The organism is Botrimarina sp., from assembly GCF_040219535.1.
GTDB lineage: Bacteria > Planctomycetota > Planctomycetia > Pirellulales > Lacipirellulaceae > Botrimarina.
The window spans coordinates 1-113,117 of sequence record NZ_JAVJSH010000012.1 but is presented as its reverse complement, the minus strand read 5'-3'; the positions used below and the strand labels follow the sequence as shown (position 1 = coordinate 113,117).

104 protein-coding genes and 1 riboswitch (1 of these 105 running past the window's edge) are annotated in these 113,117 nt (G+C 69.9%); of the genes, 71 read left to right on the top strand and 33 right to left on the bottom strand.

The genetic code is table 11. The features are described 5' to 3' along the window. From RIC11_RS04585 to RIC11_RS04570, 4 genes are all read left to right on the top strand, one after another. Positions 1 to 1,477: the 3' portion of a sigma-70 family RNA polymerase sigma factor gene (locus RIC11_RS04585; RefSeq protein ID WP_350208809.1), read on the top strand. The gene continues 89 nt to the left of window position 1, outside the view; the window shows 1,477 of its 1,566 coding nt (coding positions 90-1,566); the start codon falls outside the window, past its left edge; its stop codon occupies positions 1,475 to 1,477. Between the two features lie 225 nt (positions 1,478 to 1,702). After that, positions 1,703 to 2,002 (top strand): hypothetical protein, encoded by a 300-nt coding sequence (locus tag RIC11_RS04580; protein WP_350208807.1) that lies wholly within the window; start codon positions 1,703 to 1,705, stop codon positions 2,000 to 2,002. Between the two features lie 212 nt (positions 2,003 to 2,214). Then, positions 2,215 to 3,957, top strand: a complete 1,743-nt coding sequence (locus tag RIC11_RS04575; protein ID WP_350208805.1) for a DUF3592 domain-containing protein — start codon at positions 2,215 to 2,217, stop codon at positions 3,955 to 3,957. Positions 3,958 to 3,978: 21 nt separating this feature from the next. Next, on the top strand, positions 3,979 to 4,869 hold the full coding sequence (locus RIC11_RS04570) for an endonuclease/exonuclease/phosphatase family protein (RefSeq protein WP_350208803.1): 891 nt from the start codon (positions 3,979 to 3,981) through the stop codon (positions 4,867 to 4,869). Between the two features lie 115 nt (positions 4,870 to 4,984). Here the strand turns inward: RIC11_RS04570 and RIC11_RS04565 are convergent, their stop codons facing one another. The 3 genes from RIC11_RS04565 to RIC11_RS04555 all read right to left on the bottom strand — a co-directional run bounded on the left by RIC11_RS04565 (position 4,985) and on the right by RIC11_RS04555 (position 9,633). After that, entirely contained in the window at positions 4,985 to 6,385 is a 1,401-nt protein-coding gene (locus RIC11_RS04565; protein ID WP_350208801.1) for an OprO/OprP family phosphate-selective porin, read from the bottom strand. A gap of 250 nt (positions 6,386 to 6,635) precedes the next feature. Continuing rightward, a complete protein-coding gene (locus RIC11_RS04560; protein ID WP_350208800.1) occupies positions 6,636 to 7,982 on the bottom strand; it encodes a DUF697 domain-containing protein in 1,347 nt (448 codons plus the stop codon). A 61-nt stretch (positions 7,983 to 8,043) separates the two neighbouring features. Further along, positions 8,044 to 9,633 carry a YcjF family protein gene (locus RIC11_RS04555; protein WP_350208798.1) on the bottom strand — a complete coding sequence of 530 codons (1,590 nt, stop codon included), beginning with the start codon at positions 9,631 to 9,633 and terminating at the stop codon, positions 8,044 to 8,046. A gap of 120 nt (positions 9,634 to 9,753) precedes the next feature. Here RIC11_RS04555 and RIC11_RS04550 point away from each other — a divergent pair, with 120 nt between their 5' ends. Continuing rightward, the gene (locus tag RIC11_RS04550; RefSeq protein ID WP_350208796.1) at positions 9,754 to 10,752 is read left to right on the top strand and encodes an NADPH:quinone reductase; all 999 of its coding nucleotides are present in this window, start codon (positions 9,754 to 9,756) and stop codon (positions 10,750 to 10,752) included. 89 nt (positions 10,753 to 10,841) lie between these two features. On the opposite strand, the gene RIC11_RS04545 is transcribed toward RIC11_RS04550, so the two are convergent. From RIC11_RS04545 to RIC11_RS04525, 5 genes are all read right to left on the bottom strand, one after another. Next, a complete protein-coding gene (locus RIC11_RS04545; RefSeq protein ID WP_350208794.1) occupies positions 10,842 to 13,124 on the bottom strand; it encodes a glutamine amidotransferase in 2,283 nt (760 codons plus the stop codon). A 65-nt stretch (positions 13,125 to 13,189) separates the two neighbouring features. After that, the gene (locus RIC11_RS04540; protein ID WP_350208793.1) at positions 13,190 to 15,343 is read right to left on the bottom strand and encodes a BatA domain-containing protein; all 2,154 of its coding nucleotides are present in this window, start codon (positions 15,341 to 15,343) and stop codon (positions 13,190 to 13,192) included. Positions 15,344 to 15,513: 170 nt separating this feature from the next. After that, positions 15,514 to 16,425, bottom strand: coding sequence for a DUF58 domain-containing protein (locus RIC11_RS04535; RefSeq protein ID WP_350208791.1), 912 nt, complete (start codon positions 16,423 to 16,425; stop codon positions 15,514 to 15,516). A 35-nt stretch (positions 16,426 to 16,460) separates the two neighbouring features. After that, a complete protein-coding gene (locus tag RIC11_RS04530; RefSeq protein WP_350208789.1) occupies positions 16,461 to 16,826 on the bottom strand; it encodes a four helix bundle protein in 366 nt (121 codons plus the stop codon). A gap of 47 nt (positions 16,827 to 16,873) precedes the next feature. After that, positions 16,874 to 17,860 (bottom strand): AAA family ATPase, encoded by a 987-nt coding sequence (locus RIC11_RS04525; protein ID WP_350209714.1) that lies wholly within the window; start codon positions 17,858 to 17,860, stop codon positions 16,874 to 16,876. Between the two features lie 291 nt (positions 17,861 to 18,151). Here RIC11_RS04525 and RIC11_RS04520 point away from each other — a divergent pair, with 291 nt between their 5' ends. From RIC11_RS04520 to carA, 4 genes are all read left to right on the top strand, one after another. Next, positions 18,152 to 20,497 (top strand): DUF4159 domain-containing protein, encoded by a 2,346-nt coding sequence (locus RIC11_RS04520; RefSeq protein WP_350208787.1) that lies wholly within the window; start codon positions 18,152 to 18,154, stop codon positions 20,495 to 20,497. A gap of 75 nt (positions 20,498 to 20,572) precedes the next feature. Then, positions 20,573 to 21,352 carry a class I SAM-dependent methyltransferase gene (locus tag RIC11_RS04515; protein WP_350208785.1) on the top strand — a complete coding sequence of 260 codons (780 nt, stop codon included), beginning with the start codon at positions 20,573 to 20,575 and terminating at the stop codon, positions 21,350 to 21,352. Between the two features lie 198 nt (positions 21,353 to 21,550). Further along, a complete protein-coding gene (locus tag RIC11_RS04510) occupies positions 21,551 to 22,042 on the top strand; it encodes a hypothetical protein (protein WP_350208784.1) in 492 nt (163 codons plus the stop codon). 96 nt (positions 22,043 to 22,138) lie between these two features. Next, positions 22,139 to 23,278, top strand: a complete 1,140-nt coding sequence (gene carA, locus RIC11_RS04505; RefSeq protein WP_350208782.1) for a glutamine-hydrolyzing carbamoyl-phosphate synthase small subunit — start codon at positions 22,139 to 22,141, stop codon at positions 23,276 to 23,278. A 296-nt stretch (positions 23,279 to 23,574) separates the two neighbouring features. On the opposite strand, the gene RIC11_RS04500 is transcribed toward carA, so the two are convergent. The 3 genes from RIC11_RS04500 to RIC11_RS04490 all read right to left on the bottom strand — a co-directional run bounded on the left by RIC11_RS04500 (position 23,575) and on the right by RIC11_RS04490 (position 26,987). Next, complete coding sequence (locus RIC11_RS04500) at positions 23,575 to 24,540, bottom strand: acyl-CoA desaturase (protein ID WP_350208780.1); 966 nt, start codon at positions 24,538 to 24,540, stop codon at positions 23,575 to 23,577. A 791-nt stretch (positions 24,541 to 25,331) separates the two neighbouring features. Beyond that, positions 25,332 to 26,549, bottom strand: coding sequence for a hypothetical protein (locus RIC11_RS04495; protein WP_350208778.1), 1,218 nt, complete (start codon positions 26,547 to 26,549; stop codon positions 25,332 to 25,334). A 63-nt stretch (positions 26,550 to 26,612) separates the two neighbouring features. Then, positions 26,613 to 26,987: a hypothetical protein gene (locus RIC11_RS04490; protein WP_350208776.1), complete on the bottom strand. Its 375-nt coding sequence runs from the start codon at positions 26,985 to 26,987 to the stop codon at positions 26,613 to 26,615. A gap of 419 nt (positions 26,988 to 27,406) precedes the next feature. Between RIC11_RS04490 and RIC11_RS04485 the strand changes: the two genes are divergently transcribed. Continuing rightward, positions 27,407 to 27,946 carry a hypothetical protein gene (locus RIC11_RS04485; protein WP_350208775.1) on the top strand — a complete coding sequence of 180 codons (540 nt, stop codon included), beginning with the start codon at positions 27,407 to 27,409 and terminating at the stop codon, positions 27,944 to 27,946. A 97-nt stretch (positions 27,947 to 28,043) separates the two neighbouring features. Here the strand turns inward: RIC11_RS04485 and RIC11_RS04480 are convergent, their stop codons facing one another. Beyond that, positions 28,044 to 28,943, bottom strand: a complete 900-nt coding sequence (locus RIC11_RS04480; protein WP_350208773.1) for a hypothetical protein — start codon at positions 28,941 to 28,943, stop codon at positions 28,044 to 28,046. Positions 28,944 to 29,243: 300 nt separating this feature from the next. Between RIC11_RS04480 and RIC11_RS04475 the strand changes: the two genes are divergently transcribed. After that, positions 29,244 to 31,691, top strand: coding sequence for a helicase HerA domain-containing protein (locus RIC11_RS04475; RefSeq protein ID WP_350208771.1), 2,448 nt, complete (start codon positions 29,244 to 29,246; stop codon positions 31,689 to 31,691). Positions 31,692 to 31,925: 234 nt separating this feature from the next. Here RIC11_RS04475 and RIC11_RS04470 read toward each other — a convergent pair whose 3' ends face one another. Beyond that, positions 31,926 to 33,209: an Ig-like domain-containing domain gene (locus RIC11_RS04470; RefSeq protein WP_350208769.1), complete on the bottom strand. Its 1,284-nt coding sequence runs from the start codon at positions 33,207 to 33,209 to the stop codon at positions 31,926 to 31,928. A 181-nt stretch (positions 33,210 to 33,390) separates the two neighbouring features. Then, complete coding sequence (locus tag RIC11_RS04465; protein WP_350208768.1) at positions 33,391 to 34,422, bottom strand: hypothetical protein; 1,032 nt, start codon at positions 34,420 to 34,422, stop codon at positions 33,391 to 33,393. A gap of 171 nt (positions 34,423 to 34,593) precedes the next feature. On the opposite strand from RIC11_RS04465, the gene RIC11_RS04460 reads away from it, so the two are divergent. The 40 genes from RIC11_RS04460 to RIC11_RS04265 all read left to right on the top strand — a co-directional run bounded on the left by RIC11_RS04460 (position 34,594) and on the right by RIC11_RS04265 (position 63,518). Then, complete coding sequence (locus tag RIC11_RS04460) at positions 34,594 to 35,694, top strand: permease (RefSeq protein ID WP_350208766.1); 1,101 nt, start codon at positions 34,594 to 34,596, stop codon at positions 35,692 to 35,694. Between the two features lie 84 nt (positions 35,695 to 35,778). Next, positions 35,779 to 36,022: riboswitch (cobalamin riboswitch) on the top strand. A gap of 144 nt (positions 36,023 to 36,166) precedes the next feature. After that, positions 36,167 to 37,009 (top strand): DUF1559 family PulG-like putative transporter, encoded by an 843-nt coding sequence (locus RIC11_RS04455; RefSeq protein WP_350208765.1) that lies wholly within the window; start codon positions 36,167 to 36,169, stop codon positions 37,007 to 37,009. Next, positions 37,006 to 37,935 (top strand): hypothetical protein, encoded by a 930-nt coding sequence (locus RIC11_RS04450; RefSeq protein WP_350208763.1) that lies wholly within the window; start codon positions 37,006 to 37,008, stop codon positions 37,933 to 37,935. Before RIC11_RS04455 ends, RIC11_RS04450 begins: the two co-directional genes overlap by 4 nt. Then, a complete protein-coding gene (locus RIC11_RS04445; RefSeq protein WP_350208761.1) occupies positions 37,932 to 38,777 on the top strand; it encodes a hypothetical protein in 846 nt (281 codons plus the stop codon). Before RIC11_RS04450 ends, RIC11_RS04445 begins: the two co-directional genes overlap by 4 nt. Then, positions 38,767 to 38,985, top strand: coding sequence for a DUF5522 domain-containing protein (locus tag RIC11_RS04440; RefSeq protein WP_350208759.1), 219 nt, complete (start codon positions 38,767 to 38,769; stop codon positions 38,983 to 38,985). The genes RIC11_RS04445 and RIC11_RS04440 overlap by 11 nt, the downstream gene beginning before the upstream one ends. 182 nt (positions 38,986 to 39,167) lie before the next feature. After that, positions 39,168 to 39,485: a 30S ribosomal protein S10 gene (gene rpsJ / locus RIC11_RS04435; RefSeq protein ID WP_350208758.1), complete on the top strand. Its 318-nt coding sequence runs from the start codon at positions 39,168 to 39,170 to the stop codon at positions 39,483 to 39,485. A gap of 323 nt (positions 39,486 to 39,808) precedes the next feature. Continuing rightward, complete coding sequence (gene rplC / locus RIC11_RS04430) at positions 39,809 to 40,477, top strand: 50S ribosomal protein L3 (protein WP_350209712.1); 669 nt, start codon at positions 39,809 to 39,811, stop codon at positions 40,475 to 40,477. Positions 40,478 to 40,562: 85 nt separating this feature from the next. After that, positions 40,563 to 41,228: a 50S ribosomal protein L4 gene (gene rplD, locus RIC11_RS04425; RefSeq protein ID WP_350208757.1), complete on the top strand. Its 666-nt coding sequence runs from the start codon at positions 40,563 to 40,565 to the stop codon at positions 41,226 to 41,228. A gap of 66 nt (positions 41,229 to 41,294) precedes the next feature. Continuing rightward, positions 41,295 to 41,609, top strand: coding sequence for a 50S ribosomal protein L23 (gene rplW / locus RIC11_RS04420; protein WP_350208755.1), 315 nt, complete (start codon positions 41,295 to 41,297; stop codon positions 41,607 to 41,609). A gap of 114 nt (positions 41,610 to 41,723) precedes the next feature. Continuing rightward, positions 41,724 to 42,587, top strand: coding sequence for a 50S ribosomal protein L2 (gene rplB / locus RIC11_RS04415; protein ID WP_350208754.1), 864 nt, complete (start codon positions 41,724 to 41,726; stop codon positions 42,585 to 42,587). 144 nt (positions 42,588 to 42,731) lie between these two features. Further along, positions 42,732 to 43,001, top strand: coding sequence for a 30S ribosomal protein S19 (rpsS, locus tag RIC11_RS04410; RefSeq protein ID WP_350208753.1), 270 nt, complete (start codon positions 42,732 to 42,734; stop codon positions 42,999 to 43,001). Positions 43,002 to 43,155: 154 nt separating this feature from the next. Continuing rightward, positions 43,156 to 43,482, top strand: coding sequence for a 50S ribosomal protein L22 (gene rplV, locus RIC11_RS04405; protein WP_350208752.1), 327 nt, complete (start codon positions 43,156 to 43,158; stop codon positions 43,480 to 43,482). A gap of 131 nt (positions 43,483 to 43,613) precedes the next feature. Continuing rightward, the gene (rpsC, locus tag RIC11_RS04400; RefSeq protein ID WP_350208751.1) at positions 43,614 to 44,309 is read left to right on the top strand and encodes a 30S ribosomal protein S3; all 696 of its coding nucleotides are present in this window, start codon (positions 43,614 to 43,616) and stop codon (positions 44,307 to 44,309) included. Then, positions 44,248 to 44,664 carry a 50S ribosomal protein L16 gene (rplP, locus tag RIC11_RS04395; RefSeq protein WP_350208750.1) on the top strand — a complete coding sequence of 139 codons (417 nt, stop codon included), beginning with the start codon at positions 44,248 to 44,250 and terminating at the stop codon, positions 44,662 to 44,664. Before rpsC ends, rplP begins: the two co-directional genes overlap by 62 nt. 95 nt (positions 44,665 to 44,759) lie before the next feature. Next, positions 44,760 to 45,002 carry a 50S ribosomal protein L29 gene (gene rpmC, locus RIC11_RS04390; protein WP_350208748.1) on the top strand — a complete coding sequence of 81 codons (243 nt, stop codon included), beginning with the start codon at positions 44,760 to 44,762 and terminating at the stop codon, positions 45,000 to 45,002. Between the two features lie 82 nt (positions 45,003 to 45,084). Further along, positions 45,085 to 45,474, top strand: a complete 390-nt coding sequence (gene rpsQ, locus RIC11_RS20695; RefSeq protein ID WP_502879371.1) for a 30S ribosomal protein S17 — start codon at positions 45,085 to 45,087, stop codon at positions 45,472 to 45,474. A gap of 64 nt (positions 45,475 to 45,538) precedes the next feature. After that, positions 45,539 to 45,907 carry a 50S ribosomal protein L14 gene (rplN, locus tag RIC11_RS04380; RefSeq protein WP_350208747.1) on the top strand — a complete coding sequence of 123 codons (369 nt, stop codon included), beginning with the start codon at positions 45,539 to 45,541 and terminating at the stop codon, positions 45,905 to 45,907. A gap of 118 nt (positions 45,908 to 46,025) precedes the next feature. Then, positions 46,026 to 46,373 (top strand): 50S ribosomal protein L24, encoded by a 348-nt coding sequence (gene rplX / locus RIC11_RS04375; RefSeq protein ID WP_350208745.1) that lies wholly within the window; start codon positions 46,026 to 46,028, stop codon positions 46,371 to 46,373. A gap of 139 nt (positions 46,374 to 46,512) precedes the next feature. Beyond that, positions 46,513 to 47,082 (top strand): 50S ribosomal protein L5, encoded by a 570-nt coding sequence (gene rplE / locus RIC11_RS04370; RefSeq protein ID WP_350208743.1) that lies wholly within the window; start codon positions 46,513 to 46,515, stop codon positions 47,080 to 47,082. Between the two features lie 74 nt (positions 47,083 to 47,156). Continuing rightward, complete coding sequence (locus RIC11_RS04365; RefSeq protein WP_350208741.1) at positions 47,157 to 47,342, top strand: type Z 30S ribosomal protein S14; 186 nt, start codon at positions 47,157 to 47,159, stop codon at positions 47,340 to 47,342. 172 nt (positions 47,343 to 47,514) lie between these two features. Further along, positions 47,515 to 47,916, top strand: a complete 402-nt coding sequence (gene rpsH / locus RIC11_RS04360) for a 30S ribosomal protein S8 (RefSeq protein ID WP_350208740.1) — start codon at positions 47,515 to 47,517, stop codon at positions 47,914 to 47,916. Between the two features lie 106 nt (positions 47,917 to 48,022). Beyond that, complete coding sequence (rplF, locus tag RIC11_RS04355; protein WP_350208739.1) at positions 48,023 to 48,565, top strand: 50S ribosomal protein L6; 543 nt, start codon at positions 48,023 to 48,025, stop codon at positions 48,563 to 48,565. A 161-nt stretch (positions 48,566 to 48,726) separates the two neighbouring features. Then, positions 48,727 to 49,095 (top strand): 50S ribosomal protein L18, encoded by a 369-nt coding sequence (rplR, locus tag RIC11_RS04350; protein ID WP_350208738.1) that lies wholly within the window; start codon positions 48,727 to 48,729, stop codon positions 49,093 to 49,095. 74 nt (positions 49,096 to 49,169) lie between these two features. Further along, complete coding sequence (rpsE, locus tag RIC11_RS04345) at positions 49,170 to 49,673, top strand: 30S ribosomal protein S5 (protein ID WP_350208736.1); 504 nt, start codon at positions 49,170 to 49,172, stop codon at positions 49,671 to 49,673. Further along, a complete protein-coding gene (gene rplO, locus RIC11_RS04340) occupies positions 49,670 to 50,182 on the top strand; it encodes a 50S ribosomal protein L15 (protein ID WP_350208735.1) in 513 nt (170 codons plus the stop codon). Before rpsE ends, rplO begins: the two co-directional genes overlap by 4 nt. 206 nt (positions 50,183 to 50,388) lie before the next feature. Beyond that, positions 50,389 to 51,756, top strand: coding sequence for a preprotein translocase subunit SecY (gene secY / locus RIC11_RS04335; RefSeq protein ID WP_502879376.1), 1,368 nt, complete (start codon positions 50,389 to 50,391; stop codon positions 51,754 to 51,756). Between the two features lie 149 nt (positions 51,757 to 51,905). After that, positions 51,906 to 52,469 (top strand): adenylate kinase, encoded by a 564-nt coding sequence (locus RIC11_RS04330; protein WP_350208731.1) that lies wholly within the window; start codon positions 51,906 to 51,908, stop codon positions 52,467 to 52,469. A gap of 233 nt (positions 52,470 to 52,702) precedes the next feature. Further along, positions 52,703 to 53,515: a type I methionyl aminopeptidase gene (map, locus tag RIC11_RS04325; RefSeq protein WP_350208729.1), complete on the top strand. Its 813-nt coding sequence runs from the start codon at positions 52,703 to 52,705 to the stop codon at positions 53,513 to 53,515. Between the two features lie 485 nt (positions 53,516 to 54,000). Further along, positions 54,001 to 54,114: a 50S ribosomal protein L36 gene (gene rpmJ, locus RIC11_RS04320; protein WP_350208727.1), complete on the top strand. Its 114-nt coding sequence runs from the start codon at positions 54,001 to 54,003 to the stop codon at positions 54,112 to 54,114. 231 nt (positions 54,115 to 54,345) lie between these two features. Beyond that, positions 54,346 to 54,729, top strand: a complete 384-nt coding sequence (rpsM, locus tag RIC11_RS04315) for a 30S ribosomal protein S13 (RefSeq protein ID WP_350208725.1) — start codon at positions 54,346 to 54,348, stop codon at positions 54,727 to 54,729. A gap of 180 nt (positions 54,730 to 54,909) precedes the next feature. Beyond that, complete coding sequence (gene rpsK / locus RIC11_RS04310; protein ID WP_350208723.1) at positions 54,910 to 55,302, top strand: 30S ribosomal protein S11; 393 nt, start codon at positions 54,910 to 54,912, stop codon at positions 55,300 to 55,302. Between the two features lie 121 nt (positions 55,303 to 55,423). Further along, on the top strand, positions 55,424 to 56,050 hold the full coding sequence (rpsD, locus tag RIC11_RS04305; RefSeq protein WP_350208721.1) for a 30S ribosomal protein S4: 627 nt from the start codon (positions 55,424 to 55,426) through the stop codon (positions 56,048 to 56,050). 133 nt (positions 56,051 to 56,183) lie between these two features. Further along, positions 56,184 to 57,176 (top strand): DNA-directed RNA polymerase subunit alpha, encoded by a 993-nt coding sequence (locus RIC11_RS04300; RefSeq protein WP_350208720.1) that lies wholly within the window; start codon positions 56,184 to 56,186, stop codon positions 57,174 to 57,176. 115 nt (positions 57,177 to 57,291) lie between these two features. Beyond that, on the top strand, positions 57,292 to 58,008 hold the full coding sequence (locus RIC11_RS04295) for a bL17 family ribosomal protein (protein WP_502879370.1): 717 nt from the start codon (positions 57,292 to 57,294) through the stop codon (positions 58,006 to 58,008). Between the two features lie 178 nt (positions 58,009 to 58,186). Further along, positions 58,187 to 58,774 carry a hypothetical protein gene (locus RIC11_RS04290; RefSeq protein ID WP_350208718.1) on the top strand — a complete coding sequence of 196 codons (588 nt, stop codon included), beginning with the start codon at positions 58,187 to 58,189 and terminating at the stop codon, positions 58,772 to 58,774. Positions 58,775 to 58,971: 197 nt separating this feature from the next. Beyond that, on the top strand, positions 58,972 to 59,904 hold the full coding sequence (locus tag RIC11_RS04285) for a hypothetical protein (RefSeq protein ID WP_350208716.1): 933 nt from the start codon (positions 58,972 to 58,974) through the stop codon (positions 59,902 to 59,904). 205 nt (positions 59,905 to 60,109) lie between these two features. Beyond that, positions 60,110 to 61,147: a class II fructose-bisphosphate aldolase gene (gene fba / locus RIC11_RS04280; RefSeq protein WP_350208714.1), complete on the top strand. Its 1,038-nt coding sequence runs from the start codon at positions 60,110 to 60,112 to the stop codon at positions 61,145 to 61,147. Between the two features lie 102 nt (positions 61,148 to 61,249). Continuing rightward, on the top strand, positions 61,250 to 61,828 hold the full coding sequence (locus RIC11_RS04275) for a Uma2 family endonuclease (RefSeq protein ID WP_350208712.1): 579 nt from the start codon (positions 61,250 to 61,252) through the stop codon (positions 61,826 to 61,828). Beyond that, positions 61,825 to 62,709: a sulfurtransferase gene (locus tag RIC11_RS04270; RefSeq protein ID WP_350208710.1), complete on the top strand. Its 885-nt coding sequence runs from the start codon at positions 61,825 to 61,827 to the stop codon at positions 62,707 to 62,709. The genes RIC11_RS04275 and RIC11_RS04270 overlap by 4 nt, the downstream gene beginning before the upstream one ends. Beyond that, positions 62,706 to 63,518: a DUF3891 family protein gene (locus tag RIC11_RS04265; protein ID WP_350208708.1), complete on the top strand. Its 813-nt coding sequence runs from the start codon at positions 62,706 to 62,708 to the stop codon at positions 63,516 to 63,518. Before RIC11_RS04270 ends, RIC11_RS04265 begins: the two co-directional genes overlap by 4 nt. Positions 63,519 to 63,530: 12 nt before the next feature. Here the strand turns inward: RIC11_RS04265 and RIC11_RS04260 are convergent, their stop codons facing one another. After that, positions 63,531 to 65,381, bottom strand: a complete 1,851-nt coding sequence (locus RIC11_RS04260; RefSeq protein ID WP_350208707.1) for a cation:proton antiporter — start codon at positions 65,379 to 65,381, stop codon at positions 63,531 to 63,533. Positions 65,382 to 65,649: 268 nt separating this feature from the next. On the opposite strand from RIC11_RS04260, the gene RIC11_RS04255 reads away from it, so the two are divergent. From RIC11_RS04255 to obgE, 4 genes are all read left to right on the top strand, one after another. Next, complete coding sequence (locus RIC11_RS04255; RefSeq protein ID WP_350208705.1) at positions 65,650 to 66,675, top strand: hypothetical protein; 1,026 nt, start codon at positions 65,650 to 65,652, stop codon at positions 66,673 to 66,675. A gap of 94 nt (positions 66,676 to 66,769) precedes the next feature. Next, positions 66,770 to 67,066 (top strand): 50S ribosomal protein L27, encoded by a 297-nt coding sequence (rpmA, locus tag RIC11_RS04250; protein ID WP_350208703.1) that lies wholly within the window; start codon positions 66,770 to 66,772, stop codon positions 67,064 to 67,066. Positions 67,067 to 67,184: 118 nt separating this feature from the next. Continuing rightward, complete coding sequence (locus RIC11_RS04245; RefSeq protein WP_350208701.1) at positions 67,185 to 67,541, top strand: four helix bundle protein; 357 nt, start codon at positions 67,185 to 67,187, stop codon at positions 67,539 to 67,541. Positions 67,542 to 67,604: 63 nt separating this feature from the next. Then, positions 67,605 to 68,603: a GTPase ObgE gene (obgE, locus tag RIC11_RS04240; protein WP_350208700.1), complete on the top strand. Its 999-nt coding sequence runs from the start codon at positions 67,605 to 67,607 to the stop codon at positions 68,601 to 68,603. A gap of 16 nt (positions 68,604 to 68,619) precedes the next feature. Here obgE and RIC11_RS04235 read toward each other — a convergent pair whose 3' ends face one another. Continuing rightward, positions 68,620 to 69,933 (bottom strand): GAF domain-containing protein, encoded by a 1,314-nt coding sequence (locus RIC11_RS04235; protein ID WP_350208698.1) that lies wholly within the window; start codon positions 69,931 to 69,933, stop codon positions 68,620 to 68,622. 232 nt (positions 69,934 to 70,165) lie between these two features. Here RIC11_RS04235 and RIC11_RS04230 point away from each other — a divergent pair, with 232 nt between their 5' ends. Beyond that, on the top strand, positions 70,166 to 71,536 hold the full coding sequence (locus tag RIC11_RS04230) for a dicarboxylate/amino acid:cation symporter (protein WP_350208696.1): 1,371 nt from the start codon (positions 70,166 to 70,168) through the stop codon (positions 71,534 to 71,536). Between the two features lie 424 nt (positions 71,537 to 71,960). Here RIC11_RS04230 and RIC11_RS04225 read toward each other — a convergent pair whose 3' ends face one another. From RIC11_RS04225 to folK, 6 genes are all read right to left on the bottom strand, one after another. Next, positions 71,961 to 74,417 carry a heavy metal translocating P-type ATPase gene (locus RIC11_RS04225; protein ID WP_350208694.1) on the bottom strand — a complete coding sequence of 819 codons (2,457 nt, stop codon included), beginning with the start codon at positions 74,415 to 74,417 and terminating at the stop codon, positions 71,961 to 71,963. A gap of 591 nt (positions 74,418 to 75,008) precedes the next feature. Then, entirely contained in the window at positions 75,009 to 76,175 is a 1,167-nt protein-coding gene (locus RIC11_RS04220; protein ID WP_350208692.1) for a PEP-CTERM sorting domain-containing protein, read from the bottom strand. A gap of 651 nt (positions 76,176 to 76,826) precedes the next feature. Further along, complete coding sequence (locus tag RIC11_RS04215) at positions 76,827 to 78,071, bottom strand: S1C family serine protease (protein WP_350208690.1); 1,245 nt, start codon at positions 78,069 to 78,071, stop codon at positions 76,827 to 76,829. 60 nt (positions 78,072 to 78,131) lie between these two features. After that, positions 78,132 to 79,394 carry a prolipoprotein diacylglyceryl transferase gene (locus tag RIC11_RS04210; protein WP_350208689.1) on the bottom strand — a complete coding sequence of 421 codons (1,263 nt, stop codon included), beginning with the start codon at positions 79,392 to 79,394 and terminating at the stop codon, positions 78,132 to 78,134. A gap of 36 nt (positions 79,395 to 79,430) precedes the next feature. Then, positions 79,431 to 80,297: a pantoate--beta-alanine ligase gene (gene panC / locus RIC11_RS04205; protein WP_350208687.1), complete on the bottom strand. Its 867-nt coding sequence runs from the start codon at positions 80,295 to 80,297 to the stop codon at positions 79,431 to 79,433. 25 nt (positions 80,298 to 80,322) lie between these two features. After that, the gene (gene folK / locus RIC11_RS04200) at positions 80,323 to 81,039 is read right to left on the bottom strand and encodes a 2-amino-4-hydroxy-6-hydroxymethyldihydropteridine diphosphokinase (RefSeq protein ID WP_350208685.1); all 717 of its coding nucleotides are present in this window, start codon (positions 81,037 to 81,039) and stop codon (positions 80,323 to 80,325) included. A 616-nt stretch (positions 81,040 to 81,655) separates the two neighbouring features. Here folK and hemE point away from each other — a divergent pair. Beyond that, entirely contained in the window at positions 81,656 to 83,725 is a 2,070-nt protein-coding gene (gene hemE / locus RIC11_RS04195; RefSeq protein WP_350208683.1) for a uroporphyrinogen decarboxylase, read from the top strand. Between the two features lie 67 nt (positions 83,726 to 83,792). Here hemE and RIC11_RS04190 read toward each other — a convergent pair whose 3' ends face one another. Beyond that, complete coding sequence (locus RIC11_RS04190; protein WP_350208681.1) at positions 83,793 to 84,050, bottom strand: hypothetical protein; 258 nt, start codon at positions 84,048 to 84,050, stop codon at positions 83,793 to 83,795. A gap of 294 nt (positions 84,051 to 84,344) precedes the next feature. Between RIC11_RS04190 and RIC11_RS04185 the strand changes: the two genes are divergently transcribed. The 4 genes from RIC11_RS04185 (at position 84,345) to RIC11_RS04170 (ending at position 87,420) form a co-directional block, all read left to right on the top strand. After that, a complete protein-coding gene (locus RIC11_RS04185) occupies positions 84,345 to 84,569 on the top strand; it encodes a hypothetical protein (protein ID WP_350208680.1) in 225 nt (74 codons plus the stop codon). Between the two features lie 280 nt (positions 84,570 to 84,849). After that, entirely contained in the window at positions 84,850 to 86,628 is a 1,779-nt protein-coding gene (gene ilvB / locus RIC11_RS04180) for a biosynthetic-type acetolactate synthase large subunit (protein WP_350208678.1), read from the top strand. Positions 86,629 to 86,692: 64 nt separating this feature from the next. Then, the gene (locus RIC11_RS04175) at positions 86,693 to 87,109 is read left to right on the top strand and encodes a hypothetical protein (RefSeq protein WP_350208676.1); all 417 of its coding nucleotides are present in this window, start codon (positions 86,693 to 86,695) and stop codon (positions 87,107 to 87,109) included. A gap of 41 nt (positions 87,110 to 87,150) precedes the next feature. After that, a complete protein-coding gene (locus RIC11_RS04170; protein ID WP_350208674.1) occupies positions 87,151 to 87,420 on the top strand; it encodes a hypothetical protein in 270 nt (89 codons plus the stop codon). A gap of 96 nt (positions 87,421 to 87,516) precedes the next feature. On the opposite strand, the gene rlmN is transcribed toward RIC11_RS04170, so the two are convergent. Next, entirely contained in the window at positions 87,517 to 88,611 is a 1,095-nt protein-coding gene (rlmN, locus tag RIC11_RS04165; protein WP_502879369.1) for a dual-specificity RNA methyltransferase RlmN, read from the bottom strand. A gap of 189 nt (positions 88,612 to 88,800) precedes the next feature. Next, positions 88,801 to 89,865 carry a signal peptide peptidase SppA gene (gene sppA / locus RIC11_RS04160; RefSeq protein WP_350208672.1) on the bottom strand — a complete coding sequence of 355 codons (1,065 nt, stop codon included), beginning with the start codon at positions 89,863 to 89,865 and terminating at the stop codon, positions 88,801 to 88,803. A 217-nt stretch (positions 89,866 to 90,082) separates the two neighbouring features. On the opposite strand from sppA, the gene RIC11_RS04155 reads away from it, so the two are divergent. The 3 genes from RIC11_RS04155 (at position 90,083) to RIC11_RS04145 (ending at position 93,142) form a co-directional block, all read left to right on the top strand. Further along, positions 90,083 to 90,838 (top strand): sugar phosphate isomerase/epimerase family protein, encoded by a 756-nt coding sequence (locus RIC11_RS04155; protein ID WP_350208670.1) that lies wholly within the window; start codon positions 90,083 to 90,085, stop codon positions 90,836 to 90,838. Positions 90,839 to 91,007: 169 nt separating this feature from the next. Next, positions 91,008 to 91,679 carry an RNA polymerase sigma factor gene (locus RIC11_RS04150; RefSeq protein ID WP_350208668.1) on the top strand — a complete coding sequence of 224 codons (672 nt, stop codon included), beginning with the start codon at positions 91,008 to 91,010 and terminating at the stop codon, positions 91,677 to 91,679. Then, positions 91,676 to 93,142 carry an anti-sigma factor family protein gene (locus tag RIC11_RS04145; RefSeq protein ID WP_350208666.1) on the top strand — a complete coding sequence of 489 codons (1,467 nt, stop codon included), beginning with the start codon at positions 91,676 to 91,678 and terminating at the stop codon, positions 93,140 to 93,142. The genes RIC11_RS04150 and RIC11_RS04145 overlap by 4 nt, the downstream gene beginning before the upstream one ends. A gap of 38 nt (positions 93,143 to 93,180) precedes the next feature. Here the strand turns inward: RIC11_RS04145 and RIC11_RS04140 are convergent, their stop codons facing one another. Continuing rightward, entirely contained in the window at positions 93,181 to 93,624 is a 444-nt protein-coding gene (locus RIC11_RS04140; RefSeq protein ID WP_350208664.1) for a flagellar basal body-associated FliL family protein, read from the bottom strand. A gap of 147 nt (positions 93,625 to 93,771) precedes the next feature. Between RIC11_RS04140 and RIC11_RS04135 the strand changes: the two genes are divergently transcribed. The 5 genes from RIC11_RS04135 to RIC11_RS04115 all read left to right on the top strand — a co-directional run bounded on the left by RIC11_RS04135 (position 93,772) and on the right by RIC11_RS04115 (position 99,287). Continuing rightward, positions 93,772 to 94,254, top strand: coding sequence for a hypothetical protein (locus RIC11_RS04135; RefSeq protein WP_350208663.1), 483 nt, complete (start codon positions 93,772 to 93,774; stop codon positions 94,252 to 94,254). Continuing rightward, on the top strand, positions 94,251 to 94,709 hold the full coding sequence (locus RIC11_RS04130; RefSeq protein WP_350208661.1) for a hypothetical protein: 459 nt from the start codon (positions 94,251 to 94,253) through the stop codon (positions 94,707 to 94,709). Before RIC11_RS04135 ends, RIC11_RS04130 begins: the two co-directional genes overlap by 4 nt. Positions 94,710 to 94,978: 269 nt before the next feature. Continuing rightward, the gene (locus tag RIC11_RS04125) at positions 94,979 to 96,898 is read left to right on the top strand and encodes an ABC transporter substrate-binding protein (RefSeq protein WP_350208659.1); all 1,920 of its coding nucleotides are present in this window, start codon (positions 94,979 to 94,981) and stop codon (positions 96,896 to 96,898) included. Between the two features lie 127 nt (positions 96,899 to 97,025). Continuing rightward, entirely contained in the window at positions 97,026 to 98,018 is a 993-nt protein-coding gene (locus RIC11_RS04120) for an ABC transporter permease (RefSeq protein ID WP_350208657.1), read from the top strand. 174 nt (positions 98,019 to 98,192) lie between these two features. Continuing rightward, the gene (locus RIC11_RS04115; protein WP_350208655.1) at positions 98,193 to 99,287 is read left to right on the top strand and encodes an ABC transporter permease; all 1,095 of its coding nucleotides are present in this window, start codon (positions 98,193 to 98,195) and stop codon (positions 99,285 to 99,287) included. 207 nt (positions 99,288 to 99,494) lie between these two features. Here RIC11_RS04115 and RIC11_RS04110 read toward each other — a convergent pair whose 3' ends face one another. From RIC11_RS04110 to RIC11_RS04090, 5 genes are all read right to left on the bottom strand, one after another. Then, complete coding sequence (locus RIC11_RS04110) at positions 99,495 to 100,670, bottom strand: peptidylprolyl isomerase (protein WP_350208653.1); 1,176 nt, start codon at positions 100,668 to 100,670, stop codon at positions 99,495 to 99,497. A 53-nt stretch (positions 100,671 to 100,723) separates the two neighbouring features. Further along, positions 100,724 to 104,017: a transcription-repair coupling factor gene (mfd, locus tag RIC11_RS04105; protein ID WP_350208651.1), complete on the bottom strand. Its 3,294-nt coding sequence runs from the start codon at positions 104,015 to 104,017 to the stop codon at positions 100,724 to 100,726. Between the two features lie 190 nt (positions 104,018 to 104,207). Further along, positions 104,208 to 105,224: a flotillin-like protein FloA gene (floA, locus tag RIC11_RS04100; protein ID WP_350208649.1), complete on the bottom strand. Its 1,017-nt coding sequence runs from the start codon at positions 105,222 to 105,224 to the stop codon at positions 104,208 to 104,210. A gap of 231 nt (positions 105,225 to 105,455) precedes the next feature. Continuing rightward, on the bottom strand, positions 105,456 to 107,258 hold the full coding sequence (locus RIC11_RS04095) for a matrixin family metalloprotease (protein WP_350208647.1): 1,803 nt from the start codon (positions 107,256 to 107,258) through the stop codon (positions 105,456 to 105,458). Positions 107,259 to 107,439: 181 nt separating this feature from the next. After that, complete coding sequence (locus RIC11_RS04090; RefSeq protein WP_350208645.1) at positions 107,440 to 108,717, bottom strand: MFS transporter; 1,278 nt, start codon at positions 108,715 to 108,717, stop codon at positions 107,440 to 107,442. A gap of 724 nt (positions 108,718 to 109,441) precedes the next feature. Here RIC11_RS04090 and RIC11_RS04085 point away from each other — a divergent pair. Further along, on the top strand, positions 109,442 to 109,990 hold the full coding sequence (locus RIC11_RS04085) for an HYExAFE family protein (protein WP_350208643.1): 549 nt from the start codon (positions 109,442 to 109,444) through the stop codon (positions 109,988 to 109,990). Positions 109,991 to 110,126: 136 nt separating this feature from the next. Here the strand turns inward: RIC11_RS04085 and RIC11_RS04080 are convergent, their stop codons facing one another. Continuing rightward, entirely contained in the window at positions 110,127 to 111,164 is a 1,038-nt protein-coding gene (locus RIC11_RS04080) for a hypothetical protein (RefSeq protein WP_350208641.1), read from the bottom strand. Between the two features lie 128 nt (positions 111,165 to 111,292). Then, positions 111,293 to 111,661, bottom strand: a complete 369-nt coding sequence (locus tag RIC11_RS04075; protein ID WP_350208639.1) for a hypothetical protein — start codon at positions 111,659 to 111,661, stop codon at positions 111,293 to 111,295. An 861-nt stretch (positions 111,662 to 112,522) separates the two neighbouring features. Here RIC11_RS04075 and RIC11_RS04070 point away from each other — a divergent pair. Further along, positions 112,523 to 112,699 (top strand): hypothetical protein, encoded by a 177-nt coding sequence (locus RIC11_RS04070; RefSeq protein WP_350208637.1) that lies wholly within the window; start codon positions 112,523 to 112,525, stop codon positions 112,697 to 112,699. The last annotated feature ends 418 nt before the right edge of the window (positions 112,700 to 113,117 follow it).

Genomic DNA, 113,117 nt, shown 5'->3' with positions numbered 1-113,117 from the left:
CGACGACGACGCCATCGTGCGATCGGCGGTGACCGCCGGCGCCGGCCGCGAATCGGACGAAGACGACGACGAGGGCGCAACGCTCTTCGACGCCGACGCCAGCGACTCTTGGTCCGACGACCCGGTCCGCATGTACCTGACGCAGATGGGCGAGATCCCGCTGCTCACGCGCAAGGAGGAGATTTGCCTCGCGCGGCGGATCGAGGTCACCCGCACCGCGTTCCGCCGCAAGCTGCTCGCGTGCGACTACGTGATGCGCGCCGCGTTCAAGACACTCGACCGCGTGCACAAGGGCGAGCTGCCGTTCGACCGCACGGTGCAGGTCAGCGTGACCGACCGCCTGGAGAAGGAGCAGATCCTCGGCCGCCTGCCGCACAACCTGCGGACCCTGGCCGTGCTGCTGGACCAGAACGCGGACGACTACCGCCTGGCGACCAGCAAGTCGGCCCCGGCCAAGGCGCGGCAGGACGCGTGGCGCCGGCTCGGGCGGCGGCGTTGCCGCGCGGTGAAGCTGATCGAGGAGCTCGGCCTCCGCACGCAGCGGATCGAGCCGATGATCACCGAGCTGCGCAAGCTGCAGCGGCGCGTCGATCAGCTGCAGGCCGAGATGGCCCAGATGAAGAAGAACCGCCGCCCGATGTCCGAGCGGAAGCCGGTCATCCAAGAGTACCGCAGCATCCTGCGGAGCCTGCAAGAGACCCCGACCAGCCTGCGGAACCGCGTGCGGCAGCTGCGCCGCGTTCACGCGGAGTACCAGCGGGCGAAGCGGGGCCTGTCCGAGGGCAACCTGCGGCTGGTCGTGTCGATCGCCAAGAAGTACCGCAACCGCGGCCTGTCGTTCCTGGACCTGATCCAAGAGGGCAACGCGGGCCTGATGCGGGCGGTCGACAAGTTCGAGTACCGCCGCGGCTTCAAGTTCTGCACGTACGCCACGTGGTGGATCCGCCAGGCGATCACCCGCGCGGTGGCCGACCAGAGCCGCACGATCCGCATCCCGGTCCACATGGTCGAGACCATGAGCCGCGTGCGCAACGTCAGCCGCATGCTGCTGCAGCGCCTGGGCCGCGAGCCGACGCTCGAAGAGACCGCCAAGGCGGCCGACTGCACGATCGACGAGGCCCGCCGCGTTCTTGCGATGAGCCGCTACCCGATCAGCCTCGACCGCCCGGTGGGCAACAGCGAGGACAGCCAGTTCGGCGACCTGCTGCCGGACAACGGCGCGGAGAGCCCCTCGGTCGGCGCCGCTCAAGAGATGCTCCGCGGCCGCATCCACGACGTGCTGAAGACCCTCTCCTACCGCGAGCGCGAGATCATCAAACTCCGCTACGGCCTGGGCGACGGCTACAGCTACACGCTGGAGGAGGTCGGCCACATCTTCAAGGTGACCCGCGAGCGGATCCGCCAGATCGAAGCCAAGGCCGTCCGCAAGCTCCAGCAACCGAGCCGCTCCGCCGAGCTGGTTGGGTTCCTCGACTGAAACACGACGTGCCGAAGCACCCGAACAAGCATATCCGCGCCGCGATTGAGCACGCGGAACAGTCGGGATGGCGATTCGAAAAAGCAGGGCCCCGGGCGCATAGCTTCGGGGCCCTTTTTTGCGCTTATACTGGCAGAGGGGGCTGCGTGATTCAGGTCTACAGCACGCCCCGCAGCCCAGAGAACCACGCCCGCTGGGTCCGTCGTCAAGTCGATCGCTGCCCCCATGCCGCCAGCTAAAACGCCCGACATGCCCACCTACGAGTTCGAGGTTATCCTTGCCCACGCCGGCGAAGTCGACACGGCGATGGCCGACCGGCTCTACGAGTCGGGTTGCGACGACGGCACGCTCTCTTCGAGCGATGGGATCGTGTCTGTCGGCTTCGCGCGCGAGGCGGACAGCCTGGAGGAGGCGGTCCGGTCGGCGATCGGCGACCTTTCCAGCGCCGGCGTTGTGGTGGTCCGCGTTGAGCCGACCGACCGGTCGGTCTACTCGCAGATCAACCGTGAGCTAACGCAACGCTGAGCCGACCGTGGGGGCGCCGGCCAACCTCTTCTCGATCCGCGGCTGTCCGCGCTCTATTCTTTTCCGGAGCGGTGACCCGGCGGCGCCCGGCGCCTGCCAATATTTCCTGCGCGGCCCCAAGAATCGCCGCGTCGCAGCGAACGGCACCTAGTCCCCCGCTCTAGTCGCCCCAGGACCGCCCGATCGCCCGCCCGAAGCCCAACCAGATCGGCGTGGTCGGCTACGGCTGCGCCGCGCTGTTCGCGCTCCCGTTCGCGGCGGTCGCCGCGTGGATGGCGTGGTCGCTGGCGGCGACCGTTTGGACTTACTACGACTCCCAGTCGTGGCGCCGGGCGGACGCCGAGGTGGTTTCGACCGAGCTGCTGCGGACCTCGACCGACGGCGGCGTCAGCTACCGGGTCGAGGCCGAGTATCGCTACGAGGTCGACGGCCAGACGTACACCGGCGACCGGGTGTCGCTCGCTTCGGCTTTCGAGTCGGATTCGTTCGCACGGCGGCTGCACGAACGGCTCGAGTCGGCCAAGGCGGCGGGCAAAACGGTCACCGTGTGGGTCGACCCGGAGTCGCCTGAGCGGGCGCTCATCGATCGCGATCTGCGGTGGCGCGTCGTGGTGTTTCACTTGCCATTCGTGATCTGCTTTGGGCTTTTCGGCTTTGGTCTCCTTGGTGGGCTCGTGTACGTGCGTCGCAAGGAGCGGCGCGACGCGCGGCGGCTTGCGCGCCAGCCGGGCGAGCCGTGGCGCATGCGTGCCGATTGGGAAACCGGCGTGATCCGCTCGTCCGACGCGTCGGCGATCGCCGCGCCGGCGATCTTCGCGACCTTCTGGAACGGCCTCACCGTCCCGATGGCGGTCGTCGCTTCGCAGGACGACACGCTCGAGTGGTGGGCCAAGGCCTTCCTCGGCTTGTTCGTGCTCATCGGCGCCGTGATGGCCGGCTTTGCGCTTTACCGGGTCGCGCGGTACCTGCGGCACGGCGCGTCGGTGCTGCGCTTGGCCAACACGCCCGGCGTGGTCGGCGGCGAGCTCGCCGGCGTGGTGCTCGCGCCGGCCGGGCTGCGGCAAGGGGCCGAGTTCCGGGTGAAGCTCGCTTGCCTGCAAACCCGCCGCGAGCGCGACAGCGACGGCGAGACCCGCGTGCTCGTTCCGGTCTGGGAAGACGAGCGCCTCGTCGAGCGTACGCTGCACGACCCCAGCGGGAAGGCCGGCGTGCCGCTGCGGTTCACGATCCCCTCCGACGCACTGCCCAGCGCGCCCGACGCCGACCTGCCGGTCGTGTGGCGGCTGAGCGTGGCCGCCCAGGCGGACGGCCCGGATTACCTGGCGGAGTTCGACGTGCCGGTCTACCGCACGCCCGACTCGCGCGAGGGGGTGGTCGCCGACGGCGCGCCGCTGACCGAGTACGAGACCCGCGAGACGCTGGCCGCGCGCCTGGCGCGCGAGGGGATCCGGTGCGACGAGGGCGCCGGCGCCCACTCGCTGAGGCTCGTGTGCCCGCCGGGGCGGAGCTGGAAGTCGGCCCTCGCGGTGTTCGCGGTCGGGGTGGTGTTCCTCGGCGTCGGGGTCGGCGTGGGGCTGATGGTCGACGAGTGGGTCAGGTGGGTCATCGCGCCGACGTTCGGCCTGTTGGGCGCGGCGGTCGCGTTCTGCGGGATCGGCCTGGGCCTCGGCTGCAGCGAGGTCCGCATCGACGGCGACGACTGGCTGGTCCGCTCCGGCTGGTACGGGCTGCGGGGCGCCGGCGTGGCGCTGCGCGGCGAGGACATCCGCCGCATCGGTGTCGAGCAAGCGATGAGCGAGTCGGGCGGATCCAGCGCGGCCAAAAAATGGAATCACGTGGTCGCCACCTTGAAAGACGGCCGCAAGCTGACGCTCGTGCGTTATCTTCTAAGCCGCTCGACCGAGCGTGAGCTGCTGGAAGAACTCCGCCGCCGCGCCGGCGGCCGCGCCGAATAGAGACCCCACCGAGGACCCGCCATGCGCCTGCTCGCCTGCCTGCTTCTCTTGAACCTCGTCGCGAGCGCCATGGGCGCCGACACGATCAGCGTGATGTGCTTCAACCTCCGCGGCGACTTCGACGGCGGCGTGGCCACCGACAAGCCGGACGGGTGGCTGCAGAAGTCCGGCGCGCACCGCCGCGACCTAGCGCTGAACGTGGTGCGCGACGCGGACCCCGACCTGCTCGGCGTGCAAGAGGCCTACCGCAACCAGATCGAGGAACTCGACGCCGCGCTGCCCGGCCACGCCTTCTACGGCGTGGGACGCGAGGACGGCGCCGAGGAGGGCGAGCACTCGGCGATCTACTACCGCCGCGAGCGCTTCGAGCCGCTCGACAGCGGCACGCTCTGGCTCAGCAACACGCCCGACAAGCCGAGCCTGTACCCCGGCGCGGCGTGCCGGCGGATCGCCTCCTGGGTCGTGCTGCGCGACAAAGCCCAGGCCGCGTCGCGCGACGGGGGCTCGCCCCTCGGCGAGTTGCTGGTCTTGAACACCCACTGGGACCACGTGAGCGACGAGGCCCGGCGGCACTCGGGCGCAATGATCGCCGAGCGCCTGCCGGAACTGGCCGAGGGCCGCGCGGCGATCGTGATGGGCGACCTCAACGCGACGGAGGAGACCCCCGCGCTGGCCGCGCTACGCGACGGCCCCGTGCCGCTGGTTGACAGCTACCGCGCGGCCCACCCCCAGCGAAACGACGACGAGCGGACCTTCCACGGGTTCCGCGGCGGCGACCAGGGCTCGCGGATCGACTTCATCCTGCACAGCGACCGGCTGAAGACCACCGGCGCCGAGATCCTCCGCACCGACGACGACGGCGTCTACCCGTCGGACCACTACCCGGTCACCGCCGAGCTGGCGCCGCGGTGAGGCGATCAGCCGATCGACGGCGTGCCGATTGCAGAGCCGCGACCGTCAGGGAGCGACCGAACCGCTTTAGCGCCCCGTCGGTCGAAGGACTCGCCCCGTTCTCGATTCGCTGCGCTCAGAAATCGACCGCGAAGCGCATGCCGAGGATCTCGTAATCGCCAAAGGCCGGCGCGCCGGGCGGCGCGTTGGCCCCGTTGTCGTTGATCTGGCCGTTGATGTAGTTGAACTGGAGCTTCGCGTAGGGGGTCCAGTGCCAGTTGAGGGCGGCCGTGAGGGCTTGGCCGTCGCCGCCGCGGATGTCGCCGTCGGCCAAGTCGAGGTACGACCACCGCAACGCGACCTGCCACGCGCCGAGGCCCTTCTTCACGCCGCAGCGGGTGTCGACCAGGTAGAAGTTCTCGTTGGGCACAACCCGCTCGATGAGGCCCAGCTCGCGGTCCCACGGGATGTGCTCGCCGGTGAGGAAGTAAGACACGTAGCCGTACGCGCCGTGGAAGTGGACGGTGTCGCCGCCTAAGCGGCGGACCTCGACCGACTGCTGCTCGGAAACGAGCTGCAGCGGCCCCACGTTGAGCACCTGCTCGAGGCCCACGAGGGTGTAGTCGGTCGCGTCGGCGATCACGCCGGTGTCTAGCCAGCGGAGGGTGGTGCGGGCCTCGGGTCGGGTGCGGAAATTGGCTTCGTTGATGCCCGAGCCGGCGTAGTTGTTGGTGGCGGCGCCCTGGTCGGTGTCGGCCCAAGTGCCGGAGACCGCCGCGTGGCAGAAGTCGCGCCCGTCGCGCGCCCACCACACGACGCTGGCGAGCCGGCCGGCGATCTGGCCCTGCCAGTGGTCGCTGATGTAGGCCCCCTCGTCTTGGACCAGGCGCTGGTTGAACACGCCGTAGCGCCAGTTGAAGACCTCGTCGTCCGACACGCCGTACGACTGGACTCCGAGGCGCCGCGCGTCTTGGTTGAAGGCCTCGATCACGAAAGGCCGCTCGATGAACACGTTGTAGCGGCTGCTGTTGAGGTGGTCCAAGCCGTAGGGGCGTTTCTGGTTGCCGATGAGCAGTGTCTGCAGAACGGGCAGGTCGACCCAGCCGAGGTAGGCGTCGCGGAACTCGACGTCGCTGCCGCCGGCGAACTCGATCTCGAGCTTGTAGAGCATGTCCTGCGCAAGGTCGCCGGACGCTTGCAGCCGCATGCGGCGGAACCCAATCCGGTCCTGCGGCGTGGTGTCCTCGTCGCCGGTGGCGAAGCCGTTCACGCCGGGGCTCGAGCTGGGATAGCCCCACACGTCGAGGTGGATCCGGCCGCTGAGCTCCGACTGCACGCCGGTGTGGCCGTTGAGCACGCGGAGGTTCAGGGCGTCGTCGAGTTCGTCGCTGAGTTCGTCGCCGGGGCCTTCGTCGAATTCCTCTTGCAGCTGCAGCTGCGAGTCGGCCAGCCGCCTTTGTTCGACTTCTAGTGCCGCCAAACGTTCGACGATCGACGGCTCGCCCGCCACGTCGGACGACCCTTGGGCGTAAGCCATCGGCGCCACGAGGGCGAGCGCGACGGCGGCTAGCAAGCTTCGTATCAAAGTCGACCCACCACCCGCGCCAGCAGTGCACGCGCCGACTGCTTCGGCGCGGCGGACCCCCCCCCTGTCAAACCCTGCGGCTTGTAACGGTCGGATCGACCCGAGGGGGCGGCGGGCTTTCGCCGTTCGCGCCATTCGGCTCAAGAAGAGGCCGTTTGCCGCAGCCGAGTGCGTGGGGCGATTGGTAGCGGCGCCGTCGGCTCTACTCGGCGCGGCTGGCTTTGCTGCCGTGGCGGTTGCGGGCGAGCTTCTGGCGGATCTCGCCTTTGAGCCGCGCGACGACCGACGCCTTGTCGGTGTTTTCGAGGATCCGGGCGACGATTCGCTTGGGGCCCCCTTCGCCCCAGCTGGCGCCCTGCTCGAAGTACGCACGGGCCGCTTGGCCGACGAGGTAGCTGCCGTAGCCGGCCGCGGCGCCTTGGGGGAGTGCGGTGAAGAGCGTGCTGCCGCTGAAGGTGACCCCCTTGAGCAGCGAGGAGCCGAGGCTGACGGCCGCCTCGCCGAGCATCAGCCAGCCGGCCGCCTTGAGGATAGCGGCGACCAGCTCGCGCGCGTTGTCGGTCGACACGCCGAAGCCGTACACCGCGCCGAGGCTGGCGACCATGCCGACGTCGACGGCGACGCCGCCGGCCACGTCGGCCACGGCCCACGGGTTGAGCGCGACGGCCAGCGCTTTCGCGCTGGCGAAGCTCCACACGACCTGGTCGGCCCGCGCGGAGCGCATGCGGACGCGCAGCGCGGCCACGCGGTCGCTGCGGTCGGCGGTGTACATCGCCGCGTTGAGCGCGACGAGGGCCTTGCCCTCGTCGACCAGCAGCTCGAGCACGCGCACGCGGACCGCCTCGACGTCGGCGGGCGGTTTGCGCCACTCGCTGCGGGTCGAGCCGTCGGCCGACTCGATCAGGTACTCGACCTCGCGCGGGTCGGCCGACGCGAACACGATGTTCTCCGGCCCGCCGACCAGCTTGGTCACGCGGGGCTGGTGGAGCGACTCGCGGAGCTCCTCTAGCTGGGCGGGCGTGTAGAGGTCTTTCTTGTTGACGACCACCAGCACCGGCTTGTGCAGCGCCGCGACCAGCCGCAGCGCGGAGAACTCGGTCTCGTTGAGGTCGCCGTCGGTGACCAGCAGCACGAGGTCGGCGCGCTCGGCCGCGTCGCGCGCCATGTCGGCCCGGGCCGCGCCCTCGACCTCGTTGAGGCCGGGCGTGTCGACGAGCACCAGCTCCGACTCGCCCAGGCCCGGCGCCTTGGTGGCGGGCGCCGACCAGCCGACGCGCCAGACCTCCTTGGTCCAGCCGCCGCGCACGCTCACGCCGGCCGACTCGCCGCCGGCCAGCGCGTTGATCAGCGCGCTCTTGCCGGTGCTGATCTCGCCGAACACGGCGATCTCGACCCGCTCGTGCCGCAGCTTCTCCGCCAGGTCGCGCAGCTCGCGCAGCTCGGCCACCAACGCGGCGCGTTCCGCGGGGTCGCAGCCCTCGATCTGCGCAATCGAGCGCTCGACGCCGGCCAGCGCTTCTTCGAGGTCGGAGTCGGGCGAGTCGGTCATCGTGGTTAGCAAGTCGAGCGGTCGTCGCCGCTTCGTTCTATCGGTCGGGGGGCGAAGGCTGTCACCGCTTGGGGTTGTACGCGTCGGCGCCCTGCGTCGGCTCCAGCTTTTCGCGGCCGCGGGTCACCAGCTTCCGCAATTCTTCGGCGCGGGTCACGGCCGCCCACTCGGTGCGGGCCAGCTCCGCGAGGCCCCCCGGCGGGGGCTTCATGCCCGCGCGGAAGTAGGCCTTGAACACGCGGCCGATCCACCGCGCGACCAGCGCCTGAACCGCCCCCTGCAGCAGCCCCCCCGCGATCCAGCCCACGCCGGGCACGGTCTTCAGCAGCGAGGCGATCGCCGTGCCGAGGGCCGGCGCGGCGGCCGACGCGCCGAGCATCGCGACGAGGTTCTTGCCGAGCTGGGCGAGCATCTCGACGACGGTGTCGGCGTCGACGGGCTGTTTGTACACGGCGGCCAGGTCGAGCGTCATCTTGACGAGCACGCCGCTGCCGATCGCCAGGTCCAACAGCGGCACCGGGTTGGCCGCCGCCGCGCCGCCCGCGGCCCACATGTACCGGTCGATGACGCGGTCGGCCTCCGCGTCGAGGGCGGCCAGCACGCGGTCCTTGGCGTCGTCGACCAGGCCGCGCGACTGCAGCAGCAGGTTGGCCAGCAGCAGGTCGCCCCCCTCGCGGCGCACGATCGCCGTCAGGCGGTCGGCCAGCGGCGAGATGTCCGGCGGCACGGTCGCCGTGCCGTGGGTCTCCACCCCGTCCGGCGCGACCCGCACCACGGGGCGCTCGGTCGGCCGCGACCGCACGGCGACCACGTCGTCGCCGCGCACGAACGCCGCGGTTTGCTCCCGGAGCTGGTCGAGCAGGTCGTCGCGCGACCGCGGGTCGTACCAGTCTTCCTTGTTCAAGCAAACCAGGACCCGCTTCTCCATCCCGGCCAGGCGCTCGAGCAGGTCGTGCTCGTACTCCTTCAGCGGACCGTCGACGACGAAGAGCACGAGGTCGGCGTCGCGCGCGGCCTCGGCGGCGATCGCCCCGCGCCCCTGCCCCTGGACCTCGGCCAGGCCGGGCGTGTCGATCAGCGACACGCTGTCCGAGTCGGGCCACGGGACGCTTTGCTCGGCCTTGGTCGTGCCCCCCACCACGTTCGACTGGAACGCCTCGCGGCCGGCCAGCGCGTTGAGCAGCGAGCTCTTTCCGCTGGAGATCGTGCCGAACGCGACGATCTCTAATCGCTTCGTTTTGTGCTTCGATTCCAGTTCGGCGATCGCCCGCTCGACCTCTTCGCGCAGCGCGGAGGTCGGCTCGAGGCCGCTGGCGTAGTCGCGGCTGCTCTGGATGTTCTCGCCGAGCTCGGTCGACAGGTCCCGCTTCGAGAGCTGGCTCGGGTTCTTCACGCGCCGGGCGTCGCGGCGGGCGCGGCCGGCCGTGTTCCGCCACAGCCGCCAGGCGCCCCACGCGGCCAACCCCACGAGCACCACGCCGCCGAGCGAGACGATCCCCAAGTACACGGCCGCCCACGTCTCGCCGGCTTCTTTCGCGGAGCGGTAGCCGTCGGCCACCTTCGGGGGCACGGTCACCAGCACGTAGCCGAGCGCCGCTAGTGCGACGACCGCCAGCAACCCACGGCTAGGCTTGGTTCGGAACAAACGCAATGCGGCGGCGGGCGAAGGGGGGCGGGCAGCGGGCGGGGCGCCCGCAGTAAGATCGCTTGCGGGGCGGTATTCTTGCCAGGGTATCCCGCCGAGCTCACCAGGTCTCCCGAGGGTCTCCCCATGCGAGCCGCGTACGTCGAACACCCGGGCCCCCCCGAGAGCCTACAAATCGGTGACCTCCCCCGCCCCGAGCCCGGGCCGGGGCAGTGCCTCGTGCGGGTGACAGTGTCGGCGGTCAATCCGATCGACACCTACGTCCGCAGCGGCGCGGTCGCGATGGACCTCCCTTCGCCCTACGTGCCGGGCTGCGACCTGGCCGGCGTGGTCGAGGCCGTCGGCAGCGGCGTGTCGCGCCTGCGGCCGGGGGACCGGGTTTGGGGTTCGAACCAGGGGCTGCTTGGGCGGCAGGGCACGCTCTGCGAATACGCAGCGGTCGACGCCGACTGGCTCTACCCGACCCCCGACGCGATCGCCGACCAAACCGCTGCGGCCGGCGCGCTGGTGGGCATTACGGCCCACCTGGGCTTGGTCCGGGAGGCGCGGCTCCAGCCGGGCGAGACGATCCTCGTGGTGGGCGGCTCGGGGGGCGTCGGCTCGGCGGTGGTGCAGCTCGCCAAGGCGCTCGGCGCGCGGGTGATCGCTACGGCCGGCGGGCCGGACAAGGCGGCTGCCGCCCGCGACGCGGGCGCCGATGTGGTCGTTGATTACGAAGCGACAGACATGAGCCACGCGATCTCCGAGGCCGCGCCGCACGGGGTCGACGTGTGGTGGGACACCCGCCGCGCGCCGGACCTGGACCAAGCGATCGGCCTCTGTGCGCCGCGCGGCCGCGTGATCCTGATGGCCGGCCGCGACGCCCGCCCCGCGCTGCCGGTCGGCGCTTTCTACACCAAGGAGTGCCGGTTGCTGGGCTTCGTGATGTTCAAGGCGAGCCCCGAGGAGCAACGCGCGGCGGCCGACGACCTGTGCCGGTGGCTCGCGTCGGGCGAGTACCGGCCGCGGGTCGCCGAGAGCTTCACCCTCGAAGAAGCCGCCGAAGCCCACGCGCTGCAAGAATCGGCGACCGTCCACCGCACGGCGGACCTGGCCGGGAAGATCGTGGTGCGGGTGGGGGAGTGAGTTAGGGGTGAGGGATGAGGGATGAGGGGTGAGGGACGGGGGACGGGGGATGGGGGATGGGGGATGGGGCTGGCCGCTAGCCACCGCCATCACGGCATGCCTGCGCGGCGGCGGACCACCCACTCGACGGACATCAACGCCGCGAACACCAGCAGCAGCGGCCACTTGTCGTAGAGCGTGGTGCGCGACACGACCTCGCGGCGTTGCTCGGGCGCCTTCGACGCGAGCTCGGCGAGGAGGGTCGGCAGCTCCTCTAGCGCGAGCGTGCGGCCGCCGTGCCGCTGGGTCGCTTGCGCGAGCCGCTCGAGCGTGTCCGGCTCGGCGGCGGGTCGCTCGAGCTCGAGGTCGCGCTTCGGCACGTTGAACCGGGCCTCGGCCTCGCCGAAGGGCTCTTCGCCGCGGCGGGCGGCGACCTTCACGCGGTAGTCGCCCGCGGCGGCCGTGTCGACAAACACGCCGGTCGTACGCACGCCGGCGCCGGGCAGCGGCAGCTCGGTCGACGAGCCATCGGGCAGCGTGACGCTCCCCTCGTAGCGGATCGCGCCGGAGTCGGCCTCGGCCGCGTCGAGCCGCACGCCGGCCGCCAGGTCGAGCCGCGCCCCGGCCGGCACGCGGCGGCTCGCCAGGTCGACATAGACCGGGTTGGTGGGGTCGTCGTCCTTCTTGGCGAGCCACAACACGGCCTGGCGCCACAAGCGGAGGTGCAACTCCTTGTAGCCGGAGAGCGGCCACTGCCAAGTCGAGTCGCCCGCGAACGCGAGCGCGCGGCCGAGCCCGGCTTGCCCGAGCACCATCAGAGGGGCGGCGGACCCATCGGCGATGGCGATCACCTGCGCGCCGGGCTTGAGGTCGTCGCCGAGGCGGTTCGCACCGAGCAGCGGCGGCAGCTCGGCCCACGGGTCGCCCGCTTCGGAGGGCACGCGGACGATCGGGTGGCGGCCGCCGAGACCCGGCGCGGGGACCATCCGGAGCGGGCCGGCCAGGTGCACGTCGTCGCGGACCGGCGCGTCGAGCGGCTGGCGCTCGGCCCTGCCGGGCGTGACGGGGAGCACGTCGCCGAGCGTGGCGCGGTGGCCGCCGGGGCCGAAGCTCTGGCGGCCACCGATCATGGCCAGCCCGGCGCCCTGCTCCACCATTTGCTCGATCGCACGCCACGTGCCGCGGCTGAGCCCGGCGGCGTCGACGTTGTCGACGAACACCACGTCGACCGCGCCGGGCCGGAAGCGGGTCTCCAGGTCGCGACCGAGCGGCCGGTAATTGATGAGGACCCGCTCGACGACGATGTCGGGCGACTCGGCGAGCGACTCGCGCAGGAAGCGCTGCTCTCGCCCCGCGGCGGCCCCACCGGGGCGGTTCGTGCCGGCCAGGTAAAGCACGCGGACGCCCCCCTCGCGCACGGTGACGAAGGTGCTGGCGTCGTTGTTGTCGGCGATGGTCTCGCCGTCGAGCGTGTCGGCGACCACCGAGACCTTCCACTCGCCCGCGGCCGGCGGCGCGTGGCGCAGGGCGATCGGGTACTGGTCGACGCCTTGGCGGACGGTGACCTGCTCGGCGTCGACCGCTTGGAGCTCGCCGCGGTCGTCCTCCCACAGCAGCCGCACCCGAACGGTGCGGTTCGGGAAGCCGGCCACGCGCAGCGTCGCCCCCACGCCGAGCGGCGCGCCGGCGAACGCGGCGTCGCTCACCACGAGGTCGTCGATCGCCACGTCGGCCCGGTCGCCAGCGGCGCGCTCGCCGACCGGCGCCGCGTACAGCGGCGCCCCCTCGGCCGCCAGGCGTGGCGCCAGGGTGAGCGGCGCCTGGTCGCGCGGCGGGCGGGCCCGTTGCGCGCCGTCGCTGATGAGGATCACCCCGGCCAGCGCGTCGGCCCCGCCGCCGCGGGACGAGTCGAGAGCCGCGGCGAGCGAGTCGGTCAGGGCGGTCTCGTCGCCCGTGGGCTCGCCGGGCAACGCGAGCCGCCCGCCGTCGAGCCGCAGCGGCGTGAGCCCCCGGTCGAACAGGTAGGCGCGCACGTCTTGCTGGTCGGCGAGCTTCGCCAGGGCCGGCTCGCTAGCCGCGAGCAGGCGCCGCGTGGCCTCCCAGCGGGACACGCCGTCGAGCGCGTCTTCGACGGTCATGCTCCGCGACGCGTCGAGCAGCATCAGGGTCGTGGGGCGGAGCGTCTGGACCTCGACCCGCACGAGCGTCGGCCTCAGCCACGCGACGAGAAACGCCAGCGTGGCCGCGGTGCGCAGCGCCTGAATCGCCCGCCGCCGCTGCGGCGAGAGCCCCGCGGCGCGCGGCGGGAACACCCACGGCGCAGCCAGCAGCAGGGCCGCGGCGATCGCCGCGAGCCAGCGCCCGCCGACGGGGTCCGTGGTCAGCTCGAGCAAGAGAACTCCGTGGTGCGGGCAGTACGGATCGCGTCCGAACGGGGCTCCGGCGTGGGTCGCGCCGGTCACGCGTCGCCGCCAGCCGCCCGGCGGTAGAAGCGGCTGCTGACGAGCTGCTCGGCGACGATCGCCAGGGCCGCTAGCGGCAACACCCAACCGTACAACTCGCGGCCCACGCGGCCCAGGTCGATCGTTTCGACGATCTCCTCCGGCCCGCGGACCAGCTCGACGCGCTCCCCGCCGAGCCGCTCGCGCAAGTCGGCGAACTCGGCGCGCTCGAGCCGCGCCGCCGCGGGATCGATGTTCACCGCGAACCGCCGATCGAGCTCGCTCCCGGCCTGCACCCGGTAAGCGCCGGGCGCCGTGGCCGAGGGGATCGACAGCTCGCCGCGGCCGGGCGGGAGGGACTGGCGGATCGCCTCGCCCGACGGGGGGCGCAGCACGTAGCCGCTCGTTTCCAGCGCGGGCGGCAGCGGCAGCACGACCGGTTCGCCCGCGGTGTAGTTGAGCCGCGTCTGCGCGGCGCCGGTGAGGTAGTCGGTCAGGCCGTTGGCGAGCAGGTAGAACGGCCAGGGGTCGTCGCCGGTGGGGAGCAGGTTCCAGGGCTCGTCGCGGTTGAGGGAGTCGCTGATCGGCGTGGTCGCCAGCACGACGCGCCCCCGGCCGACCGACTGCTCGATGAGGGCCGGCGCGCCGTCCGCGTAGGGGGCGACCACGGTCGCCGTGTCGCGTACCCCGGAGGTCTCCCACCGCCGCAGCACCGGGAAGGCCCGCCAAGCGATCGCTTCGGAGTACGGCGCCAGCGGCCGCAGGATCGGGTGGCTGTAGCGGGTGGGCCGCAGGTAGGTGTCGTCGCGCGAGATGTACTGCACCTCCGCGGGCAGCAGCGCTTGGGCCTCGGGCGAGTTGATCGCGCCGAGCGTGGCCGCGCGGCCGAGGAACACGCCGACCCCGCCGCCGCCGACCGCCAAGTCGTACAGCCGGCGCCAGCCGCGGCCCCGGTCGACCTCCGGCGGCGGGTCGAGCAGCACGGCCGCGTCGAAGCCGGCGAGCGACTGCCGGGCCCAGGCGTCGTAGGTGACGAGCTTGGTCTCGTACCGCGGCGCCACGCCCGGCTCGACCTGCCGCGGGTCGATCGCCGAGCGGTAGAACACGGCGTCCTCCTTGCTGCTGGCCGCCACCAGGACGGTCCGGGGCCGGCGGACCTCCACGGCGAAGTGGCGGGTGTCGTCGACGGGCGCCGCGTCGCCCGCGACCACACGCACAAAGCCCGAGGCGTGTCCCTCGTCGAGGCCGGCCACCGAGAAATCAACCGACGCGGCGCCGCCCGTCGCTTCGACGAGCCGCTCGTCGCGCTTGACGGGCGCGGCGTCGCCGTCGAGCCAGAGCTGCACCGCCAGCGGCTCGGTCCAAGCGCCGAGCGTTTCGACCGTGGCGGTCAGCCGGAGCGGCTCGCCCAGCGCGACCGACTCGCTCGCCAGACGCACGCCGGTCACCGCCGCGTTGCGCGGCGCGACGACCCCCACGTCGACCAGCCGCAAGAGCACGCCCGGGTGGTTCTCTACCGCGGCGGCCGCCGCTTCGCTCGACGCGTCGTCCCAGGCGCCACGGCTGAGGTCGGTGAACACGTAGGCCTCGCGGCGCCCGGCGGGCGTGTCGGCGAGCAGCTCGAGCGCGCCGGCCAGCACCTCGCCGAGCGGCGCGGCCGCGTCGGTCGGCGCCAGCCGCTCGACCCGGGCCGCCGCGGCCGCCGCTTCGACCAGCGCCGCACGCCCTGTGGGCGAGCGATCGGCGAGCACGACGGGCGCCTCGTCCGGCAGGGCCGCGAGCAGCCTGCCGGCCAGTTCCTGAGCGACCTCGAGCCGCGTCTGGTTGCGCCGCTGGTACTGCGAGTTGGGGCCGTTGTCGACGACCAGCGCGACGGCCGTGCCCTCGCCGGCCGGGCCTTCCGCGGCGGCCGCTTGGCCCCCTTCCGGCCGTGGCTTGAGCAACGGCCGAGCCAGCGCCATCGCGAGCGCGGCGAGCAACAAGCAACGCAGCGCGAGCAGCACCCAGCGCCGCACGCGGAGCTGGGTCTCGGTCCGGTGGCGGTTGCGGCGCAGCAGGCGCATCGCGGGGAAGACCACGCGCTGCGGGTCACGCCGCCGCCGCAAGTGCAGCGCGATCGGGATCGCGACGAGCGCGAGGCCGGCGAGCAGCAGTGGGGACAAGAACGCCATGAGTATTGATTTGAACCACAAAGGGCACGAAGGACACGACGGCCTTCTTGGCAGGCCATAGCGAAACGGCTATTTCGAAGGTCGCAAGGCCTTGCCGTGTTGTCAGGCGCCTCGTTTGATCCGTCGTGCTCTTCGTGTCCTTTGTGGTTCAATATGTAGCGCGAAAACCGTCACCCCCTCCTCCGCCGCTGGATCAAGTACTCTGTCAGCGCGCGGTCGAACGGCATGCCCGTGTCGAGCGGCACGTAGTCGACGCCCGACTCCAAGCATTCGCGGCGGTAGGTCTCGCGGAACTCGCCGACCGCTTCGCGGTAGTCGGCGCGGAACCCGTCGGCGTCGAGCTCCAGGCGCTCGCCGGTCTCGGGCTCTTCGAACTCGGTGAGTCCGCGGAAGGGGAACGTGACCTCGGCCTCGTCCAGCACGTGGAAGAGGATCACGTCGTGCCCGCCGTGCCGCAGGCGGCGGAGCGATCGCAGCACGGGCTCCTCGTCGGTGAGCAGGTCGCTGAAGACCATCACGAGGCTCGCGTGGCGGAGCATCGCGGCGAGCTGCGTGAGCGACGCGCCGATGTCGGTCTCGCCGGTCGGCTCGAGGCCGGCCAGCAGCGTCAGCAGCGTGGCGAGCTGCGTGCGCTTGCTCTTGGGGGGCAGCGACCGGCGGATCTTCGTGTCGAAAGCGGCCAAGCCGACCGGGTCTTGCTGCCCGATCATCAGGTACGCCAGCGCGGCGGCGAGGCAGATCGAGTAGTCGAACTTGGTGAGCCCGCCCGACCGCTTCGACGCGTCGCTCGCGTAGCCCATCGACTTGCTGAGGTCCATCGCCAGCCAGCCGGTTATGTTGGTCTCGGCCTCGAACTTCTTGACGTAGTACCGGTCGCTCTTAGCGTACGCGAGCCAGTCGATGTCCTTCGGGTCGTCGCCCGGCGTGTAGCGGCGGTGCTCGGAGAACTCGACCGAGTACCCATGGAACGGGCTCGCGTGCAGCCCCTGCAGGAAGCCCTTCACGATGAACTGCGCGCGCAGGTCGAGCCGCTTGATCTGGCGGATGACGTCGGGCTTGAGGTAGCTCTCGGCTGCGGGCATTTTGAGTAGGCAGTAGGCAGAGGGCAGACGGCAGTTCAAGCCTTCGGCTTGAGGGAGCGCGCTAGGCCGGCGATCAAACGGCCAACTTCTGCTGAGAGCTCGATTGCGGAGTCGATCTCCTCGTGAGAGAGCAAGCCTAAACGCGCAGCGAGTAGCAGTTGTGTCTCGACCTCTCGCACCGAGCCGTGTGCAATCGACAGGAAACGATGGAAATCCGCGTCGGTAAAACGTCCCTGTCCCTCCGCTATGTTTGAAGCAACCGAAACCGAAGCGCGTCGAAGCTGCGAGGTCAATCCATACCGCTCCTCGTCTGGTAGCCGGCCGGTCACCTTGTAGACCAACTCAGCCAGGTCCATGGCCTTCTGCCAAGCGATCAGGTCGCGGTAGTTCTTCGCCGCCATTCAAGGTCTCCGGCGCTACTGCCGTCTGCCCTCTGCCTACTGCCTACTCAACCGAACTTCGCAATCTCCGGCTGCGGCACGTGCTCCAGCAGGCGGGCGAGGATCGTCTCGGTCGTCTGGCCCTCGGCCTGCGCCTGGAAATTGGCGGCGACACGGTGGCGGAGCACCGGCAGGGCGACTTTCTGAACGTCCTCGATCGCGACGCTGAAGCGGCCGTCCATAGCGGCGATCGCTTTGCCGCCTTGGATGAGGAACTGGCCCGCGCGGGGGCCGGCGCCCCAGTCGACGAGTTCTTTGACGAAGTCGGGCGCCGACTCGTCCTTCGGGCGGGTCGCGCGCACGAGCGCGGCCACGTACTTGATCACGTACTCGCTCACCGCGACCGAGCCGACCAGCTTCTGCACGTTCTGGATCGCCTTGGCGCTAAGCACCTTGCTCACCTCGGGCCGCTCGCCGCGGGTGGTGCTGGCGAGGATCCGCTCTTCCTCGTCGAGCTTCGGGTAGTCGAGCACGATCTTGAACATGAAGCGGTCGAGCTGCGCCTCGGGGAGCGGGTAGGTCCCCTCTTGCTCGATCGGGTTCTGCGTGGCGATCGTGAAGAACGGCTGGGGCAGGTCGTAGGTCGTTTGGCCGACGGTGACCTCGCGTTCCTGCATCGCTTGCAGCAGCGCGGCCTGGGTCTTGGGCGGGGTGCGGTTGATCTCGTCGGCCAGCAGCACGTTGGCGAAGATCGGCCCCTCGACGAAGCGGAAGCTCCGCCGGCCGTGCTCGTCCTCTTCCAGCACGTTGGTGCCCGTGATGTCCGAGGGCATCAGGTCGGGCGTGAACTGGATGCGGTGGAACTTGAGGTCGAGGATCTGCGCAAGGGTGCTCACGAGGAGCGTCTTCGCGAGGCCCGGCACGCCCTCCAGCAAGCAGTGGCCGCGGGTGAAGATCGCCGCGAAGACCTGCTCGATCACCTCGTCTTGGCCGACGATGACCTTCTGCAGCTCTTGCTGCATGACCCAGCGGTGCTGGGCGAACTCTTGCAGCACCTCGCCCAGGTTGCGCGACTTGCCTGCCTGCCCAACGCCGGCCGGCGCCGCGGCCGGTTGCGTGGCGGGCTGAGCGGCCTTCTCGGTTGCGGCTTGCCCCTGGTTGCTCACGGTCGAATGCTTCCTACGCGGGGGGTGGGTCGGTTTGCGTCCGCGAGATTCTACCGTTTGCCACGCTCCGCGTTGGAGATTGGTCCCGCCCGGCGGGTTCCCCGCGGTAAGCTAAGCCGGCTCCAGCCCCCTCGCTTGCGCACGGGTAAATGTATGCGACAGGTCGCAAGAAGCACGGTCGTGGCGGTTTTGACGGCCGCGCTCGTCGCGCCGCCGAGCGCGGCGCAGCGGGTCGACGAGGCCGACGCGCCGCTCGACCCGGCGCGGGTGCTCGCGTCGATCGACCGCGCGATCGGCTACCTGAAGCGTCGGCAGAACGGCCGCGGGGGGTGGCCCGAGTCGGCCGGCAACCCGGGCGGCGTGTCGGCCCTGGTCACGCTGGCGCTGCTCAACGCGGGGCTCGAGCCGGGCGACCCGACGATCGACCGCGCGCTGGAGTACCTGCGGCAGTTCCCAGCGGAGCGCGTGTACGTCGTGTCGCTGCAGACGATGGTCTTCGCCGAGGCGACGCCGCGCCGCGACCGCGTGCTCATCCAGCGCAACGCGCGGTGGCTCGAGAAGAGCCAGCACGCCGAAGGGGAGTACGCCGGCGGGTGGGGCTACCGCGACGACAAGGGCCGCGCCGACCCGAGCAACTCGCAGTTCGCGCTGCTCGGGCTGTTCGAGGCCCAGCAGTCGGGCGTGAAGGTCGACCCAGAGGTCTGGCGCCGCGCGGCCGCGTACTGGCGGAAGCGGCAGAACGAGAACGGGTCGTGGCACTACGAGGGGCCCGAGCTGGCCAGCGGCAGCATGACCTGCGCGGGCATCGGCGCGATGGTGATCACCGGCCTGGCGACCCAGTCCGGCGACGCCCGCGTCGGCCCCGACGGGCGGGTCGTTTGCTGCGGGCAGCAAGACGACGACCAGGCGATCGCCAGAGCGCTGGAGTGGCTGGGCCGCAACTTCTCGGTCCGCGGCAACCCCATGGGCCGCCAGGTCCGCGACATCTGGCACTTCTACTACCTGTACGCGCTCGAACGCGCCGGCCGCCTGACCGCGCGCCGGTTCATCGACCAGCACGACTGGTACCGCGAAGGGACCGAGTACCTGGTGCAGACACAGGACCCGCTCACCGACACCTGGCGCGGCGGGGGGCACATCGAGGACAACGCGGACATCGCGACCGCGTTCGGCTTGCTCTTCTTGTCCAAGGGCCGACGACCGGTCGTGATCAGCAAGCTGCAACCGCCCGACGCGGCCGACGCGCCGGCCTGGGCGCCCCACCGGCAGGACGCCGCGCACCTGGTCCACGCGGCCGAGCAGGCGTGGGACCTGCCGATGACCTGGCAATCGCTCGACCCGACCGCGGCCAGCGTCGAGGACCTGGCCCTGTCGCCGGTGCTCTACGCGTCGGGCGCCGAGGCGATCGTCGGCGCGACCGGCCAAGCAGAGAAGCTCCGCGCGTTCATCGACCAGGGGGGCTTCTTCTTCGCCGAGAGCCCGTGCGACGGCGGCCAGCCCGCCAGCCGCGACGAGATCCAGACGCTCGTCGCCGCGATGTTCCCCGAGCCGGAGTACACCCTCCGCCAGATCGAACCGAGCCACCCGCTGTGGCGGATGGAGCGCCTGGTGCGGCCCGACTCGCCCTACGTGGGCAGCCTGTGGGGGGTCGAATACGGCTGCCGGACCTGCTTGGTCTTCTGCGACCGCGACCTGTCGTGCTACTGGGAGCTCGACGCGCCGCCGCTGTCGGACGACTACCCACAAGAGGTCCGCGACCGGATCGACGACGCACGGGCCGTGGGCCTCAACGCGCTGGCTTACGCGACCAACCGCGAGCCGCGCGGCAAGGAGCAGCAATTCGTCGAGCCGGCCACACGGCTGGACGTCGACGCGCTGGGCCGCCGCGGCGTGATCGAGGTCGCCAAGCTCCGCCACGCGGGCGGCTGCAACGACGCGCCCGGCGCGCTGGCGAACCTGCTCCGCGCGGCGGCCGAGGGGGAAGCGAAGCTGACCGTGGCGCCGACGCCGGTCGAGGTCTCGCCGGACGACCCGGCGCTGCCGCTGCGGCACTTCGCGTTCACGCACGGCCGCCGCGACTTCCGGCTGAGCGCCGAGGAACGCCGCAAGCTGGGCGAGTACCTGCGCAACGGCGGCACGCTGCTCGCCGACGCGATCTGCGCGAGCCCCGACTTCACGACCGCGTTCCGCCGCGAGGTGGGCGCCGCCCTGCCCGAGGCGCGATTCGAACGCGTCGCGCAGGACGACCCGATCTTGACCGACGCGTTCGGCGGCTTCGACGTGCGGACCGTCGAGGTCCGCGACCCGCAGCCGGTCGGCGAGGACCAGCCCCTCGCCGCGCGCACGCGCCGGCGGGCGCCGCTGCTGGAGGGCATCCAGCTCGACGGCCGTTGGGCGGTGGTCTTCTCGCCGTACGACATGAGCTGCGCGCTCGAGCAACACGAGGCGATCCAGTGCCGCGGCTACTCCAAAGAGGACGCCGCGCGGATCGGGCTGAACGTGCTGCTCTACTCGCTGAATCAGTGAGGGAAGGCTGTAGGCTGGAGGCCGCAGGCTGGAGGGCTTGTTGGCGAACCACTAGCGTCGGACCCAAGCAAACCGATGTCGCTCGATCCGGATCGCCTTGCTGTTGAGCGGAACCGGCAGGCGTGGAACGACTTGGCCGCGACGGTCGCGCCGCTCACCCGGCCCGCGAGCGATGAGGACTTCGTGCGGCCGCTCGACGCGGTCGACCCCGACGGCTGGTTACGCGCCCGACTCGGCGCGTCGTTGCACGGGCGCAGCGTGCTGTGCCTGGCCGGCGGGGGTGGTCGGCAGGGGCCGTTGTGCGCGGCGGCCGGGGCCGAGGTGACGGTCGTCGACCTGAGCGACGCGATGCTCGCGCGCGACCGCCGAGTGGCCGACGCACGCGGCCAGAAGCTCCGCCTGATTCAAGCGCCGATGCACGATCTGTCGGCGCTCGCCGACGCGTCGTTCGACGCGGTCTTGCAGCCGGTCAGCACCTGCTACACGCCCGACGTCGGCGCGGTGTACCGCGAGGTCGCCCGCGTGCTCCGCCCCGGCGGCGTGTACGTGAGCCAGCACAAGAGCCCCACGAGCCTCCAGGCCTTGCCGCGCGCGGGCGCGGAGGGTCTCACGCTCGCCACGCCGTACTACCACGAGGGCCCGCTCCCCGCCGCGCCGCGTTGCCGCACGCGCGAGCCGGGCACGGTCGAGTTCCTCCACCGCTGGGAAGACCTGCTCGGCGGCATGGCCCGGGCGGGGCTCGCGATCGAAGACCTACGCGAACCACGCCACGACGCCGAGCCGGGCGAGCACGGCCGCCGCAGCCGCTACGCCGCGCCGTACGTGAGGGTGCTCGCCGTTCGTCGCGATCGATGATGACGTAACGGCGCTTGTTGACAGGGAAGCCTGAGGACACCGTTTCGCACGCCGTGCGCAAATCGGATCGCTTAAATTCGCAATCCATCGCCCGCCGATCGCGTAAGGAAGGGGATGAGCGACACCCGTCGCGCCGGCCGCCTAGCGGGAAGCCGAAGCGGCGCGCGAATCGAGATGACACTTAGCAGGGATATTCCGATGCGACTGGCCGCGCTCTCCTTCGGCTCACTTGTTTGGGCGCTGGCCATCTACGGGACGACCCAGTTCCACACGCTCGACCTGCCGATCGGCCACACGATCTGCGGGCCCTGGGGCTGCGCCGCCGCTCCCGAATCGCTGCTCGGCTACCACCTGTTCTGGCTGGTGGTCCTGGCGCCGCTCGCCGCGTTGACCTGCCGCGCGGCCTCCCGCGGCGCGGGGCTGGCCTTGTCTCGGGCCCTCGCCGGCCTGGGGCTGACGGCCGCTCTGGCGATCGTGGCCGGCTCGGCGGCCGCTTGGCTGCTAGACGGCGGCGCGGCTCAGCACGCCGTGCAACGCGGCTTGTTCGTGCTGGCCGCCACGCCCGACGCGCCGATGCTGCAGCTGCTGGTCGCCGGCGGCGTCGGCCGCTTGGCCGTGCCGGGCCGCACGACGGCCGCGCGGAGGGCCGTTGAAGCGAGCGGGCTGTCGCGTGAGAATCAGACCGCCTGAGCGACCGCGTCGGTCGGCTCTCGGCCCGCCCTGCGGCGCCGCCCGCCCGCTCTCTCCCCGCCCCCGCTGACCGACCATTCCCCCCTTTCTGCGCCCATGCCCAGCAACGCACCCACCGCGGCGAAGCTCGCCCTCGAAGACGGCACGGTCTACGCCGGCCAGGCGATCGGCGCCGCGGGCGAGGTCGACGGCGAGGTCTGCTTCAACACGTCGATGACCGGCTACCAAGAGGTGCTCACCGACCCGAGCTACCGCGGCCAGATCGTCACGATGACCTACCCCCAAATCGGCAACTACGGCGCCTGCGACGCCGACGCCGAGAGCGCCCGCCCGCAGGTCGCCGGCTTCGTGGTGCGTGAAGAGAGCCGCACGGCGAGCAACTTCCGCAGCGAGCTTACCCTCGGCGAGTATCTCAAGAAGCACAACGTGGTCGCCATCGAAGGGATCGACACCCGAGCGCTGGTGCGGCGGCTGCGCACCGCGGGCGCGATGCGGGGCGTGCTGTCGACCGTCGACCTGGACGACGCCAGCCTCGTAGCCAAAGCCAAGGCGAGCCCCGGCCTGGTCGGCCGCGACCTGGTCCGCGAGGTCACGCCCGGGGAGGCCACGTCCTGGAGCCAGCCGCTGAGCAACTGGACCCAGCTCGACGGCGGCGGCGCCCAAGCGTCCGGCGACGGGCCGCACGTGGTCGCGCTCGACTTCGGCATGAAGTGGAACATCCCGCGGCACTTCGCCGGGCGCGGCTGCCGGGTGACCGTCGTGCCGGGCGACACGTCGGCCGCCGACATCCTCGCGCGCGAGCCGGACGGCGTTTTCCTCTCCAACGGGCCTGGCGACCCGGAGCCGGTCGGCTACGCGGTCGAAACCATCCGCGGCGTGATCGGCGACACGCCGGTCTTCGGCATCTGCCTCGGCCACCAACTCCTGTCGCTCGCGTGCGGCGCGAAGACGTTCAAGATGAAGTTCGGCCACCGCGGCGCGAACCACCCGGTGCAGGACCTCACGACCGGCAAGGTCGAGATCACTTGCCAGAACCACGGCTTCGCCGTCGACCCGGAGTCGATGCCCTCGGACCTCGAGGTCACGCACCGCAGCCTCAACGACGGCTCGATCGAAGGGGTCGCGCACCGCTCGGCGCCCGCGTTCAGCGTGCAGTACCACCCCGAAGCCTCCGCCGGTCCGCACGACAGCCATTACCTGTTCGAGCGGTTCCTGTCGGCGATGCGCGGCTCCTAAGGGCTGCCGCCCAACGCGACTCGGCCGTGGGAGGCATCGCCAGACGCCGATCACGCATCGGATGTCGGTCTCCAGACGCCGATCACGCATCGGATGTGGGAGGGGTCTCCAGACGCCGATCACGGTGCGTCAGCCCCACCGCTTCGGCAGCGCGTATTCGGGGTCTGGAGACCCCTCCCACAGGCTCCCAAGCCGGCGCCCTGCCAAGCCGGACCCGTCCCACAGCCGACTCCTCCCACAGCCGGCTTCTGCCCCGCAGTTGGCTTCCGCCGCAGCCAGGCCGCGCGCTGAGTCGGCTACGAAGCGGTCAACTGCTGCGCCCCGGCGGGGCTCGGCCGGCGCAGGTCCCGCGGCCGCACCACGCCCCACGCCAGGCCGACACGCTCCATAGCGAGGATCACCAGCCACATCAGGTCGACCTCCCACCAGCGGCGCCAGTTCGAAGCGCTCGCCGGGTCGGCGTGGTGGTTGTTGTGCCACCCCTCGCCGCTGGTGAGCGCCGCGACCAGCCAGTTGTTCTGGCTGTTCTCGCCGGTCTCGTACGAGCGGTAACCGAACAGGTGGCTGAGCGAGTTGACCGACCACGTGATGTGCCACACCACGACCGTCCGGAGGATCACGCCCCACACCAGCACGCTCAGCCCCATCCGCAACGCTTCGGACCACGACCCCGAGGCCACCGCGCCGCCCGCCGCGCCGAGCAAGAAGTACGCCGCCGCGTGCAGGCCGTACACGACGAGCGTGTTCTCGCCGCGCTGCAGCCACAGGCAGTAGCGGTCCTTGAGCACGTCGCGCGCGTACCGCTCGTACGCCGACAGGCTGTGCACCTGCGGGTTCTTCACCAGCAGCCAACCCACGTGGCTCCAGAAGAAACTCACCAGCGGGCTGTGCGGGTCGGGCGTGTCGTCGGCGTCGCGGTGGTGCAGGCGGTGGGCGGCGACCCAGCCGGCCGGCGCGTCTTGCAGGCAGCAGACCGCCACCGTGACGAACACCCGCTCCAGCCAAACCGGGCACTTGAAGCTGCGGTGCGTGAGCAGCCGGTGGTAGCAGAGGTTGATCCCCACCCCGCCGTAGAAGTACACGCCCGCCACCAGCAGCACCACGCCCGTCCAACTGAACAGCCACGGCCACAGAGCCAACAGCGCCAGCAGGTGCAGCACAACGATCGGCGTCGCGTAGCGCCACTCGACCTGCCGCAACGCGCCGGCGGGGCGGGAGAGCCTCGCGAGCCGCTCGCCCCGCGGTCGGAGCGGGGCAGTCACTGCAGAATCCATTCGGCTTTTCAGCGGGCGGGGGGAGAGAGGCGGCGAATCGCGGAGAGAGAGGCCCCGGTCGTCGCCCCCGGCGGCGTGGCGCTCCGGACCGACCGGCCGGCGGGCGCAACAAAAGTTACGCGAGTCGCGCGCCGGCGGCTACGGCGGCTCTTCGCGAATTCGCGGGAAAAGGAGCCGCCGGCTGATGGCGATCGGGCGCCCACCGAGCCGCGCGCGTCGGGAAGCGACCGGAGCGGCCCGGCCAGCCGCCGCCACTCCGCGCGCCGCGGCGCCGGTTGGTAAACCCGCGATGAGGGAGCACAGCCGACTGAAGACGGCCCCTCCCTCAATCGAATAGCGCGCGTTCGCGCGGCTTTGGCGCTTCTCGCATCGCGGCGGGATCGGAGGGAGCGCGTAGGGCGGGCGCCAGCGCCTGCTCACCAGCGATTGGCCGAAAGAACGCGGCCGAGCCCTCGGCCGGCGATAATGGGTCGCTCCCGCTCACCGTAGCGGGGCGCGGGGCACGCGGGGTTTCGTTACAGCGCGGCCCTCGATGAGCGGCGTGTAACGCTTGGCTAAGCCGTTGCCCGGCAAGCGGTTAGGCGCCGTTTCGTTACCGTTTAGCGTGACAGCCCGTTTTTCGGCGCGCCGCGTAACGTAACGCTACGGCGGGGACGAGGGACGGGGGACGAGGGACGGGGGACGAGGGACGAGGGACGGGGGGCAATAGAGAACGCCCGCCCGGGGGGCCGGGCGGGCGTTGGGGGTCAGGTTCAGAACTTGCCAGGGCTAATCGGCGATCAGCGGCGGCTTTGCTCGTTTTGGTTGCGGTCGCGGGCCGCGGTCTGGAGCGACTTGTTGGTCGCGTCGCGGACGTCGACGGTCTCGCCATTCACACGCACGATCTGCGCGATGAGGATCGATTCGCCGCCGATCCGGCCCTGGCGAGCGAGGACCTTGATCTGGTCGCCGTCGCGGATGTCGAGCTGGCCGAGCTCGTCGGACGGGCCGAGGTCGATCCGCTTCGCCTTGCCGCTGCGGTCCAGGTCGACCTTCACCACGGTGTGCTCGGTGTCGCGGTCGCGGCCGCTGGTCTTGCTGACCTCACGGACCTCGCCGGACAGGCGCTGCCACTGCTGCCGCTTGGGCAGGTCGTTGGTGATCGAGTCGCCGCCGGCCGACACCCGCTTGGCGAGCAGCACCTGCTGGCCGTCGATGCGGGCCCGCACGCCTTCGACGCGGACGCGGTCGCCCTGCTGCAGGTCGAGCTGCGAGACGTCTTGCTCGTGGCCGAGCCACACGTTCATCGAGTCGCCGTCGCGGGTGTCGAGCTTCGCGAGGCGGCAGGTCTTGTCGCCGCGGCTGTCGCCGCCGGTCATCTGCTTGCTCGTGAGCTGCGTGATCTGGCCTTCGACTTGCTGCATCTGGCGGTCGCTACGCGGCTGCTGCTGGTCGCCGCGGCGGGCCGACTGCTGCGCGCGTTGGCGGCTGCGCTGCTTGGCTTGCTGCAGGTCGTAGTAGTAGACGGTCTCGACGCCGTCGTAGTAGCCGTCGTTGTCGTAGTCGGCCGCGATGGTCACCCAGCCGGCCGGCCGCAGGCGGTACGCTTGGTCGCCCTGCTGCTGGCTGCGGACCTGCTGGTCGCGGCCCCGGCGGCTGTCGTCGCGGCGTTGGCGGTCCGTGCGCTGGTCGGTCCGCTGCTGGTCGCGGCGGCTATCGCGGTTGCGGTCGGCGCCACGCACCGGCTGGGAGTCTTGCGAGTCGTCCCAGGAGCGGTTGTCCTGCGGCTGGCGGTAGTCGTACTCGCCGTAGCCTTCTGGGCCATAGTCGCCTTGGCCGTAATCGCCTTGGTTGTCATCGCCTTGGTTGGCGTCGCTTTCGCGGTAATCGTAATCGCTGCCGGACCGGCCGTCGCGCGAGGGGCCATCCTGGTAGTCGGACTGGGCCATAGCTGCCGGGGCGGACATCGCCAGCGCGGCGAGCGCCGTCATGGGGAGCGTTAGTTTTCTGATCTTCATAAGTGGTTCACCTTATGGTTGTGAGTGATTGAGTTTAAAGCCGGACCGGCAGCCGCCGCGGGCTTACCAATCCCACCAGCTGTCGTCGTCCCAGCCGGTGGTGTAGTACGAGCCGTAGTAACCGGGTGTGCCGGTCGCGTAGGGCCGTGCCGCCGTGCCGCCGTAGGGGCCGCGGTAGCCGTAATTCGCGCGCTGGCGGTAGTCGTACCGGCCGTACCGCTCGTCGAAGCCGAAGTCGTCGTCGCGGATCGGGTGGTCGTTGTAGTACGCGTCATAAGCGCCGTACTGGTCGTCGTCGTAGATGCCTTGATCGGTGTACGCGTCGTACGCGCCGTATTCGACGTCGGAGTCGAGGTAGGGGCCGAACTGGGCGTGGGCCGGCGCGGTCAGCAGGATCGCGGCCAAGCCGGCCACGGCGACGCAGAGCTTGGTCATCATGGTGGTTGCCTCCGTAGGATCAGGGAGCCTTGCGATTTAGCGAGCGGTTCAGTGGGCGCCCCACCGACCGATCGACGCGGCAGGCGAACGTCGCCTGCGGGAGAGAGGGAGCGTCGCCCGTCGGTGGTGACGGCTCGCGGCGGGTCGATATGAGTCAAGGCCGCAACCCGCGCGCCGACTCCCGCAGCAGGCGATAGCGAAGCGGTTCCGCCGCGGTTCTTTCTTCTGCCCGGCCGCCGCGCGGGCAAACTGCTAGCCCGGCGGCCGCTTGCGCCGCCGCGACCACACGCCTTGCTTCGGCCCAGCGGCGCCGGGCTGGCGGCCACCGTGGCTTCATGGCAGCCGACATGGCGGCTAGCTTTTGGGGGGTCCGCCGCAGCGGAACCTCCCTAGCCCGACCTCACCCGCCCCGACCCACGATGGCCCAAACGCTCGAAACGAAGCTCGTCCCGTGGGTCCGCACGATGCAGATCATCTTGGCCGGTCTGTGTGCGGGGCCGATCGTGTTCGCGGGGATCTTGCTGGCGATCGGCTCGCAGAAGCCAGAGAACCCCGCGCCGCTCGCGGGCCAGCAAGTCGAAGCCGACGGCGACGGCTTGATCGAGAAGATCGCGTTGGGCGTCGGGGTGCTGGCGATCTTCAGCCAGGGGGTAGTCGGCCGCGTGGTGACCGACGCGGCGGCCAAGGCGGCCGTCGGCGAGAACCAGCCCGGAGAGTCGGCCGAGGCCCTCGCCGGCGCGTACCAGACCGGCCTGATCGTCGCGTCGGCGATCAACGAAGGGGGCGCCTTCTTCAACCTGGTCGCTTACATGATCACGCAGAGCCCGTGGAACATGGCGATGGCCGCGCTGCTGGTCTGCTCCAACGCGGCGAAGTTCCCGACGGTCGCGAAGGTCGCCAACTGGGCCGAGGCCAAGGCGCGGCAGTTGAGCGAGGAAGCGGCCCTCAAGCCGATGTAGCCTCAAGCCGACGTCGCCTCAAGCCGACGTAGCCTCAAGCCGACGTCGCCTCGCGGCCGGCTCAGCCCCCCGAGGGAATCCGGCGCTGAAGAAGAGATCAGCCCTGAGTGAAGCGGTCGCGTAGGCGGCCGAGGATCCGCTGCTCGAGGGCGGCGTCGCGGCCGATGTCGATCCACAGGCCCGAGTCGCGGATCGGGTCGATCGGCGTGACGCGGTCGCTCGGCAGCCCCTGGTTGGTCTGGATCGACGCGGCCCCCGCGCTGGCCCGCTCGGGCCGGTTGAGGTCTTCTAGTTGCTTGTCGACCCGCACCAGGATCTCGTAGCCGCCCGCCGCGGGGATGACCCGCAGGCTCGCGCGTCGGCGGATGGTCTGCAGCGTGCTCTGCCAGCGGTTGAACGCGCCGGCCGAGTCGCGTCGCCAGGGCTCGAAGATGGTCGAGCCGATCTGCCACTGGGTCTCGACGCGGCCCTCGGTGAGCACCGACCCGGCTTGGGCGACCCGCTCCTCGCCGGCGATCGGGAAGTAGCGGGCCACGACGCGCACGATCTCTTCCCACGCCGCGTCGGGGTTGGTGACCCGGACATAGAGCGGGTTGGGCACGCCGCCGGCGGAGGTCGGCTCGTCGGGCAAGCCGAAGTCGTCGCTGATCGGGCCCCCCTCGGCCGGCAGCACGTCGAACCATCCCGGCTCGGCGACCGGCGGCGCCGCCGGCGGCGCGGAGCGCGGCGCCAGCACGCTCGGTGTGGCGAAGGCCGGCTGCGGCACGACGACCTCGTAGCCCAGCCCGACCGGTGGCGGCGGCGTGTCGCAGCTCAGCTCGCCCGGCGCCAGGTAGCTCGGCCCCCACGGCGCGCCGAGCACCGCCGCCGGCGATTGGCCGCGAAAAGTCGCCTCGCCGCCGCCGCTCGCAGGGGGCTGCGGCGCGACCTGGCACCCGGCCAGGCCCGCGGCGAGGCCCGCTAGCAGCAGCTTCGGTGGATTCGGACGCGGCGGCATGTCGTGACGGAGGCGTCGTGCCGGGACGTAGCAGGGGCAATAGAGCCGGAACGTCGCAGCACGGCGACGCCGTGGGAAGAGCGATCCGGGCAGCCGTCGCAGGGGCACGCCGCCGGGAGTGGATCGGAGGGCGTCCCGCTGAGGTAGCGAGCAGTTTGCCGATGTTCATGCGGTCACTCCGCTTGCAGCAAATCGCAATGCTGCCGATCGGATTGCACTTTCGAGCCGTTTTCTGCAAGCTGAGCCGCCATTGGCGCCCGACGACCCATTCTGGGCCACGTTGCCGGTACGGTTCGCCCCATGCCCGAGATCGACAGCCGCAACCACTTCTACCTCGGCCGGCGGCACGACCTGGCCTCGGGGCGGACGGGCGACGAGCCGCTGCTGTACAAGTCGAAGGACCTGACCACGCACGCGGTGTGCGTCGGCATGACCGGCAGCGGCAAGACCGGGCTCTGCGTGTCGCTGCTGGAGGAGGCCGCGCTGGACGGCGTGCCGGCCATCTGCATCGATCCGAAGGGGGACCTGGGCAATCTGCTGCTGGGCTTCCCGGAGCTGCGGCCCGAGGACTTCCGCCCCTGGGTCGACGAGTCGGTCGCCCAGCGCAAGGGCCAGACCCCCGACGAGCTGGCCGCCGCGACGGCCGAGCTTTGGCGCCAGGGGCTCGCCGACTGGGGCCAGCCGCCCGAGCGGATCCAGCGGTACAACGATTCCGTCGAGCGGCTGATCTTCACCCCCGGCGCGTCGCACGGCGTGCCGATGACGGTGCTGAAGAGCTTCGCCGCGCCGCCCAAGACGCTCCGCGACGACGCCGACGCGTTCCGCGGCCGCGTGCAGTCGGCAGTGAGCGGCCTGCTCGCGCTGGTGGGGATCGACGCCGACCCGGTCCGCAGCCGCGAGCACATCTTCCTCTCGAACGTGCTCACTGCCGCTTGGCAAGCGGGCCGCGACTTGTCGATCGCCGACATGATCCACGAGATCCAGTCGCCGCCGTTCACGACCGTGGGCGTGATGGACCTCGAGACGTTCTTCCCCGAGAAGGACCGCACCGCGCTGGCGATGGGCCTGAACAACCTGCTGGCGAGCCCGTCGTTCGCCGGCTGGATGCACGGCGCGCCGCTCGACGTGCAGCGGCTCCTGTACTCCGAAGAAGGGAAGCCGCGGCTGTCGATCGTGTCGATCGCTCACCTGGACGACCCCCAGCGGATGTTCCTCGTGACCATCCTGCTAAACGAGATCATCGCCTGGATGCGCAACCAGCCGGGCACGGGCTCGCTCCGCGCGTTGCTGTACATGGACGAGGTCTTCGGCTACTTCCCGCCGTCGAAGAACCCGCCGAGCAAGGAGCCGATGCTCACGCTGCTCAAGCAAGCCCGGGCGTTTGGCTTGGGGTGCGTGTTGGCGACCCAGAACCCCGTCGACCTCGATTACAAGGGCCTCTCCAACGCGGGCACTTGGCTGCTCGGCCGCTTGCAGACCGAGCGGGACAAGCTCCGTGTCATGGAGGGGCTCGAGGGGGCGTCGGCCGCGGCGGGCAGCGCGTTCGACAAGCAGGCGATGGAGCGCACGCTCGCCGGCGTGGGCAGCCGCGTGTTCTTGATGAACAACGTGCACGACGACCAGCCGACCCTCTTCCACACCCGCTGGGCGATGTCCTACCTGGCCGGCCCGCTCGCGCGGGACCAGATCAAGACCCTCATGGACCCCGTCCGCGACCGCTACGCGCCGAAGCCGACGGCGGCCAAAGACCCGAAGCAAAACGCAGCGCCAGAGCCGAGGGCACCCGCCCTCGGAGGCCTACCAGCATCGGACCCCACGCCGGTCCCCGACTCGATCCCGCAGCGGTACGTGGAAACGACCGACCGCGTGCCGAAGGAGGTCCGGCTCGAGTACCGCCCCGGGTTGCTCGGCGTGGGCAAGTTGCACTTCGTGAAGACAAACGGCGGCTTCCAGCTCGACGAGTGGGAAGACGCGTTCGTCCTGAAGTGCTTCAACGAAACGATCCCCGACGGTGTGTGGGAAGGCGCGCTAGTGCACCCGGCCGCGCCGGTGCTGCGCGACGACCCCGAGTACCACGGCGTGCCCCAGGCGGCGGCGCCGCGCGAGTTCACCGACGAGAACGCTTACAAGGCGTTTGCGCGAGAACTCGAGGAGTGGCTCTACCAGACGCAGCGCCGGACGCTCTACCGCTGCGCGGACCTCGAAGAGGCCTCTCGCCCAGAAGAGACCGAGGCCGGGTTCCGCACCCGGCTAGCCGCCGCGGCCGCGAAGAAGGCCGCCCAGCGGAAGGCCGAGCTCGAGTCGAGCTACGCGAAGAAGATCGCCGCCGCCGAGGCGGCGGTCGCCAAGAAACGCGCCTATTACGAAGAGCAGAAATCGCAGTTCTGGGGCCGCTTAGCGGGGGCGGCGCTGAAGGTGGTCGAGCTTGTGCTCGCGGCCTTCGGCGGCAAGGCGACCAGCCGCCGCGCGAGCTCGTCGGTCAACGCGGCGCGGCAGGCGTCGACCGAGCGCAGCCAATCGGAACGGGCCAAGCAAGCGTGGGACGACGCGGTCGCCGAGCTCGAGGCGCTGAACCAGCAGCGCGACGCCGACGTCGCCGAGGCGGCCGCCAAGTACGCCGTGGAGCGGCTCGAACTGGAGACCCTCGAGATCGGCCCACGCAAGTCGGACATCGACGTCGACCGCGTGACGCTCGTCTGGCTGCCGCACCGGATAGAGCCCTCCGGCGCAGCGACGCCGGCCTACTGAGCGTCGGCAGCGGAGTTGGCCTCGCGCCGCCGGCCCGCGCTCCGATCACCCGACGCTAGCGCGTACGGCTCAAGCGCATCGGCGCCCGGTCGTCGTCGGCGACGGTTCAGGGTGCGCGGCCGGCCCGCCGCCGTGCGCTTGAGCCGACGGCGCTAGCCGCGGGCGAACGAAGGGCGGCCGGCCCGCGCTCCGGTCGCCCGACGCTAGCGCGTGCGGCTCAAGCGCATCGGCGTGCTACTCGGAGGCCGTGGTGAAGGTCCACTCGACCGGCGCGAGTGGCACGCCCCACTTGCTCTGGAAGTTCACGTAGTGCGAGCCGTTGAGCTGGAGCTTGTAGGTCAGACCCGGATCGAGGTCGACCGGCAGCGAGCAGGAGCGGCCGTCGCGGCTCCACTCGGCTGGGCGCCCTTCGGCGCCGGGCCACCCGCCGTCGGCCTTCACCCACGACATGCCTTCGCCCATCGGCGAATCGAACTCGACGGTGATCCGGTCGAGCGAGGGGTCGACGTCGGTGGCGCCCGGTTCAGGCGAGAGCACCTTTACTTGGGGCGCCGCTGCGCGGCGCTCGACGGAGCGCTTCGCCCCTGCGGTCGTGAAGCAGATCGCCGTGTGAGCGGCCGGCTTGCCGTCGGCGCTCTTGAAGTTTTCGTAGCTCGAAGAGTTGATCCCGACGCGGTAGAACTTCCCGGAACGGAGCTTCACGGGCAGCACGCAGGTGCGGTCGTCGGGCCAGGCCACGTTGCGGGCCTTGTCGATCGTCGGGAAGTCGTCGCCGCCGCCGGTCCAGCTGTGGTCGCCACGCCGCATCGGGCGGTCGAACGTGACGCGGATCTCGTCGACCGAAGGATCGACGCCCGTCGCCCCCCGCTCCGGCGACGTGCTCACCACGACCGGGTAGGGCGGGCGGTCGCCGGACGACGCGTCGACTTCGGGCTTCGCTGCGCTACGCGGGGTGGGCGCTTGGGCGGCGCCGCTGAGCGGGCGTTTGATGAGGCGCACGTCGTCGACCCAGACCGTGCCCTTCCCTTGCACGATCAGGTTTAGCGTGACCTTGTCGGGCCGCTGGCCTTTCTGCAGCAGGAAGGGGATCTCGAGCTGCTGGAAGTCGCCCCGGCCGCTCACCGCGACCGATGGGTTGCGTGAGAAGTACTGCCCACCGCCGACGTGCGCCCACATCTCGAGCGACGCGCTCCCCTCGAGCGCGGGCTTGACCATCGCCGAGTAGACGAGCTGCGCGCCGTCCACGTCGGGCCGCTCGACCTCGGCCAAGCACACGGTGGTGGGCCAGGCGGTGTCGACGCGGACCGAGCCTTCGCCCTCGACCTTGGTTTGTGTGTCGATGGTGACCCGAGTGGCCGCGTCGGGCAGGCTGTCGAGCGCGAGCGCGGCGACCTCGACCTCCCGCTCGGCGTGCTGGGCCGCGACGCGGCCGGCCATCGGCACGAACACCACCGCGAAGGCCCCGACCGCCACGGCCGAGGCCCAGCCGAAACGGGCGCGGGCGGGCTGGAAACTCATGACTTCCTCCAGGCGTTGTTGGAGCAGGGCGCCGCGCTCGAGCACGCCGACCAGGCCACGCTGCGTTCAATTGACTAAGCGTGTGGTCGTTAATCAAGCGAACGCGTCAGAAAGAGCGGTGGGGGCTCACGCCGGCCGACCGCTCACCTGGCGGCGGCGGCTGGGCGGCGGCTGGGCTGCGTCAGTCGCCGAACGACACCTCCGGCGTGGCCGCGCCGGCGGTCCAGGCGAGGCGGCCCAGCAGCCAAGCCCACACCAGCGTGAGAGCGACCTCGCCGCTCATCGAGATCAGCAGGGCGGCGGCCTCCGGCAGGCGGGTCGCCAGGCTGCTGGCGTAGCCCCAGCCCCCGATCAGCAAGGCTGTGAAGAGGTAGAACACGGCCCACGTGACCGGCGCGTGCCACATGGTCCGCAGAGGGCCGTCCGACAGCACGCTCCACCAGGCGCCGCCGTCGAGCTGCGAGAGGAGCACCACGGGCAGGCAGAGCCAAAGGCTCGCCAGCAGGATCGCGCCGCCGGTCGCGCTGTCGGTGTGGCCGATGGCCGACGCGACCGCCACACCGGGCAGGATCGACATCACGCCGGCCAGCAGCAGCTGCAGCGTAGCGGCGATCCAGGCGCCGGCGTCGAGCCCCGGCCACTCGACGACGCGCCGAGCGCCGCCGGCCGCATCGCCGATGATCGTCAAGTAGATGCACGAGCTCACGCCCAGCCAGATCGGCAGCGCGACGAGGATCAGGCCGAGGAACACGCCGGTCGCGAGCAGGCTGAAGATCCCGATGAATTGGCCCAGCGCCATCGGCAGCATCAGCACCAGCGGGAAGCCGACCCCCAGCCCGAGCCACGCGCTCGCCATCGCCGGGTTGAAGAAGAACTCCCCGAATCCCTTGAGGAAGCCGAGCCCGTACCGCGGCGCGTCGGCCGGGCGGGACTGGCGGTCGCGGCGCGAGGTATCGGGCGCGTCGTCCACAGAGCGGTAGCCGGCCGGGCGCCGCGCGGCGTACTCTTCGTACGCGACGGCGTGGACCGACGCGACGGGCGCGGCCTCTTCCAGCGTGTACTGGTCGTCCTCCGCGGGCGGCGGCGCCGCCGCCGGCACGACCATCGCCGCGCCGCACCCGGGGCAGGGCGTTTGGCGTCCGGCGTGTTTGGCCGGCACGCGGTACCGCTTTCCGCAGCCGTCGCAAGCGAATCGGATCGTCGTGTCGAGCATCGCGCGGCTCCGTGTTGTGCGCGGGCTATTATGCCAAGGCGGCGTCGACCTTCGGCCGCTTCAGCCCGTAGAAAGTGGGATATGCCGCGGGGCAAGGCGCTTGGTGGCAGGCGGCGGGCTAATCGCTAGGAGGCTGACCGCTGGTCCAATCCCTGTTTCGGAGCGAAGCGTGTGATCTTGGCGATGTGGCGAGTGCTGATCGAGCTGGCGCCTTGGCTGTTGCTGGGGGCGGCGTTCGCGGGGGCGCTGTACGCGCTGCTGCCGCCGGGGGCGATGTCGCGGATGCTCGGCGGCCGCGGGGCGGTTTGGAAGTCGGTGCTGGTAGGGATCCCGCTGCCGCTGTGCTCGTGCGCGGTGATCCCCGTGGGGCTCGGCCTGAAGCGGCAGGGCGCGAGCGACGGCGCGTCGGTCGCGTTCCTGATCGCCACGCCGCAGACGGGCGTCGACTCGGTGCTCGTCACTGCCGGGATGCTCGGCTGGCCGCTGGCGCTGTTTAAGGTCTTGATCGCTCTGGTGACGGGCGTCGTCGGCGGCTGGGCCACGGACCGCTTCGCGGCGCGGCCGGCGGGTCTGCCGATCGTCGAGCCCCCGCCCGCCGCTACGCCGCGGCTCTCGTGGGCCGATCGGCTGCGCCGCGGCGCGACGCACGCCGACGACCTCGTGAGGTCGATCTGGCTGTGGCTGGTGCTGGGCGTGGCGATCTCGGCGGCGCTCACCGTGTGGCTGCCGACAGAGTGGCTGACGGGGCTCGCCGCTTACGGCGCGCTGGCGTCGATGGGGGCGGCGCTCGCGTTGTCGCTGCCGCTGTACGTGTGCGCGACCGCGAGCGTGCCGATCGCCGCTTCGCTGGTGGCGGGCGGGCTGCCGCTGGGGGCGGTGATCGTGTTCTTGATGGCCGGGCCGGCCACCAACACGGCGACCATCGGCGCGGTCTCCCGCGCGCTCGGGGGCCGCGCGGTGGCGGTCTACCTGACGACGATCATCCTCGGCAGCGTGCTCGGCGGGTGGCTGTTCGAGCGCCTGCTGGCGGACCATTTCGCGGTCGCGCCGGAGGGGGTCGGCCACACGCACGGCCACGCGGCCGCGTGGTGGGAGGTCGCCGCGGCGGCCGTGCTCGGCGTGTGGTTGGCCGCTTGCGCGGTCCGCGAAGCAGCGAGCCGGTGGCTTATCAAACCGGCCCACAGCGGAGAGCCCCAAGCGTCGATGGCCCCATCGATGGCCCCACAGCCGCCGTCCGAAGGTGGCGGGCACGCGTGCTGCCACAAGGGGTGAATGACCACTGACCACTGACGACTGACGACTGACCACTGCCCACTCGTCCCGTTTGCATTCGCGCGGCCGCCTGATATGTTCTCGCTTGCGAATCGTGTGTTGGTGGTTGCGCGAGGTTTGCTTGCCCCGCGCGACGTAACAGGGAACCCGGTGCGATTCCGGGACGGCCCCGCCGCTGTAACCGAGCGCACGCCGCTGGACCCATTCTTCAAGCTGTCTGTTACGCCATTGTTGGTGGAGTTCGCAACGCGATTGCGGCTTCGCTGATGAGAAGGCTGGTCCCAGCGGGCTCGGGAGTCAGAAGACCTACCAACACGTGGCATGCGGCGCGCTTCGAGGGAAAGCGGCCGCGTTGAGGTTGCTGCGCTGGTCTTGCGGGTCCCGCTCTCTGCGCCGGTGGCGCCGCGCGCCGCGCGGGTGTTTGAGAGGGGCCCCGGATCGGCCGCGGCACGGCGAGGATTGCCGCGCTAGGATGTTGGTCTTTGAGATAGAACGGCGGCTATCCGCGCGCCGGCCAGCCTTCACGCTGGTCGAGCTGTTGGCGGTGATCGCTGTGGTGGGCGTGCTGATCGCGCTGTTCTTGCCCGCGGCCCAAGCCGCGCGCGAGGCGGCGCGTCGGGCCGCGTGCGCGAACCAGCTCCGGCAGTTGGGCCTCGGGCTGCAGCTGTACGCGGGCCGCGACAGGCGTCTGCCTATCGGCTGTGTCGACTGCGCGAACCCGCCGACCAACACGCCCCGGCGCCGCACGTCGTGGGTGGTTTGGACGCTCCCCTACTTGGAAGAGCCGGCGCTGTTCGACCGGTTCGATCTGCTCCAGCCGGTGACCGCTACGGCCAACCGCCCGGCGGCCGCGACCCGCCTGGCGCTGATGCAATGCCCGAGCGTGACGGGCGACGAGGCCTCGTCGCTCGGCGCGTACACGGACTACGGCGGGTTGTACGGCGTCGAGGGGGGAGGGCGCTCGTCGATCCCCCCGGAGTGGCTCGGCGTGCTCGTGTACGAGCAGCCGGTCGCGTTGGCGGACATCACCGACGGCCTCGCGCACACGCTCGCCGTCGGCGAGATGCACCACCGCCGCACGCCGGGCGAGTGCGAGTGGGCGCTGGGGCCCCATTTGTTCGCCCAAGAAGCCGCCACCCGCCCCAACCCGCCCGCCGCGCCGGCCGAGCGAGCGGGCCTCGCTAACGAGCTGGGCAGCATGCACCCGGGGGGGCTGCAAGCGGTGCGTTGCGACGGCGGCGTTGAGTTTGTGGCGGACGAGGTCGAGCAAGAACGGCTCGTCGCCTGGTTGACCCGCGCCGGGGGAGAGCAATGACCAAAGCCCTGCTGCACGCCCTGCTGCAACGTCCAATGCTGCTGCTGCTGCTGACGAGCGCCGGGGCGGCGGTCTCGGCGGCTGGCGAGATCGGCTTTTGGGTCGGGGAGGGCGCGAATCGCGCGACGCTTGTTATCGACTGGGACGAAGCGCCGCACGCCGGGCCCGCACTGGCGTGGGGCTACCGGTGGGACGGCGCCGCGACCGGCCGGCAGATGCTGGCGGCGGTGGTCGCGGCGGACGAGCGGCTGTTCGCCAAGCTCAATGGCTCCGCGGAGACCGCGCGGCTGCTTTACGGGTTGGGGTACGACGGCGACGCCAACGGCCAGCTGCCGATCGATTCTGGCCAGTCGTTCGACCCCGACGGCTTCGCCCTGGGTTTCCCGAACGACACGGCCCGGCCGCTAGAGGCCGCCGACCTGTGGGCGGAGGGGTTCGCCGACGAGGCCTTCTGGCACTACACGACCCGCGCGGCCGGCGAGCCGTGGGGGACGGCCGGCTCGGGTTTCAGCACACGGGCGCTCGCCGATGGCGACGCCGACGGCTGGGTCCTCACGTTGTTGAAGAACCCGGAGGGGATGCTCCGCAACGAGGAGGAGCTGTTCAGCTTCTTCCCGAGCTTCCCGACGGCCGCCCCCCGGCCGGGCCCTTCGAGCGATTTCAACGGCGACGGCGCGATCGACGCGGCTGACTACACGCTGTGGCGCGACGCCCTTGGCGAGCCGGCCGTGGTCGCCGGCGCCGGCGCCGACGCCGACCGCTCCGGCCTGATCGACCAAGAGGACTACCAGCTGTGGGCCGCCGCCTACGGCAGGGGAGCTGACCCCGCCCATGCTGGCCCCGCCCAAGCTGCCCCCGAACCAGACGCCGCGTTGCTCGCCACTCTCATTCTGCTCGCTACCTCACCTTGGAGACGCTCCCCGTGAAGACCCCCTTGCTCGCCCTGTCGCTGATCGCGGCCGAAACCCTGGCGGCCGAAACCCTGGCGGCGGACCCCTGGGCCGACCGGGTCGTCCAGTACGAACCGGGCGAGGGCGTGCCCCCCGTGTTCGGCAGCGACCCGCCGGTCTTGTTCGACCGCCCGGAGGCCGCCCTCGGCGCGCCGACGCGGCAGAGCGTCGCCTTCGGCGGCTACGTGGTCTCGCCGTTCAGCCCCGCGGGCGATCCCTCGGAGGTGGTTTCGCTCGGCAGGGGCGGGCGGCTCACGCTTGAGTTCGACGAGCCGGTCACCGACGACCCGCTGAACCCGTTCGGCGTCGACCTGCTCATCTTCGGGAACGCGTTCTTCGAGACCAACGACTTCGACTTCGACGCGCAGACGGTCGTCACCGGCGTGGCGTCGGAGTCGGGCCTCGTGGAGCTCAGCGCCGACGGCGAGACCTTCGTGACGCTGACCGGCGCCGCCCCCGACGGGGGGTACCCGACCCGCGGCTGGGCCGATCACGACACGTTTTTCCCCGCCGGGCCGGGGGCGACGCCCGCCGACTTCACCCTCCCGGTCGATCCGGCGCTGGATCCGGTGGGCCTTGGGCCGGCTGGGATAGCAGCGGGGTACGGGTTGTCGGGGGGCGGTCTGGGCGTCGATCTGGCGGATTGGGGGATCAGCGAGGTGCGGTTCATCCGCTTTAGCAACCCGGTCGGCTCGCTCACGACGCCGGAGATCGACGCGGTCGCCGACGTGCGGCCCGTGCCGGAGGTCGGCGCTCTGTGGCTCGCCTTGGCGGCGCTGCCGGTCGCTGCGGGGCGGAGGTCGGCCCGTGCCGCTTGACGCTCGAGGCGCCGTCGGCCCGCTGGTAGCCGGGGTGGACTACACCGTCGAAGCGGGCCGCGTCGTGTTTACGGCCCGGTTCCTCCTGGCCCGCGGCAGGTGCTGCGGGTCGGGCTGCCGGCACTGCCCGTACGACCGTTCAAGTGGCCTCGTGGAGGGGACAGAGCGGGTCGTCGAGGGCTCTGCGGGAGGCGATTCGGCCAAATAGCGCGCTGGCCCCGTTGACACCCCGGCGAGTCGTCCGTACCTTTTGCGATTCTCCGCCCAGCGCGGCGGAGCGAGTAAGGGAGCGCTGCGGCCCGCTCTGGGCGCGGCCGACGGCCCGCTGAGCGAATCGGCGGGCGGCTCCGCATTCGAGAAACCACCCTTTAGCGAACGCGGCGAACGGCAGTGGCGAACGAGGTAATCCGCATCCGGATGGAGGCCTACGATCACTCGGTCTTGGACCAGAGTGCGGCCGACATCGTTGACACCGCGAAGCGGACCAACTCGCTCGTGCACGGGCCGATCCCGTTGCCGACGCGTATCGAGCGGTACACGGTGATCCGTGGCCCGCACGTCGACAAGAAGTCGCGGCAGCAGTTCGAGATCCGCACCCACAAGCGGCTAATCGACATCGTCGACGCGACCGCCAAGACGATCGAGGCCCTGAACAAGCTCAGCTTGCCGGCGGGCGTCGATATCAAGATCAAAGCAACGACCGGCTGACGCCGGAAAGAGGCTTCAGGCTTTCGGCTTCGGGCGCCAGTAGCTCCCGGAGCCCGAAGCCAGGAGCCCGAGGCCTAAACAATGTTTGGAGGCGGCCGGGTAAGCCGCCTCGCCTGCGGGTCCCGCCCGCGGGCGAGCGAGTCTCCCGGGACCGCGACCGCAACACGACACCGCCGACCGTCGACGCCAGCCGGCCCCGCGTGGGGCTGGCTCGCCGGGGGTCTTGCCGACTGAAAGCCGACTGACAAGTCGCTGAACGATCAGCCATGTCCGCCCCGTCCGCAAACATCCCCGCCGCTGGCATCCTGGGCCGTAAGGTCGGGATGACGCAGATCTACGACGAGTCGGGCGCTGTTGTCCCGGTGACCGTGCTCCAGGCTGGGCCGTGTCACGTGTTGCAGGTCAAGTCGATCGAGCGTGACGGCTACGAGGCCGTCCAGGTCGGCTATCTCGACAAGCCCCGCCGCTTGGCGGCTCGGAGCGAGCGCGGCCACGTCGCGAAGCTCGAGAGCAAGCGTCAGAAGGGCCGCGCCGAAGCGGGGGTCGAGCCCCTGGCCAAGGCGGGCTGCGAGCCCAAGCGCCTGGTGCGCGAGTTCCGCGCCCCGGCCGGCTCGTTCGCCGGCGGCGTCGAGGTCGGCGGCGAGATCACCGTGACCGCCCTGGAGGGCGTCGAACGGGTGGACGTCACCTCGACGAGCAAGGGCCGCGGCTTCAGCGGCGCGATGCGGCGGCACAACTTCGCCGGCCAACGCGCCACGCACGGCGTGAAGAAGTGCCACCGGCACGCGGGCGGCACCGGCTGCAGCGCGTACCCGAGCCGCCTGTTCAAGGGCGTGCGGATGGCGGGCCAGTACGGCGCGAGCCGGACCACGGTGCGCAACCAGAAGCTCGTCGGCATCGACGCCGAGAACAACCTGCTGCTAGTGCGCGGCGGGGTGCCCGGCCACAAGGGGTGCTTCGTCGTTGTGCGGACCACGAACAAATTGAAGTAAACAGGGGTTATCGGCTGTCGGCTACCGGCTGTCGGCCGGTGGCTCCCCGCCGATAGCTGATGGCCGAGAGCCGATAACCGTTTCCATGCCCAAGCTCACCGTTCACGATCGCAAAGGCGCCAAGGTCGGCACTTACAGTGTCGAGCCGGAGGATTTCGCGCGGTCGATCAACAAGCAACTGCTGCACGACGCGGTGGTCATGTACCAGGCCAACCTGCGGCAGGGCACGCACAAGACCAAGAGCCGCGGCGAGGTCGCCGGCTCGACCAAGAAGATGTACCGCCAGAAGGGCACCGGCAACGCGCGGGCCGGCAGCAAGCGGTCGGGCATCCGCCGCGGCGGCGGCCACATCTTCGCGATCAAGCCGCGCGACTACAGCTACCGAATGCCCCGCAAGGCGCTGCAGCTCGCCACGCGGATGGCGCTCGCCTCGAAGGTGGCCGACGACGAGATGGTGATCGTCGACGACCTGGCCTTCGACGCGCCGAAGACCCGGGAGATGGCCTCGATCCTCCGCCACCTGGGCGTCGAGGGGGATTCGATCCTGGTCGCCACCGACGGCCTGAGCCCGAACGTCTACAAGAGCGCCCGCAACATCCAGCGTGTGAGCGTGTCGCCCGCCAGCGACCTGAACGCCCTGTCGCTGCTCAGCGCGAAGCGGCTGGTGGTGACCAAGTCGGCGCTGGACAAGCTGAAGGAGTCGGCCGCGCAGCACAAGAAGAACGGCGCCGCGTCCGAGGCCAGCGCCTGACGACCGGCGCCGTGCGTCCGACCAACGGCGCGCCCAACGACCAACGGCTAACAGCCAACCGCTACCATGCCACGCCACATCCCGCAAACGACGTCGCTCACGCTCGAGCCGCACCAGGTGATCATCAAGCCCCTGGTGACCGAGAAGGGCGTGCACAAGTCGACGCGCAACAACGCGTACACGTTCGAGATCAACAAGCTGGCGACCAAGGAAGACGTGCGTCGCGCGGTCGAGAAGCTGTTCGACGTGAAGGTGGTCAAGGTCGCCACACAGAACCGCAAGGGGAAGTTCCGCCGCACCCGCTTCCGCCTCGGCCGCACGGCCGATTGGAAGAAGGCGATCGTCACCTTGGACGAAGAACACCGGATTGACTTTTTCTAGGCGCTAGTTGGGAGGCGCTAGGCGCAAGGCGCTTGGTGGCCCCCCCCCGGCAGCCCCAGAAGAAATTCAGTAGCACGAACTAGCGCCTAGCGCCTCCCAACTAGCGCCTCCCAAATGGGCATCCGAGTCTACAAGCCGACCAGCGCAGGCCGTCGCAACGCGTCGGTCAGCGACTTCAAGGAGCTGACCCCCGGCGCGAAGCCGGAGAAGTCGCTGCTGCGCCCGATCAAGAAGACCGGCGGTCGCAACAACCAGGGCAAGATCACCTGCCGCCACCGGGGCGGGGGGCACAAGCGGCGCTACCGGTTGATCGACTTCCGCCGCAACAAGGACGGCATGCTCGCCGAGGTCGATTCGATCCAGTACGACCCGAACCGCTCGGCGCGGATCGCGCTGCTGAAGTACGAGGACGGCGAGAAGCGTTACATCATCGCGCCGGTCGGCCTGACCGCCGGCGACAAGGTCCAGTCCGGCGACGACGCGCCGCCGCGGGTGGGCAACTGCCTGCCGCTGTCGAAGATCCCGCTGGCGACCGTCGTGCACAACGTCGAGCTCCGCGCCGGCCGCGGCGGAGTGCTCTGCCGGGCCGCCGGCACGAGCGCGACGCTGATGGCCCGCGAGGCGGGTTGGGCGCAGATCTCGCTGCCCAGCGGCGAGATCCGCCGCGTGCCCGCCGCGTGCCGCGCGGTGGTCGGCTCGACCAGCAACCCCGACCACGGCGCCGTGCGGCTCGGCAAGGCGGGCCGCAAACGCTGGCTCGGCCGACGCCCCCACGTGCGCGGCACCGCGATGAACCCCGTCGACCACCCGCACGGCGGCGGCGAGGGCCGCACCAAGGGTGGCCGCCACCCGGTCAGCCCCGAAGGCAAGAGCGCCAAGGGCGGCATGACGCGCCAGCGTCGCAAGCCGTCCAACGCCGCGATCGTCCGCCGCCGCAAGAGCAAGCGGTACGGCGTGCAGAAGCTCGTGAAGAAATAAGGCGGGCGGCCGGCGGCCGCCGGGCTTTAGTTAGAACCCAACCTATCAAACATCGGAATCGAGTTGGCGGGAGTCGGCCTGTAGCAACACAAGGTCGCCCGATAACGGCCTCCAGCCTACCGCCTCCAGCCTCCAGCCTCTCCCATGAGTCGTTCCCTAAAGAAAGGCCCGTACGTCGATCCGAAGCTCTACGTGAAAGTAGAGAAGCAGAACGACTCGGGCGCGAAAGAGCCGATCACCACCTGGGCCCGCGCCTGCACGATCGTGCCGGAGTTCGTGGGGCACACGTTCATGGTGCACAACGGCAAGCAGCACCTGAAGGTGTTCGTGACCGAGGACATGGTCGGGCACAAGCTCGGCGAGTTCGCGCCGACCCGGAGCTTCCGCGGTCACGGCGGCAAGGGCAAGAAGTAGCTGAGCGGGTGAGGCTCGGGGCCGCAGGCCTGAGGCTTCACCTGCGGAACGTGGCGATAACAGAAAGACACAAAGAAGAGGAGAACGGGCTGCAATCGCGCAAGAGTCGGAACCACCGACACTCCAGCCTGCGGCCTCAAGCCTCAAGCCTCCTATGGCCTACACAGCAAAACACCGCCACGCCCGCATCAGCGCGACCAAGGTCCGTCCGTTGGCCGACTTGGTGCGCGGCAAGCGTGTCGACGACGCCCTGGCGATCCTCAAGGTCCAGCCGCACCGCGGCGCGCGGATGCTGGAGAAGGTGATCCAGAGCGCGTTCGCCAACGCCGAGGACCGGGGCGCCCCGAACCGCGGCGGCCTGCGGGTCGTCGAGGTCCGCGTCGACGGCGGCCCGATGTTCAAGCGCGTCCGCCCCCGCGCCCGCGGCATGGCGCACGTGATCAAGAAGCGATTCGCCCACATCACGGTTGCCGTCGAATAGCGAAACCACCGCCGAGCAGAGCAGAGCCGAGCCGAGCAGAGCAGAGCCCAGCAGAGCAGAGCAGCCGCCACTTGAGCCGGCCGACCGGCGGCCCCCCACGGCCAACCGCCTACAGCCCGCAGCCTCCCCCCATGGGTCAGAAAGTCAATCCTATCGGCTTCCGCACCGGCATCATGCTGGACTGGAAGAGCCGTTGGTACGCGTCGAAGAAAGAGTTCGCCGATCTGCTGATCGAAGACCAGAAGATCCGCGCATTCATCAACAAGAAATACAAGTCGGCCGGCATCCCCGAGATCCACATCGAGCGGACACGCGACGAGGTCAAGGTCGTGCTGCACGCGGCGCGGCCGGGCGTGATCATCGGGCGCAAGGGCACGCAGGTCGAGCAGTTGCAGGACGAGCTGCAGGGCCTGGTCGGCCGCCGCATCAATATCAAGATCGAAGAGATCAACCGCCCCGAATTGCAGGCCCACCTGGTCGCCGAGGACATCGCCGAGCAGCTGAGCAAGCGGGCCGCGTTCCGCCGCACGATCAAGCGGGCGCTGGAGCAGACGATGGAGGCCGGCGCCAAGGGGATCAAGATCCAGATGGCCGGCCGCCTCGGCGGCTCGGAGATGGCCCGCCGCGAGAAGCAGATCGCCGGCTCGATGCCGTTGAGCACGCTGCGGGCGAAGATCGACTACGGGTTCGTGGAAGCGAAGACACCGCAAGGCCACATCGGCATCCAGGTGTGGATCAACCAAGGCGAGTACGAGGACCAAAACGATGGCGCTGATGCCCAAGAGGGTCAAGCATCGAAAAAGCCAAAGAGGGCGTATAAAAGGTAACGCCACACGCGGCAACCGCGTGATCTACGGTGAATTCGGTCTGCAGGCCGTTGAAGGGGGCTGGGTCAGCGCCCAAACGATCGAGGCCGGCCGTATCGCCGCGCAGCAGTACGTGCGCGGCGAGGGCAGGCTTTATATCCGCATCTTCCCAGACAAGAGTGTCACGTCGATCCCGCTCGAGACCCGCATGGGCAAGGGCAAGGGTGAGCCGGACTTCTGGGCCGCGGTCGTGAAGCCGGGGACCGTGATGTACGAGGTGGCCGGCATCACGGAGCAGGCGGCGAAGATCTGCTTCGCCCGCTTGGCCCACAAGATGCCCGTCCGCGTCCGCCTGGTGAAACGAGAAGTCATTTGAGCCGTTTGGGTTGTCGGCCCGCCGCCGACAGCCCACAGGCGACAGCCCGCAGCCGAGAGCCGACAGCCCACAGGCGAAAGCCGACAGCGACCACGATGACCAAAGCCAAAGAACTCCGCGAGATGAGCGAAGAGCAGCTCACCGCCACGATCGCCGAAGCGGCCGACACGCTGTTCCGCCTCCGCGTCCAGGCGCAGACCGAGAAGCTCGACAGCCCGAGCGAGATCCGCCGCAACCGGCGGCTGATCGCGAGGTGCAAGACCGTGCTTACCGAGCGTGAGAAGTTGGCGGAGCGTGAGAAGTCGGCCGATCGCAAGAAAGCCGCCGCCGCGAGCTAGCCGACAAGCCGCCGAACCGAACCCCGTATCACCGCGAACCAACCCACAGCAACCGGCGCCGCTCAGCCGACAGCTCCTTCCCATGCCTAAGAAACAAGTCATCGGCGTCGTCACCAGCGACCGGGCGAACAAGACCCGTCGGGTGGAGATCGCGCGTGTGGTCCAACACCCGAAGTACGGGAAGTTCGTCCGCCGCAAGACGGTCTGCCACGTGCACGACGAGCAGAACGAGTCGGGCGAGGGGGACACCGTCGAGATCATCGAGTGCCCGCCCAAGTCCAAGCTGAAGCGGTGGGAGTTGGTCCGCGTTGTCGCTAAGAGCCAAGCGGTCGACCTCATCGCCCTCAAGGCGGCGCAGAAGGCGCAGCTCGAGGCCGAGGCGGCGGCCACCGCCTCGGGCGAGGGCGAAGCCGCTCCGGCCGCCGGCCAGGCGGATGCCCCGGCGCCCCCGGCCGACAACGACGCCCCGTAAGCGGCATCCCCCAACCAAGCGGTCCGGCCCCGGCGGCGCGGTTTAAGCACTAGCAGAGAAGACGATGATCCAGATGCAATCGCGGCTGAACGTCGCGGACAACACGGGCGCGAAGGAAGTGATGTGCGTCAAGGTGCTCGGCGGGAGCCGGCGCCGTTTCGCCGGCGTCGGCGACGTGATCGTCTGCAGCGTGAAGAGCGTCATCCCGGGCAGCGACGTGAAGAAGAAGGCGGTCGTCCGCGGCGTGATCGTCCGGGCGAAGGCCCCGACACGCCGCTCCGACGGGAGCTACGTGCGGTTCGACTCCAACGCGGTCGTGCTGGTGGACAAGGACAACAACCCGCGCGGCACGCGGATCTTCGGAGCGGTCGCCCGCGAGCTGCGCGAACGCCGCTTCATGAAGATCGTGAGCCTCGCCAGCGAAGTGGTTTGACAAGAAGTAGTTTGACAAGGGGCTGTCGGCTGTCGGCTCTGGGCTGCCAGCCACCGACGCGACGAGACCGACGCGACAAGACCGACGCGACCAAGCCAACAGCCGATAGCCGATACCCATGCTCATAAAAACTGGTGACACCGTCGTCGTGATCGCGGGCGCCGACAAGGGCACGCGCAGCAAGGTCGTGAAGATCGACCGGCTCGCCGGCAAGGCGATCGTCGAGGGCGTGAACAAGGTGTTCAAGCACGTGAGGCCGAGCCAGAAGAACCCGCAGGGCGGGCGGCTCAGCAAAGAGATGCCGATCCCGGTCGGCAACATGCAGTACTACTGCGAGAGCTGCGGCGCGAGGTCGCGCCTGGGCGCCCGCTACGCGGACGACGGCGCCAAGGAACGCTTCTGCCGGAAGTGCGGCGCCAGCGCCGGCGAGATCGCCCCCGCCAAGGCCCGCTACGCGAAGAAGTAGCACCCGCCGCGAGAAACCGAGCCTCCGCGAAGCCGAACCAAGCCAAACCACAGGCCCAGCAAGCCAGAAGCCCAGCAAGCCAGAAGCCAAGTGTCGCCCCGCCCGAACAGCCGTCGCGACAGAACCTAGCGAACAAGAAATGGCCGCCACCGCCCGCCTGAAAGAACAGTACGAGAAAGAGATCCTGCCGGCTCTGACCGAGAAGCTCGGCCGGAAGAACCGTCTGTCGCTGCCCAGGGTCGAGAAGATCGTGGTCAGCATGGGGGTCGGCAGCGCGATCAGCGACAAGAAGCACATCGAGGAAGCGACCGCCGCGCTGTCGGAGATCACCGGCCAAAAGGCCCAGGTCTGCCGCGCCCGCAAGTCGATCGCCAATTTCCGCCTGCGGGAGGGGATGCCGATCGGCGCGAAGGTGACGCTCCGCGGCGTGCGGATGTACGAGTTCCTCGACCGGCTGATCTCGATCGCCTTGCCGCGGGTGCGCGACTTCCGCGGCGTGAAGCGGTCGGCTTTCGACGGGCAGGGCAACTACAGCCTGGGCCTGACCGAGCAGCTGGTTTTCCCCGAGCTCAACCCGGACAAGTACACACGCCCCCAAGGGCTGAACATCGCGATCTGCACGACCGGCGCCACCCCCGACGAGGCGCGCCAGATGCTTGAGATGTTCGGCTTCCCGTTCACCCGGGCCGACACGGCCGGCGCCGCCTGAGCGACAGCGAGTCTCCACGCGGACCCCCACGCGACGAAACCACCACCCAGCGGACCCACCCCGACCAGCCAAATATGGCGAGCAAATCAAAAATCGCGAAAGCGGAGAGGAAGCCGAAGTTCAGCTCCCGCGAAGAGAACCGCTGCAAGATGTGCGGCCGGCCTCGCGCGGTGTACCGGAAGTTCGGCATCTGCCGCATCTGCTTCCGCAAGCTGGCCGACCGGGGGCTGATCCCGGGCGTACGCAAGGCGAGCTGGTGAGCGAGCGCGCCTGCGGCGCCCGATCGCAGGCGACCGAACGCAGGCGAGAGTGAAGACATCCAATCCAAGGCGGCCGCCGGCTCCGAGCCGGCGGAACCGACCGAACGCAAGAACCTACCGAGCCCCCGCGCCCCAGGACGCCGACTCCCAGGCCACAGGACTCTAACCACCCATGATGACCGACCCGATCGCCGACATGCTCACCCGTATCCGCAACGCGGTGCGTGTAGAGCGGGCCGCCGTGCAGATGCCTCTCTCGAAAGTCAAGCGGGGCGTCGCCGAGGTGCTCAAGCGCGAGGGTTATATCTGGGACTGGGCCGAGGAAGAGGTCGACGGCGCGGCCGGCAAGCAGCTGCGCATCGACCTGAAGTACGGCCCGAACGGCGAGCACGTGATCCAGTCGATCCGCCGCGTGAGCAAGCCGGGGCGGCGGGTGTACTCCCAAGCGAAGACCCTCCGGCCGGTGCTCAACGGGTTGGGGATCTCGATCGTGAGCACCAGCCGCGGCGTGCTGAGCGACCGCGAGGCGCGGCAGAAGAACCTCGGCGGTGAGGTCCTCTGCGAGCTGTACTGAGAGATAGGCTGTCGGCTGTCGGCTGTCGGCCGTCGGCGGCGATCCCCGAGAAACCAACCGAAGGCCCAGCCGAAAGCTGACAGCCGATAGCCGATAGCCCCCAACCATGTCCCGACTCGGCAAGAAACCCGTATCGATCCCCGACGGCGTGAAGGTCGCCTTGGACGGCCGTTTGATCACGGTCGAGGGGAAGCTCGGCAAGCTCACCTACGAGCACCGGCCCGAGGTGTCCGTCGAGATCGACAACGACGCGAAGCAAGTCGTCTGCACCCGCCACGGCGAGGACCGCGAGGACAAGGCCTACCACGGCCTGACCCGCGCGCTCTTGGCGAACATGGTGCACGGCGTGTCGGAGGGTTACGAGAAACGGCTCGAGATCCAGGGCGTGGGCTACCTGGGCGCCATCCAGGGCGACACGCTGCAGCTGCGAGTGGGTTTCGCCAACGAGATTCAGAAGAAGATCCCGCAAGGGGTCGAGGTCACCTGCCCGGACCAGACACACATCGTCGTGAAGGGCTTGGACAAGCAGAAGGTCGGTCAGTTCGCCGCCGAGGTCCGCGCGGTCCGCAAGCCGGAGCCCTACAAGGGCAAGGGCATCCGCTACGAGGGTGAGCAGGTCCGCCGCAAGGCGGGCAAGGCCGCCAAGTAGCAGGGCCGCCAAGTAGTAGGGCCACCAGTCAACCAAGCCGCCGCGAAGCAAACGAACCGACCCCGGGTCGAAACGAGCCCGTCGAAACGAGCCCGTCGAGACTAGCCCGTCGAGACTAGCCCCAGGGCCGCCGCCGGCGGCCGCCGCAAGGTCACACGAGAATGGACAAGCAGAAAGCCCTTGGCAAGCAACGCACGCGGCGGCGGTTCCGCGTCCGGAAGCGCACGCGTGGCGACGCCGAGCGTCCGCGGTTGTGCGTGACCCGCTCGCACCGGAACATCGGTGTTCAGGTCATCGACGACGAGACCGGCCGCACGCTCGCTTCGGCGTCGACGCTCGACAAGCAGCTCAGCGGGCAGGTCAAGTACGGCGGCAACGCCGAAGCGGCCGCCGCCGTCGGCAAGGCGATCGCCGAGCGGGCGACCGCGGCCGGCGTGAAGGAGGTCTGCTTCGACCGCGGGCCCTACAAGTTCCACGGCCGCGTGGCGGCCCTGGCCGAAGCGGCCCGCGAAGGCGGCCTCCAGTTCTGACCCGTTAAACAACTCAAGCGGCGGCAACGGAGCTAGCGCCTCCGGCCGCCGGCCTCCAGCCTCCAGCCTTTCCAATGGCCCGCGACCGACGCGACAACCGAGAACGCCAGCAAGGCGAGCTCTCCGAGAACGTGGTGAAGATCAAGCGCTGCAGCGCCGTCGTGAAGGGCGGCCGCCGCTTCAGCTTCGCCGCGTTGGTGGTGGTGGGCGACAACAAGGGCAAGGTCGGCCACGGCTACGGCAAGGCCAACGAGGTGCCGCCGAGCGTGGAGAAGGCCCGCAAGGCCGCCATGCGCAACATGATCACCGTGCCGATGGAGGGGTCGACCATCCCCCACACGGTCAAGGGCCGCTTCGGCGGGGCCGAGGTGATCCTGGTGCCCGCGTCGGAGGGCACCGGCGTGATCGCCGGCGCGGCGGTGCGGGCGGTTTGCGAGTCGGCCGGCATCCACAACATCCTGACCAAGAGCTTCGGCTCGAATAACCCGTTGCCGCTGGTCAAGGCCACGCTGGAGGCCCTCAAGCAACTCCGGCCGAAGTCGAAGATCGAAGAGCTGCGAGGAGTGACGCTGCCATGATCCTGAACGACGTAAACCGCGGCATCCACAAGAACCGCAAGCGCAAGCGGATCGGCCGCGGCCCGGGATCGGGCCACGGGAAGACCGCCGGCCGCGGCCACAAGGGCGCCGGCTCGCGGGCCGGTTCGTCGCCGCACCGCATGTTCGCGGGCGGCTCGACCGCGCTGTGGCAGCGCATCCCCAAGCGCGGCTTCAACAACAAGTGGGCGAAGACCGTCGTGGTCGTGAACGTCGGCGAGATCAACGACGCGTTCGCCGACGGCGACGAGGTCACGCCCGAGGTCCTCAAGGCGAAGAACCTCGCGAAGGGCCGCTTCGACGAGCTGAAGATCCTCGGCGAGGGCGAGCTGACCAAGAAGCTCACGGTCAGCGCCCACCGGTTCAGCAAGTCGGCTGCCGAGAAGATCGAGAAGGCCGGCGGCTCGATGGTCGTCGTGCCGGGCAAGACGCCCGTCGCCGAGAAGCAAGGCAAGACCCCCAAGAAGGCCGCCGCCGCCGGCGGCGAGTGAGACCCGGCCGGGCGTGCGTGCCGGGCGGCTCGCAGCGGGCCCGGGCGGCTCGCAACGGGCTTGCCCTGGGCCGTGCGGTCCGCCTAGCTTTTAGGTTTTGCCGATCCCCCCCCGGGGGCGTCGGGGCCGAGTCCGCCGTGCTCCGCACGCCCTGTGCACCGCACGCCGGCCCGTCCGCCGCCGCCCGCCGCTGGCCCCCCGCCGACATGTTCGAGAAGCTCCGCGTCATCTGGCAGATCCCCGAGTTGCGTCGGAAGATCGGCCTCACGCTCTTGATGCTGGCGATCTACCGGATCGGCTTCCAGATCAGCCTGCCGGTGGTCGACGCCGACGCGCTGGCGGAGTTCCAAGGGAGCTCCGGCGGTCTGAACAGCCTGCTGAAACAGGTGGCGGTGCTGTCGGCCGCGCAGCTGAACAACCTGACAATCTTCGGTCTGGGGATCATGCCGTACATCTCGGCGTCGATCATCTTCCAGCTGCTGGGGAGCGTGATCCCGCAGCTGGAGGCCTTGCAGAAGGAGGGCGAGGCGGGCCGCAAGAAGATCAACGAGTACACCCGCTACGCGACGGTGGTGCTCTGCCTGATCCAGAGCGCGTTCTTCGTGCAGTCGTTCGGCGCGTCGCAGGGGCTGATCGCGGCCGAGTTCACCTACCCGGAGACCGGCGCGCTCACGTGGGGCTGGTTCATCGTGTCGGTGCTGACGATGACCGCCGGAACGATCTTCTTGATGTGGCTCGGCGAGCAGATCGACGAGTACGGCATCGGCAACGGCATCAGCCTGCTGATCATGGCCGGCATCCTCGCGCAGATGCCCGCTGCCGGGTACACGCTGTACGAGCAGTCGTCGATGACGCTCGGCGACACCGGCGGGCTCGACCCGCCCAAGCTGCTGATGCTCGCCGCGATGTTCCTCGCGGTGGTCATCGGCACGGTCTACATCACCCTCGGCCAGCGCCGCATCACGATGCAGAGCGCCAAGCACCAGCGCGGCCGCCGGGTGATGGGCGGGGGCAAGAGCTACCTGCCGCTGAAGGTCAACCAGGCCGGCGTGATGCCGATCATCTTCGCCAGCAGCCTGCTGATGTTCCCCGCCCTGGCGCTGCAGCCGCTGGCGCAGATGGCCACCCAGAGCTGGGACGAGGGCGCCTGGGCCCGGTCGTTCGTGATCGGCCTGAACGAGGCCTTCCAGCGCGACACGTTCATCTACAACCTGGTGTTCCTCGCGCTGATCTACTTCTTCTGCTACTTCTGGACGGCCATCACCTTCAACCCGAAGGACATGGCCGACAACCTGAAGAACTACGGCTCGTTCATCCCCGGCTACCGCCCCGGCAAGCGGACGGCCGACTACCTAGAGAAAGTGATGTTTCGCATCACGTACGTGGGCGCCGGGTTCCTCGCGTTGATCGCGATCATCCCGACGCTCATCGTGATGTGGCTGAACGTCGACTGGACGGTCGCCATGTTCTACGGCGGCACAAGCCTGCTGATCGCCGTGAGCGTCGCGTTCGACCTGGTCCAGAAAATCGACAGCCACCTCGTAATGCGTAACTACACGGGCCTCCTGGACTAATTCGGGAGGTTGCGCAACCGCGCCGTGGGGGATGCGCTGTGCGCCGGTCTACAATGGCCGATCAGCGGCGCGGCCGGCCACGACTCGGCCGAGCGAAACGGCCGCTCGCCGCGGCCACGCGGCGCACAGCCGCAACGGGAGGGCCCAACATGCGAGTCGTCTTCATCGGGCCACCCGGCGCCGGCAAAGGCACCCAGTCGATCCGGATCGCCAACCTGCTCGGCGTGACCCACCTGTCGACCGGCGAGGTGCTCCGCAGCTCGCGCGACGCGGGCGACGAGGTCGGCGCCCAGGCCGCCGAGTACCTGAGCGACGGCCGCCTGGTGCCGGACGACGTGGTCATGCGCTTGGTGACCGACCGCCTCAGCGACGCCCAGAGCAAGCGGGGCTACGTGTTCGACGGGTTCCCGCGGACGCTCCCCCAGGCCAAAGCGCTCGACAAGCTGCTGTCCGATCGCGGCGCGCCGCTCGACGCGGCGATCCAGTTCGTGGTTCCCGAGGACGAGCTGCTGCTGCGGCTCACCGCGCGCGGCCGGGAAGACGACACCGAAGAGACCATCCGCGAGCGGCTGCGGTTCTACAACACGCTCACCACGCCGCTGGTGGAGTACTACGAGGGCCGCGGCGTGCTCCGCCGGATCGACGCGGTCGGCTCGCCCGACGAGGTGTTCGACCGCGTGCGTGAGGCGCTGGACACGCTCCGCGTCGCGTGAGAGAGTTCCTCTCTAGCGAGGGGCGAGCCCACGCGGCCCCGCGGCGGAGCGGCTCGGATCGCCCCCCCGGCGTTTTCCGCTGTGCCCCCCGGGCGAGCGGCGGGCCTCGCGCCGAGCCGCCACGCGGCCACACGCGGCCGAGCCCCCGCCGGGCGCGCCCACCGCGTGTCGGCGCCGGCGCCGCCCGTTCCACCGATCCACCACACCGCCCCCGGCCAAGGCGACCGCTAGGCGTGATCCAGCTCAAGAGCGAACGCGAGATCCGCCTGATGCGCCGCTCTGGTTTGGCCGTGTGGAAGGCCCACCAGATCGCCCGCGAGATGGTCCGCCCCGGCGCGACCACCCGCGAGATCGACGCCGCGATCGCCGAGTACTTCCAGAGCCGCGGCGGCACGCCGCTGTTCTTGAACTACCCGAACCACGAGGAGGGCAAGCCGGACTTCCCCGCGGTCACCTGCATGTCCAAGAACGAGGCCGTCGTCCACGGCATCCCCGACGACACGCCGCTGGTGGAGGGGGACATCCTGTCGCTCGACACGGGCGTGCGGATCGGCGGCTGGTGCGGCGACGCGGCCTACACGTACAAGGTCGGCGAGGTCGACCCACCGGTGCAGCGGCTGCTGGACTGCACCCAGGCGGTGCTCGACCTGGCGTTCGACCTGCTGCACACCAAGACCCGCTGGAGCCAGATCGCGTCGACCATGGCCCGCTACGTGAAGGAGCACGGCTACAGCTCGGTCGAGAACTTCGTCGGCCACGGGATCGGCCGCAACATGCACGAGGACCCCCAGGTGCCGAACTTCGTGAGCCGGTCGCTCCGCGGGCGGGGGGACTTCCGGATCGAGCCGGGCCTGGTGATCGCTGTGGAGCCGATGGTGAACATGGGCACGAAGCAGGTGAAGCTGCTGCGCGACCACTGGACCCAGGTCACCAAAGACGGCAAGCCGAGCGCCCACTTCGAGCACACGATCGCGATAACGAAGAACGGCCCCCGCCGCCTGACCGAAGCGCCCCGCGACGACGAATGGGAGCTGTTGGAGGATTAGCGGGTGGCGGAGGCCAGTAGCCAGTAGCCAGTAGCCAGTAGCCAGCAACAGGGGGCCCCTCTTTTAGGAGAGCCTAGCGGCGTCAGCCTTTAGACAGCCCCTAGCGGCGTAAGCCCTAGGAGAACGCGCCGCAGGCCGGCCAGCGGCAGCAGGGAGGGTACGGGCGGCGCTGCAAAACTCTTGCCAACAGGGGTTGAACCCCGTGGCCGGAGTCGCCTATCATCCTCGGTTCTCTACACCTCCCGGCCCCACGCAGGGGGCGCCGCACCTGGGGAAGGCCCCCGTGGGGCCGAGCGGCCGCCTGCGACAGGCAGGCCGGGGGAGTGAGGCGAGCCACACGAAGCGCCCCCGCTCTAGGCCCCGAGGCCGGGCTGGCGGGCGCCCGAGCCGATCCTCGGCCGGGCGCCGCGAGAAGGGCGGGGCGATGAATTCACCGGGCGGGTCGGAGCAAGCCTCCCCCCGCTCGGCAACCCACCGATCGAGCGATGAAAGTCCGAGCGAGCGTCAAGCGGATCTGCGCCAAGTGCAAAGTCGTTAAGCGGCGGGGCGTGGTGCGCGTCGTTTGCGAGAACCCCAGGCACAAGCAGCGTCAGGGCTGAGCGGTTCCGCCGCCGGCCGGTTCTTCCGCCGGCCGGTTGCGACCCGGCCAGGCGTTGTCGCCGGCCCGTTGCGGCCCGACTACCTGCGACCCCACTACCCGTTGCGACCCGGCGAAGCGAGGAGTTCCGCTGAGCCCGACCCGCAGGCGCCGGCCGGCACGCAACCGATCGGCGCTGATCCGTCATCCAGATAGCAGCACTACCAACCACCGCTCACACGAGCCGCGACCTATGCCCCGTCTGCAAGGCGTCGACATCCCCGGCGACAAGCCGAACCTGATCTCGCTGACCTACCTGTACGGCGTCGGCCCGCGGATCGCACGCGAGCTGTGCAACAAGGCGGGCATCGACCCGCACGCGCGGGCGCGGGAGATGACCGAGGACGAGGCGGCCCGGATCGCGGCCTTGCTCGACAAGGATTACACGGTCGAGGGTCAGCTCCGCCGGCAGGTGAGCCAGAACATCTCGCGCCTGCGGGACATCGCCTGCTACCGGGGTTTGCGCCACCGCCGCGGGTTGCCGGTGCGGGGCCAGCGGACGAAGACCAACGCCCGCACGCGCAAGGGCCCCAAGAAGACCGTAGCCGGCAAGAAGGGCGTGAAGGACCTCCGCTGAGGCCCCGTTCGGCCGACGACAGGGCCGCCAAAGAACGACAGGGCCGGCAAAGAAAGGGCCGCCAACGACAGGGCCACCAACGAAAGGGCCACCGAAGCCAGAGCTCGCCCCGGGGCGGGGCGAACCGTTTTCCCGACGCAACGTTACACATCAAGGCGCCCCAGAGGGCGTGAGACCAGCGTGGCAAAGACGACCAAACCCGATTCGCGTCGCCGCACGCGCCGCAACATCGCCGTCGGCGTGGCGTACATCAACGCGACGTTCAACAACACCACGGTGACCATCACGGACACCAAGGGCGACACCCTCTGCTGGGCCACCTCGGGGACCAGCGGCTTCAAGGGGAGCCGCAAGGCGACCCCGTTCGCCGGCCAGTGCGCGGCGCAGCAAGCCGCCGAGAAGGCGAAGAAGTTCGGCATGCGGGACGTCGACGTGAAGGTCAAGGGCCCGGGCAGCGGTCGCGAGAGCGCGATCACCGCGTTGGAGGCCGCCGGCCTGAAGGTCAAGTCGATCGAGGACATCACGCCGCTGCCGCACAACGGCTGCCGGCCGCGGAAGAAGCGCCGGGTCTAATCGGCCTGGCGCGAGTCGCTTCCCCGCGACAGTTCGAGTCAGGTTCGCTCCGAGGGCTGGCGCCCTCGGCTCCGGTTCCCCCACTACAGCCTACAGCCCAAAGCCTACAGCCTCCCTTTCAATGGCTCGTTACACCGGACCCGTCTGCCGTTTGTGCCGCCGCGACGGCATGAAGCTGTTCCTCAAAGGCATCCGCTGCGATTCGGCGAAGTGCGCGTTCGAGCGCCGCGAAGGCCCTCCCGGCCAGCAGCAATCGCGTCGCGGCAAGATGACCGACTACGGCCAGCAGCTCCGCGAGAAGCAGAAGGTCAAGCACTACTACGGGGTGCTCGAGAAGCAGTTCCGCCTGTACTTCCAGAAGGCGGAGCGGTCCAAGGGCGCCACGGGCGACGTGCTCATGACGCTGCTGGAGCGTCGGCTGGACAACGTCGTGCACCGGCTGGGCTTCGGCGTGAGCCGCTCGCAGGCGCGGCAGCTGATCCACCACGGGCACATCACGCTCAACGGCCGCAAGTGCACGATCCCGTCGGCGCTGGTCCGCGCCGGCGACGTCGTCCGCGTGAAGAACCGGGCCGTGAGCCTCGACGCGGTCCGCGCCGCGCAATCGGAGAATCAGAAGTCGATCCCCGACTACCTGGCCGTGACGGAGAGCCAGGTGCCCGAGGGGATCGTGGGCCGGCTCCCTTCGTCGGAGGACGTCTCGCTGCCGATCGACACGCAATTGATCGTCGAGCTCTGCTCGCGTTAACCGCGCGACGCCGTCGGCCGCCAACGCGTGGCCGACCGCCCGACGCGCCCGATCCGTCGCTCGATTCGAACAAACAGCCGACAGCCGACAGCCGACGGCCCAGAAACACACAGCCGCCCCGAAGGAGACCCCGATGCATATCCGTTGGCGTGGACTCGAGTTGCCCAGCATGGTCACCTGCGAGCAGGAGACCCTTTCGAGCACCTACGGCAAGTTCGTCGCCGAGCCGTTCCACCGCGGCTTCGGCGCGACCGTGGGCAACAGCCTCCGGCGCGTGCTGCTGTCGAGCCTCGAGGGCAGCGCGGTCACGCAGATCAAGCTGCACAACGCCCAGCACGAGTTCACCACGATCCCGGGCGTGCTGCAGGACGTGACGGACATCGTGCTGAACGTGAAGTCGCTGGTGGTGAAGAACCACCTCGACTCGACCAAGGTGCTCCGCGTCGAGAAGAACTCGGCCGGCGACATCCTGGCCGGCGACATCGAGACCGACGAGTCGGTCGAGGTGGTCAACAAGGACCACGTGGTGGCCACGCTGACCGACGACGTGCCGTTCGTCATGGAGATGGTCATCGAGAACGGCCGCGGCTACGTGCCGGCCAGCGAGCACTCCGCCGGCGTGCAAGAGATCGGGATCATCCCGGTCGACGCGATCTTCAGCCCCGTCACGCGCGTGCGTTACGAGGTGGAGGAGACCCGCGTGGGCCAGAAGACCAACTACGACAAGCTGACCCTCGAGATCTGGACCGACGGCTCGGTCGGCCCCGAGATGGCGATGGTCGAGTCGGCCAAGATCCTCCGCAAGCACCTCAACCCGTTCGTGCAGTACTCGGAGCTCGGGCCGCAGGTCCGCTCGCCGGCCCGCTCGGCCGCCACGGGCGGGCTCGACCCGGCCGTCGAGGCGAAGCTCAACATGCCGATCGCCGAGCTCAACCTCAGCGTCCGCGCGGGCAACTGCCTCGAGTCGGAGAACATCCTCACCGTACGCGAGCTGGTCACCCGCACCGAGGACCAGCTGCTGGAGGTCCGCAACTTCGGCGAGACCACGCTCACCGAGGTGCAAGAGAAGCTCCGCAACCTGGGCCTGCACCTGGGCATGCGGGTCTCGGCGCCGGTGAGCGTCTGAGACAATGAGCGTCTGAGACAATGCGGCTCGCGGCTGGCGGCTGTCAGCTAGAGCATCAACCTACGTAGTCCCGTCGGCCCAGGGCCGACAGCCAACAAGCCGATAGCCAAACGCCATGCGTCACCGCCGTCGAGGCCGCAAACTCGGCCGCAACCCGAGCCACCAGCGGGCGCTGCTCCGCAGCCTGGCCAGCGCGCTCATCCTCACCGAGCGCGACATGGAGGACCTGCGGTTCATCGACTTGGAGTCGGAGCCGAAGGTGCCGGGGCGCATCGTCACGACAATCAGCAAGGCCAAGGAGGTCCGCCCGCTGGTCGAGAAGTGCGTCACGATCGCCAAGAAGTCGCTGCCCGCCGCGCGCAAGGCGGCCGAGCTCCAGCCGTCCGCCGCACGCGGCTCCGACGAGTGGAAGAAGTGGCGCGAAGGCGACGGCTGGCGCGAGTGGAACGCCACGATCGCGCCGACCGTCGCGGCCCGTCGCCGCTGCCTGAAGCTGCTGGGGGACAAGAACGCCGTCGCGGTGCTCTTTGAAGAGGTCGCCCCGCGCTTCGAGGACCGCCCCGGCGGCTACACCCGCGTGCTCCGGCTGGCCCAACCCCGCCTGGGCGACGCCGGCACGCAGGCGATCCTCGAGTTCGTCGGCAAGAACGACCGCGTCGTCGAGAAGTCGGCCAAGCCGGCCTTCGCCGCCGACGACGACGAGCCGGAAACCGCCGGCACGCCCGCCGAGGAAGAAACGGCCGCCGAGGAGTCCGCCGCCGAAGCGGCGCCCGCCGAGGAAGCCTCCGCCGAAGAAGCCTCTGCAGAAAAGGGCGACGAGAAGAAGGCCTGAGCTACTCGGTTCGGCCAGCAAACGACAACGGGCGGCGCTTCCTATAGGGACGCCGCCCGTCTTCTGCGCCCCCCCGGCCGTAGTGGCGTGGCCCCGTGGCGGGCGGGACGCTTCAATAGGTGGCGGGCCGGCGGGCGCCGCCGACGGTTGGGAAGCTACAGATCGCGGAGACAAAGCCGTGGCGCTCGACTTCACCGCCGAGATGACGCGGCTGTGCCGCGACCTGTGCCGGCGGGTCGAGGAGCTCTCGCACATCGACATGGACCGCGTCGCCGTGGGGTACCGCCAGGCGCGGACCCGCGCGACCCACGGCTTGCAGGCGTCGCTCACGCCGCTGCGGTTCGAGGGGGGCGCCACGACCGGCCGTGTCCGCCGCCGCTGGTACGCCTGCCCACGTGTCGTGGCGCCCTGCGGGCGAGAGTGCCTGTACTTGCTCAACTTCTACCTGCCGCGGTTCTTCGACCACCCGCTTGAGGAGCGGCTGACGACGGTCGTCCACGAGCTGTGGCACGTCTCGCCGGGGATGGACGGCGACCTCCGGCGCCACGAGGGGCGGTGCTACGCTCACGGGCCACGCCAGAAGGGCTACGACGCGAACGCCGCGCGGCTGGGGCGGAAGTGGCTCGCGGCCGACCCGCCGGCCGACCTCTTCACGTTGCTGGAGTCGGACTTCGCGGAGCTGCTAGCGAGCCACGGCGCGGTCGTCGGGGACCGGTACGCGACGCCCAAGATGGCGCCGCTGCCGCCGCGCCGCGCGGCGGGCTGAGCGGCCCCGCCCGCCGAGTCTTCGCCGCTCTCGGCGTTCTCGGCTCCGCCTTCGGCAGATCGCTGAGGTTGGCCGTCTGTTTTCAGCCGTAAACGACGCACGGGCCCTGGCGGTCTTGCTCGGCGAGGTAGCGGCCGCTACGGTCCGCGCGGCGGCGCCGGAGCCCGTCGCCCCCGGAGCTTCCCCACGAGTCCCGCATGCGCCGCCGGTCGCCACCGCTGCTTGCCGCCGCCGCGATGGCGTGGGTCGGCGCGGTGCTGGTCGCGGCGGCTCTGGTTGGCGCGGCGGGCTGCGGTTCGATGCTGATCGTCGACAGCGACCGGCCGCTGCCGGTCGGCTCGCCCCTGCGCCCGGCGGCGCCGTCGCCCGACGCGGTGCGGATGGAGATCTACTGGGCGACGCTGCCCCCCAGCGCGGAGGTCGACGACCAGGCGGAGCTGTGGCGCTTCGTGCAAGAGGAGCGCCTCGACGAGGCGCTCCGCATTGCGCTGCGGCGCAACGGTTTCAGGGCGGGGGTCGTGGGGGGCGTCCCTTCGCGGGAAGTCGTCCGCCTGCTCAACCCGGCGCCGGCCGTGGCCGACGACGCGGCCGCTCAGGACCAGGGCGCGAAGCTCACTGCGCCGACCGGTGTGAAGAAGACCGAGCGCTCGGTGCGGCCGGGCGAGCCGATTCTGCTCGACGCGTCGGGGCTGGTCGCGCGGACCACGCTGTTGCTCAACGAGTCGGACGGCCCGGTCGGCGAACCGTTCGAGCAGGCCCGCGCGGTGTACCGCTTGGAGGTCGACCCCCAGCCCGGCGGGGGGCACACGGTGTCGCTCGCGCCGGAGGTCCACCACGGCCAGCCGCGGATGCGCTACGTGGCCGACGGCGCGGCGATCCAGTACCCCAAGCCGATGCAAGAGGAGCGGGCTTTCCCGAGCATGCGGATCGAGGCCTCGCTGGTCGTCGGCGAGATGCTGCTGGTCACCAGCCGCGGCGACTATTCCGACAGCAGCTTGGGCGCGTTCTTCCACCGCGCCGACGGCGAGGTCTCCGGCGAGCGGAAGGCGATCGTCGTGCGGCTCGTGCAGGCGCCGTTGCCGGCGGGCTTCGCCGCCGCCGCCCGCGACCCGGACCGGCCTGAGTTCTGACGCGGCTGCGCCGCCTGGGGGCTCGCTTCGTGGCCGCGGGGGGGTCGGCTGACCCTCGCGGTTGGGCGCTCGTCGCGGTAACCTTGTGGTTGGACCTGGACAGGCGGCGCCGTGGCCAGGCCGGCCGGCCCCGCACAGGTTTGTCGCCTGTGGCAAGCGAGTCAGCCCGTTCGAAGCAAGCAAGCAAGAAAGAGGAGAGTCTCCGATGCCCCTCGTGCCGATGCGTCTGCTGTTGGACCACGCCGCCGAGAACGATTACGGCCTGGCCGCGTTCAACGTGAACAACATGGAGCAGATCCAGGCGATCATGGAGGCCGCCGAGGAGACCGAGTCGCCGGTGATCATCCAGGCGTCGCGTGGCGCGCGGAAGTACTCGCAGGACGCGTACCTGCGGCACTTGATGCTGGCCGCGGCGGAGCTGTACCCGAAGATCCCGATCGTGATGCACCAGGACCACGGCAACAGCCCCGAGACCTGCCAGAGCGCGATCGACAACGGCTTCACGAGCGTGATGATGGACGGCTCGCTGAAGGAGGACGGCGCCACGCCGGGCGACTACGACTACAACGTGAAGGTCACCAAGGAAGTCGTTAAGTCCGCGCACAAGCAGGGCGTGAGCGTCGAGGGCGAGCTGGGCTGCCTCGGCTCGCTGGAGACCGGCGGCGGCGAGCAAGAGGACGGCCACGGCGCGACCGAGGCCCTCTCGCACGACCAGCTGCTCACCGACCCGGACGAGGCCGAGCAGTTCGTGAAGGACACGGGCGTCGACGCGCTGGCGGTCGCCATCGGCACCAGCCACGGCGCGTACAAGTTCACGAAGAAGCCCACGGGCGAGGTGCTCGCGATGGACCGCATCGTCGAGATCAACAAGCGGCTGCCCAACTGCCACCTGGTGATGCACGGCTCCTCGAGCGTCCCGCAAGAGCTGCAAGACATCATCAACAAGTACGGCGGCAAGATGAACCCGACCTACGGCGTGCCCGTCGAAGAGATCCAGAAGGGCATCAAGCACGGCGTGCGGAAGGTGAACGTCGACACCGACAACCGCATGGCCATCACCGGCGCGATCCGCAAGGTGTTCGCCGAGAGCCCCGAGAAGTTCGACCCGCGCGACTACCTGAAGCCGGCCCGCCAGGCGATGAAGGAGGTCTGCGTAGCGCGGATGACCGCCTTCGGCCAGGCGGGCAACGCGGGGAAGATCGAATGCAAGTCGATCGGCGACTTTGTGAGCTATTACAACTGAACAGAAAGGCTGTAGGCCTTAGGCCGTCGACCGCAGCAGCCGGCGGGGCTCGGACCCGCCGGCTGTTTTGCTGCGCGGGGTGGGGCCGGGTAGACTTGCCTCATGAGCACCGCCGAACTCAAGCCCGAGGCCCCCGAGCGGCTCGTCACTGCCGAGGAGTTGCTGCGCAAGTACAGCGGCGTCGTTTGTGACTTGATCGAGGGGAGCGTGCGTACGATGTCGCCAACCGGGTGGGGCCACGGGTCCGTCGAACGTCGTATCGCAACGGTGCTCGGCGACTTTGTCGACGAACACGCTCTGGGCGACGTCGGAACCGGCGAGGTCGGCTTCCTGATCGAACGGGACCCCGACACCGTGTTGGCGCCCGACGTGGCGTTCGTCAGGCAGGAGAGACTTGACGCAGTCGGGCTCATCGAAGGGTACTTCCCCGAGGCGCCGGCGCTCGTCGTCGAGGTGACATCGCTACACGACACCGCCGAGCACGTCGACGACAAAGTCCGTCGTTGGCTCGCCGCCGGGTGCGAGATGGTCTGGGTGGTGTACCCGCGTGGCAGATCGGTGACCGTTTACCGCTCGCTCGAGAATGTCCGCATCCTCACCGGCGACGCGGTCCTCGACGGCGGCGGCGTCGTCCCCGGGTTCTCCCATCCCATCAGCGAGTTCTTCAAAGGCATCCCATGAGACCAGCGCTGTGCGTCGTGTTGCTAGTGATCGCCGCGGCGGGTGAGGCGGCCGAGTACCCGCGGCCCGAGCTGCTCGTCGACCCGGCAGAGCTGATCGACCACGCGTTCGGCCGAGAGACGAGCTTCTCCGAAGCGGGAGTCGCGCTGATCGACGTGAGGCCACCCGGCGGGGACGGCGAGATCGCCCTGCGGGGCGCGCGGCGCATCGACGTCGGCGAGTGGAAGCAAGCGTTCCGCGACGGCGAGGGCGCCGCGGCTTGGAGCGAGCGGATCGGCCGCGTGGTGCACCACCCCGACGCGACGGTCGTCGTTGTCGACGACGGCGTCACGCCCGACGCGGCCCGCGCTTGGTGGATCCTGAAGTACTGGGGCGTCGAGGACGCGCGCCTGGCTAACACGAACGCCGGCCAGCTGCGACAGGCCGCGCTCCGCATGGCGCTCAGCAGCCACCAGAGGACGCCGCCGCAGGCGCCGTTCGTCGCCAAGGCGCACCCCGAGCGCCTCGCCACGCGGGGCGAGGTCCGCGCGTCGGCCGTTGGCGGCGGGCAGGCGGTCTGCCTCGTCGACACACGCTCCGATGACGAGGTCCGCGACGGGAAGATCCCCTCGGCGGACCACGCCGAGTGGTCGCGCTTCGTCGACCCCCAGACCGGCAAGATGCGCCCGGCCGATGAATTGAAACGGCTGCTAAGCGGCGCCGGGTTCGTCCCGACCGAGCCCTCGATCGCGTACTGCCGATCGGGCGGGAGGGCGTCGGTCGTCGCGTTCGCGATGGAGCTGATGGGGGGAGAGCGGGTCGCCAACTACCACGGCAGCTGGAGCGACTGGTCGTCCGACCCCACGGCGCCGGTCGAGAAGCCCGCCCCCGCGGCGCCATGATCCGTCGCGAAGCCAAGCTCGCCGACGGCCGCCCCGGCTGGCTGTTGATCCCGCAGCAGGAGCACGCGCGGCTGAGCTACGAGCTAGCCGCCGCGTGGGGCAACGACGACACGCCGCCGCTGGTTTGCCCGCCCGAGGAGCCCGGCCACCCGCTGGCGGGCGTGCGGGCCGAGCTGCTCGAAGCGATCCGCCGCCACGACGACGGTTGGGCCGCGTGGTGGGACGCGCCCGGCTTCGACGCGGCCGGCAAGCCCTACGCGTTCACCGAGATGCCCACCGCCGACGCGCAGCGGGTGTGGGACGGGTCGATCGAGTCGTGCGCCCCTGTCGGGCCGCTCGCCGGTTGGGTCGTCGCGTCGCACTTCGCCGCCCTGCAGTCGAAGCACGACGACGACTACCCGGAGTGGGCCGGTTGGCTCGAGCGTGTCGACGGCGCGCGAGCGGAGTGGCTCGAAGCGTGGCTCGCCGCCGGCGAAGGGCACACGCGCGAATTGGCCGACCGCTGCCTTTCGTTGCTGCAGACTTTCGATTGGCTGAGCTTGTGGCTCTGCTGCTACTGCCCGCTGGAGACCCACGATCAATCGATCGTCGAACCACTCCGGATCGGAGGGGACCACCCCGGGGCGCCGCAGACGTGCTTCGATTCGCGAGGGCCGGGGCTGGTCGGTGTAGCGCCGTGGCCGTTCCGCAGCCGTGAGTTGTCGCTGCACGCCGACGCCCGCCTGACGCCGGCCGACGCGCCGCAGAGTCACAGCGGATCGCCCGCGCGTGCCGAGCGGCGGTCCGTTGGCTGGACCCTCCGGCCGTGAGCCGCGACGCGCTCACCGCAGGATGCCGCTCTCGCCGGCGCTGAAGCCGCCCTCCGGCGGGTCGATCAGGGCCAGGATCTTGCCGCCGGCCTTGAGGTCGAGCGACTGGTCTTCGGCCGCGATCCGCATCCGCCCCGGCTCGGGGAAGGTGAACAGCACGAGGGCCGTGTCGCCGTACTTCTTGCGGAAGTCGGCGATCGTGAAGTCCTCGCTGAGGGTGGTCTTCTTCAGCTGCGCGCCGGCCTCGGACCGGCGGCGGAGTTCTTCGAACGTGAGCCCCTCGCCGAACAGCAGCCGGCCGCGGAGGTGCTGGGGGATCCGCCGGTGCCGCTCGCTGGTCTTCTTCGAGGGGGCGAGCTGGTACACGTTCTCGCTGCCGAACAACTCGCGGAACTCCATCGCGGCGATCGAGTTGACCTCGTCGTTGGGGGTCATGGCGATCATCCTGCCGATGCCCCCCAGGTCGAGCCCCTGCATCACGAACTCGCTGCCGATGCTCGCGTAGTGCGCCCTGAGGCCGTTCATCCGCGCGGCGGCGACGTTCTGCGGGTTGGTGTCGACCAGCAGGGTGGGCACGTTCTCGTTGCCGAGCGCCTCGGCGATCTGTCGGGTGAGCAGCCCGGCGCCGGCGAAGAGCACGCCCTGCGGGTCCTCGCGCGAGAGGCCGAGCTTCCGCGCGACGGGGCCGAGGGTGAGCCCGTAGGTGAGCACCGTGCCGACGATCACCAGGAAGGTGGCCAGCACCAGCTTCTCCCCTTCTTCGGCGAGCGGCGTGCCTTGCAGACGCAGGGCGAAGAACGACGCCACGGCCGCGGCCACGATCCCGCGCGGGTGGATCCACGAGAGCAGCAGCCGCTCGTTCCGCGACAGGTCGCTGCCGACGGTCGCCAGCAGCGTGGCGATCGGGCGGATGACGAGGATCAGCGTGGCGACAAACGCCAGCCCGCCCCAGCCGATATCGCGCACGTCGTCCCAGCCGACCTGCACGCGCGACGAGAGCACGATGAACAGCACGGCGATCAGCAGCACGCGGAGGTTCTCTTTGAACTCGATGACGTGCTTTATCGAGGCCCTGGTTTGATTGGCGACGATCACGCCCAGCGCGGTCACCGCGACCAGCCCGGATTCTTCAGCGATCGCGTTGGACAGCGCGAACACCAAGACCACCACGCCGAGCACGATCGGGTTCTGCAGGTAGTCGGGCACCAGGTACCGCTGGAGCATGTAGATGATCAGCACGGCCGCCGCGCCGCCGAGCGCCAGGCCGACGACCGCGGTCCGCAGCAGCATCCACGACGAGTCCCAGGCGACGTGGTCGCCGACGCCGTGGGCGACCACTTCGAACACCAGCGCGGCCAGCACCGCACCGATCGGGTCGTTGACGATCCCTTCCCACTTGATGACCGACCCGATGCGGCCCGTGGGGCGCACCTGGCGCAGCAGCGGCAGCACGACCGTCGGGCCGCTGACCGTGAGCAACGCGCCCAGCAGGGTCGCCATCGGCCAGGTGAACCCCATCATCACGTGCGCGGCGTACGCGGAGCCGACCCAGGTGACCAGCAGGCTGACGGTCACCAGGCGGAGCACGACCGCCCGGGTCTCCTTGATCTCGCGGAGTTGAAGGCTCAGGCCCCCTTCGAAGAGGATCACGCCGACGGCCAGCGACACCAGCGGCAGCAGCGGCCCGCCGCCGCCGTCGGAACCCATGCCGAGGTTGTCTTCGGGCGGGCCCACGCCGAGGCCCAGGGCGAAGCCGAACACCAGCAGCAGCACGATCGCCGGCAGCTTGGTCCGCCACGCGAGCCACTGCGCGCCGACGCCCAGCGCCAACACGACCGCTAAGTAGATCGACGTGTTGCTCAAGGGTTCGTCCGGGCCGTGGTGGCGAGTACCAAAGGCGGGCAGCGCGGCGGGGGCGGCCGTAGGCCCACTGTATGACCGCACGCCGCGTCGGGCGCCAGCGTGGCCCCGGCGACCGTTGTAACCGGATCACCGCGGCCCTGCTGCGCCGGGCCGAAAGTTGCCCGGGGCACGGGGCCCAACTAGGATTGATGCTCGAGGACCCCGCCCGGCGCGGGGCCCGCCGCCGCCTCGCGCAGCCCCTCCACGACGCCCCCTGCGGGCGCCCGCGATGCCCGCCTCCCGCTTTGCCCGCTCGATCCGCCTGTCTGCCCTCGCCGCCGCGGCGTGCCTGGCGGGGGGCGTCGCTCCGATGGCCTCGGCTCAGCCGTCCGGCCAGTCCGGCTTGGATCAAGCCACCTCCGCGGGCCCGGGAGTCACCGCACCGACCGACCCCAGCGCCGTGCTGTCCGCCCCGCGGCAGTTCGCGCCGGGCGTGGAGACCGTCATCCCGACGACTCTCGATCCGGCCGAGACCATCACGCGGCACGACCTGGTCGAGATCCGCGCAGACAAGTCGCTGGAGTGGACCCCCGCCCTCGTGCCGGAGCAAACGCTCTACACCAACGCGTTGGGGGCCCGCTTCCCGCGGACCATCTGGCAACTGGACTTCGGGTTCAAGCCGCTGCGGATGATCCGCTTGGTCGACGAGGAGGGCAACCAGCAGTTGGTCTGGTACTTGATTTACCGCGTGCGGAACACCGGCGAGGCGCTGCGGCCCACTTCGAGCGAGGAGAACGGCGAGTTCAGGGCCGAGACCGTCGCGTCGGGCCCGATCCGCTTCCAGCCGCACTTCGTGCTGCAGGCCCACGACGTCGCGCCCGACGGCGGGAAGCTGTACCGGGCGTACCTCGACAAGCCGTTGCGGCAAGCCGTGGAGTCGATCCGGCGCCGCGAGACGCCCGGCCGCCAGCTCTACACGGCCACGACGATGCCCTTGGAAGAACTCGCCGAGGGGGAGGAGCGTTGGGGCGTGGCGATGTGGACCGACGTGGACCCCGAGATCGACTTCTTCAGCGTCTTCGCCCGCGGGCTGACCAACGTGTACGACTGGGTCGACCCCGAGGGGGCGTACAAGCCGGGCGACCCGCCGGGGACCGGGCGGGAGTTCGTCCGCAAGGTGCTCCAGCTCAACTTCTGGCGCCCCGGCGACCGCTTCTTGCAGCACGAGGGCGAGGTCCGGTTCGGTGTCGCGCCGGGCAAGGCGGACCTCTATGGCGTGGAGGAAGGGGTTGAATATGTGTGGGTTTACCGGTAGTCTCCGGGGCTCGCTGTTACCGATCCAACCCGCCGTGCGCCCGCTAGCAAGCCCCCAAGCAGAGCGGCCGCCCGGCCCAGCCCGATCTCTCGAGATGGCTCACAAGAAGGGACAAGGCTCTAGCCGCAACGGCCGCGACTCCAACGCGCAACGACGCGGCGTAAAGAAGTTCGGCGGCGAGCACGTCATCCCGGGCAACATCCTGGTGCGGCAGCTCGGCAACAAGTGGCACGCCGGCAAGAACGTCGGGCAGGGGAAGGACTTCACGCTCTTCGCGCTCTCCGAGGGCCACGTGCTGTTCGACCAGAAGGGCCGCCGGATCAACATCGTGAGCAAAGAAGCCTACGAGGCCGACGTCGCGTCGAAGCAGACGGCCGCCGCCGCAAACTAGGCCCGCCGCTGATCCAACGCAAGGACGCGCCGCTTTGTGGCGCGTTCTTTTTTGCGCCGGCGGAGGCGGCGGAGGCGCTAGTTCGGAGGCGCTAGGCGCTAGTTTTCCGGGGGCAGCCGTGGCCGGTTATCAGGAGCTGAAGGTTTGGAAAGCGTCGATGCGCTTCGCGTTGGACGTGTACCGCGTCACTTCCGGCTTCCCTGCTGAAGAGCGGTACGGGCTTACTAGCCAGCTGCGGAGGGCTTCCGTTTCGATCCCATCGAACATCGCAGAGGGGCACTGCCGCGACGCGCCGGGCGACTTGGTCCGTTTCTGCAACATCGCTCTGGGGTCGCTAGGTGAGGTAGAGACCCAACTCTTACTCGCGCGCGAACTGGGATTTGTCGATCGCGGAGCGAGCGAAGGCTTGCTCCAGCAAGCCGAGCAGATCGGAAAGATGCTCCGAGGCCTCATCCGCTCCATAAAACGTCCCTAGCCGCGGCGCCCAACCCCACACTCTCCAACTAGCGCCCAGCGCCTCCCAACTAGCGCCTCACAAGTGTTTGTCGACCGAGTTACCGTCGAAGTCGAAGCCGGCAAGGGGGGCGACGGCTGCATGTCGTTCCGCCGCGAGAAGTACGTGCCGCGCGGCGGCCCCGACGGCGGCGACGGCGGCAGCGTGGTCGTCGTCGCCCAGGAGGGGGTCGACAGCCTGCAAGAGCTCGTCCACCGCAAGCACTGGCGCGCGAAGAACGGCGTGCCCGGACAGGGCGCCAACCGGCACGGCGCCAACGCCGACGACCTGACGATCCACGTGCCGCCGGGCACGATCGTGCGCGACGAGCGGCACGGCCTCGTGCTCCGCGACCTGTCGGCCGATGGCGACTCGCTGGTCGCCGCCCGCGGGGGCAAGGGGGGCAAGGGCAACAGCCGCTTCAAATCGGCCACCAACCAAGCCCCGCGGGAGTTCACTCCCGGCTCGCCGGGAGAGCGACGCACGCTCACGTTCGAGCTGAAGCTGATCGCCGACGTGGGCTTGCTCGGCATGCCCAACGCGGGCAAGAGCACGCTGCTGAGCCGCGTGAGCCGCGCGCGGCCGGAGATCGCCAACTACCCGTTCACCACGAAGCGGCCCAACCTGGGCATCGTCGGGATCGACTGGGACCGCCAGTTCGTCATGGCCGACATCCCGGGGCTGATCGAGGGGGCGAGCGAGGGGCACGGCCTGGGGCACGAGTTCCTCCGCCACGTGGAGCGCACGCGCGTGCTGGTCCACCTGGTCGAGCCCGACCCGGCGGACCAGTCGGACCCGATCGAAAACTACCGCGTGATCCGCCACGAGGTCGACGCCTACGGAGAGCGGCTCGGCGTGGACCTCGCCAGCCGCCCCGAGGTGACCGCCGTGAGCAAGTGCGAGCTGCCCGGCGCCGACGCGATCCGCCAGCGGCTCGCCGAGGAAACGGGCCGCGACGTGCTCGCCTTTAGCTCCGCCACCGGCGAGGGGCTCAAGCCGCTCCTGGAAAGCGTGTGGCGCGAGCTGGCGGCGGCGCGGGAATAGCCACAGCGCCGGTTGCTTACTCGCGCCGCAGCGCGACGGCCGCGAACACGTCGTCGCCGCCTTGCGACGCCAGCCGACGCAGGCAGCCTTCGGCGGTCATCTCGCGGTGGGCGTCGGACGTCGCCGCGCGGAAGATGTCGCCCAGCCGGCGCTCGGCCAGCGGGCTGGTCAGTCGCGGGTCGCCGGCCACCAACACCAGCCGTCCGCGGACCGGCAATTCGAACGCCCGCGGAGCGTACGCCGCGTCGGGCTCGAGCCAGCCCAGCGGGATCAGTTCGCCGGAGTGGGCGTCGGTCGACGCCGCGCGCACGGCGAGCGCGATCGCCGGCCCGGCCACCGCGTAGGAGCCGACTCCTCCCAACCCGGCCTCGCTGTCCTCGGGGCGCTCGACCAGCGCCGCCGCGACCGCGAGGCCTTCGCCGGCCAGCGGCGACGCTTGCAGCGCGACGTTCAGCCGCGTGAGCAGCTCGCCCGCGTCGCCCGACCGCATCGCCGCCAGGGGGGCTTCGGACAGCAGCCACTCGACGGCGCAGCGTTGCGTTGCGGTCGTGCTGTCGGGCGCATCGATCGCCGCGACGCTGATCGACAGCAGCCGGCCATCGGCCAGTTCCCAACAACCGGCGGAGCTGAGCCCCTCGCAGTGCGGCGCCGCCCAGGCGGCGGCTTCGACCGGCGCGACGCTGGCCGACACCGGGGCGGGGCAGGAGGCTTGCGATCCTTCGACCAGCGGCTCGCCGCCGAGCGGGTCGGATGTCGGAGCGTCGGCCCCGAATCCCGGCTGATAGAACCGGGCCCCGTGAGCATGAGCGGGGGCTTCGCCGAGCCGCTCGATCTCCAGCGCCAAGCGGCCGGCGATGATCTCTGCGAGCTCGGCGGCCGTGTCGGGGATCTCTCGTGGCTGCGGAGACATCATCCAGAACACGCCGTAGACCTTGCTGTCCGACGCGACCGGCACGCAGATCGCGCTGGCCGGCTCGGGGGTGGGCAGCTCCCAGCCGATCGCGTCGGTGCGCTCCTCAAGCACCACCGCCCCGCCCGCCAGCGCGGCGACCTCGGCCGGGGCGTCGGCCAAGCGGCGGTGCTTTGTCGCCGGGCCGGCCGCCAGGGGGCCGTTCTTCTTTGCCCAGCGGGCGGCGAGCTGGATGTTCTGTGTGGCGTCGTCCAGCAGCCAGAACTCGGCCGCCGCGAAGCCGCCCGACTCGGCCATCACGCCCCGGGCCGCCCCGCGCAACACGGGCCGCACCGCCGCCGCCAAGCGGTCCGAGAGCCCGCCGGGCAGGGCCGCGTACTGGGAGTCGGTGGATTGGAGGCTCGCTAGCGGTTCGGTCATCGGGGGTCGCTGGGCTGGTCGCGCGGTGATCGGGCGGCGGCAATCTCTGCGTAGATTGCCTGTTTTGACGCCGCTAGGCGCTCTATCGGCCCCTGGCGTGGCGGAGGCTGCCGCTGCAGGAAAGTTTGCCGGTTTTTCCGGCTAGCGATTCCGGCGATGCTGTACCGCCCCCGCCCGGCGGGGGTCGCCGCCCCCTTCACGCCCGCCGCCGCCCGAATCGAAGAGAGCCGCTATGCCGCTGCACTACCGCATATTGCTCGGGATGGCCTTGGGCATCGTGGCGGGCGCCTTCGCCGTTATGGCGGGGCAAGAGGGGCTGGTGGTCGACTGGGTGAAGCCGTTCGGCCAGATCTTCATCAACGCGCTGAAGATGATCGCCGTGCCGCTGATCGTCGCGTCGCTCATCAAGGGCGTGTCCGACATGCGCGACCTGGGGCGGCTGTCGTCGCTCGGCGGGCGTACCGTGGCGCTCTACCTGATCACGACCGTGTGCGCGGTCACCATCGGCCTGGTCGTGGTCAACGTGGTGAAGCCGGGCCGGGTTATCGACCAGGCGACAAGGGAGAGCCTCGCGGCCGCCTCCAAGGGCGCGGCCGACGAGAAGATCCAGCTCGCCAAGCAAACGAAGGAACAAGGCCCGCTGCAGCCGCTGGTCGACGTGGTGCCGGAGAACGTGTTCGACGCCGCGTCGAACAACGGCGCGATGCTCCAGGTGATCTTCTTCGTGATCCTGTTCGGCGTGGGGCTGGTCCTCACGCCCGACGAGAAGGCCGCGCCGGTCAAGGCGTTCTTCGACGGCCTGAACGACGTGGTCCTGCGGCTGATCGACCTGATCATGCTGTTCGCGCCGATCGGCGTGTTCGCGTTGCTCGCCGCGCTCGTGGCCGAGACCCCCTCGTGGGACGTGTTCAAGGCGCTCGCGTTGTACAGCCTGTGTGTGGTCGCGGGGCTCGCGGTGCTCGTCTTCGCGTTCTACCCCGGCCTCGTGGTGGCGCTGACCGGGATCAGCTACACGCAGTTCTTCCGCGGCATCTCGCCGGCGCAGCTGCTGGCGTTCAGCACCAGCAGCTCGGCCGCCACGCTGCCGGTCACGATGGAGCGGACCGAGGAGCACCTGGGCGTCGACGAGGAGGTCACCAGCTTCGTGCTGCCGATCGGCGCGACGGTCAACATGGACGGCACGAGCCTCTACCAAGCGGTCGCCGCGGTGTTCATCGCGCAGGCGATGGGCATCCCGCTGACGCTCGGCGACCAGCTCTCGATCGTGCTCACGGCGACGCTCGCGTCGATCGGCACGGCCGCGGTTCCTAGCGCGGGGATCGTCATGCTGGTGATCGTGCTGGGCACGATCAACGTGCCCGAGGAGGGGATCGCGCTGATCTTCGCAGTCGACCGGGTGCTCGACATGTGCCGCACGGTGGCCAACGTCACCGGCGACGCGACCGTCGCCACGCTGGTCGCCAAGAGCACCGGCCTGCTGCACGAGCCGCACAAGCGCACCCTCGACGACGCCTACCCCAAGCCCGCCACAGGCGCTGCCGCCGACCCGGCCCAAGGCCCGCCGAGCGGCGGAGCTGGAGAGTCGTCAGGCACAGCGGGCTAGTCCTCGCGGCGCCACACGCCCGCTCCGTCTGGTCGTTGGGTCCGCAGAATCCGAGCTTAGCGGGTCGTTTCGTAGGTCAGGCCGTGCCTGACGCAGCCGCGGTTGACGGGAGCCAGCGTCAGGCGAAGCCTGACCTACTGTACTGACGCCGATCGCAGGAGGAGTCGAGCCGCCGTCGCAATCGCTCCCTCGTTGCGAATAGAGACGGGCAGCGCTCAAGAGAGTAGCCCCGACCATCGTGAGCGAGCGGCTCAGCTCGCCGGCCGGCGCCGCTCGAACGCTTGTCGGCGTGCGGCAGCACAAGAGGCGGAGCGGATTGCCTCGCGCCGCTGCGCGGCCCCGACGATCGTTCGGGTAAACAAAACGGCTGGCTGACCTTGGCGCTGGCGACTGTCGGGGCCACCCGCGATCTCCTGCCTACAAGTTACTTGGCTTGATATGCGAGCAAACGAAGGGCGTTCAACACAACTAGCAGCGTTGACCCTTCATGGAACACGACGGCCAGTCCCATTTGCAATCCGACTAAGGTAGCGGGAACCAGAATGGCGATCATCCCGAGGCTTATCCAGAGATTCTGCCGAATAATGCGACTTGTCTGTCGGCTCAGGCCGACGGCAAAGGGGAGATGACTCAAGTCGTCCGCCATCAACGCCACGTCGGCAGTTTCCAAAGCAACGTCTGAACCAGCAGCACCCATCGCAATACCCACTGTGGCGTTCGCCATCGCTGGAGCGTCGTTCACACCGTCCCCAACCATCGCCACGCCACCATGCGCGCTGAGCTTCTTGATAGCCTCGACTTTGTCATCTGGCATCAAGTCGCCCATGGCCTCGTCGATTCCAACTTCGTCTGCGACTGCATTGGCAACGTGCTGATTGTCGCCAGAGAGCATGATCATTCGTCCGACGCCAAGTTGCCGTAGGCGGGCAATCACGTCCTTGGCTGCCTCCCGTGGCGTATCCATTAAGCCCAATACACCGAGATAGCTGTCGCCCCGCCGCACGACCATAGTGGTCCGTCCGCTCACTTTCAGTCTCTCCACAGACACCTGCAGCGATTCCGGTAGTGGTGGCCCCTCGACAGTGGAGAAAAGGCTGTCTTTACCGATGTAAACCCTCTGGCCATCAACGGTGGCTTTGACCCCGCGACCCGTAATGCTCTGTACGTCCTGCGCTTGAACGACCGAGTCACTCTTCAGTCGCTCCTTGCCACCCCGCGCTACGGCGGCTGCGAGTGGATGGTCGCTCAGCATTTCTACTGCCACGGCAACGCGCAACAAGGCGTCTTCGGTCACGCCATCGGCAGCGACTACGTCCTTCAGGTGAGGTTTTCCTGCGGTCAATGTGCCGGTCTTGTCGAAAGCGATCGCACCTACTCTTCCCAAGTTTTCAAGCGGGCCACCGCCTTTGACAAGCACTCCGCCGCGGGCCGCCCGGGCAACGCCGCTGAGAACCGCACTTGGGGTTGAAATCGCAAGGGCGCAGGGACTGGCTGCCACCAAGACTGCCATCGCACGATAGAACGACGTGCCGAACGGCTCATCGATCACTGTCCAGGCAAACAAGAGGAGGGCGACAAATGCCAATACGGCGGGAACGAAGTAGCGCTCGAATTTGTCGGCGAACCGCTGCGTAGGGGATTTCTGCGTCTCAGCCTCGTTCACCATCTGCACGACGCGGGCCAACGTGGAGTCACTCGCAAGTTTGGTGACCTGAATCTCTAGCGCGCCGCTGCCGTTGATGGTGCCGGCAAACGCACGGTATTGTGGAGCTAGCCGATCAGGGTTTGCAGCCGCGTCCTGCGGATTCTCCACCGGCACCTTGTCAACGGGGACGCTTTCGCCAGTGATTGGAGCCTGATTCACGCTGCTTTCGCCCTGAATCACAAAACCATCAGCGGCAATGCGCTCATTCGGCTTGACGATCACGACATCACCCGGCCGGAGCTGTGCCACCTGCATCTCCTCAGTGTTGCCCTCACGACGGACCATTGCAGTCTGGGGGGCAAGCTCTGCGAGCGCTTCGATCGCTCGTTTGGCGCGACCCATCGCATAATGTTCGAGGGCGTGTCCTAGGCTGAATAGGAACAGGAGCAGCGCTCCTTCAGCCCACTCTCCCAGCGTGGCGGCGCCAACCGCTGCCACAAGCATCAGGAAATCGATTTCAAAACGTCCGCCGCGGAGGCTCTGGAATGCTTGGCGTAGAGTGTAAAATCCGCCAAGGAGGTATGCGGCTACATACAGGCCCCAGGGCGCCCAGGACGAAAGGTTAGAGAAAGTCGACAGCAGCCATCCGGCCAACAGAGACCCGCCGCAGAGCACGGCAAAATACAGCTCCGTCCGCTCGCCTAGCAGGCCGCCAGGCTCCTGGTCGTGTTCTTTGCCTATCGCCTTGCCTTCGCCTTCAGACGGTTCGGCCAACGTCCGGTGCTTCTGCACTTCGATGAATCTCAGGCCGAGTTTTTGCACACCAGCGACGAGCACTTCGTCAGTGGTTAGATGGCGATCAAACTCGATGCGCAGCACGCCAGCGGGAGATGCGGCGGCATCAAGCACCCCAACGATTTGACTCGCTCGCAACTCGACCGTCCGTGCCTGGCGCGCGTACATCGGTCTAGACTTGAGCAGTAGGTGGCCGAATCGCTTGTCGAGCTCAACTCCGGCTCGTCCGGCCAAATCTCGCACTTCGCGAATCGATAGGCGGTCGGGATTATAGTGAATGCAAAGTTCTTCGTGCCCCTTGTTTGTGTGCTCCACAAGGTGTGCAGTCTCAATCCCGTCTTTCCCTTTCAGCAATTCCTTAAGTCGATGAACACACGTATCACGGGCATCCGGAACCTTGGGCAACAAGACGGCGATCTCAATCTTGGTTTTCTCAATCATCGATAGTCGACCAAGTGGTCAGTGATCAGGTCGCACTCGGATGGATAAGTCGGTGCGTCTTGTAGCCCCCACTCTCGCTCACGGCAGAAAAACCGGATTGTAACCGAATCCGAGTCGCGTGGTTGCCGCGCTGCCGAACTTGACAAGCGGCTGCGGACGCTCCGCCAGCCACGCCACCAACAATCAACAGATTCATGAATCAAGGCTCCCTCAGGGTCGGGGGTGTCACGGACAGTCGGCCGCGTAGCGCTCGGTGATCGAGCGACGCGTGGTCGGCCGACTGTCCGTGGGCGTAGCCCATAAGGGGGTTCGGGCGTCGGGGGCTGACGAACATGGGGCGGTGCCCCGTCGATGAATCGACGACGGAGAGCGGGACACCGACGATCGGCCGAACGGGCTCACGCCCAGCGCGACGCTGTCGTCGGCCGACTGTCGACGCCACCCAGGTGAGAAGTTTCGTAGGTCAGGCTGTGCCTGACGCAGCCGCGGTTGACGGGAACCAGCGTCAGGCGAAGCCTGACCTACTGTACGAAACGGCTGGCTGACCTTCGCGCTCGCGACGGTCGGGCCTACCCGCCACCCGCTACCCGCTTAGCGGTGGGGCCTCATCTTTGAGAAGACGGCGCTCACCAGGCAGAGCAGCACCAGAGAGCTTGGCTCGGGTACCGGTCGGTTGTCGATGAAGTCGAACGAGTAGTTTCGGAAGAACGACTCCGGTGTTGAGATCGCGCCGGCCGAGCTGCCGATCCCGTAGTCGAGTAGAGAGACGGTGTTCGCGAAGTCGAAGTCGATCTCTTCCCACGGGGCTCCGGCCGCCACAACGGCGACCTCGAAGTGCAGCAGAGCGGTCGCCTCCTTCGGGTCCTCCGGGTCGATCGTCATCGGTGCGATGATCTCGACGAACGGCGGCGCGTTCCTTGGTCCATCCGGCCCGAAGTGGTACGCCCAATCGTTCGAGGTCTCACTCCCTTCAAGATATGCCGATTCGAGGTAGTCCGTGGGCCGCACCGGGAACGTGAGGCCTCTGGTGTTCAGCCGCGGCTCTCGGCTGCTAAGCCGGGGGGGAATCAAGTTCAATCCCAGGTGGCCTTGGTCGCCGACGAAGACTTGGTTGAGATCCCCGACGGTGTCGCCGGCCGCGCCGTTGATGCTACCGATCCCGCCGTAGAACGGCGTCAGGTTGTCGAAGTAGATCAGCCCGTACGATTGGGGCTTGCGGTTCTCGTAGAACTGCGGCTCACCAAAGATAGTCGCTAGCTTGTTCTCCCGGAGCCCGATCTCGAACTGCCCATCGATTCCGAATCGGAACGTCGCGAAGTGAGTCGGCATGCCCGGGATTTGATTCGGGACAAAACCGTTTTCCGAACGGATCTTGATCGTCTGCTTCACGGTGACCGACGCCTTCGACGCCGACGCGACGCCGCCGCTGCCGACGTAGGCGCCAAGCCGGATCTTCATCGGCGGGTCCAGGCCCGGCAGGTTTGTCTGGTCGTAGACCTGCCCAACGGAGATGTCCTCGACCGACGCGATCGCAGAATTGGGAGTCGGGTAGTTGCTTGCCAGCGGCAAGTCGGCGGTCTTCGTGCCGGCTTGAGAGACCACGACGGTCGTCTGTGTTTGGGAGAGCTCCTTGGTAACGCCGTTCGCGGCCACGATGACCGCGGAGAAAGCACTCCGGCTGAGGCCAACGAATTGCAGCAAGATGAGGACAGAAACAAACGCCAGCGCGCGGACGCCACGCGACGGGGTGCGATGCATAAGACCCTCGGGGAAAATCACAGGTGCAATCGTAAAATCGCATCCTTGCCTGCGGCTTTCACATGCCGTTGCCGTGGCTCCTCGGTCGTAGCAGTCGAAGAGTCTAAACAGCTCGCCATCCCCCGACAATCACCGCCCGCGTTACCAGAGTGCGCGGCGGCATTCGCCGCGGCAGGGCGCCTGCCGCGGCGAAATCGCCGACGCGCGCTTCTCCTCGCCGTAGGTAGCTCGCCGCCAAAGCCGGCGCAGAGCGGGAAGACCGCCGTGGCCAAAACGCGCGGGGCGGCGTCCCGGATTGGCGACAATGCTGGGTTCGCTGCGCCGTGAGGAGGGCCGACGCCGCGTCGAACGCCGCAGCGCGTTGCGCGGAGCGACGCCGTTTCGTTACACCCTGGAGTCCATAGAAGGGGCTGTAACGCTTCGCTAAGTCGTTGTCAGCCAGGCGCTTAACGCCGGTTTCGACACGTTCAAGCGTGACAACGCGTTTGCGGGCGCGCCGCGTTTGTTTCAAACGAATTCGGATCGGCCGACGGGCGACACCCGAGAACGAGCGGCCAGCGTTTTCGCCACGCCAATAAACCAGCCGCCCGGCTACGAACGTCGTGCGTCGCGTAGCCGGGCGGGCGGGGTTGCTAGGTTGGCGCCGAGGGTTCAGCTTTCGGCCGGGACCTCTTCGGCGGGGATCTCGATCTCGATGGGGCCCTCGGCCTCGTCGGCCCCGTCGGGCTCGGCGCCGCCGTCGAAGGCCGGCGCCTCGTCGATCTCGATCTCGGGCTGCTCGACCGCCCCGCCGGGGGCGGGCTCGTCGAAGCCCCCGAATCCCCCCCCGACGCCTGCGCCGAAGCGCTCTTGCAGCAGCCGCATGCGTTCTTGCATCGCGCGGATCCGCTCGGCGATCCCCTCGCCGCGCAGGTTGAGCTCGACACCCGGCGCGTCGAGGTGGAAGCCCTCGAAGCCCGGCTCGAACGCGCCGCCGTTTTGCTGGAGCATCCGCTCCACGGTCGGACGCACGTCGGCGGGCAGGGCGTCGATCGCTTGCTGGTCTCCCTCGTCGAACTCCCACGACTGGTCGCCGCGCTGCACAGTGACCTTCGCGGGGCCGGCGCCCTGCCGTGCGACGCTGATCGACACGCCGCTGGCGGCGACTTGGGGTCCGAGCTCGCCGAGCCCCTCCATGCCGCGGAACGCGCGGTCCTCGAGCAGCGACTCGGCTTGGCCGAGCAGGTCGTCCAGGTTGAGCTGCACGCCTGGCCCGTCGCGGCCCAGCAAGCCGCGGCGGTCCCAGCCGCGCGCCGGCGCGGTGGCTTGCGCGTCGAGCGGCCGCTCGATCGGCTCGACGGTGATGGTCTTCTGCTGCCCACGGCGGAGCAGGTCGATCGCGATCTGGCCCCCGTTCTCGCCTTGTTCGCCGACGATCTCGGCCAGCTCGGCGAGGTCCTCGATGGGCTCGCCGTTGGCCCTCAGGATGATGTCGTACTGCTGCAGCCCGGCTTGGGCGGCGGGGCCGTCGGGTGCGACGGTACGGACCAGCACGCCGTGGTCGCCGTCGATGGCGATCTGAGCGCGGAGCTCTTCGGGAACCGGCGATCCGCCCAGGCCGATCCAGTAGCGCGACACCGCGACCGGCCCGCCGCCGATGCGGCCCAAGCGTTCGCGGCGGTCTTGCCGCCGGTCGAGCCGGCGCTCGCGGCGGTCTTCGGGGGTCGTGGCCGGGTCGACCTCGACGTCGACCCCGCCGCCCCGGTCGACATCGACCCCGACGCCCTCATCGGGCCCGATGTTGATGACGACCCCCTCATCGTCCGACCCGGCGTTCTGTGCGCGGACGGTGGGGATGGCGATTTGTACAGCGGCGACCGCGGCGGCGGCCACCGCGAGCAGTCCGAAGATACGCATGGCGATCTGCAAACTCCTGGGGCGTGAGGAAGCGGCGAATGAATGAACCGACAGCAAAACTTACGCCGCGCTGGCCGGCGTGGTTCGTGCCGAGTCGCCGGGGGCCAGCGGCCGCTCCACGAGGCTCCGGCCCGGCGGGGTCCGCAGCAGCAGCGCCCAACCCACAGCCGCTAGCACCAGCACGACCAGACTCACGTTCTGCGAGATGCTCAGGCCGGTGCCGAAAATCGCCTGCTCGTCGGTGCGGATCGCCTCGAGCAAGAATCGCGAGATCGGGTAGAGGGTGAACAAGAGCAGGGCGACCTCGCCGTCGCGGCGGCGGCTTGGGAACCAGCTCCAGAGCAGCCAAGCGAGCAGCGCCGCGTTGACCGAGCTGTAGACCTGCGTGGGGTGGACCGGAAGGCTCCGCTGGCGGGTCGTGGGCGGGGCCTCGATCGTTTGGCCGTCGGCTAGGCGGACCGTAACCGGCTGGCCCGCGTAGGCCGCCGCGCCGAGGACCTCGGCCACGTCGTTCAGGTTGGCGACGGGCTGGCCGCTGATGGATTCGACCCGGCGGACCTCGCCCCCCACACGAGTCACCACGCCCGTCGGTGCTTCTTCGATACGCAGGCCGTGCAGCTCGCCGTGCACGAGCTGGTCCATGTACGGCGGGCTGTCGGGCGGGAACGTGACCGCCCACGGCGCGTCGGTCTGGCCGCCGTAGCAGCAGCCGTTGAGCAAGCAGCCGATCCGGCCGATCGCTAGCCCGGCGAGGAAGCAGGGGGCGACCAGGTCGGCCATGCCCCGCACGGGCAGCTTCAGCCGCAGGCAGTAAACGACGAACGCGGCCAGCCCGCCGATCACCGAGCCGTAGACCACCAGGCCCCCCTCGGTGAACCGAAGCACGTCGACGAGCGTGTCGATCGCCGGCCGCCTCGCGAAGCGGGTCTCCCAGTACTCGATCACGAAGAACGCTCGCGCGCCGACGATCCCCGCGACGAACAGCCAGAACGCGAGGCCGAAGATCGTGTCGGCCGCGATCCCGTGCCGCTGCGCACGGTGCACGGCCATCGCCACGCCCACGCTGATCCCGATGAGCAGCATCACGCCGTAGCCGCGGATCGGCACGCCGGCCGGCGCGAAGCGGGGCGCGAGCAGCAGCACGACGAGGCCAATCGCGGCCGGCTGTGCGTAGGCCCAGAAGTCGCCATCGACGCCGCGTCGCACCGCATGGCGCCCCATCACCACGCCCCAACCGAGCAGCCACAGCGCCGCCAGCACGCCGAACCCGAGGATCGGCACGCCGCCGATCTCGACGGGGATCCGCAGCAACTCGCTACACATACAGGGGCAGGCGCTAGTTGGGAGGCGCTCGGCGCGCTAGGACGGCTGGTGGGGCGCGAGTTGCAGGTTGTCGAGCAGGCGAGTTTCGCCGATCCGGGCGGCGGTGAGCAACACCGAGTCGTCGTCGGCTGCTGCGACCGGCTCGACCGAGCCGAAGCGGACCAGCTCGACGTACTCGGGCTCGACGCCGGCCTCGTCGCGCAGAACGCTTCGCACCGCGTCGCACAAGCGGCCCGCGTCGCGCTCCGATGCCTGGTAGAGATCTTTCGCTCGGCTCAGACCGTGGAACAGGGCCGTCGCACGCCGGCGGTCTGCCGGCGACAGGTACGCGTTGCGGCTGCTCATTGCGAGGCCGTCTGGCTCGCGCACGATCGGGCACGCGACGACCTCGACAGGCAGGTCCAGGTCGGCGACCAGCCGCCGGATCACGCACCACTGCTGGTAGTCTTTTAGCCCGAAGTACGCGCGATCGGCCGGCGCGATCGACAGCAGCTTGGCCACGACCGTCGCCACGCCGGCGAAGTGCGTCGGCCGCCGAACGCCCTCCAGGGGCTGGGCGACGGGCCCCACGTCGATGCTGGTCGAGAACCCCGGGGGGTACATCGTGTCGGGCCGGGGGGCGAAGACCGCGTCGACGCCGACCGTTGCTAGCAGCGCGAGGTCGCGGTCGAGGTCGCGCGGGTAGCGGCCGAGGTCCTCGCTCGGCGCAAACTGGGTCGGGTTCACGAAGATCGTCGTGAGGACCGCGTCGCACTCGCTCGCCGACCGCTCGGCCAAGCTCAGGTGGCCCGCGTGCAGCGCTCCCATGGTGGGGACCAAGCCGACCCGCTCTCCCGAGGCTTGCCGCGCGCGCACCCAGGAGCGGGTCGGGTCGATCTCGGTGAGCAGCGAGGGTTCGGACACGGCGGAACGCGGCAGTGCAAAGGCGTCAGGCCGGCCACACGCACCGCAGCGCCGCGGCGACTTCGGCCTCCCAATGCTCCCGCGGGCAGTCGGCCAAGGCAAGCCGCGGGCCGCACGGGCCGAGCGGCCAAGGGTCCGCGGAGCACGCGATCGTCAGCCGCGGCGGCGGGGCGTCGGCCGGCGGCGGTTGCCGGAGGAGCGTCGCGTCGGGGCGGAGCCGGCGGACCAGGTCGCTGGCGGCGCCGTCGTCGTCGTCGGCCACGTGCACCGCGTCGGTCCCCGCGTCGAGCAGCCGCAGTAGCTCGTCGAGCGTCCGCTCGCACTCCGGGTGCACCCACTCGCCGGCGACCTGCCGCGCCGGATCGAGCACGAACCGCCGGAAGGTCATCCGCGGGTGCGGCAGGCGGAGTTCGCTCGTGCGGACGACCCGGTCGTCGTAGAGCAGCAGGTCGAGGTCGAGCGTGCGCGCGTCCCACCGCACCGAGCGGCGGCGGTCGTGCCGGGCCTCGATCCGCTGGAGCTCGCGGAGCAGCTCGGCCGGGGGCAGGTCGAGCGTCAGCGCGGCGGCCGCGTTCAGATACGCGCGTTGACCCGCGGGGCCGCCGACGGGCGGGGTCACGATTGTTGCGCTGAGCGTCAACGAGTCGCCGCCGGCGAGCAGATCCAGCGCCTCGGCGGCGGCGCCGATCGCCGCGTCCGAGTCACCGTGGTTCGAGCCGAGCGATACCAAGCAGCGGGCCATGCCGCGATGGTAACGACCGGCAGGCCGCGACGGCGCCCGGCAGGGCTACAAGCGTGGCGGACGGGTCGACGCCGATGCTTTCGCGCGGCGCTTCGCGAAGGGCACAACCTGCCTCGGCGAGGGCGCTGGATCGGCCCTCGGCGAAACAAACAAAGGGAGGGACTTCCGTGTCGCAACGCTGGCGCGCTGTGGTGTGGTTCCCTCGGTTCCACCTCCCAATGAGTCAACTCCGTATGCGAACAGAGGGCGCCGTGCAGTGCCGCCTTCGTCGGCCGTCGGCGGAATCATTCCGCCGGCACGGACGCGCGCAGCGTGGGCGCAGAAAACCTCCTGATCGGAAAGCAAAACTCACCCAATGACGGCGAGCGGTGGGGACGCCAGCGGACATCGGAACCCGAGGCGCCACGCCCTGTCGGACCGCGTCGCGTCGCGTGGGGGCGATGCGTCGCGTGCGACGTGCGAGGAGTGTTGCCGAGCGAGCCCCGGTTGTCAAGCAAACCTTCACGAACGCTTCGCGATCGCTTCACGCGGCGGGCCGTCGTCGCCACGCGACGCGCTTGCTAAGCTGCGCTACTGGCCGCTGCGTGTCGGGATCCGCTCCGCGAGAGACAACGCGATGTCTACTAGCACACCCCAATCGACCGACGCCGCGTCGCCGAGCGCAGCGTTCGATGGCTTGCGAGTGGTTTCGCTCGAGAGCCGCCGCGCGGCCGAGATGGAGCGGTTGATCACGAAGCGCGGCGGCGTCGCGCTCGTGAGCCCTTCGATGCGCGAGGCGCCGATCGCCGACGACCGCCCCGCGATCGAGTTCGCGCACCGGCTCGTCGCCGGCGAGGTCGACGCGGTCGTGTTGCTGACCGGCGTGGGCGTGCGGATGTTCGTCGAGCGGACCGAGCGCCACGTGGGCCGACAGCGGTTGCTCGACGCGCTCGCCGACGTGCCCACCCTCGCGCGCGGGCCCAAGCCGGTCGCCGTGCTCCGCGAGTTCGGCCTCAAGCCCACGCACCGCGCGCCCGCGCCGAACACCTGGCGCGAAGTCCTCTCGACGATCGACGCCCAGATGCCCGTCGCGAACCTCACGGTTGGCGTGCAGGAGTACGGCGAGACCAACCCGAGCCTGCTCGCCGGCCTCGAGGCGCGCGGCGCCACGGTCGACCGCTTGCAGGTCTACGAGTGGGCGTTGCCCGAAGACACCGCGCCGCTCGAGGCGAACGCGCGGCGCCTCGCCGAGGGGGAGGTGGACGTCGTCATGCTCACGTCGGCCAACCAGCTCAACAACCTGCTCGTGGTCGCGGACAAGCTCGGCCTCGGCGACCGCGTGCGCGACGGGTTCCGCCGCGCGTGCGTGGTCTCGATCGGCCCGACCACCAGCGAGCGGCTCCGCGCGCTCGACCTGCCGGTGGACATCGAGTCGACCGGAGCGATGGGCAAGATGGTCGCCGACGCGGCCGCCGGCGCCGCCGCGGTGCTCGGCCGGAAGCAGCAGCTCGGCGCGTTGCTCGACGCGGCGAAGCCGGCCAGGCCCGGCCAGCCCACGGCGCGAGTCGGCGAGCCCACGACGTCGGTCGCGGGCGCCAGCCAACGCGCCGCCGAACTCCGCGACGCGGTCGCCGGCCAGCCGTGGGCCGACAGCGACTTCCTGCGGGCGTGCCGGCGCGAGCCGGTCGAGCGCACGCCGGTCTGGCTCATGCGGCAAGCGGGCCGCTACATGCCCGAGTACCGCGAGGTCCGCGCGAGAGTCTCGTTCCTCGAGCTGTGCAAGAACCCGGCCCTGTGCAGCGAGGTGATGTGCACGGCGGTCGATTACCTGGGCGTCGACGCGGCGATCATCTTCAGCGACCTGTTGCCCATCCTCGAGCCGATGGGGCTCGAGCTCGAGTTCGCCAAGGGCGACGGGCCGAAGATCCACAACCCGGTCCGCGGAGCGGACGACGTCGACCGCGTGATCGACCTGTCGAGCGTCGACTCGCTGTGGTTCGTCGTCGAGACCGTGCGCCAAACCCGCCGCGACCTGCCCGAGCACCTGCCGCTGATCGGCTTCGCCGGCGCGCCGTTCACGCTCGCCAGCTACGCGATCGAGGGGGGCGGCAGCCGCAACTACCTGCACACCCGCACGCTCATGCAGCGCGACGAGGGCGCCTGGGGCGAGCTCATGCGGCGCTTCGCCCGCGCGGCCGCGCTGTACCTCAACGCGCAGATCGCGGCCGGCGCGCAGGCGGTGCAGCTGTTCGACAGCTGGGTCGGCTGCTTGGGGCCCGCCGACTACCGGCGGTACGTGCTCCCCTACACGCGCGAGCTGATCGACGCGCTCGACCCGGCCGCGGCCGTGATCCACTTCGGCGCGGGCAACCCGGAGTTGCTCCCGCTCGTCGCCGAGGCCGGGGGCGACGTGATCGGCGTCGACTGGCGGATCGACCTCGCTGCCGCGTGGGACCGCCTCGACGCGTCACGCCCCGAGGGCGGCGTCGCCGTGCAAGGGAACCTCGACCCGATGACGCTCCTCGCCCCGCGCGAGACGGTCCAGACCCGCGTGCGCGAGCTGCTCCGGAGCGTCGCCGGCCGGCCGGGACACGTGTTCAACCTGGGCCACGGCATCGTGCCGCAAACGCCGCCGGAGAACGCGCGAGCGCTCGTCGAAGCGGTGCACGCGTTTAGCGGGCAGCAGGCAGAGGGCAGACGGCAGTAAGCAGACAGGTGGCCATTGGCAGAGCGCAGCGACCTGCTTGCGGCCCTCTGCCCTCTGCCTACTCCTGTCACGCCACGGGGCGGCGGAAGTGCTGGTAGGCCATGAGGACTTCGTACAGGTCGGCGGAGACCGTGACCTCGTCGTCGGCGAAGTCGTCGAGCCACGTGCGTTGGCTGTACACGGCGTCGGCCAGCAGCGGCAGCAGGTGCGACGCCTTGGCGGTGACCGAGCGGTTGTCGCCCGACATCCGCGCCGTCGGCGTGGCGGGGCGGTGGTCGGTCTCGCCTTCGGGTCCGCGGTAGATCCGCAGGGAGGTCGCTCGCATGGTCGCCAATCCTTCGGCTAGTAGGATGCCCTCGCGCGAGGCCGCCCCGATTCCATCGGGACAAGCTCGCTCCTCTTCGACGGTATCGGCGCCGCGCCCCGGTGAGGTTGAAGGGGTTTGCTCGGTATTGTGGAAACCCCCACCGGGTCGGTCGCCGCCGTTCGTTCCGCACGACCCGTGCGACGTGTCGTCGGCTCGATTCGCTGCTAGCCCCGCCAGTGGCGGCGCCGAATCAAAGGGCGGACCCCGCACTCCGATTCGAAGCCCCAAACCCGAGCCCGACGACCCTTCCCTATGTGGCGATCGTTCTTCCTAGCCGTGGGCGCCTACATCTGCCTGCTCGGCGTCGAGGCGCTGGCCATCCAGAAAGCCGTGCTCAAGCCGCAGACCCGCGGCGGACAGGTCGTTTCGCCGGCGCGGGACCTGACGCCGCCGGAGTGGGCCCCCTGGAGCCTGCTGGCATGCGGGTCGGTGGTGGTGCTCTATAGTTTGACGCTGGTGCGATCGAAGGGGGGGTGAGCTTGGGAGGCCTCGGGCCTCCGCCTTCGGGCTTCTGGCGAATCGGCGGTGCGGACGCGATTCCTTCCCGGGGCCCGCCGCCCGAAGCCTGAAGCCTGAAGCCCGAAGCCCGCCGCCTGAAGCCCGAAGCCTTCCCGCCGCTGGTTGTCCGGGGCGGCGCCGGCAGCCTATGATGAGGGGCTATCAGAAAGGCAGATTACGCGGCCCAGGCGACGCCCCGACGGCGCCCCCTTTGCGCCGGGCCGCCCCGCCGAGACCCCTTTAAACTGCTGGGACCCGCATGTCCGCCGCCACGACCACCGCTCCCAAGACGCAGCTCCTCTCCGGGGCCGACATCCTCGTGCAGTCGTTGGTGCGGCACGGTGTGGACACCATCTTCGCGTACCCGGGCGGGTGCAGCATGCCGCTGCACCAGGCGCTGACGCGTGTGAAGGACCAGCTGCGCACCGTGCTGCCGCGGCACGAGCAGGGCGGGGCGTTCGCCGCGCAGGGCCTGGCGCGGAGCACCGGCAAGGTGGGCGTGGCGATGGCCACCTCCGGCCCCGGCGCGACGAACCTGGTGACGGCGATCGCCGACGCGAAGCTCGACTCGGTGCCGCTCGTCTGCATCACCGGCCAGGTGCCCACGGCCGTGATCGGGTCCGACGCGTTCCAAGAAACGCCGATGGTCGAGGTCTGCCGCGGCATCACCAAGCACCACTACCTGCTGACCGACGTGAACGACGTGGCGCGCGTCGTCAAGGAGGCCTTCCTGATCGCCAGCACCGGCCGGCCCGGCCCGGTGCTGATCGACGTCCCGAAGGACGTGCAACTGGCCTCCTGCGTGCCCGACTGGGACGCGCCGGTCAACCTGCCCGGCTACAACCCGGCGAAGCCCCTGGCCAAGCCGGAGGCCCTCCGCCAAGCGGCCGCCGCGATCAAGCGCGCCAAGAGGCCGGTCATCTACGCGGGCGGCGGCGTCATCGCCAGCGAGGCGTCCGAAGAGCTGCGCACGCTGGTCAAGAAGACCGGCATCCCGATCACGACCACGGTGATGGGCCTGGGCGCGTACCCGGGCACGGACCCGTTGTCGCTCGACATGCTCGGCATGCACGGCAGCGTGTACGCCAACCGCGCGGTCGACGAGGCGGACCTGTTGATCGGCCTGGGCGTGCGGTTCGACGACCGGGTGACCGGCAAGCTCGAGGAGTTCTGCAAGCACGGCAAGATCATCCACGTCGACATCGACGCCGCGGAGATCAACAAGAACAAGGCCGCCCACATCCCCGTGCAGAGCGACGTGAAGCACGCGCTTTCGGAGCTGAACAAGATCGTCGAGGCCCCGGAGGACATCTCTGAGTGGGTCGAGCGGTGCATGGAGTGGAAGAAAGAGTTCCCCTTCAGGTTCGACAAGGACTACCCGGGCATCACCCAACAGAGCGCGATCGACCAGCTCTGGCGGATGACGGCCGACCGCGACCCAGTGATCACCGTGGGCGTGGGCCAGCACCAGATGTGGGCCGCCCAGTTCTACAAGTTCCAGAAGCCCCGCACGTGGCTCAGCTCCAGCGGCCTGGGAACGATGGGCTTCGGCCTCCCGGCCGCGATGGGCGTGCAGGCCGCCTTCCCCGGCCGCCTGGTGATCGACATCGACGGCGACGGCTCGTTCCAGATGAACATCCAAGAGCTCAGCACCCTCGTGTGCGAGAAGCTCCCCGTGAAGGTGTTCCTCTTGAACAACCAGCACCTGGGGATGGTCGTGCAGTGGGAGGACCGGTTCATGGCCGGCAACCGCGCGCACACGTACCTCGGCCCGATCGACAAGCCGGAGTGGTCCGGCGAGGGCGACGGCATCGGCGAGATGGACCAGGCGAACCGCTACGCGGACTTCGTCGCGATCGCCAAGGGCTACGGCTGCGGCGGCGCGTACGTCGAGAAGAAGGAGAACCTCGAGGGCGCGATCAACGAGATGCTCGACTACCCGGGCCCGTTCATCCTCGACGTGGCCGTGCCGTACCAAGAGCACGTGCTGCCGATGATCCCCAGCGGCAAGACGGTGCGGGACATGATCACGGAATAGGGCGGCGATTCGCCCCCTCGGGTTCGATCGGGCGGAAGGTCCTCGGTTTGAGTAGGATCAAGTGATGGACGCCACGATCGAAAACTTGTTCACCAGCGCCGCAGACCTCGAGTTGCGAGCGTGGGGCCTCAAGCGGCTGGCGGAAGAGAGCAACAGCTCGAACGTCCCCCCGGATCGGGTCTTAGCGCAATGGCGGCAAGCCGGGACGATTCCGGGGCTGGAGCTGGCCGCTAAGGTTCGACGCACCGACGGCGGCAAGGACGAGGCTTTCCGTTCCTTGGTCGCCGAATTGGAGCGAGAGGTTCGGCGAAGCTACGCACAGCCATCGGTATCGGAGAGCGACTCGAACGGGACTGACGGTGGCGACGTTCAACAGAGCGCTTACGATCTCGCGGTGCGTTTAGGCGTGATAGGCGTCGTGAAGAATGCGCCCCCCGACCTGTCATCCAATCCGAAGTACCTTGAGGGCTTTGGCGGATGATGGATGCGGTTCTCGTTGACGCCGGTCCATTGATCGCACTCTTGAGCGACCGCGACCAACATCACGAGGTCTGCACGGCAACGCTTCCGTCTGTGCAGAGCCCTTTGCTGACGTGCTGGCCTGCCGTGGCGGAAGCGAGCTACAAGCTGCTGAAGCACTCGGGGCCGGCCGCGACGCATGATTTGCTGCGCACGATTGACGGCGGACTGATTGGGCTTGTCGAACTCGGCGTGCCCGACGTGGCGGGGATCCGCGCGATCCAGGAGAAAAGTACCAGGATCAACCGTTTCAGTTGGCCGACGCCGCATTGATGTATATCGCCGACCGCGACGGCATCCAGCGGGTATTCACCATCGACAAGAAAGACTTTCGGGTATTTCGCCCAAAGTCGGGCGTCCCACTAACGATTATCCCGGGTTGACCACCCCCGCCGGCGTGCTGCGCCTCAGCTGGCCGCAGGCCGCGTTGATCTTGTCCCCCTTGCGGTGGCGGAAGCGGATCGGCACGCCGTGCGTCTCGAGGATCTCTCGGAAACGCCGCTGCGCTTCCATCGACGGCGTCTCGTACGGCAGGCCCGCGACCGGGTTGTACGGGATCACGTTCAACAGCGCGTTGCGGCCGGCCAGCAGCCGCACCAGCTGGTGCGCGTGCTCGGGGCGGTCGTTCAGGCCCGCCAGCAGCACGTACTCGAACGTCAGGCGCCGGCCGCTGGCCGCGTAGTAATCGTCCGCCGCGGCCATCACCGCGTCGACGCCGATCTTCGCGTTGACCGGCACCAAGCGGCTGCGCAGCTCGTCGTTCGGCGCGTGCAGCGAGATCGCCAACCGGTACCGCCGGCCCGCTTCGCTCGCGGCCAGCCGACGGATCGCCGGCGGCAGCCCGACGGTGGAGATCGTGATCCGCCGGGGGCTCACCCCCAGCCCATCCGGCCGGCTGACCTCGTCCAACGCGGGCAGGAGGTTGTCCAGGTTCGCCAGCGGCTCGCCCATGCCCATCACGACCAGGTGGCTGAGCCGCTCGTCGGGCCCCAGCCGCCGCTCGAGCAGCAGCACCTGCTCGAGGATCTCGCCGGTCGTGAGGTTCCGCTCGACGCCGTCCAAGCCGCTGGCGCAGAACACGCAGCCCATCGCGCAGCCGACCTGCGTGCTGATACAGAACGTGCGGCGGAGGCCCTCCTGCTTGGCCCGCGGCCCCACGTTCTCCCGCAGCAGCACGCACTCGATCCTCCCCCCGCCTGCGAGTTGCAGCAGCAGCTTCTCGGCGCCGTCGTCGGCGGCCGAGTGCTTGACGACCTCGGCGGTCCACAGCCGCAACGCGTCGGCCAACTCGGCGCGGAGCCCCTTGGGCAGGTCGGTCATCTCGTCCCAGCCGCCGGCGCGCTTCTCCAGCAGCCACTTGCGGACCTGCCGCGCGCGGAACGCGGGCAGCCCCAGCCGCTCACAAGCCGCGGCGAGCTGGCCGTCGAGGTCGTCGAGCAGGTGGGGCGGGGCGGGGGGAACCACAGAGGCACCGAGGGGCTACGAATAGGACACGGATGAACACGGATTGGGCGGATCCTCGCGGATGAATGACGGGCACGTTGGACGCGGATGGCTTCGATTCAATGTTGGACGACCTAGAAGCAGAATCCGTGTTCATCCGCCCAATCCGTGTTCATCCGCGTTCCATTCTCTCCGGGCGCCCGCGGTGAATCACTCCGAAGCCAACCAAACCGGCGCGAGGGTGCTCAGGTAGTACGCCCGCGGCGCCGACAGCTCGATCAGCCCGCGCAGGCCTTGCTCGGCGACGGCCGGGCGCCCGGGCGACCCCGCGGCGAGGAACTGCTGGATCGGCGTGAGGCGCCGCTCGTACTCGACGGCGCGGACCGAGTCGGTCGACAAGCCCGCCAGCTCGGCCGCGCGCTCGATCGCCTCCTCGATGAAGCCCAGCCGGTCGACCAGGCCGTTCTCCAGCGCCTGCTTGGCCGCGAAGACCTGGCCGGTGGTGACCGCTTCGAGGGCCTGTTCGTCGTCGCGGAACGCGGGGCGGCCGGCCTTGACGACTTCCTTGAAGCCGTCGAAGGCCTGCCGCACGAGTCCGCGGAAGATCGCTGCCTCTTTCGCGGAGCGTTTGCGGGTCGGGCTGCCCATGAGCTTGAGATCGCCGCTGGCGACCGACAGGTCCTTCACGCCGGTCCACCACATCGCGTCGGCCACGTTGTAGCTAGGGATCACCACGCCGATCGAGCCGGTCCACGTGGTCGGCTCCGCGTAGATGGCCTCCTCTTGGTCGCCGACCGCCATCGCGATGTAATAGCCGCCGCTCGCGCAGAGGCTGCCCATGCTCACCACCAGCGGCAGCTCGCGCTCGTCGGCTAGCTGGGTGATCTTGTGGTAGAGCCGGTCGCTGTAGGTGACCGTGCCGCCCGGCGAGTCGATCCGCAGCACGATCGCCTTGACGGCGTCGTCGCGCTCGATCTTCTCGATCTGTTGCTCGACGTAGTCGTCCCCCTCGATGATCGGGCCGGTCACCTTGAGGATCGCGATCTTGTCGGCCGCGTCGCGGGAGAGCGAGTGGTGCTTCTCGTTCGGGCCTTGCCCGTCGCCGAAGTACTGCTGCACCTGCCCCGCCATGCCGATCATCGCCAGCACGCACAGCACCAGCGCGACCAGCAAGAGCTTCCCGAAGCGGCCGAACAGGCTCTCGCGCGGCTGCAGGATGTACTGGACCGGCTGCCCGGCGGGCGCGGGCGGGGTGGCGGCGGGGGCGTCGCTCATTTGGGGGGGTCGACTCGGGTGTTCGGAGGGCCGCGCGCGGCGGCTCGCCGCGCGATCTCCCCAGTCTACGCGTCCGACAGGATTGCACCACCAGCGGCCGCCGCTGCGGGAGCCCTTGCCGCGGGGCTTGCCGGCCTAGTACGTTGGCCGGGCTGACCGCCACGGCCGGCGTGTCGTTTGGACCGCCGGCTTTTCCCCGCTGGAAGGAGCGAAGAGCGTGTTCGTCACGGCCGCCACGGAGAGCTTCCCCGACCTGGGCCCCGACGCGGTGCTGGAGTGCCTGATCGACCTGGGCTTCACGTCGGTCGAGCTGGCGCTCAACGAGTCGGCGCCCGGCGGGTGGATGAAGCCGTCGGAGGTCGCCGCCGACCTCGACGGCGCCGTGCAGCGGTGCGGCGCCACCAAGCGGCTGGACGTCGCGGCGCTGTCGGTGCAGATCGACGGCGCCGGCGAGCAGTACCTGGGCCAGTTCGAGGCCGTCTGCAAGCTAGCGAAGGCCCTCAAGGTGGTCACGCTGGTCGTGCCCGCCGCGCCGCTAGGCACCCCCTTCAACGAAGAGATCGAGCGGCTCAAGAAGCTCGTCGCGCTCGCCGCGCTGGAGGGGGCGGTCGTCGCGGTGAGGACCGAGATCGACTGCATGACGCAAGACGTCGACACGCCGCTGGTCTTCTGCCAGCACGTGAAGGGCCTCGGCCTCACGCTCGACCCGACCTGCTACCTAACCGGCCCCCACAACGGCAAGCCGATCGACAAGCTGCTGCCGTTCGTGCGTCACGTGCACCTGCGCGACAGCACCAAAGACGACTTCCAAGTCCGCGTCGGCCAAGGCGACGTCGATTACGGCAAGCTGATCACGCAGCTTCAGCGCGTCAAATACCAACGCGCGTTGTCTATCCACATGACGCCGATCGAAGGCCTCGAGCACACGGCGGAAATCCGCAAGCTCCGGCTGCTGCTAGACAGCTTGCTGTGAGTTGTGAGTTGCGAGGCGCGAGTTGCGAGTTGCGAGTTGCGAGTTGCGAGTTCCTGGAAGGCGCCCGGGCCGAACTCGCGCCTCGCGCCTCGCAACTCACGCCTCACAGCTTTTCGCGGCGCCGCGGCGCCGCCCCCGGGGTTAGGCTGAACGGACAGGGAGCCCCCGCTTGGCCGTCAGCGACTCGATGATCCGCCGCTACGCCGAGTCCGATCCGGACGTGCGGCTGATGCTGCGCGTCCGCGACGACGACGCCGAGGCGTTCGGCCAGCTCGTCGACCGCCACCAAGACCGGCTGGTCTCGGTCCTCACCTACCAGGTGGGCCGCCGCGAACTGGCCGAAGAACTCGCCCAAGAAGCCTTCCTCCGCGTGTACCGAGCCCGCCACCGGTACGAGCCGGGCGCCAAGTTCACCACGTGGCTGTTCACCATCGCCAACAACCTCGCGCTGAACGCCAAGCGTGGCCTGGCGCGGAAGAAAGAGGTCCAGCTCGCCGCCGCCGCGCCCGACCAGACCGGCGTGGCGGGCCCCCACCCGACGGCGGCTAGCTCGGCGATGCCGACGCGCCTCGCCGACCGGGCCGAGCTGCAGCAGGCGGTCCGCGCGGCGATCGAGGGGCTCGGCGAGCGGCAACGCACCGCGGTGCTGCTCGCCAAGTTCCAGCACATGGACTACGCCGAAATCGGCGAAGTGATGGGCATGTCCGCCAAAGGGGTCAAGTCGCTGCTCGCCCGCGCGAGGGAGAACCTGCGCGTCGCATTGACGCCCTACATCCAGCGCGGCGACGCCGCGCCCGACTCGCCCGGCGCGACCCAGCCGTTCGCGGAGGACGCGCCGTGAGCGAACAAGACCGATCCGCGACCGACCTCGAGGACGCCGACCCCCTCGACGAGACGCTCGTCGCGTACCTCGACGGGCAGCTCGACGCTCAGCAGAGCGAGCGGCTGGAGGCCCGCTTGGCGAGCGACCCGCAAGCCCGCGCGCGGCTCAGCGAGCTCGACCGGGTGTGGAACGCCCTGGACACGCTGCCGCGCCACTGTGCGTCCGACGCGTTCACCCGCACCACGGTCGAGATGGCGGCCTTCACCGCGTCCGACCGGGGCGACCGGCCGTCGCGCCGGGCCCGCTGGGCGGTCGCCGCGGCGGCCGGCGTGGGGGTCGCTATCGGCGCTTTGATCACGCTCGGCGTGGTCACCGGCCCGCAGCGGGCGATGCTGGCCGACCTGCCCACCGTGCTGCACGCCGACGCGCTAGAGCAAGCCGGCTCGGTAGAGTTCCTCCGGCGGCTCGGCGAGGCCGCTCCCCAGGCCGCCGCGCCGTCGCCCGCGGCGCGCGAGGCGGCCGACGAATGGGCGCGGCTCGAGTCGGCCTCGCTCCCCGATCGCCGCGCGTGGCTCGACGGGCTCGACCCGTCCGCGCTGGCCGAGGTCAACGACAAGCTCGCCGCCTGGAACGGCGTCACGCCGACACGCCGCGACACGCTGCGCGAAACATCGCAAGAGCTAGCCGCCGCGCCCGACCCGCAGCCGCTCCGCCAGGCCGCGTTGGCCTACGACGAGCTGGTCGGCGCGTTGCCGGCTTCTTACCAGTCGAGGCTGCGGCAGATGGCCGAAGACGAGCGTCTCGCCGAGGTCGTCCGCCGCGGCGACGACTGGCGCCGCGAGGCCGCGCTCCGGCTGACCGACGCCGAGCGTGGTGCATTCCGCGAGGCGATCGAACGCATCGCCGCGGGCGGCGGGTTCAAGCGGCTGGCCGGCCTCGCCGAGTCCCAACGCCGCGGCGCCCAGAGGCTCTTCGAGCGGCGGCCCGAGGTCGCGTTGATGATGATCGCCTACGGCGCGAGCGCCGGCTTCGACGACCGCCGCTTCCTCGACGGCGACCGGCCCGCCGCCGACGAGATGCGGCGCCGCGTCCAGCAGCAGTGGGCCGAATGGGAGGCCCAGCTCACCGGGGCGCTGCCGCCCCGCGTGCAAGAGGAACTGTCCGAGGCCGAAAGCGACGCCAGCCGCGCGCGAACGATCGCCCGCTTGCTACGCGACTCCGCCCGCGGCGACCTCGCGACGGCCTTCTCCGAACTCGACGACCGCGCCCTGGAGCGCGTGCTGCTCGAGCCCGAAGACCGTTTCCTCGAGGAGCTCGGCGAGGCGACCACCTTCGGGCCCGATTTCGGCCCCCCGTGGGGCTGGGACCGCCGCGGCCCCCGCCCCCCGTTCGACCGCCGACGCGACGGGCCCCCCGGCGGCCCGAGGCCCCCTCCCTCGCCAGGAGCCCGCGGCCCAGGCGCACCCCCCCGGCAGGGCTGAACCGCCGGCCGCCGCCAGGCCGCCTGGGCGGCGCGCGGTCAGTGTCGCAAGAACCGCACTTCGTAGAAGCCGACCGACTCCAGCGGGCTGTCGGTCAGCACGCTGTTGAGCACCATCAGCAGACGCTCGCGCAGCGAGTCGAGGCCCGGCTCGGCCAGCTCGTCGCGGCTCGCCTCACGCAGCGTGCGGATCGCCTGGTCCTCGATCAACGCGCGCTTCGCTTCGACCTCGCGGAGGATGTCCTCGATCTTGAAGCGCTCCGACTCGGCGAACACGCGCAGCCGCACCTCGGTCGTTTCGCCGGCCACGTCGTCGCGCGGCAGCGTCACGTTGAACTCGCCGATCGCCGCCTCTTCTAGCCGCGTGCGGACCGCCTGGGCGCGGACCTGCTCGATCAGGCGCTCGCCGTCGTAGCAGCCGGCCACGCCGGCCAGCACCGCGGCCGCCGCTGCGCTTTGCCAGATTGGTTTCGGCCTCGGCACGGGTCGCCTACCGGAGCGAAGGGGGGGCGCAACCGTCCCAGCCGGTGCGACCGGCGGGGGCGGGCGGTCGGGTTTGCCGCTACGGTACAACCTACCTCACGCCGGCGGGCCGCCCGGCCGGGAGCGTTGACGTACGTTCTTGAGAGCATGCCCGCACCGAGCACCGCACCGATCGCACGAACGCTCCGCCGGGCCGCCTTGCTAGCGGCCGCGGCCGCGCTGGGCTGTGAGGAAGAACCGGCCGACTCGGTGTTCGCGAAGATCGGCCGGGCGCCGCCGCGGGAAGAGCTGGTCGAGGTCGAGCTGGGGGAGTTCTCCGTGCCGGTGCCGGTCGTCCTGGAGAGCGCCGTCGGCCGCTTCGAGCCGGCGAACCTGATGGAGGTCCAGTTCCGGCTGTTCGCCGTGGTCGAGCCTGCCCAACGCACCCGCGTGGAGCGGCTCGCCGCCCGAAACGAAGGACGCATCCGAGACAAGGTGATCACCGTCTGCCGCCAAACGCCCCGCGACGACCTCGCCGAAGCCCAGTGGGCCACGCTCAAGGCGCACCTGTTCGACGCGGTCCAGCCGCTGCTCGGCGGCACGGTCGTGCGTGGCTTGGGGGTGAACCAGGTGATGAAGGAAGAGCTATGAGATCGCCAACCAGCCGCCGCCGCTGGGCCGCCGCGCTCGTGTCGCTCGCGATCGGCCTGTCGCTCGCCGGCGCGGCCACGGGGCCCGATCCCGGCGCCAAAACGGCGAGCCCCTCGCCCGACGCCGACGCGGCCGCTATCGAGGCCGTGCTGCTCGGGCGCGTGCGGATGCAAGAGTGGCGGCCGGCCGAAGGGACGACCCTGAAGGTCGCCTTCGCTGCGTACGCGGCCCTGCCCGGTGACCAAGCGGAGCGGCTGAGCAAGCTGCTCGAGTCCCGGCGTCAACGCGTGCAGGACGCGATCATAACCGCGGTGCGGCTGTGCGAGCAGCACGACTTCCAAGAACCGGACTTGGACCGCCTCCGCAGGAGGATCTGGTTGCGGCTCGACCAGACCAACCCCGAGTTGGGTGTGGAGCAGGTCCTCATCGGCGAGTTCGAGTTCTACACGGACTGACCCCGCCCACACCGGCGAGGGGGCCGCCGCTCGGCCGCCGCTCAGCCGACCCGGCCCGCGCGGGCGCCGACTCCGCGTTGACCCGCGCGGAAACGCCGTGATAGGTTGCCCAGCTTGAGCAAGGGTCGCAGGCCGCAAACATCGGGCCTGGTCCGCGGCGCCGCCGCGGAGAGTCGGATTTCACCATCGCGGGGGGGGGACGGGTGACGCAGCGCTACCGGCTTTCTTGGGGCTACCGGCTTTCGTGGGGGACTGGGCTCGCGGCCCTCGTGCTGACGATCGCGACGATCGGTTGCGGACGGCCGTCGGCCGACGAGACCGGCTCGGGCGCGGCGTCCGACGGGGCCGACACAACCACGACCAGCGGCATCCCGTTCGAGCTGGGCGACCTGATGGCGCCCTTCGACGCGCCCGCCACGCTCGAGGAGCTCGACGGCGGCGTCGAGTGGGTCGAGAGCCCGGTTGTCGACACGATGGCGCTGCTGCGCAAAGAGAAAGAAGACGAGCCGCAGTTGGTGAGCGTCGAGGAGGCTCTGTCGATGCGGAACAACTCCGATGAGGACAACGAGGCGATCCTCAGCGCGTTGTCGGTGCTCGCCCCGGCCGACGGCGAGGGCGTCGATTACGGCGCGGAGCTGAACCGCTCGATCCCGATGGACCTGAACAAGGTCAACGTGCTGCAGCAGAGCAGCATGTCCGAGCAAGACATCGCGGGCCTGGTGGGCTTCGGCCTGTTCACGTTCGACTGGAACATGACGCCGTACGCGTCGGCCGACACCGTCCGCTCGTGGCAGACGAGCTCCGACCGCATGGTCGACAAGGTCGTGATGCGCGACGACCTGACGTGGTCGGACGGCGAGCCGATCACCGCACACGACGTGGAGTTCTCCTACAAGCTCATCATGACCGAGGCCGTGCCGATCCCGGCGGTGCGGTCGGGCATGGAGAGCATCGCGGCGGTCAAGGCCTACGACGACCACACCGTGGTCTACTTCCACAAGGAGTCGCTCGCGACCAACGTGTGGAACCTGAACTTCCCGATCGTCCCGAAGCACGTGTACGAGGACTCCGCGCCGGAGGACCCCACGCTGGTGCAGAGCGACTACCACGCGCAGCTGGAGCGCGAGCCGATCGTCGGCGGCCCGTACGAGTTCGAGCGGCGCGACCGCGGCCAGCAGGTGCTGCTCCGCCGCCGCGAGTCGTGGTACACGCACAAGGGCGAGCGGGTGCGCGACAAGCCGTACTTCGCGCGCGTGAGGCACCGCGTGCTGGAGGACGCGAACACGCGTCTGAACGCGCTGAAGTCGGCCGCCATCGACGAGGCCGAGTTGGGCGCCGAGCAGTGGATCACCCAGACCGACGGCGAGGACTTCTACCGCCACAACACCAAGGTCCGCGGCAGCCAGCACGTGTTCTTCTACATCGGGTGGAACCTGCAGTCGCCGCTGTTCAAGGACCTCCGCGTGCGCCGCGCGCTCGCGCTGGCGCTCAACTACCGTGAGATGCTCGACGACCTCTGCTTCGGGCTGTACCCGCAGTGCCACGGCCCGTTCCACCCCGAGTCGTGGGCCTTCTCGGACGACCCGCCCGAGCTCTACTCGCAAGACCTCGACGCGGCCGAGGACCTGCTCGACGAGGCCGGCTGGGGCGACTCCGACTACGACGGCGTGCGCGACAAGGAGATCGGCGGGCGCGTGGTGCCGCTGGAGTTCTCGCTGATGGTCAGCAGCAAGCCGGACCGCATCGCGATCTGCAACCTGTTCCGAGAGAACCTCGAGAGCATCGGCATCCGCTGCAACGTGCAGCCGCTGGAGGCCGCCGTCATGCAGCAACGCATGTTCGACAAGAGCTTCGAGGCCGCGTTCAGCGGCTGGGGCGCGGGGGCCGACCCCTACACGACGAAGAACATCTTCGCGACCGGCGAGAACCGCAACTACGGCTCGTACAGCAACCCCGAGGTCGACCGCCTTTTCGAGGAGGCCGAGAGAGAGTTCGACCGCGGCAAGCGGGCCGAGCTCTACGGCAAGATCCACAACTTGATCTTCGAGGACCAGCCCTACCTGTTCCTCTACACGTACAGCGCTTTCTACGGCTTCAACAAGGAGCTGCGGGGTTACCGCTTCAGCCCGCGCGGCCCGTTCAGCTACAGCCCGGGCCTCGGCTCGGTCTGGGTCCCCGCGGCGAACTGAAAGTGGAAAGGCGAAGGGGGAAAGGGGAAAGAAAGAGCAGCGGGCGCGCGCCGCTTCCCGCTTTCGCCTTTCACCTGAACGCCCGGCGGCGATCTCGGCAGTTTGACCGAACCCGACAGACACCTCCTTGCTCGACTACCTGATCCGCCGCTTGCTGCTGGGGCTCGGCACGCTGCTGCTGATCACCTTCGTTGTCTACGGGCTGATCCGGCTGATGCCGGGCGACCCGCTGCTGGTCGCGCTGGAGTCGATGGGCCCCGACGCGCAGACCAGCAACGAGGACATCGAGCGGATGCGCGAGATGTTCGGCCTCAACGACCCGTGGTACGTGGCCTACTTCCGCTGGCTCGGCAAGACCCTCACCGGGGACCTCGGCACGTCGCTCTCGCGCAACGCGCCGGTCGCCGACATCATCGCGCGGCGGGTCGGCCCCACGCTGCTGCTGAGCGTGTCGTCGCTGACGCTCACCTACCTGCTGTCGATCCCGATGGGCCTGTACGCCAGCGCGCGGGCCAACAAACCCGACGAGCGCGCGCTGTCGACCGTGCTGTACATGCTGTACTCGCTGCCGAGCTTCGTGGCGGCGCTGCTCTTGCAGATGCTGTTCGCGATCAAGCTGCAGGGCACGCCGCTGGAGCTGCCGCTGTTCGGCATGACGAGCGACAACTTCGAGCGGCTGTCGCCGCTCGCTCAGGTCGGCGACCTCTTCTGGCACTGCGTGCTGCCGGTCACCTGCTACACGTACGGCAGCCTCGCGTACTACAGCCGCTTCGTGCGCGCGAACCTGCAAGAGGTCATCCGCCAAGACTACATCCGCACCGCCCGCGCCAAGGGCGTGGGGCCGCGGGCGGTGCTGCTGCGGCACGCGTTCCGCAACACGCTGATCCCGCTGGTCACGATGATCGGTCTGACGCTCCCCACGCTGCTCTCCGGGTCGATCATCCTCGAACAGATCTTCAGCTGGCCCGGCATGGGCAAGCTGTTCTTCGAGAGCATCGCCGAGCGCGACTACCCGACCCTGATGGGCCTGATGCTCCTGTTCAGCGTGCTCACCCTGCTCGGCCAACTGCTGGCCGACCTGCTGTACGCGGTCGTCGACCCGCGGGTGGCCTACTCGTGATCAGCAGCCCACGAATCAATCGAATCGGCACGAATGAGCGCCGGGGTGGCGGGGGCGCTCCCGCAGGGAGACCCTCGCAGCTAGTCCCACACGCACTCCACGCTGACGGGCTACGGCGCGCGCTTTGTCACTCGGTCGATTCGCGCAGATCCGATCGATTCGTGGGCACTTGAAATGGCGAACGAAACGAAATCCGAAGCCGCCGCCGAGTCCCCGCCCCGCGGCTACTGGGCCGAGGTGCGCCGCCGGTTCGGCCGGCGGCGCCTGGCGATGATCGCGCTGGGGTACGTGCTCGCGCTGGGGCTGGTCGCGCTGCTGTCGCCGGCGATCGTCGGCACCAAGCCGGTCGTGTGCTGGTACAAGGGATCGCTCTACTTCCCCGCGTTGGCGTACTACAACCGCGCGTGGGAGCCGGTCATCTTCACCCGCGTCGACCGGTTCCGGAACGTCTACGTGGGGAACCTCCAAGAGAACGACCCCGACAGCTGGGCCGTCTGGCCGCTGGTCTACCAGGACCCCTACCGCCGCGTGCGCGAAGAGTGGCCCGGCCAGCCCCCCAACCCCACCCGCGACGAGGGCGCGCCGAGCCGGTTCAACCTGTTGGGGACGAACCGCGCGGGCGTCGACGTGTTCGCGCAGATGGTCCACGGCGCGCGCACCGCGCTGGTGGTCGGCTTCGTGTCGATGGGCGTGGCGGCCACGATCGGGGTGGTGGTCGGCGCGACGGCCGGCTTCTTCGGCGGCTGGGTCGACATGGCCCTCAGCCGCGTGATCGAGGTCGTCATGTGCATCCCGTCGCTGGTGCTGATCCTCGCGCTGATCGCCGTGCTCGAGCGGCCGACCATCTGGCACCTGATGGCGATCATCGGCGCCACCAGCTGGACCGGCATCGCGCGCCTGACGCGCGCCGAGTTTATCCGCCTGAAGGAGCTCGACTACGTGACCGCCGCGCGGGCGATCGGCGTGGGCCGCTGGCGGATCATGTTCCGCCACGTGCTCCGCAACGCGCTGGCGCCGGTGCTCGTGCCGGTCACGTTCGGCATCGCCGCGGCGATCCTCATCGAGTCCGCGCTGAGCTTCCTGGGGTTCGGCGCGCCGCCCCCCAACCCGAGCTGGGGAGCGCTGCTCTCCGCCGGCCGCAGCAGCATCCAGCAGATGTGGTGGCTGATCGTGTTCCCCGGCGCCGCGATCTTCCTCACCGTGCTGGCCTACAACCTGATCGGCGAGGGCCTGCAGGAAGCGACCGACCCGCGGATCGCGGAGGGGTGAGGGACGAGGGAAGAGGGACGAGGGACGAGGGACGAGGGACGAGGGAAGAGGGAAGAGGGAAGAGGGAAGAGGGGCGGCTTGCCGCTTAGCCCCGCGCGAACCGATTGGCGGTCCGCGAATCCTTTCCCGAAGCCCGAAGCCCGAAGCCCGAAGCCCGAAGCCCGAAGCCCTTCCCTCAAGCCTCAAGTCTCAAGCCTCACGCCTACCTCACCGCCGGACGGCGCCGCCGGTGGCGAGCTGCGCCAGCTCGCTGTAGTCGCAGTCGCCCGTGTAGTGTGTCCACATGCGGGCGGACTTTTTTAGGTCGGAGAGCCGCTGCTGCACGGCCGCGTCGAAGCGCTCGTTGCCGAGGCCCTTCTTGATGGCCGCTTGCACGTCGGAGAACGGGATCGGCCCGGCTTCCTTCCGCTCGATCACCCGCACCACGTGCAGGCCGATGTTGCTGCGGAGGATCTTGCTCCGCTGGCCCACGGGCAGCTCGAACAGCGCTCGGTCGACCTCTTCGGCGACCAGCGCGCCCTTGGTGGTCCAGTCGTGGTCGCCGCCGGAGTCGGCGGTGAAGCCGTCGGAGTGGGTGGCGGCGAACTCCGCGAAGGCCGGCTCGCCCGGCGGGGTGGCGTCGATCTTCTCCAGCAGCGGGTTCAGCCGGTTGGCCAGCGAGGCCCAGGCCTCGGCCTCGCTCGCGTGGCGGTCGAACCGCACCATCATCTCTTCCCAGCGGCAGCGGTCCGGCTTGTAGTACTCGGCCTCGTGCTCGCGGTAGTAGCCGAGGATCTCTTCGTGGGAGATCTCGGTCTTGACCTGCGTCGACTGCGTGAGCCAGCTCCGCGCGATCATCGTGCGGTAGAATTCGTCGCGCCGCTCCGAGAGCGACGTGCCCAGCTCCAGCAGCCGGGCCTCGAGCTCCGCGCGGTCCTCCGCGCCGACCAGCTTCTGCAGCCGCTCGACCTCGCCCTCCTCGAAGGCCGGGGCGAGCTGCTTCTTGATCGCGGTCAGGTCCGCCTGCGGCGCGTTGCTGCGGAAGTCGGCGTACAGCAGCGCCATCTCGATCTGCTGGATGACGAGCTGTTGCTGGCGCTGCTCGCGCATCGTGCGCAGCGCGTCGGCCGGCACGCGGGCCTCGAAGTCCGGCCCCAGTTGTTGCTGGAGCGTGAGCTCGACGAGCCAGTCGACGTCGCAGGCGAGGATCACCTCGCTGTTGACCCGCGCGATCACCTGGCACGGCGCGAGGGGCCGCGCCTCGGACGCGGCGGGCGCTTCGGCGGCCCGCGCGGGCGCCGCTGGCGCCGCGAGCACGGCCGCGGCGAGGAGCACACGCAGCGGGCGGCGCGCGTGCCGCGTCGCCCCGGGATGCGGCGTTCGTCGCTTCGGCAGCGAGACCATCAACTGCTGCGCCTGGCGGGGATCGTGGGGCTCGGGAACGGGGGCGGCGGACTTTAGGAGGCCGGTTGCTGGGGCCGCAAGAGGGATTCCGCTAGCGCAAGCAACCCCGCCGGGCGGTCCGCCTCGGGTGGGATCGGCAAATAGGCCTCGCTGTCGTCGGCGATTCGCAGCGCTCCGCCGGAACTTTCCACCAACGCGCGCACGGCCGGCCGCTGGGTGTACCCGAAGACCAGGTACTTCCCCTCGCGCCGGACCGACTGCACGCCCCACCCGTGCGCGGCGACCCGCAGGCGTGCTAGCTGCAGCAGCCGCTCGGCGGGCTCCGGCGGCGCGCCGAAGCGGTCGACGAGCTCGGCGCGGAAGTCGTCGATCTCTGCCTCGGTCGCCGCGCGTTGCAAGCGGCGGTACAGGTCGATGCGGTCGCGTTGGTGGCCCACGTAGCCGGCCGAGAGGAAGGCCTCGCTCGGCAGGTCGATGTTCACGTCGACCGAGAGCCGCGGCGGCAGGTGCTTCAGGCGCCGCACCGCGTTGTCCAGGAGCGAGCAGTAGAGCTCGTAGCCGACCGTGGCGATGTGGCCCGACTGCTGCGTGCCCAAGAGGCTCCCCGCGCCGCGGATCTCCAGGTCGCGCATCGACAGCGCGAAGCCCGCGCCGAGCTGGCTGAACTCTTCGATCGCACGCAGCCGGCGGGCCGCGTCGGGGCTCAGGCGCTTGTTCTCGTCGACCAGCAGGTAGCAGTAGGAGCGCCGGCCGCTGCGCCCCACGCGGCCGCGTAGCTGGTGCAGGTCCGACAGGCCGTAGCGGTCGGCGTCGTCGATGATCATCGTGTTGGCGTTGGGGATGTCGAGGCCCGATTCGACGATCGTGGTCGCCAGCAGGATGTCGTACTCGTGCCGCACGAAGCGGGTCATCACCGCTTCGAGCTCGCCGTCGGCCATCTGGCCGTGGCCGACGCCGATCCGCGCCTCGGGGACGATCTGCTGCAGGCGGGCGGCCACGTTGAGGATGTCGTGCACGCGGTTGTGCACGAAGTACGCCTGCCCGTCGCGCGAGAGCTCGCGCAGCAGCGCGTGGCGGATCATCTCTTCCTGGAACCGGGTGACGCGCGTCTCGACGGGCAGGCGGTCGGCCGGCGGGGTCTCGAGGTTCGAGATCCCCCGCACGCCCAGCAGCGCCATGTGCAGCGTGCGCGGGATCGGCGTGGCGGTCATCGTCAGCACGTCGACCATCGACCGCAGCGCTTTCAGGCGCTCCTTCACGGCCACGCCGAAACGTTGCTCCTCGTCGATGATCACGAGGCCCAGGTTGGCGAACTCCACGTCGCTCGAGGCCAGGCGGTGCGTGCCGATCAGCACGTCGACCGCCCCCTCGGCGGCCAGCTTGAGGGTCTTCTTCTGCTTGCCGGCCGCCACGAATCGGCTCATCCCCTCGACGACGAAGGGGAACTCGGCCATTCTTTCCCGGAACGTGCGCAGGTGCTGCTCGGCGAGCACCGTGGTCGGCGCGAGCACGGCGACCTGGTAGCCCGCGTCGATCGCCTTGAACGCGGCGCGCATCGCGACCTCGGTCTTGCCGAAGCCGACGTCGCCGCAGAGCAGGCGGTCCATCGGCTTGGACGACTGCATGTCCTCCTTGATGGCCTGGACCGCAATCTGTTGGTCGGGCGTGAGGTCGTACGGGAAGGCCGCGTCGAACTCGCGCTGCCACTCCGTGTCGTCGGGGAAGCGGATGCCGGGCCGCGCGTCGCGGCGGGCCTGGACCTCGAGCATGTCGGAGGCCAGGTCGTGGACCGCCTTCTCGGCGGCCTTCTTCTGGCGCTGCCACGCGGCGCCGCCGATCTTCGCCAGCGGCGGCTTGAGCTTCTTGCCGCCGACGTACTTCTGCACCAGCTCGATCTTGGAGCAGGGCACGAAGACCCGCGTGCCGCCGTCGTACTCGATCTCGAGGTGCTCTTCGGCGCGGCCCTCTTTCTCGACGAGCTTCATGCCGCGGTAGCGGCCGATGCCGTGCGCGACGTGGACCACCAGGTCCCCCTCGCGCAGCTCGAGGAACGAGTCGATCGCGCGGCCCGTGACCGCGCGGCCCCGCTGGCGGTGCGTGTCGCGGCGGCCGAACAGCTCGCCCGAGCTGAGCACGAGCGTCCGCTCGCCCACGTAGCGGAAGCCCTCGGTGAGCGCGCCGCGGACCAGGTCGAGCCGGCCCTCGGCCGCGAGCGACGTGTCGCCGAGCAGCTCGCCCAGCCGCTCGATCTCCGCGTCGGTCGGGCAAACGATCACCACACGCTGGCCCCGGGCGACGGCCTCCAGCTCGTCGCGCACGCGTGTCAGCTCGCCCGCGCCGCCCGTGTGCAGGCGCTCGACCGACTCGAACGCCAGGTGGCCGGTCTCCTCGAGCGAACCGGCCGGCACGCCCGACAGCGTGACCGACGGGAAGCGGAAGACCTCCCCGAGGGTGGTCTTCACGCTGTGGAGCGACCGCGCGTCGTCCGACCGCTCGTGGAAGAACTTCCCTTCCTCTTCGAGGTCGGCCGGCTCCACCAGCGCGAACCACGCGCCCCCGCCCGCCGCGCCGGCCAGGTGCGCGGTGAAGTGGGCGCGGCCCGGGCGGGTGGGGTCGAGCATCGTGACGGTCGTCGCGTCGAGGCGGTCGACGCTCCGCTGCGTGCCGGGGTCGAACGAGCGGATCGACTCGACCTCGTCGCCCAGCAGCTCGATCCGCACGGGCCGCTCGGCCTCGGGGGCGAACAGATCGACGATGCCGCCGCGCACGGCGACCTCGCCGGGCAGCTCCACGCCGCTGGTGCGGTGGCAGCCGTGGGCCGTGAGCCACTCGCACAGCTCCTCGACGTCGAGCGTGTCGCCCACCGCCACACGCCGCGTGGCCTCGAGGAGGGCGTCCGGCGCGGGGGTCGGTTGCAGCAGCGCCTGGATGCAGGTGACCACCAGCCGGGGCGCTTCGTCGGGCGGGCCGGCGAGGGCCTTGAGCGTGCGGAGCCGCGCGCCGAACGCGCGGTCGGCCACGCGCCGCTCGGCCGTGGCGCTCTCCCAGGCGGGGAAGAGGGTGAAGCGGGTCGACGGGTCGAGGAAGCTCTCGAGGTCCGTGGCGAGGGGGTCGACGTCGCTCACGTGGGGCAGCACCACGACGACCGGGCCCGCCGCGCGCTTCGCGAGCGCGGCCGCCGCCAGCGCGCGCGACGACCCCCAGACCCCGCCGAGCGTGCCGCCGTGGCCCGCTTCGAGGCTGGCGGCGACCCGGGCGAAGTCCTCGTCGGCTGTCAGTCGGTCGGCCAGACCCGCCAACACGCTGGCGGCGCCCGCGACCGGGGCTGGGGGAGCCTCGGTGCTCACGGCAGAAGTATAGGCGCGTTCGGCGGCTTTCGGCTACGCGTTGGCTGTCGGCTACCAGCTGTCGGCGGTCAGCCTTTCCCGTTGCGGGACCGCATTGGGTCCCCATCCGGCCGACGGCTGTTTCTACTCGCTCAGCGGCGCGGCCGCGCTTCGGGCCGACAGCCGACGGCCGATAGCCGGCAGCGCGTATTCACACCGCGCCGTTGGGGCCGCCGTTGAGCGTCTGCAGCGTCCCCTTGCGGAAGGCTTCGGCCATCGCGCGGGGGACTTCCGCTTCGGCGGCGACCACCTCGCCCCGTTTGGCGGCCACCTGGGCCTTCATCTCTTGCTCGCGGGCGATCGCGTCGGCGCGGCGTTTCTCGGCCATCGCCTGGGCCTTGCGTGTGTCGGCCTCGGCCTGGTCGGCTTGTAGGCGGGCGCCGATGTTCTCGCCGATGTCGATGTCGGCGATGTCGATCGACACGATCTCGAACGCCGTGTGCGCGTCGAGCCCCCGCTCGAGCACCGCCTTGCTAATGCGGTCCGGGTTCTCCATCACCTCGAGGTGGTCCTTGGCCGAGCCGATCGCCGTGATGATCCCCTCGCCGACGCGGGCGATGATCGTGTCCTCGGTGGCGCCGCCGATCAGTTGCTTGAGGTTGGTCCGCACCGTGACCCGGGCCCGGACCTTCAGCTCGACGCCGTTCTTGGCGACCGCGCTGAGCGTGCTGCGGGGCGATTTGTCCGGGTCGGGGCAGTCGATCACCTTCGGGTAGACGCTCGTCTTGACCGCGTCGAGCACGTCGCGCCCGGCCAGGTCGATCGCGGCGGCCCGGTCGAAGTCCAGGTCGATGTCCGCGCGGTGCGCGGCGATGATCGCGTTGATCACCCGCGCCACGTTGCCGCCCGCCAGGTAGTGGGCCTCCAGCCGGCGGGTGGTGATGCCGGTCGTGGGGTCTTGGCCCACGCCCGCCTGCATGGCCTGGATCCGCGCGTCGACGATCACCTTGGGCTGCACCTGCCGGAGGCTCATCAGGGGCAAGCCGATGGGGTTCATCGGCACGTTGCTGATGTACGCCTGGAGCCAGATTCGGCCGTAGTTGAGCACGAAGACGATCCCCAGCACGACCGCGGCGAGGATCAGCACCACGGCCACCGCGCCGCCCAGTTCGCGGGCTTGGGCGAGCGGCAGCGGCATTTCGGCGGTCAGCAGCGGAGTGTGGGCCATGGCGTGCGGTTCCTCGGTCAAGCAGAAAGGCTACCCGGGGATTCTAGCCGATCGGGCCGCCGCGCGTATCGGCTGAACAGGCTGCTGCGTCGACACGGCGATTGGGCCGGCCGACGGCTGCGGTCAAGCGGACGGCGCGGCGGCGCCGGCCGGCGGCCCTTAGCGAACAAAAAAGCCCGGAGAGCAGGCCTGCTCTCCGGGCTCGGTCCGCAGGTCGAAGGGGCGCGCTGCTCAGCGGCGCCGGCGCCACGCGGCCGCGGCGGCCATGGCGGCCAGCACCGCGGCGCCCGGCTCGGGGATCTGGCCGCCGACGATCGGCGCCTCGCCCAGCAGGCTGAACGACCAGACGTCGCCCGCCGCGCCGGTGGTGCGGCCGTACACGAGCACCTCGCCGGCGCCCATCGCCTCGGCGAACTTCGGGTCGTTCATCAGCAGGAAGTCGCCCGATGTTTGGCGGTCCATCGGCAGGTCGTCGACCAGGCCGTCCAGCACGACCAGCAGGTCCTCGCCGCCGGCGAGCTGGATCGGGTCGATCGCCAGGCGGACCAGGCCGCCGGCGTCGTCTAGCTCGCGGAGCCTCTCCGGCGAGAGGTCGTCGCCCGTGTAGCCCAGCCCCGCGACCGACGCGAAGCCCAGCTCGGTCAGCACGCCCGGCGCGTCGCTGGCGACGACTCGCAAGCCGAGCACCTCGGAGACCCACTCGCCCGGCGTGGTGGAGAAGCCGTCGTCGTGACCATGGCCGTGCCCGTGGTCGTCGTGGTGGTCGTGCTCGTCGGCCGCCACGCCGGCCAGCCCGCCCGGCAGCACGATCCCCTCCGACGGCGGGTCGGGCGACTTGAAGCCGCCGCCGTTGTAGAGCATCAACGACACTACCGACATCGGCACGATCTGGCCGTCGGTCGAGCGGCCGGTGACGGCCTCGACCGTCCAGTCCCACACGTCGAGCTGCATGCCGAAGTTGGTCCCTTGCCCCGAGGGGATCGAACCGCCCGAAGGGTTGAGGAAGTGGTGGCCGCGGGTCTCGTACTCGTGCAGCCCGAACGCGTTGGACGGCTGGTAGTTCTGGAAGCGGTTGGCGCCGTTGCTGAACACCGTCAACGCGTTGCGGAGGCTCGTCCCCTCGGCGAGCACGCTGAGGGCCTCGAGGTCCACGCCCGAGATGTTCTCGAAGTGCCAGTTCGAGGTGCGGGTCATCACGCCGATGTCGATGTTCGCGTTGTCGCTGATGCCGACCGACGAGGTCAGGATCCGCCGGCCGGCCGACGCGTCGCCCGGCGAGCGTTGCTGCGAGGTGTCCGGCCCCGCCACGCCGAGGTTCGACCCGCCCGAGCCCGTGAACGTGTCGACGGTGATCATCGCGTCCGCGCCGGCGCCGACCTCGACGAACGTGATCGGCGCGCCGTACATGTAGTCCAGCGCGGCGACCTCGTCCTTGCTCACCGTCCGCCAGTACGCCCCGCCGGGGATCCCCTTGGGCGGCTTCTGGCCGGGCAAGAAGCCCGGCGCGTTGCCCTCGTTCATGACCTCCCCGCCGAGCGGCGCGGACGGCGTGAGCACGCCGCCGATGTACCGGTAGTTGCGGTTCCACGGCGAGCCGGTGTTCCCTTGCTCGTTGAACCAAGCCGCGTCGGCGTGCTGCAGGCCGATCGCGTGGCCGATCTCGTGGATCATCACGCTCTTCAGGTCGACCACCGGCTGGTAGCCGTTGTCGCGGGTCCACTGGTAGCGGCTCGCGGTGCGGCGGGTCGGGTCGGTCGAGGCCGACTGCCACTCGGAGAACGCCGCCCGGACCTGGTCCTGGAGCGTCGCGTTGTTGAACTCGGCCTTGAAATCACCGGTCATCTTCCAGGTGATCACGCCCGGGTCGTACGCGTAGTAGTTGTCCGGCTGGCTGATCAGGTCGGCCGGGCCGCCCGGCGCGATCAGGCTGAAGGCCGCCGCGTCGCCCGGCCCCAGCGCCGCGGCGAGCGTGGCCAGCACGGCCGCTGCGCCGCGGGCGCAGCGGGCAAGGAAACGGGTCAAATGGGTGCGCATCGCAAGACTCCTCTCGTTCGCCTGGGTTGCGGCGGGCGGGAGAGACCCGGCCCGTCGGGGCGCCGCCACGGCGCCCATGAGAGTGGAATCAGCGGGGAACGACCGGAGCCGACACGGCGCGGATCGCGATTTCGCGCACGCCGAAGCCGTTATCGGTCGCCGGGCCCCGCGATTGGCTGGCTCAGCCGCGCCGACGGCCGCGGCGGCGGAGGACCTGGGCCGCGACGAGGCCGACCGCCGCGCTGGCCGCCAGCACGACGAACAGCTGCTGGTAGCCGGCCTCGACGTGTCCCGTCTGCCTCGCCGACGCGACCAGCCAGCCGCTCAGCCACGGCATATAGATGTCCGGCGTGAACCCCACGACCGACACGATGCCGACCGCCGCGCCGGTCACCCGCCGCGGCACGCCCGACTCTTCGAGCAACGCGAAGTACACACCGCGCAGCGCATAGCTCGCCGCGCTGGCCGACGCCAGCGCGAGGACCACCAACGCATAGACCGCGCCGGGCCCGTCGGCCGCCGCGATCAGGTAGACGAAGCTGGCGATCATCGCCGCGAAGCAGGCCGACACCACCAGCGCGACGCTCCCCACCCAGTCGGCGAGCAGGCCCGCCGCGAGCGCGGCCCCGACCCGCAGGTAGCTCAGGTACGCGACCAGCTTGCTCGACTCGGTCCTCTCCAGGCCGCACACGTCCTCGGCGAACAGCCCAAAGAAGCTGAACGCCTTGTACGTGCTGTAGGCCGCGACCACCACCAGCGCCTGCAGCCACACGGCCGGCTGCCGCAGCGCCCACAGCGTGTCGGCGATCGGCGTCCGCTGCGACCGATCTGACTTAACCGCTTCCCGCGCGCGGCCGCCGACAAACAGCCACACGGCCACGGCGGCCCCCGCGCAGCAGGCCGCGTAGAACAAGCTGAGGCCGACGACCGCCTGGCGTTGGCGCGCGGCGTCGGCGAGCGTGCCGCTGCCGCTGCCGCTGCCGAGCCACAGGGCCACGGCCTGCGCGGCGGCGGTCGCCGCGAGCGCGGCCACCAGCCCGCGGCCCGCGTCGAGCAAGCCGAACGCGCGCCCCTGGGACGGCTGGCCGCCCCACTCGCGCGTCGCGCGGATCAGCGGGGCCCAGAACACGAGGATCGTCGACACGCCCCAGAAGCCGAACAGCAGCTTCAGCGCGCCGAGGCCCGGCACGGTCGCCATGTACACGCTCCCCGCGCCGGTCGCCAGCAGCGACACGGCGATCAGCGTGCGCGGCGCGAAGCGGTCGGCGATCGGCCCGCCGATCACGTAAGAGACCATCGCCGCCGCGCCGTACACGGCTTGGGCCTCGCCGAGCTCCAGCTCGTTGATCCCGAAGGTCCCCAGCAGGCTCGACTTGAAGTACCGCCCCAGGTGGAACGGCGGGATGAAGATCGCCTCGCCCGCCACGATCAAGCTCGCCATCGCGAGCGCGCGACGCAAGGGGCTCGGCTCGGCGGCGGGCAAGGGGCGGTCCGTGGCGATGGGGGTCGTTTTGGCGGAGTTTCGGTGGTGGAAAGGCGCCGAGTCTAGCCGCCGCGGCGACCGAGTGCGAACGCGTCGGCTTTCGGCTGTCGGCTGTCGGCTATCGGCTTGAGGTGGCGCCGAGCCGCTCAGCGAGGGGAAACAGCCGTCGGCGGAAGCCGACGGACCGTGGCGCCGCTGTCTCGGGAGCCCAGCCGCTGTGTGAGCCAAGAGTCTGTCGACTTCCGCCGACGGCGGTTTGCGCCGCGGACTTGGCGGCCGGTTGGTGCTGCAAGCGATCGGGCCGACAGCCCCACCACCGCCACCCCCTTGTCACCCCGCTGGAAAAGCTGCCCCCCACCCAGCCATCCCGACCCAGGTAGAATGAATCCTTCCCCGTGTGGGTGGAATTCCCTCGGCTCGGGCTCGACAAGAGGGGCTCACGAACCTGTGTTCTGAGGGGTGATTCCGATAGGTCTCGCTTGAGCCCCGTCGTCGTCGCCCTCGCGTCGGCCGTCACCCCTGGGCCGCGGTCGACGCGAGGGCGATGGCGTCGGGGCGACCCCCCCGCTCGTTGTTGTCCGCGTTGAGGTCCGAACCCGCACTTGTCCGAGGTCCACGGAGAACCCAGAAGGACCGGTTGGACTCTAGAATCCCCTCACCCCTCACCCCTCACCCCTCACCCCGCTTCCCTCCCACCCCCATGGCCAAGCTCCACAACCACTACGAGGCCGCCTTCGAGGCGTACCTCCGCTCGCGGCGCTTGGCTTACGTGGCGGTCGACGAGCGCCGCCGAGCGGTCGAGCCGGCCGGCACGCTCAAGAGCGTCGACTACATCGTGTCGCCGGCCGACCCGCACGCGCCGCGGTGGCTGGTCGACGTGAAGGGGCGCCGCTTCCCGTCGGGCCAGCGGCGCCCGCGTTACTGGCGGAACTGGACCAGCGAGGAGGAGCTCGACAGCCTGGTGGAGTGGGAGCGGCGGTTCGGCTTCGGCTTCGAGTCGGTGCTGGTGTTCGCGTACGAACTGGTCGCCGACCGCGCGCCGACCCCGCCCGAGGAGGTCTACTACTGGCGCGGGCGGCCGTACGCGTTCGTGGCGGTCCGCGCGGGGGATTACCGCCGCGCGGCCCGGCGGCTGTCGCGCCGCTGGCGGACGGTGACCGTGCCCGCCCCCGAGTTCCGCCGCCTGGCCACGCCGGTCGCCGCCGCGCTGGCGGGCGAGGCGGCGCTCGTCGGCTCGCTAGCCGACTGACCGGTGGGCCGCGGCTCGCCCGGCGCGACGGACTACACGAGCAGGCCCTTTCGGCGGTAACCAAAAAGAGAGCGGCCGGCCTCCGCGAAAGGAAACCGGCCGCCCGCTAAAGTTCGCGTCGCTTGCCGCGTGCGGCTTACCTCTGCCGGTTGCGGCGCGCGTTGTCGCTCTGCGAGAGCGACCTGCTGGTCTCGTCCCGCACGTCGATCGTGCGGTCGTTCGCGCGGACCTTCTGGGCGATGTACATCTTCTGCCCGCCGATCTTCCCTTCGCGGGCGAGCACCGCGACGCGGTCGCCGCGCTGCAAGTCGAGCCCGCCGAGCGCGTCCTCCGGGCCGAGGTCGACCGTGCAGGTCCCGTCGTCGCCCTTGAGCTCGACGACCAGGTGACGCTCGCCGCGGTCGTCGCCCCCCGCGGTGCGCACGTCGCGGACCTCGCCGCGCTTGCGGGTCCAACGCTCGGGGCGGGGCATCTTGTTGGTGATCGACTCGCCGTTGGCCTTCACCTTGTGCGCGAGCAAGACCTTCTTGTCGTTGATGCGGGCCTTCACGCCCTCGACGGTCACCTTGTCGCCTTCTCGCAGGTCGAGCCGCCGCGCCTTGTCGGGCGAGCCGACGTACGCGCGGACCGACTTGCCCGAGTCGGTCTTGATGTGGACGTACTTCATCTCTCGGTCGCTCGACTCGCGTCCGCCCATCACGACGCTCGTGGTCCCCATTTTGGTCACCTCGCCGGAGACCCGCGCCTGGCGGCGGTCGCGGTCGCCCTGCGAGCCTTGGTCACGCCGGCGGTCGCGCTGGTCTCCCGAGCGGTCCATCGACTGGCGGCCGGCCTGGTCGCTGCCGCGGCGCTGGCTGCTCTGGCGGGCACGCTGGAGGTCGTAGTAGTAGATGTAGTCGACCCCCTCGTAGCGGCCGTCGTTGTCGTAGTCGTAAGCCACGCCGACCCAGCCGACCGGCTCGGCGCGCCGGTCGCTCTGCGAGCCGCGCCTGTCGCCGCGGCGCTGGTCACGCCGCGAGCCTTGGTCACGCTGGTCGCGTTGTCTCATCTGGTTCTGGTCGCCGCGGTTGCGCGAGTCGCCGCGGGCGCCGTTGGACTGGGCCAGCAGCTCCGAAGCGGCGAGGCACGCCGACAAGCAGCAACACAGGGCGATCGTCTTTCTTGAGAGCGTCATTGTAGGGAGTCCTCGGTACGGTTGTTCGGTTGAGAAGGCCCGGCCGGCGCGTCGCCGCGGGGCGGGAGCCGAGCCAGGTGAGGTTGCTAGCGCGAGCGCCATCGGACGCTCGTTCACGCCGTCGGCGCTCACCACAACCACCAGTCGTCGTCCTGGTAGTAGGTGCCGTAGTACTCGTCGTCGTAGTGATAGCCGTACTCGGGCTCGTAGGTGAACCACTCGTCTTCGTAGTAGTAGCCGTAGTCGAGGTCGTCCTCGTAGTAGTCGTCTTCGTAGTACCCGTCGTCGTAATAGTCGTCGTCGTAATAGTCGTCGTCGTAGTAGTCGTCTGCGTAGTAGTCGTCGTCGTACCACTCGTCGCCATCGGGCTCGTAGTCGTCGTACTCCGAGCCGTAGTCGTATTCGTAGTCGTCGTCGTACTGGGCGACCGCGACCGGCGCGGTGAGGCCAACGGCTAGGGCGGCGAGCCCCAGCAACAAGAGTCGAAACACCGACATGCTTTCGCTTCCTTCAAGAGGTATCCGGTGCACCTGCCGCCCGCTCCGCCGCGGGCTCTCTAGCAAGTGACGGGGAACGCGGAGCGCCGCAAACCCGATACCATCCGCAGCCGCCGCGTGGCCGATCGGCCCCAAGGGCTACGCGGGGCGTTGTCGGAAACGCATCGCCGCGGGCGCCGAACCGCCGGCGGTCGCGACACGGTCGACAACCAGCCGTTCGAGAGTTGGTCGGCCGCTCACCACCGCCATGCGCGCGGCGCGGCCCCCTTGGACGGCGCCCGCGCGGCGGGCGACGCCGCCTTTGGTAGGAACCACCACGCGGCGTTGGCGGGCGCCGCTAAGCGCCGCCGTGGTTGATCGACACAGGGCGCACTCTGAGGTGGCAGCCGACTGAAGGGGCAGCGTCAGCGGCGCGGCGGCTGTCGCGCCGCTGGCGGACGGTGACCGTGCCCGCCCCCGAGTTCCGCCGCCTGGCCACGCCGGTCGCCGCCGCGCTGGCGGGCGAGGCGGCGCTGCTGGGCCCGGCGCCCGCCTGAAGGGCTACGCGGTCCCTCCGGGTTTTCCGTCAGTAGCCTCGGACAAGTGCGGATTCGGACCTCACCTCGGACAACAACGAGCGGGGGGGCCGCCCCGACGCCATCGCCGTCGCGTCGGTCCTCACTCTCGGCTGGGACCGATGCGACGGCGGAGTCGGGTGGGGCGGACCATCTTGGCGAGCCCGAGCCGAGGGAGTCTGAGGCGGCGCGTGTCGTGTCGGCGGCGGCGGGCGTTTTCCCACGGCCGACCGCCGGGGCTTTGGACCGCGTGGCGGGCGGTGGTTACGCTAGGGGGGACGGCCGTCCCACCTGGAAGACCCCGACCATGCTCGCCACGCTGCTCTTCACCTTCTTGCCGCTCGCCCAGGCCGCCGATGAGGAGGCCGCGCGCCAGTACAACTGGTCTTGGGCCGTGATCCTGCTGAGCCTGGTGCTCGGGTTGATGATCGCTTGCCGGCCGGCCAAGCGCGAGCTCGAAGTTCGCAAAGCCCGCAAGGGCTAGGGCCTCGGCCAGGGTCTGGGGGACAGCCCTCGGGCAGCGGCCAAAGCGGTCGATCGGCGCCGCCTGTTAGGCGAGAATAGGGCCTGCGAAAAAGGGAAAGGGGAATGCGGAGTGCCGATCAGGCTCAACGCCTGCGAGCCTTTCCGCTTTCCACCTTCGCCTTTCCCATTTCCGCACACTGTAACGAAACGCTAAGCCGCGGCGTGGCCTCGGCTTAGCGTCGGTTTCGTTACCCGTTTCGTTACTCTCGGTGGGTCGCGCGCGGCGTGTCTGTTTGTGAGATATCGTCAAGAGTTGTGTACGGCGGTTGAATCAGGCGGCGGCTTCTTGGAGCGGGAGGCCGTCTTGGAAGGGGGTCCCTCGGAGCACGTCCGGTAGGAGTTCGGAGCCGTTGAGCGCCCGCCATCGCTTGGCGGCC

Excerpts from the sequence above, each read along its gene's own strand:
- RIC11_RS04210 (WP_350208689.1), bottom strand. The coding sequence starts at position 79,394 with ATGTGTAGCGAGTTGCTGCGGATCCCCGTCGAGATCGGCGGCGTGCCG.
- floA (WP_350208649.1), bottom strand. The coding sequence starts at position 105,224 with ATGGCCCACACTCCGCTGCTGACCGCCGAAATGCCGCTGCCGCTCGCC.
- RIC11_RS04295 (WP_502879370.1), top strand. The coding sequence starts at position 57,292 with ATGCGTCACCGCCGTCGAGGCCGCAAACTCGGCCGCAACCCGAGCCAC.
- RIC11_RS04175 (WP_350208676.1), top strand. The coding sequence starts at position 86,693 with ATGGACGCCACGATCGAAAACTTGTTCACCAGCGCCGCAGACCTCGAG.
- folK (WP_350208685.1), bottom strand. The coding sequence starts at position 81,039 with ATGGCCCGCTGCTTGGTATCGCTCGGCTCGAACCACGGTGACTCGGAC.
- fba (WP_350208714.1), top strand. The coding sequence starts at position 60,110 with ATGCCCCTCGTGCCGATGCGTCTGCTGTTGGACCACGCCGCCGAGAAC.
- RIC11_RS04080 (WP_350208641.1), bottom strand. The coding sequence starts at position 111,164 with ATGACGCTCTCAAGAAAGACGATCGCCCTGTGTTGCTGCTTGTCGGCG.
- rpsM (WP_350208725.1), top strand. The coding sequence starts at position 54,346 with ATGCCCCGTCTGCAAGGCGTCGACATCCCCGGCGACAAGCCGAACCTG.
- secY (WP_502879376.1), top strand. The coding sequence starts at position 50,389 with ATGTTCGAGAAGCTCCGCGTCATCTGGCAGATCCCCGAGTTGCGTCGG.
- rpmJ (WP_350208727.1), top strand. The coding sequence starts at position 54,001 with ATGAAAGTCCGAGCGAGCGTCAAGCGGATCTGCGCCAAGTGCAAAGTC.
- RIC11_RS04465 (WP_350208768.1), bottom strand. The coding sequence starts at position 34,422 with ATGCTCGACACGACGATCCGATTCGCTTGCGACGGCTGCGGAAAGCGG.
- rplD (WP_350208757.1), top strand. The coding sequence starts at position 40,563 with ATGCCCAAGCTCACCGTTCACGATCGCAAAGGCGCCAAGGTCGGCACT.
- RIC11_RS04570 (WP_350208803.1), top strand. The coding sequence starts at position 3,979 with ATGCGCCTGCTCGCCTGCCTGCTTCTCTTGAACCTCGTCGCGAGCGCC.
- rpmA (WP_350208703.1), top strand. The coding sequence starts at position 66,770 with ATGGCTCACAAGAAGGGACAAGGCTCTAGCCGCAACGGCCGCGACTCC.
- rpsQ (WP_502879371.1), top strand. The coding sequence starts at position 45,085 with ATGCCTAAGAAACAAGTCATCGGCGTCGTCACCAGCGACCGGGCGAAC.
- rpsS (WP_350208753.1), top strand. The coding sequence starts at position 42,732 with ATGAGTCGTTCCCTAAAGAAAGGCCCGTACGTCGATCCGAAGCTCTAC.
- RIC11_RS04480 (WP_350208773.1), bottom strand. The coding sequence starts at position 28,943 with ATGCCGCCGCGTCCGAATCCACCGAAGCTGCTGCTAGCGGGCCTCGCC.
- rplW (WP_350208755.1), top strand. The coding sequence starts at position 41,295 with ATGCCACGCCACATCCCGCAAACGACGTCGCTCACGCTCGAGCCGCAC.
- RIC11_RS04215 (WP_350208690.1), bottom strand. The coding sequence starts at position 78,071 with ATGCGTATCTTCGGACTGCTCGCGGTGGCCGCCGCCGCGGTCGCCGCT.
- RIC11_RS04220 (WP_350208692.1), bottom strand. The coding sequence starts at position 76,175 with ATGCATCGCACCCCGTCGCGTGGCGTCCGCGCGCTGGCGTTTGTTTCT.
- RIC11_RS04095 (WP_350208647.1), bottom strand. The coding sequence starts at position 107,258 with ATGCGCACCCATTTGACCCGTTTCCTTGCCCGCTGCGCCCGCGGCGCA.
- rplX (WP_350208745.1), top strand. The coding sequence starts at position 46,026 with ATGCTCATAAAAACTGGTGACACCGTCGTCGTGATCGCGGGCGCCGAC.
- RIC11_RS04075 (WP_350208639.1), bottom strand. The coding sequence starts at position 111,661 with ATGTCGGTGTTTCGACTCTTGTTGCTGGGGCTCGCCGCCCTAGCCGTT.
- carA (WP_350208782.1), top strand. The coding sequence starts at position 22,139 with ATGCCCAGCAACGCACCCACCGCGGCGAAGCTCGCCCTCGAAGACGGC.
- RIC11_RS04485 (WP_350208775.1), top strand. The coding sequence starts at position 27,407 with ATGGCCCAAACGCTCGAAACGAAGCTCGTCCCGTGGGTCCGCACGATG.
- RIC11_RS04455 (WP_350208765.1), top strand. The coding sequence starts at position 36,167 with ATGTTGGTCTTTGAGATAGAACGGCGGCTATCCGCGCGCCGGCCAGCC.
- rpmC (WP_350208748.1), top strand. The coding sequence starts at position 44,760 with ATGACCAAAGCCAAAGAACTCCGCGAGATGAGCGAAGAGCAGCTCACC.
- rpsD (WP_350208721.1), top strand. The coding sequence starts at position 55,424 with ATGGCTCGTTACACCGGACCCGTCTGCCGTTTGTGCCGCCGCGACGGC.
- RIC11_RS04225 (WP_350208694.1), bottom strand. The coding sequence starts at position 74,417 with ATGATTGAGAAAACCAAGATTGAGATCGCCGTCTTGTTGCCCAAGGTT.
- rplP (WP_350208750.1), top strand. The coding sequence starts at position 44,248 with ATGGCGCTGATGCCCAAGAGGGTCAAGCATCGAAAAAGCCAAAGAGGG.
- RIC11_RS04565 (WP_350208801.1), bottom strand. The coding sequence starts at position 6,385 with ATGGCTTACGCCCAAGGGTCGTCCGACGTGGCGGGCGAGCCGTCGATC.
- RIC11_RS04510 (WP_350208784.1), top strand. The coding sequence starts at position 21,551 with ATGCGACTGGCCGCGCTCTCCTTCGGCTCACTTGTTTGGGCGCTGGCC.
- RIC11_RS04475 (WP_350208771.1), top strand. The coding sequence starts at position 29,244 with ATGCCCGAGATCGACAGCCGCAACCACTTCTACCTCGGCCGGCGGCAC.
- rplB (WP_350208754.1), top strand. The coding sequence starts at position 41,724 with ATGGGCATCCGAGTCTACAAGCCGACCAGCGCAGGCCGTCGCAACGCG.
- RIC11_RS04135 (WP_350208663.1), top strand. The coding sequence starts at position 93,772 with ATGCCCGCACCGAGCACCGCACCGATCGCACGAACGCTCCGCCGGGCC.
- rplF (WP_350208739.1), top strand. The coding sequence starts at position 48,023 with ATGTCCCGACTCGGCAAGAAACCCGTATCGATCCCCGACGGCGTGAAG.
- sppA (WP_350208672.1), bottom strand. The coding sequence starts at position 89,865 with ATGAGCGACGCCCCCGCCGCCACCCCGCCCGCGCCCGCCGGGCAGCCG.
- RIC11_RS04365 (WP_350208741.1), top strand. The coding sequence starts at position 47,157 with ATGGCGAGCAAATCAAAAATCGCGAAAGCGGAGAGGAAGCCGAAGTTC.
- RIC11_RS04130 (WP_350208661.1), top strand. The coding sequence starts at position 94,251 with ATGAGATCGCCAACCAGCCGCCGCCGCTGGGCCGCCGCGCTCGTGTCG.
- rpsH (WP_350208740.1), top strand. The coding sequence starts at position 47,515 with ATGATGACCGACCCGATCGCCGACATGCTCACCCGTATCCGCAACGCG.
- RIC11_RS04235 (WP_350208698.1), bottom strand. The coding sequence starts at position 69,933 with ATGACCGAACCGCTAGCGAGCCTCCAATCCACCGACTCCCAGTACGCG.
- RIC11_RS04270 (WP_350208710.1), top strand. The coding sequence starts at position 61,825 with ATGAGACCAGCGCTGTGCGTCGTGTTGCTAGTGATCGCCGCGGCGGGT.
- RIC11_RS04255 (WP_350208705.1), top strand. The coding sequence starts at position 65,650 with ATGCCCGCCTCCCGCTTTGCCCGCTCGATCCGCCTGTCTGCCCTCGCC.
- RIC11_RS04110 (WP_350208653.1), bottom strand. The coding sequence starts at position 100,670 with ATGGTCTCGCTGCCGAAGCGACGAACGCCGCATCCCGGGGCGACGCGG.
- RIC11_RS04515 (WP_350208785.1), top strand. The coding sequence starts at position 20,573 with ATGTCGCTCGATCCGGATCGCCTTGCTGTTGAGCGGAACCGGCAGGCG.
- RIC11_RS04530 (WP_350208789.1), bottom strand. The coding sequence starts at position 16,826 with ATGGCGGCGAAGAACTACCGCGACCTGATCGCTTGGCAGAAGGCCATG.
- hemE (WP_350208683.1), top strand. The coding sequence starts at position 81,656 with ATGTCTACTAGCACACCCCAATCGACCGACGCCGCGTCGCCGAGCGCA.
- RIC11_RS04185 (WP_350208680.1), top strand. The coding sequence starts at position 84,345 with ATGTGGCGATCGTTCTTCCTAGCCGTGGGCGCCTACATCTGCCTGCTC.
- RIC11_RS04275 (WP_350208712.1), top strand. The coding sequence starts at position 61,250 with ATGAGCACCGCCGAACTCAAGCCCGAGGCCCCCGAGCGGCTCGTCACT.
- rplN (WP_350208747.1), top strand. The coding sequence starts at position 45,539 with ATGATCCAGATGCAATCGCGGCTGAACGTCGCGGACAACACGGGCGCG.
- rpsE (WP_350208736.1), top strand. The coding sequence starts at position 49,170 with ATGGCCCGCGACCGACGCGACAACCGAGAACGCCAGCAAGGCGAGCTC.
- RIC11_RS04070 (WP_350208637.1), top strand. The coding sequence starts at position 112,523 with ATGCTCGCCACGCTGCTCTTCACCTTCTTGCCGCTCGCCCAGGCCGCC.
- RIC11_RS04265 (WP_350208708.1), top strand. The coding sequence starts at position 62,706 with ATGATCCGTCGCGAAGCCAAGCTCGCCGACGGCCGCCCCGGCTGGCTG.
- RIC11_RS04085 (WP_350208643.1), top strand. The coding sequence starts at position 109,442 with ATGGCCAAGCTCCACAACCACTACGAGGCCGCCTTCGAGGCGTACCTC.
- RIC11_RS04285 (WP_350208716.1), top strand. The coding sequence starts at position 58,972 with ATGCGCCGCCGGTCGCCACCGCTGCTTGCCGCCGCCGCGATGGCGTGG.
- RIC11_RS04330 (WP_350208731.1), top strand. The coding sequence starts at position 51,906 with ATGCGAGTCGTCTTCATCGGGCCACCCGGCGCCGGCAAAGGCACCCAG.
- RIC11_RS04495 (WP_350208778.1), bottom strand. The coding sequence starts at position 26,549 with ATGAAGATCAGAAAACTAACGCTCCCCATGACGGCGCTCGCCGCGCTG.
- RIC11_RS04115 (WP_350208655.1), top strand. The coding sequence starts at position 98,193 with ATGGCGAACGAAACGAAATCCGAAGCCGCCGCCGAGTCCCCGCCCCGC.
- RIC11_RS04190 (WP_350208681.1), bottom strand. The coding sequence starts at position 84,050 with ATGCGAGCGACCTCCCTGCGGATCTACCGCGGACCCGAAGGCGAGACC.
- rplC (WP_350209712.1), top strand. The coding sequence starts at position 39,809 with ATGACGCAGATCTACGACGAGTCGGGCGCTGTTGTCCCGGTGACCGTG.
- RIC11_RS04490 (WP_350208776.1), bottom strand. The coding sequence starts at position 26,987 with ATGATGACCAAGCTCTGCGTCGCCGTGGCCGGCTTGGCCGCGATCCTG.
- RIC11_RS04470 (WP_350208769.1), bottom strand. The coding sequence starts at position 33,209 with ATGAGTTTCCAGCCCGCCCGCGCCCGTTTCGGCTGGGCCTCGGCCGTG.
- RIC11_RS04580 (WP_350208807.1), top strand. The coding sequence starts at position 1,703 with ATGCCGCCAGCTAAAACGCCCGACATGCCCACCTACGAGTTCGAGGTT.
- RIC11_RS04560 (WP_350208800.1), bottom strand. The coding sequence starts at position 7,982 with ATGACCGACTCGCCCGACTCCGACCTCGAAGAAGCGCTGGCCGGCGTC.
- rplV (WP_350208752.1), top strand. The coding sequence starts at position 43,156 with ATGGCCTACACAGCAAAACACCGCCACGCCCGCATCAGCGCGACCAAG.
- RIC11_RS04230 (WP_350208696.1), top strand. The coding sequence starts at position 70,166 with ATGCCGCTGCACTACCGCATATTGCTCGGGATGGCCTTGGGCATCGTG.
- ilvB (WP_350208678.1), top strand. The coding sequence starts at position 84,850 with ATGTCCGCCGCCACGACCACCGCTCCCAAGACGCAGCTCCTCTCCGGG.
- rpsC (WP_350208751.1), top strand. The coding sequence starts at position 43,614 with ATGGGTCAGAAAGTCAATCCTATCGGCTTCCGCACCGGCATCATGCTG.
- RIC11_RS04450 (WP_350208763.1), top strand. The coding sequence starts at position 37,006 with ATGACCAAAGCCCTGCTGCACGCCCTGCTGCAACGTCCAATGCTGCTG.
- RIC11_RS04540 (WP_350208793.1), bottom strand. The coding sequence starts at position 15,343 with ATGGCGTTCTTGTCCCCACTGCTGCTCGCCGGCCTCGCGCTCGTCGCG.
- rplO (WP_350208735.1), top strand. The coding sequence starts at position 49,670 with ATGATCCTGAACGACGTAAACCGCGGCATCCACAAGAACCGCAAGCGC.
- rplE (WP_350208743.1), top strand. The coding sequence starts at position 46,513 with ATGGCCGCCACCGCCCGCCTGAAAGAACAGTACGAGAAAGAGATCCTG.
- rplR (WP_350208738.1), top strand. The coding sequence starts at position 48,727 with ATGGACAAGCAGAAAGCCCTTGGCAAGCAACGCACGCGGCGGCGGTTC.
- RIC11_RS04535 (WP_350208791.1), bottom strand. The coding sequence starts at position 16,425 with ATGCCCGCAGCCGAGAGCTACCTCAAGCCCGACGTCATCCGCCAGATC.
- RIC11_RS04300 (WP_350208720.1), top strand. The coding sequence starts at position 56,184 with ATGCATATCCGTTGGCGTGGACTCGAGTTGCCCAGCATGGTCACCTGC.
- RIC11_RS04550 (WP_350208796.1), top strand. The coding sequence starts at position 9,754 with ATGCGAGCCGCGTACGTCGAACACCCGGGCCCCCCCGAGAGCCTACAA.